Origin of the sequence: Glaciecola nitratireducens FR1064, assembly GCF_000226565.1 — a bacterium.
Classification (GTDB): domain Bacteria; phylum Pseudomonadota; class Gammaproteobacteria; order Enterobacterales; family Alteromonadaceae; genus Glaciecola; species Glaciecola nitratireducens.
This window is the reverse complement of record NC_016041.1, coordinates 1-115,343: the sequence shown is the minus strand read 5'-3', so window position 1 is coordinate 115,343 and position 115,343 is coordinate 1. Positions and strand designations below refer to the sequence as shown.

The 115,343-nt window shown below is 42.7% G+C and carries 89 protein-coding genes, 3 tRNA genes, 3 rRNA genes and 1 pseudogene; 44 read left to right on the top strand and 52 right to left on the bottom strand.

What is annotated here, in order from left to right:
• Positions 1-41: 41 nt before the first annotated feature.
• The gene (locus GNIT_RS00485) at positions 42-1,208 is read right to left on the bottom strand and encodes an acyl-CoA dehydrogenase family protein (RefSeq protein ID WP_014107135.1); all 1,167 of its coding nucleotides are present in this window, start codon (positions 1,206-1,208) and stop codon (positions 42-44) included.
• 177 nt (positions 1,209-1,385) lie between these two features.
• Between GNIT_RS00485 and GNIT_RS00480 the strand changes: the two genes are divergently transcribed.
• Positions 1,386-2,432: an AraC family transcriptional regulator gene (locus tag GNIT_RS00480; RefSeq protein WP_014107134.1), complete on the top strand. Its 1,047-nt coding sequence runs from the start codon at positions 1,386-1,388 to the stop codon at positions 2,430-2,432.
• Positions 2,433-2,441: 9 nt separating this feature from the next.
• Here GNIT_RS00480 and GNIT_RS00475 read toward each other — a convergent pair whose 3' ends face one another.
• From GNIT_RS00475 to GNIT_RS18305, 4 genes are all read right to left on the bottom strand, one after another.
• Entirely contained in the window at positions 2,442-3,779 is a 1,338-nt protein-coding gene (locus GNIT_RS00475) for an NAD(P)/FAD-dependent oxidoreductase (RefSeq protein ID WP_014107133.1), read from the bottom strand.
• Positions 3,779-4,405, bottom strand: coding sequence for a GNAT family N-acetyltransferase (locus GNIT_RS00470; RefSeq protein ID WP_014107132.1), 627 nt, complete (start codon positions 4,403-4,405; stop codon positions 3,779-3,781). The genes GNIT_RS00475 and GNIT_RS00470 overlap by 1 nt, the downstream gene beginning before the upstream one ends.
• Before the next feature lie 70 nt (positions 4,406-4,475).
• Positions 4,476-5,432, bottom strand: a complete 957-nt coding sequence (locus GNIT_RS00465) for a proline iminopeptidase-family hydrolase (protein ID WP_014107131.1) — start codon at positions 5,430-5,432, stop codon at positions 4,476-4,478.
• Between the two features lie 41 nt (positions 5,433-5,473).
• Complete coding sequence (locus tag GNIT_RS18305; protein ID WP_014107130.1) at positions 5,474-5,878, bottom strand: hypothetical protein; 405 nt, start codon at positions 5,876-5,878, stop codon at positions 5,474-5,476.
• Positions 5,879-6,134: 256 nt separating this feature from the next.
• Here GNIT_RS18305 and GNIT_RS00455 point away from each other — a divergent pair, with 256 nt between their 5' ends.
• From GNIT_RS00455 to GNIT_RS00420, 8 genes are all read left to right on the top strand, one after another.
• On the top strand, positions 6,135-6,857 hold the full coding sequence (locus GNIT_RS00455; protein ID WP_014107129.1) for a DUF1499 domain-containing protein: 723 nt from the start codon (positions 6,135-6,137) through the stop codon (positions 6,855-6,857).
• 351 nt (positions 6,858-7,208) lie between these two features.
• Positions 7,209-9,575 carry a TonB-dependent receptor gene (locus GNIT_RS00450; RefSeq protein WP_014107128.1) on the top strand — a complete coding sequence of 789 codons (2,367 nt, stop codon included), beginning with the start codon at positions 7,209-7,211 and terminating at the stop codon, positions 9,573-9,575.
• Positions 9,576-9,587: 12 nt separating this feature from the next.
• Positions 9,588-11,741, top strand: coding sequence for an FAD-dependent oxidoreductase (locus GNIT_RS00445; RefSeq protein WP_014107127.1), 2,154 nt, complete (start codon positions 9,588-9,590; stop codon positions 11,739-11,741).
• Positions 11,742-11,745: 4 nt separating this feature from the next.
• Positions 11,746-12,585, top strand: coding sequence for a DUF547 domain-containing protein (locus tag GNIT_RS00440; protein ID WP_014107126.1), 840 nt, complete (start codon positions 11,746-11,748; stop codon positions 12,583-12,585).
• Positions 12,586-12,644: 59 nt separating this feature from the next.
• Entirely contained in the window at positions 12,645-13,907 is a 1,263-nt protein-coding gene (locus GNIT_RS00435) for an ABC transporter substrate-binding protein (protein ID WP_083822472.1), read from the top strand.
• Positions 13,901-15,607 (top strand): ABC transporter permease, encoded by a 1,707-nt coding sequence (locus GNIT_RS00430; RefSeq protein ID WP_014107124.1) that lies wholly within the window; start codon positions 13,901-13,903, stop codon positions 15,605-15,607. Before GNIT_RS00435 ends, GNIT_RS00430 begins: the two co-directional genes overlap by 7 nt.
• A gap of 3 nt (positions 15,608-15,610) precedes the next feature.
• Positions 15,611-16,273 (top strand): ATP-binding cassette domain-containing protein, encoded by a 663-nt coding sequence (locus tag GNIT_RS00425; RefSeq protein WP_014107123.1) that lies wholly within the window; start codon positions 15,611-15,613, stop codon positions 16,271-16,273.
• A complete protein-coding gene (locus GNIT_RS00420; RefSeq protein ID WP_014107122.1) occupies positions 16,267-16,911 on the top strand; it encodes a CDP-alcohol phosphatidyltransferase family protein in 645 nt (214 codons plus the stop codon). Before GNIT_RS00425 ends, GNIT_RS00420 begins: the two co-directional genes overlap by 7 nt.
• Here GNIT_RS00420 and GNIT_RS00415 read toward each other — a convergent pair.
• Positions 16,889-17,980, bottom strand: a complete 1,092-nt coding sequence (locus GNIT_RS00415) for an FAD-dependent oxidoreductase (RefSeq protein WP_014107121.1) — start codon at positions 17,978-17,980, stop codon at positions 16,889-16,891. The genes GNIT_RS00420 and GNIT_RS00415 overlap by 23 nt on opposite strands.
• A gap of 141 nt (positions 17,981-18,121) precedes the next feature.
• Complete coding sequence (gene msrB, locus GNIT_RS00410) at positions 18,122-19,294, bottom strand: peptide-methionine (R)-S-oxide reductase MsrB (protein WP_014107120.1); 1,173 nt, start codon at positions 19,292-19,294, stop codon at positions 18,122-18,124.
• A 419-nt stretch (positions 19,295-19,713) separates the two neighbouring features.
• Here msrB and GNIT_RS00405 point away from each other — a divergent pair, with 419 nt between their 5' ends.
• The gene (locus GNIT_RS00405; protein WP_014107119.1) at positions 19,714-20,352 is read left to right on the top strand and encodes an NAD(P)H-dependent oxidoreductase; all 639 of its coding nucleotides are present in this window, start codon (positions 19,714-19,716) and stop codon (positions 20,350-20,352) included.
• Between the two features lie 125 nt (positions 20,353-20,477).
• On the opposite strand, the gene olsF is transcribed toward GNIT_RS00405, so the two are convergent.
• Positions 20,478-22,175 carry a bifunctional ornithine lipid synthase OlsF gene (gene olsF, locus GNIT_RS00400; RefSeq protein ID WP_014107118.1) on the bottom strand — a complete coding sequence of 566 codons (1,698 nt, stop codon included), beginning with the start codon at positions 22,173-22,175 and terminating at the stop codon, positions 20,478-20,480.
• A 351-nt stretch (positions 22,176-22,526) separates the two neighbouring features.
• Here olsF and GNIT_RS00395 point away from each other — a divergent pair, with 351 nt between their 5' ends.
• Positions 22,527-24,284: an ATP-binding response regulator gene (locus GNIT_RS00395; protein WP_014107117.1), complete on the top strand. Its 1,758-nt coding sequence runs from the start codon at positions 22,527-22,529 to the stop codon at positions 24,282-24,284.
• On the opposite strand, the gene GNIT_RS00390 is transcribed toward GNIT_RS00395, so the two are convergent.
• Positions 24,258-24,884, bottom strand: coding sequence for a response regulator (locus tag GNIT_RS00390; RefSeq protein ID WP_014107116.1), 627 nt, complete (start codon positions 24,882-24,884; stop codon positions 24,258-24,260). The genes GNIT_RS00395 and GNIT_RS00390 overlap by 27 nt on opposite strands.
• A gap of 372 nt (positions 24,885-25,256) precedes the next feature.
• Here GNIT_RS00390 and GNIT_RS00385 point away from each other — a divergent pair, with 372 nt between their 5' ends.
• Complete coding sequence (locus tag GNIT_RS00385; protein ID WP_014107115.1) at positions 25,257-27,614, top strand: DNA polymerase II; 2,358 nt, start codon at positions 25,257-25,259, stop codon at positions 27,612-27,614.
• Positions 27,615-27,667: 53 nt separating this feature from the next.
• Here the strand turns inward: GNIT_RS00385 and GNIT_RS00380 are convergent.
• The 3 genes from GNIT_RS00380 to GNIT_RS00370 all read right to left on the bottom strand — a co-directional run bounded on the left by GNIT_RS00380 (position 27,668) and on the right by GNIT_RS00370 (position 29,879).
• Positions 27,668-27,744, bottom strand: a tRNA-Arg gene (locus GNIT_RS00380).
• Positions 27,745-27,818: 74 nt separating this feature from the next.
• Complete coding sequence (locus tag GNIT_RS00375; RefSeq protein ID WP_085948145.1) at positions 27,819-28,778, bottom strand: 5'-methylthioadenosine/S-adenosylhomocysteine nucleosidase family protein; 960 nt, start codon at positions 28,776-28,778, stop codon at positions 27,819-27,821.
• Positions 28,779-28,850: 72 nt separating this feature from the next.
• Positions 28,851-29,879 (bottom strand): adenosine deaminase, encoded by a 1,029-nt coding sequence (locus GNIT_RS00370; RefSeq protein ID WP_014107112.1) that lies wholly within the window; start codon positions 29,877-29,879, stop codon positions 28,851-28,853.
• A 415-nt stretch (positions 29,880-30,294) separates the two neighbouring features.
• On the opposite strand from GNIT_RS00370, the gene GNIT_RS00365 reads away from it, so the two are divergent.
• The 5 genes from GNIT_RS00365 to GNIT_RS00345 all read left to right on the top strand — a co-directional run bounded on the left by GNIT_RS00365 (position 30,295) and on the right by GNIT_RS00345 (position 37,990).
• Entirely contained in the window at positions 30,295-31,626 is a 1,332-nt protein-coding gene (locus GNIT_RS00365) for an NCS2 family permease (RefSeq protein WP_014107111.1), read from the top strand.
• Between the two features lie 183 nt (positions 31,627-31,809).
• Positions 31,810-32,724, top strand: coding sequence for a dienelactone hydrolase family protein (locus GNIT_RS00360; protein WP_014107110.1), 915 nt, complete (start codon positions 31,810-31,812; stop codon positions 32,722-32,724).
• A gap of 279 nt (positions 32,725-33,003) precedes the next feature.
• Positions 33,004-34,731 carry an SWIM zinc finger family protein gene (locus GNIT_RS00355; protein WP_014107108.1) on the top strand — a complete coding sequence of 576 codons (1,728 nt, stop codon included), beginning with the start codon at positions 33,004-33,006 and terminating at the stop codon, positions 34,729-34,731.
• A gap of 166 nt (positions 34,732-34,897) precedes the next feature.
• Entirely contained in the window at positions 34,898-35,293 is a 396-nt protein-coding gene (locus GNIT_RS00350; protein ID WP_014107107.1) for a c-type cytochrome, read from the top strand.
• A 72-nt stretch (positions 35,294-35,365) separates the two neighbouring features.
• Positions 35,366-37,990 carry a sensor domain-containing phosphodiesterase gene (locus GNIT_RS00345; RefSeq protein WP_014107106.1) on the top strand — a complete coding sequence of 875 codons (2,625 nt, stop codon included), beginning with the start codon at positions 35,366-35,368 and terminating at the stop codon, positions 37,988-37,990.
• Here GNIT_RS00345 and rep read toward each other — a convergent pair.
• Positions 37,985-39,991, bottom strand: a complete 2,007-nt coding sequence (gene rep / locus GNIT_RS00340; RefSeq protein WP_014107105.1) for a DNA helicase Rep — start codon at positions 39,989-39,991, stop codon at positions 37,985-37,987. The two genes, GNIT_RS00345 and rep, sit on opposite strands and share 6 nt — an antisense overlap.
• Before the next feature lie 126 nt (positions 39,992-40,117).
• Here rep and ubiK point away from each other — a divergent pair, with 126 nt between their 5' ends.
• Positions 40,118-40,363, top strand: coding sequence for a ubiquinone biosynthesis accessory factor UbiK (gene ubiK, locus GNIT_RS00335; RefSeq protein WP_014107104.1), 246 nt, complete (start codon positions 40,118-40,120; stop codon positions 40,361-40,363).
• A 30-nt stretch (positions 40,364-40,393) separates the two neighbouring features.
• Here ubiK and ubiA read toward each other — a convergent pair whose 3' ends face one another.
• Positions 40,394-41,257 carry a 4-hydroxybenzoate octaprenyltransferase gene (gene ubiA / locus GNIT_RS00330; RefSeq protein WP_014107103.1) on the bottom strand — a complete coding sequence of 288 codons (864 nt, stop codon included), beginning with the start codon at positions 41,255-41,257 and terminating at the stop codon, positions 40,394-40,396.
• The gene (locus GNIT_RS00325; protein ID WP_083822399.1) at positions 41,257-41,943 is read right to left on the bottom strand and encodes a chorismate--pyruvate lyase family protein; all 687 of its coding nucleotides are present in this window, start codon (positions 41,941-41,943) and stop codon (positions 41,257-41,259) included. Before GNIT_RS00325 ends, ubiA begins: the two co-directional genes overlap by 1 nt.
• A 67-nt stretch (positions 41,944-42,010) precedes the next feature.
• On the opposite strand from GNIT_RS00325, the gene GNIT_RS00320 reads away from it, so the two are divergent.
• Complete coding sequence (locus tag GNIT_RS00320; protein WP_014107101.1) at positions 42,011-42,430, top strand: flagellar basal body-associated protein FliL; 420 nt, start codon at positions 42,011-42,013, stop codon at positions 42,428-42,430.
• On the opposite strand, the gene glpG is transcribed toward GNIT_RS00320, so the two are convergent.
• From glpG to GNIT_RS00295, 5 genes are all read right to left on the bottom strand, one after another.
• On the bottom strand, positions 42,427-43,398 hold the full coding sequence (gene glpG, locus GNIT_RS00315) for a rhomboid family intramembrane serine protease GlpG (protein ID WP_014107100.1): 972 nt from the start codon (positions 43,396-43,398) through the stop codon (positions 42,427-42,429). The genes GNIT_RS00320 and glpG overlap by 4 nt on opposite strands.
• Entirely contained in the window at positions 43,395-43,745 is a 351-nt protein-coding gene (gene glpE, locus GNIT_RS00310; RefSeq protein WP_014107099.1) for a thiosulfate sulfurtransferase GlpE, read from the bottom strand. The genes glpG and glpE overlap by 4 nt, the downstream gene beginning before the upstream one ends.
• Positions 43,746-43,749: 4 nt before the next feature.
• A complete protein-coding gene (gene tdh / locus GNIT_RS00305; protein ID WP_041246516.1) occupies positions 43,750-44,778 on the bottom strand; it encodes an L-threonine 3-dehydrogenase in 1,029 nt (342 codons plus the stop codon).
• A gap of 35 nt (positions 44,779-44,813) precedes the next feature.
• On the bottom strand, positions 44,814-46,007 hold the full coding sequence (gene kbl, locus GNIT_RS00300) for a glycine C-acetyltransferase (RefSeq protein ID WP_014107097.1): 1,194 nt from the start codon (positions 46,005-46,007) through the stop codon (positions 44,814-44,816).
• Between the two features lie 97 nt (positions 46,008-46,104).
• Positions 46,105-47,151 carry a glycosyltransferase family 9 protein gene (locus GNIT_RS00295; protein ID WP_014107096.1) on the bottom strand — a complete coding sequence of 349 codons (1,047 nt, stop codon included), beginning with the start codon at positions 47,149-47,151 and terminating at the stop codon, positions 46,105-46,107.
• A 78-nt stretch (positions 47,152-47,229) separates the two neighbouring features.
• On the opposite strand from GNIT_RS00295, the gene GNIT_RS00290 reads away from it, so the two are divergent.
• Positions 47,230-48,072, top strand: coding sequence for a 3-deoxy-D-manno-octulosonic acid kinase (locus GNIT_RS00290; RefSeq protein WP_014107095.1), 843 nt, complete (start codon positions 47,230-47,232; stop codon positions 48,070-48,072).
• A 15-nt stretch (positions 48,073-48,087) separates the two neighbouring features.
• Here the strand turns inward: GNIT_RS00290 and GNIT_RS00285 are convergent, their stop codons facing one another.
• Positions 48,088-49,569 (bottom strand): capsule assembly Wzi family protein, encoded by a 1,482-nt coding sequence (locus GNIT_RS00285; protein WP_014107094.1) that lies wholly within the window; start codon positions 49,567-49,569, stop codon positions 48,088-48,090.
• Positions 49,570-49,707: 138 nt separating this feature from the next.
• Between GNIT_RS00285 and coaD the strand changes: the two genes are divergently transcribed.
• Positions 49,708-50,199 carry a pantetheine-phosphate adenylyltransferase gene (gene coaD / locus GNIT_RS00280; RefSeq protein ID WP_014107093.1) on the top strand — a complete coding sequence of 164 codons (492 nt, stop codon included), beginning with the start codon at positions 49,708-49,710 and terminating at the stop codon, positions 50,197-50,199.
• A 79-nt stretch (positions 50,200-50,278) separates the two neighbouring features.
• Here the strand turns inward: coaD and mutM are convergent, their stop codons facing one another.
• The 7 genes from mutM to radC all read right to left on the bottom strand — a co-directional run bounded on the left by mutM (position 50,279) and on the right by radC (position 55,279).
• Complete coding sequence (gene mutM / locus GNIT_RS00275) at positions 50,279-51,091, bottom strand: bifunctional DNA-formamidopyrimidine glycosylase/DNA-(apurinic or apyrimidinic site) lyase (protein ID WP_014107092.1); 813 nt, start codon at positions 51,089-51,091, stop codon at positions 50,279-50,281.
• A gap of 8 nt (positions 51,092-51,099) precedes the next feature.
• Positions 51,100-51,579 carry a hypothetical protein gene (locus tag GNIT_RS00270; RefSeq protein ID WP_014107091.1) on the bottom strand — a complete coding sequence of 160 codons (480 nt, stop codon included), beginning with the start codon at positions 51,577-51,579 and terminating at the stop codon, positions 51,100-51,102.
• A gap of 83 nt (positions 51,580-51,662) precedes the next feature.
• Complete coding sequence (locus GNIT_RS00265; RefSeq protein WP_014107090.1) at positions 51,663-52,712, bottom strand: CDP-glycerol--glycerophosphate glycerophosphotransferase; 1,050 nt, start codon at positions 52,710-52,712, stop codon at positions 51,663-51,665.
• A gap of 231 nt (positions 52,713-52,943) precedes the next feature.
• Positions 52,944-53,099, bottom strand: a complete 156-nt coding sequence (rpmG, locus tag GNIT_RS00260; protein ID WP_014107089.1) for a 50S ribosomal protein L33 — start codon at positions 53,097-53,099, stop codon at positions 52,944-52,946.
• A gap of 9 nt (positions 53,100-53,108) precedes the next feature.
• On the bottom strand, positions 53,109-53,345 hold the full coding sequence (gene rpmB / locus GNIT_RS00255) for a 50S ribosomal protein L28 (RefSeq protein ID WP_014107088.1): 237 nt from the start codon (positions 53,343-53,345) through the stop codon (positions 53,109-53,111).
• 481 nt (positions 53,346-53,826) lie between these two features.
• Entirely contained in the window at positions 53,827-54,573 is a 747-nt protein-coding gene (locus tag GNIT_RS00250; protein ID WP_014107087.1) for a glycosyltransferase family 25 protein, read from the bottom strand.
• A 31-nt stretch (positions 54,574-54,604) separates the two neighbouring features.
• On the bottom strand, positions 54,605-55,279 hold the full coding sequence (radC, locus tag GNIT_RS00245; protein ID WP_014107086.1) for a RadC family protein: 675 nt from the start codon (positions 55,277-55,279) through the stop codon (positions 54,605-54,607).
• 93 nt (positions 55,280-55,372) lie between these two features.
• Between radC and coaBC the strand changes: the two genes are divergently transcribed.
• The 3 genes from coaBC (at position 55,373) to GNIT_RS00230 (ending at position 57,716) form a co-directional block, all read left to right on the top strand.
• Complete coding sequence (coaBC, locus tag GNIT_RS00240; RefSeq protein ID WP_014107085.1) at positions 55,373-56,638, top strand: bifunctional phosphopantothenoylcysteine decarboxylase/phosphopantothenate--cysteine ligase CoaBC; 1,266 nt, start codon at positions 55,373-55,375, stop codon at positions 56,636-56,638.
• A gap of 8 nt (positions 56,639-56,646) precedes the next feature.
• Positions 56,647-57,240, top strand: a complete 594-nt coding sequence (gene slmA / locus GNIT_RS00235) for a nucleoid occlusion factor SlmA (RefSeq protein ID WP_014107084.1) — start codon at positions 56,647-56,649, stop codon at positions 57,238-57,240.
• An 83-nt stretch (positions 57,241-57,323) separates the two neighbouring features.
• Entirely contained in the window at positions 57,324-57,716 is a 393-nt protein-coding gene (locus tag GNIT_RS00230) for an FAD synthase family protein (protein ID WP_041246241.1), read from the top strand.
• Positions 57,717-57,792: 76 nt separating this feature from the next.
• On the opposite strand, the gene GNIT_RS00225 is transcribed toward GNIT_RS00230, so the two are convergent.
• A complete protein-coding gene (locus tag GNIT_RS00225) occupies positions 57,793-58,866 on the bottom strand; it encodes a CDP-glycerol glycerophosphotransferase family protein (RefSeq protein WP_014107081.1) in 1,074 nt (357 codons plus the stop codon).
• A gap of 194 nt (positions 58,867-59,060) precedes the next feature.
• Positions 59,061-60,728: a M28 family peptidase gene (locus GNIT_RS00220; RefSeq protein WP_041246514.1), complete on the bottom strand. Its 1,668-nt coding sequence runs from the start codon at positions 60,726-60,728 to the stop codon at positions 59,061-59,063.
• Between the two features lie 439 nt (positions 60,729-61,167).
• Between GNIT_RS00220 and GNIT_RS00215 the strand changes: the two genes are divergently transcribed.
• The 7 genes from GNIT_RS00215 to GNIT_RS00185 all read left to right on the top strand — a co-directional run bounded on the left by GNIT_RS00215 (position 61,168) and on the right by GNIT_RS00185 (position 71,986).
• Entirely contained in the window at positions 61,168-61,743 is a 576-nt protein-coding gene (locus tag GNIT_RS00215) for a TetR/AcrR family transcriptional regulator (protein ID WP_014107078.1), read from the top strand.
• Positions 61,744-61,763: 20 nt separating this feature from the next.
• On the top strand, positions 61,764-62,885 hold the full coding sequence (locus GNIT_RS00210) for an MBL fold metallo-hydrolase (protein WP_014107077.1): 1,122 nt from the start codon (positions 61,764-61,766) through the stop codon (positions 62,883-62,885).
• A 105-nt stretch (positions 62,886-62,990) separates the two neighbouring features.
• Positions 62,991-64,799 carry a DUF885 domain-containing protein gene (locus GNIT_RS00205; RefSeq protein ID WP_014107076.1) on the top strand — a complete coding sequence of 603 codons (1,809 nt, stop codon included), beginning with the start codon at positions 62,991-62,993 and terminating at the stop codon, positions 64,797-64,799.
• Between the two features lie 199 nt (positions 64,800-64,998).
• Positions 64,999-66,408, top strand: coding sequence for a YdgA family protein (locus GNIT_RS00200; RefSeq protein WP_014107075.1), 1,410 nt, complete (start codon positions 64,999-65,001; stop codon positions 66,406-66,408).
• Positions 66,409-66,666: 258 nt separating this feature from the next.
• The gene (gene imuA / locus GNIT_RS00195; RefSeq protein WP_014107074.1) at positions 66,667-67,359 is read left to right on the top strand and encodes a translesion DNA synthesis-associated protein ImuA; all 693 of its coding nucleotides are present in this window, start codon (positions 66,667-66,669) and stop codon (positions 67,357-67,359) included.
• A gap of 15 nt (positions 67,360-67,374) precedes the next feature.
• Positions 67,375-68,862, top strand: coding sequence for a Y-family DNA polymerase (locus GNIT_RS00190; protein WP_014107073.1), 1,488 nt, complete (start codon positions 67,375-67,377; stop codon positions 68,860-68,862).
• Entirely contained in the window at positions 68,828-71,986 is a 3,159-nt protein-coding gene (locus GNIT_RS00185) for an error-prone DNA polymerase (protein WP_014107072.1), read from the top strand. The genes GNIT_RS00190 and GNIT_RS00185 overlap by 35 nt, the downstream gene beginning before the upstream one ends.
• On the opposite strand, the gene GNIT_RS00180 is transcribed toward GNIT_RS00185, so the two are convergent.
• The 6 genes from GNIT_RS00180 to GNIT_RS00150 form a co-directional block, all read right to left on the bottom strand.
• Positions 71,970-74,282 carry a winged helix-turn-helix domain-containing protein gene (locus GNIT_RS00180; RefSeq protein ID WP_014107071.1) on the bottom strand — a complete coding sequence of 771 codons (2,313 nt, stop codon included), beginning with the start codon at positions 74,280-74,282 and terminating at the stop codon, positions 71,970-71,972. The two genes, GNIT_RS00185 and GNIT_RS00180, sit on opposite strands and share 17 nt — an antisense overlap.
• Positions 74,283-76,024: 1,742 nt before the next feature.
• Positions 76,025-76,140: ribosomal RNA gene (rrf, locus tag GNIT_RS00170) — 5S ribosomal RNA — on the bottom strand.
• Positions 76,141-76,372: 232 nt separating this feature from the next.
• Positions 76,373-79,251: ribosomal RNA gene (locus tag GNIT_RS00165) — 23S ribosomal RNA — on the bottom strand.
• Between the two features lie 483 nt (positions 79,252-79,734).
• Positions 79,735-79,810, bottom strand: a tRNA-Ala gene (locus GNIT_RS00160).
• Between the two features lie 103 nt (positions 79,811-79,913).
• A tRNA-Ile gene (locus GNIT_RS00155) sits at positions 79,914-79,990 on the bottom strand.
• A gap of 99 nt (positions 79,991-80,089) precedes the next feature.
• Positions 80,090-81,622 (bottom strand): 16S ribosomal RNA (locus tag GNIT_RS00150).
• The 16S, 23S and 5S rRNA genes sit together here with 2 tRNA genes alongside, the layout of an rRNA operon.
• A 532-nt stretch (positions 81,623-82,154) precedes the next feature.
• Between GNIT_RS00150 and GNIT_RS00145 the strand changes: the two genes are divergently transcribed.
• Both GNIT_RS00145 and GNIT_RS00140 read left to right on the top strand, forming a co-directional pair.
• Positions 82,155-82,772, top strand: a complete 618-nt coding sequence (locus tag GNIT_RS00145; protein WP_014107070.1) for a LysE family translocator — start codon at positions 82,155-82,157, stop codon at positions 82,770-82,772.
• Between the two features lie 99 nt (positions 82,773-82,871).
• The gene (locus GNIT_RS00140; protein ID WP_014107069.1) at positions 82,872-83,402 is read left to right on the top strand and encodes a gamma carbonic anhydrase family protein; all 531 of its coding nucleotides are present in this window, start codon (positions 82,872-82,874) and stop codon (positions 83,400-83,402) included.
• A gap of 4 nt (positions 83,403-83,406) precedes the next feature.
• Here GNIT_RS00140 and aroE read toward each other — a convergent pair whose 3' ends face one another.
• The 8 genes from aroE to GNIT_RS00100 form a co-directional block, all read right to left on the bottom strand.
• The gene (gene aroE, locus GNIT_RS00135; RefSeq protein WP_014107068.1) at positions 83,407-84,258 is read right to left on the bottom strand and encodes a shikimate dehydrogenase; all 852 of its coding nucleotides are present in this window, start codon (positions 84,256-84,258) and stop codon (positions 83,407-83,409) included.
• A gap of 203 nt (positions 84,259-84,461) precedes the next feature.
• Positions 84,462-85,163, bottom strand: coding sequence for an OmpW/AlkL family protein (locus tag GNIT_RS00130; RefSeq protein ID WP_014107067.1), 702 nt, complete (start codon positions 85,161-85,163; stop codon positions 84,462-84,464).
• Between the two features lie 192 nt (positions 85,164-85,355).
• Positions 85,356-86,270 carry an oxygen-dependent coproporphyrinogen oxidase gene (gene hemF, locus GNIT_RS00125; protein WP_014107066.1) on the bottom strand — a complete coding sequence of 305 codons (915 nt, stop codon included), beginning with the start codon at positions 86,268-86,270 and terminating at the stop codon, positions 85,356-85,358.
• A 44-nt stretch (positions 86,271-86,314) separates the two neighbouring features.
• A complete protein-coding gene (gene tsaC, locus GNIT_RS00120) occupies positions 86,315-86,869 on the bottom strand; it encodes an L-threonylcarbamoyladenylate synthase type 1 TsaC (RefSeq protein WP_014107065.1) in 555 nt (184 codons plus the stop codon).
• Positions 86,870-86,911: 42 nt separating this feature from the next.
• Positions 86,912-87,535, bottom strand: coding sequence for a DNA topoisomerase family protein (locus GNIT_RS00115; protein ID WP_014107064.1), 624 nt, complete (start codon positions 87,533-87,535; stop codon positions 86,912-86,914).
• A gap of 2 nt (positions 87,536-87,537) precedes the next feature.
• Positions 87,538-88,014: a DUF494 family protein gene (locus GNIT_RS00110; RefSeq protein WP_014107063.1), complete on the bottom strand. Its 477-nt coding sequence runs from the start codon at positions 88,012-88,014 to the stop codon at positions 87,538-87,540.
• Positions 88,015-88,016: 2 nt separating this feature from the next.
• A complete protein-coding gene (gene dprA, locus GNIT_RS00105) occupies positions 88,017-89,234 on the bottom strand; it encodes a DNA-processing protein DprA (protein WP_014107062.1) in 1,218 nt (405 codons plus the stop codon).
• Between the two features lie 92 nt (positions 89,235-89,326).
• Positions 89,327-90,400, bottom strand: a complete 1,074-nt coding sequence (locus GNIT_RS00100) for a LysM peptidoglycan-binding domain-containing protein (RefSeq protein ID WP_238526920.1) — start codon at positions 90,398-90,400, stop codon at positions 89,327-89,329.
• Positions 90,401-90,643: 243 nt separating this feature from the next.
• Between GNIT_RS00100 and def the strand changes: the two genes are divergently transcribed.
• The 4 genes from def to trkA all read left to right on the top strand — a co-directional run bounded on the left by def (position 90,644) and on the right by trkA (position 94,993).
• Positions 90,644-91,153, top strand: coding sequence for a peptide deformylase (gene def, locus GNIT_RS00095; protein WP_014107060.1), 510 nt, complete (start codon positions 90,644-90,646; stop codon positions 91,151-91,153).
• Between the two features lie 19 nt (positions 91,154-91,172).
• Positions 91,173-92,114 (top strand): methionyl-tRNA formyltransferase, encoded by a 942-nt coding sequence (gene fmt / locus GNIT_RS00090; RefSeq protein ID WP_014107059.1) that lies wholly within the window; start codon positions 91,173-91,175, stop codon positions 92,112-92,114.
• Positions 92,111-93,544: a 16S rRNA (cytosine(967)-C(5))-methyltransferase RsmB gene (gene rsmB / locus GNIT_RS00085; RefSeq protein WP_014107058.1), complete on the top strand. Its 1,434-nt coding sequence runs from the start codon at positions 92,111-92,113 to the stop codon at positions 93,542-93,544. Before fmt ends, rsmB begins: the two co-directional genes overlap by 4 nt.
• Before the next feature lie 69 nt (positions 93,545-93,613).
• Positions 93,614-94,993, top strand: coding sequence for a Trk system potassium transporter TrkA (gene trkA, locus GNIT_RS00080; protein WP_014107057.1), 1,380 nt, complete (start codon positions 93,614-93,616; stop codon positions 94,991-94,993).
• A 39-nt stretch (positions 94,994-95,032) separates the two neighbouring features.
• Here the strand turns inward: trkA and GNIT_RS00075 are convergent, their stop codons facing one another.
• Entirely contained in the window at positions 95,033-96,484 is a 1,452-nt protein-coding gene (locus GNIT_RS00075) for a TrkH family potassium uptake protein (protein WP_014107056.1), read from the bottom strand.
• Positions 96,485-97,197: 713 nt separating this feature from the next.
• Between GNIT_RS00075 and polA the strand changes: the two genes are divergently transcribed.
• Positions 97,198-99,993: a DNA polymerase I gene (polA, locus tag GNIT_RS00070; protein WP_041246239.1), complete on the top strand. Its 2,796-nt coding sequence runs from the start codon at positions 97,198-97,200 to the stop codon at positions 99,991-99,993.
• 281 nt (positions 99,994-100,274) lie between these two features.
• Here polA and yihA read toward each other — a convergent pair whose 3' ends face one another.
• Positions 100,275-100,907 carry a ribosome biogenesis GTP-binding protein YihA/YsxC gene (gene yihA / locus GNIT_RS00065; RefSeq protein WP_014107053.1) on the bottom strand — a complete coding sequence of 211 codons (633 nt, stop codon included), beginning with the start codon at positions 100,905-100,907 and terminating at the stop codon, positions 100,275-100,277.
• 226 nt (positions 100,908-101,133) lie between these two features.
• On the opposite strand from yihA, the gene GNIT_RS00060 reads away from it, so the two are divergent.
• From GNIT_RS00060 to GNIT_RS00050, 3 genes are all read left to right on the top strand, one after another.
• Entirely contained in the window at positions 101,134-101,757 is a 624-nt protein-coding gene (locus tag GNIT_RS00060; protein WP_014107052.1) for a c-type cytochrome, read from the top strand.
• 611 nt (positions 101,758-102,368) lie between these two features.
• A complete protein-coding gene (gene yihI, locus GNIT_RS00055) occupies positions 102,369-102,860 on the top strand; it encodes a Der GTPase-activating protein YihI (protein WP_014107051.1) in 492 nt (163 codons plus the stop codon).
• Positions 102,861-102,868: 8 nt separating this feature from the next.
• On the top strand, positions 102,869-103,312 hold the full coding sequence (locus GNIT_RS00050) for a DUF2489 domain-containing protein (protein ID WP_014107050.1): 444 nt from the start codon (positions 102,869-102,871) through the stop codon (positions 103,310-103,312).
• Between the two features lie 148 nt (positions 103,313-103,460).
• On the opposite strand, the gene GNIT_RS00045 is transcribed toward GNIT_RS00050, so the two are convergent.
• Positions 103,461-104,120 (bottom strand): DNA-3-methyladenine glycosylase I, encoded by a 660-nt coding sequence (locus GNIT_RS00045; RefSeq protein WP_014107049.1) that lies wholly within the window; start codon positions 104,118-104,120, stop codon positions 103,461-103,463.
• Between the two features lie 469 nt (positions 104,121-104,589).
• Between GNIT_RS00045 and glyQ the strand changes: the two genes are divergently transcribed.
• Genes glyQ through GNIT_RS00030 form a run of 3 tightly spaced genes read left to right on the top strand, consistent with a single transcriptional unit; the run spans position 104,590 to position 108,084 of the window.
• Complete coding sequence (glyQ, locus tag GNIT_RS00040) at positions 104,590-105,534, top strand: glycine--tRNA ligase subunit alpha (RefSeq protein ID WP_014107048.1); 945 nt, start codon at positions 104,590-104,592, stop codon at positions 105,532-105,534.
• Between the two features lie 3 nt (positions 105,535-105,537).
• Positions 105,538-107,619 (top strand): glycine--tRNA ligase subunit beta, encoded by a 2,082-nt coding sequence (gene glyS, locus GNIT_RS00035; RefSeq protein ID WP_014107047.1) that lies wholly within the window; start codon positions 105,538-105,540, stop codon positions 107,617-107,619.
• Positions 107,620-107,631: 12 nt separating this feature from the next.
• Positions 107,632-108,084, top strand: coding sequence for an early set domain-containing protein (locus GNIT_RS00030; RefSeq protein ID WP_041246238.1), 453 nt, complete (start codon positions 107,632-107,634; stop codon positions 108,082-108,084).
• A 754-nt stretch (positions 108,085-108,838) separates the two neighbouring features.
• On the opposite strand, the gene gyrB is transcribed toward GNIT_RS00030, so the two are convergent.
• The 5 genes and pseudogenes from gyrB to GNIT_RS18295 all read right to left on the bottom strand — a co-directional run.
• The gene (gene gyrB, locus GNIT_RS00020) at positions 108,839-111,253 is read right to left on the bottom strand and encodes a DNA topoisomerase (ATP-hydrolyzing) subunit B (protein ID WP_014107043.1); all 2,415 of its coding nucleotides are present in this window, start codon (positions 111,251-111,253) and stop codon (positions 108,839-108,841) included.
• A 3-nt stretch (positions 111,254-111,256) separates the two neighbouring features.
• The gene (recF, locus tag GNIT_RS00015) at positions 111,257-112,357 is read right to left on the bottom strand and encodes a DNA replication/repair protein RecF (protein ID WP_014107042.1); all 1,101 of its coding nucleotides are present in this window, start codon (positions 112,355-112,357) and stop codon (positions 111,257-111,259) included.
• 28 nt (positions 112,358-112,385) lie between these two features.
• A complete protein-coding gene (gene dnaN, locus GNIT_RS00010) occupies positions 112,386-113,489 on the bottom strand; it encodes a DNA polymerase III subunit beta (RefSeq protein ID WP_014107041.1) in 1,104 nt (367 codons plus the stop codon).
• Positions 113,490-113,511: 22 nt separating this feature from the next.
• Positions 113,512-114,930: a chromosomal replication initiator protein DnaA gene (dnaA, locus tag GNIT_RS18300; RefSeq protein WP_420492365.1), complete on the bottom strand. Its 1,419-nt coding sequence runs from the start codon at positions 114,928-114,930 to the stop codon at positions 113,512-113,514.
• Positions 114,931-115,218: 288 nt separating this feature from the next.
• Positions 115,219-115,281: pseudogene (locus GNIT_RS18295) on the bottom strand (hypothetical protein); the annotation flags it as partial.
• Between the last annotated feature and the right edge of the window lie 62 nt (positions 115,282-115,343).

Here is a 115,343-nt window from a genome sequence, read left to right as displayed (position 1 = left end):
CTCCAATAGAAAAAACGTTAATATTGTGTCGTTTTGCTTATTCATCGACCTAAAATGCCGCGTGCTATCACTTCTTTCATGATTTCTGAGGTACCGGCATAAATCGTCTGAATACGCGCGTCACGATAAAAACGAGAGATTGGATACTCATCGGTATAGCCGTAGCCACCAAACAATTGTAGACACTCGTTTATCAACGACACCTGCATTTCTGTTGCCGCTAATTTTAGCATTGCGGCATCGGTTACGGTCATTTCATCGCGTTGATATTTGAGCATGTGTTTTTCTAAAAGTGCGCGACATAATTCTAGGTCGGTTTGGCACTGTGCTAACTTAAAGCGCGTATTTTGGAACTGCGATACCGATTGGCCGAATGCTTTGCGTTCCTTTACATACTCACAGGTTAGGTCTAACGCGCCTTGAGCATGACCAATTGCCTGCACCGCACAGCCGAGGCGTTCACGCGGTAATTCTTGCATTAAATACACGAAACCTTTGCCTTCTTCGCCGAGTAAAGCGTCGGCTGGGATGCGCATATTTTCAAAAAACAATTCGCCGGTATCGCTGCTGTGCTGACCTATTTTTTCGATTGGCTTGCCTGTAGAAAAACCAGGAAGACTAGTATCAACCAAAAACAAAGAGATACCTTTCGAGCCCGCATTAATATCGGTTTTTGCACACACAATAATCATGTTGGCTTCGTTGCCATTGGTGATAAAGGTTTTAGAACCATTCAATATATAATCATCGCCGTCTTTTATGGCTTTAGTGCGAATATTAGCGAGGTCGCTGCCTGCACCTGGTTCGGTCATAGCAAGTGCGGTTAATACTTCGCCTGTCACCATGGCGGGTAACCAGCGGTCTTGTTGCTCTTGGTTACCAATGTGCAGCAGGTAAGGGGCGACAATATTTGCGTGAATATTGTATCCTGTGGCTAGAGCATGCAGATTCAAGCGACACATTTCTTCTTGGATCATTTGGCACACATCAAAACTAGCGGCTGCGGCACCATACTTTTCTGGAAAATCCACCAGCAACAAACCCGCGCTGCCCATCGTATTCCACATTTCGCGAGGCATTTTGTGGTTCTTTTCCCATGAATCGTAATGAGGCACGACTTCCTGCTCTAAGAAGCGCAAAACCATATCACGAAACATTTGTATTTCTTCGCTGTTGTTATCTTCTGTTATCGACATTACTGCGGACATAGTAAACCTCGTTGTTGTGTACTTAAAAAATAATCACTTACCTATCAAGTATTGACAAATCGACGCTCACTAGCAATGAGAAATAAAGTCATTTATTTAGCAAATACGGACATATTTATTTGATTCCTCGCTGAAAACTGCTTTAATAACTTAATATATTGTTAAAAGCGGACATAAATGTCACTTGAAAATAACTTCGTAAACCAGCATACCATCGCCAGTTACTTTGCTCGAACACATCTGCGTAACAGTATTTTGCTGGGAGGCAATGAACAACAATTTTTAGCCCGCGCTGATCTGAAGCCAGCCCAGTTGGAAGAGGAGCGCTCTCGAGTATTACCCAAGCAATTGGCGAGTATTGTGCAAAGTTGTTGGCGAGTAGGTGGTGATGAGTTTTTGGGTTTTACCGAGCAGAAAGTCAAAATTGGCATGTTTAGCCTATTAGCCGACCGCTTGATTAACTGTAAAACGCTAGAGGAAGTTTTCACTCATACAGCCACCTTTTATAATATAACTGGCGACCAATTGCGATTTACGATGAATAAACAAGGCACGCAAGTGTCAATTACGCTAAATCCAAACTTTAAACCTAAGAGTCAACATTCCTCGCCGAATAGCTTGTTGAGCGAACTATTATTGTTGGTTTGTCATCGATTTTCTAGTTGGTTAGTTGGGCAGGTTATCCCCTTGCTCATGGTCGAAATGCAGCACGCAAAACCCGCGCATCATGAGGAGTACAGATTAATGTACCCCTGCCCTTGTAGCTATGAAAACAGCAGTAGCGCCCTGTTATTTGATTCAAAATATTTGAGTCTGCCCGTGGTTCGAGACAAGGAAGAGTTAATGGCGTATCTGAAACAACTCCCACTGCAATGGTTTAAAAAGCAATCTTATTACGACACATTCAGTGCGCAAGTAGTGCGACTATTGGAGAGCGCTGCATTAGACAACGAATCTAATTTAGACATGGTCGCAGCCAGACTAAATATGACCGCAAGAACCTTGCGTCGAAAATTGATTGCAGAGGGCATTCGCTTTCAACAATTGAAAGACAACGTTAGGCGAGACAAAGCCATCAGCCTGTTTGAGCAGCCTAACCTGTCCATAGCGCAAATAAGTATAGCCGTCGGTTTTACGGAACTGGCGACTTTTTCTCGTGCTTTTAAACATTGGACGGGCGTATCACCGAGCACTTATCGTAATTATCGTGGCTTAATTTTGTAGTAAGCGCTTTTACAATCCAACATGGCGTTTAAATGCTTCCCACGCATAAAAGGTTTTCAGAGCGGGTCGACGAGCAAATGCAAGAGGGAACTTTTGCAGCGGGGACTGCCAAAACGGCAGATCTGGTAACTTCTCTGGCGCGCAGTGCATTTGCGCAAGGCGCTTACCAGCTTGAATAGAAAAAGCCAATCCTGCACCGCAATAACCGCCGCTATATAGTGTTTTAGTTGCTTTATCATGATAAACGCGTGGATAGTCATCGAAGGACACGCTTACCCACCCACTCCAAAAGGCACTGATCTTGATGTTGTGTAAACTCGGAAAAGTTGCGACTAAGCCATTTTTTAAGGCGTCTCGGTATTTAGCATGACTTGCTTGTTTCCCTTCAATCGCCCCTCTGCCGCCAAATAATAAACGATTATCAGGAAGGATACGGTAGTAATATTTTAATGGTCTGGTATCCATTACCATCAAACCAATCGACATGCCGACATCATTTAGCTGCTGTGGTGTCAGCGGCTCAGTGACAATAATACTGGATATAACAGGGAAAGTGCGGTCCTTGAGCCCATCATGCAAATGCCTTTGACCATATCCATTGGTCGTTACAATGAGGGTATTTGCAGTAATTGAGGCCGTCTCAGTTCGCAGCACGTGCTTTTGATTAACTCTCTGACAATCTAATATCGCGCTATTTCCAACGATATTAACCCCAGCACTTGCGGCTTTTTTTGCAATGCCTTGGCACAATAACCAAGGATTAATGCCAAACGCATTTGGGTAGTAAATACCACCGTAGGCTTTAGTACCCGATAAATACTTTGTAGTAATGTCGTGTTCCGAAAGTGATAAAATTGAATCCCCATAATCCGCGGCCAACTCTTGTGCTTGCTCATGCAGTCCCTTTACCAAGCTCGGTTTATGCGCCAACTTTAAGTAACCACCTGCTCCGCGCTCGCAATCAATACCTTCATCGATGAGCTGGTTAACCGAATCAATTGACTCGAGATATTCTGCATAAATAGCTTGGCTAACAGGTTTCCCCCAGCGCTCCCGCATTTGTTTAACACTTAATCTCCCCGTGCCGGGTAATACAAAGCCACCATTGCGGCCGCTGCAGCCCCAGCCTGGTTGATTAGCCTCAATCACAGTGCATTCAATACCGTATTGCTCAGCTAAGCTTAAAGCACAAGATAAACCGGTATAGCCACCACCTATGATCACAACGTCGGTTTTATGTGAACCTGACAAGGGTGAATAAGCGTCAGCAGACTTGCCCGACACCCAGAAGCTATCTGGCTGATTCTGATCGCTGGGTGGCGCTTTGTCGACGAGCGGATCGTACATTAGGAGGGCAACTTATTAAAACGAAGTATCATTTCGGCGGCTGTGCAAATGCATAAAGCACCGCATACCGGGCATTCGTAGTTATCTTCAATGCTGTGTTGCTGCCATTTGTTAGGGTGCTTCTTCACTAATTCACCTCCACAAGCTGTGAAATAAGCAAATGCTGAGTTACCTGGGCTAGCCAACCAAATATGGGCAACACCTGCAAGCGCTCCCTGCTGCTGAGAGCTTACGATTGATTTCTTTAATAAGGTCGAACCGACGCCGCGTCCTCTCATTGCAGAGTCCACCGTGTTGCACTTTAAATAACAAACCTGCTCTTTAGGCACTCCCCAATCGGTTGGCGAACACCACTCATCCGCTGTCCATCGATCGGGCGCGACGGTAAGACGAAACCCGATTAAGTATCCATCTGCGGTATTTCTCGCTACAGTGTCAGTAGAAACAGTTTTTTCGTCAGTCGGTAATACAGCTACCCAACTTGCGTTGATGTTGTTTGACCAACTGCGTTCGTATAAATCAAGTAAGCTGCTTTTATCTAAATAATTATCACCGTGCACCTGATTACCTAAATGGATAATTGCTTCAAAATGCGCGGGTGACAGTTGTATGTAGTTTATTGTCATGCTTAGAGCTCACTCGAGTATGTATACGGGCTCTACTTCTTATAAAAACGGAGCCCAACCTTCAGCACTATTATTTTAGCGCTTTGTATAGAAAGTCGCGTACCGTCTTTATGTACATTGCCTCATCGGCTGACATAGTTGCATGACCGGCGTCTGGCACGATAACGGTGGTCGCATTTTCAATCATATTTGCATAGCGATGGCATGTTCGAGGGCGCGCTTCATCAAACTCGCCACAAATTACTAGGCTTGGTACGCTAATATCCTTTAATTTGTCAGTAATATCATAGTCTTTCAATGTACCATAGCCGTTAAAATCGGTAACGCCCCACATCGTTACGTACATCTCATCGTTACCAGTAGGACCATCATCGCGATAACTAGTTGTTGAACATGGGTCAGTGCGGCACATATGGCGGGAATAAAACAGGTCGACTGCAGCTTTAAATTCAGGATCGTCCAATGAACCAGCAAAATCATTCTTTTTGAGCACAGTCTTAGCTTCTAGCGGCAGTTCATCTACCCAATCTTGATTATCCTTGTTCCACTGGGGTGTTGAAATTAGTGGACTAGAGAGGATCGCAGCCTTTAAACCGCTCGGGTTTCGCGATGCATACTCCGCTGACAATGAGCCACCCCAGCTATGACCAGCTATGATGATTTCATCGAGACCAAGCGCTTGCCGAATATGATCAATCTCGTCAACAAAGCGTTTTACATTCCAATTTCTCTGATCACCCGGTCGTTCAGAGTTGCCTGAGCCTAGTTGATCATAAAGAATAACTGGGTAAGTATCTGATAACGCCACATAAGGCATATTGCTTCGGTGGGTACCACCAGGGCCGCCATGCATCATAATAATTGCAGGGCTTTTACCCAAATGCTGCATGCCGTTTATACGATACCAAATTCGACCACCGTCAACAGCAATGTAGCCTGCCTGCTCAGGGTCTTGATGGGCAAACACACTCGATTGCAAAGCGAGCCATAACAAAGCAGTCATTGCTGCAGTAATTACTTTATGCATAACAAACCTCAACTTTGCACATCATTGTCAAAACTTTGGTTTTAGCAACCTTCAGTGCTTTGGCCTAGTTTCTTTTTAGTCGCAATACAAGCTTCTTTAAGTTTTGCCGCTGCCGCTACTTTTGCTGCTTCAGCTTCTTTTTTCGTTGCTTCTATTGCATCATCAGCTTTAGCTTTAGCGTCATCTAAAGCATCGGCTGCATCATCTTTCAACTCTTCAGCTTTTTCTTTAGCATCATCTAAAACATCAGCTGCTTCGTCTTTCAATTCTCCAGCTTTTTCTTTGCCTGCTTCAAGCATTTCTTCAGACTTTTTAACTGCTTCAGTTTTCATTTCTGAGGCATCTTTTTTCATTTCTTCAGCAGATTCTTTCTGACCTTCAGAGCATCCGGCTAAAGTGATCGTTGCTGCAAGCATAGCCATCATTAATTTATTTTTTAGTAACATTTTACGTTTCCTTGTCTTGTATTGAAGAGAACTTATATTGTAAAGAATTATTGTCGAAGAACATAACGTTAATAGGCCTATAAAGCGAGTGTTGTTTCATTTGTATGTCGTTATTATTCTTATTATTGCAAGTCATTCGAATAATGCATCCTTTCGCTACGCGTAATATCCTCCTAGTGCTTATTGCACTGTGATAGCGATAATGTATCATTTGAAGTCTTTCATAATAATCAAACAAATAATGGTGATAACGACTATGAGTAGATTACTCAAATGGCTGGCAGTGCTCAGTGCTTTAGGATTCCCACTTGCGTTAATCGGATTTAGAGTAGGTCTGTATGAATTTGGAACCGGCTTTAGGATATTGAATTACACGTTTTATTTGGCGGCCGCAGTATTTGTAGTAGGCATTGTCTTGTTTTTAATGCATCGGAAGGCTAAACCAGATAGCAGCCGAGGCGCTATTATCGCAGTGGTGATCAGTTTAATACCTATCATAGGCTTGGGCTCTCAAGTATTTGTGGCAAGAACAGTTCCAGCAATTCATAACATTTCTACTGATACTGTGAATCCTCCTCAGTTTAACGCTGTCGTTGCGCTTCGCGGCGAAGGCACGAACCCATTAGAATACAAAATTGAGAATGGCGATCTCGCTGAAGTACAGAAAAATGCCTACCCAGATATCAAAACCATTACTGCAAACATTAGTGTGCAGAATGCCTTTGATAAAGCGGTGAATATTGCCGAAGATTTAGGCTGGGAAATTGTCAGTAAAGATCAAGCTAGTGGCATTATTGAAGCCACACAAACAACTACATTGTGGCAGTTTAAGGATGATATCGTCATTCGAATTCGAGCAAATACACAAACGCCCGATTCGACAGACATAGATTTACGTTCAGTATCACGAATCGGTCGCAGTGATCTGGGCGCTAATGCTAGAAGGATTCAGCATTTTATAGACCAATTCAATAGCTAAAAATATCCGCGAATAACGGATGAGGACTATAACAGTCATTGCTATCGAGCAATCAGCACGGCCTTATTTTCAAGGCCGTTTTAACGTTAGAGCTGACTGTAAGGTTTTCCATGTTCATTTCAGCCTGACGCCTTTGCAAAATTGCAATCAAGAGAAATAATAATGGGCAGTTGGTGCAACAATGACAGATCGCTGCATATTTATTTGAAAGAATAATCCATTGCTATAGGTCTACTATTTTAATCGAAGTATCGCGGCAGCGAGGTTTTCATCTGATCACTTGAATGGAAACAGCGTAATAATATTTTAAACATTTTGTACCATTCACCACTTACTACGGATTTATCAAATATGCGAAGAAATGCGTCTCCACAGCGTCACTCAACTGTTGCGTTGTCGGTCTTGCTTTCACTTTTTTGTTCTGCCACCTCGGCTCAGCAAACAACTGAAGATTCAATTGAAGTTATCGAGGTTACGGGTAACAACGTTAATCAGAGTTTAATGTCGCCCAAAGAGGCTGTAATTAATGGACCTTTTGGGGATGGTTTAGCATTAAAGGATATTCCGCGTTCGGTAACAGCAATATCGGCTCAAATGATGGAGGCTCTGGACATTACCACCCTGCAAGATATTTTAGCGGTGAGCCCTAATACCTATGCTGCGACAGGCTTTGGTGCGCCTAGCCTACCCACAATCAGAGGGCAATTAGGTGAATTACTGCAAGACGGCGTAAGGCGCCAGGCTGGAAACAATGGCTTTGGTGTACCGCTATCATTTAACGCTATTGAGCAAATTGACGTAGTGAAAGGCCCCACCCCAGTATTATTTGGAACGAGTCAGCGCAACGGTGGATTTGTAAACCTGCAGTCCAAACTCGCTTCAATCACGCCACAAGATAGTCAGTTTTCCTTTTCAGCCGGCAGATGGGACAGCTACCAAGCTCAGATGGATATTTCGAGGGTGTTAGTTGAAAATAAAAGCGGTATACGCTTGAGCTATGAGCGCATAGACAACGGCGATTTTTATGATTTTAGCTCGCATCAAAGCGACAGCTTATATACTGCACTTCGTTTTGTGCCCGACAATGTAAGCACATGGGATATTAATTTCGAATATTACGACGTGCAGTTTACCGACAACGCTGGCATAAATCGGCCTACGCAAGATCTTATCGACAATGGCGTTTATATAACAGGTCAAGGCGTTCAAGCCAACGGCAGCTTAGTCCCAGGCGCTGGCGCAGTCATTTCTCCCACAGGACAAGTCGTTATTGACAGAAGCCGAGTATTAACCGACCCCGATAATATTAATACAGCGACGACTTACCTAATACACAGCATCTATAAGCGTCAGCTTAATGAGCAAACAAGCCTTAAAAATACAACTTATTACCAACACCTTGAACGTGAAGAAATAGCGCAAAATAGCTTTGTTGAAATTATTGATGGCGCCAAAACTGCGCAAAACCGTACCGAATTAGCGTATGACTGGAGCGATAAGCAGCAAAGCATATTCGCCGTCGATGTTCGCTATAACAGTGTTCTCGGTTTTAGCCAATTTACTACCGAAGCGGATGCGCCCATCGATCTGACAGGTCCAATTACGAATCGACGGATCCCCCTGACCAATGCGCAAAAAGCACGTTTGGTTGAATTACGTCCGGGAGTGTTTGTTTCACCCGGCGGGCAATATGATATTAATGATGACGGCCTGGGTGACTTTTCCCTATCAGACACCACTGATTCAACTAGCTGGCAAACCGGTTTGGCCGTGCAGCACGACAGTAAATGGAATGACGAACTAAGCACAAGTGTAGGCTACCGACTCGATTACTATGATGTCGAGGCTCGAGACCCGATTGCACCTCAGGGGCAACTTGCGGCCTCCGACAGCATTAATGACATCTTGCAGTCTGGGCAAATTAGCGTGAGCTATGCTATCACTCCGTCGTTAACATCCTATATTGCCAGCACTTACAATGAAGCCACGTCGAACAGCATGGCAGGCGGAAATACGCTGGGTGGTGACAACTTAATTAGCGAACTCAATTTTGCTACCGACAATACCTTGTTTGAGGCAGGCTTAAAATATGCGCCCGATGAAAGCAATTGGTATGTTGATGGCGCTTGGTTTAATCAAAAGAGAAGCTTGCGAAACCGTGATGGTAGCAATACAGGTATTCGCGCAACAGGCTTAGAAGTACAAGCTTTTTATGCGGCAGAGCGCTTTTGGTTAAGCGCCGGTTATACTTATATCGATGTGCGTTACGACAATAGTGGAACCAGCCAAGAATCTCGACAAGTAGCTGATGCCTTCGATAACTCGCGCCCTGATATTATTCAAGGCACAGCAGTAGGCTCGCCTAACTTTACACCATTTGCACCTTCAACTAGAAGAGTACAGGGGATCCCTGAGCAAAGTGTGGGACTGAGCGGCGGCTATAATATCAAGGATAACTGGACTGCAGGATTCTCGAGCATTTATACAAAAAGCTATCCTTTGGACTTTTTGGCGACAGTGATGATCCGTGACCAATTTACCCTCGATATCAATACGCGGTATATGCTTAACGAAAAGCTGGCGCTTCGTTTTGCAGTGAATAATGTCACTAATGAAAAAAATTGGCGCCCTGTTTTCGAAGGCGGATTTTTTGGTCCAACCTTAGTGTTTCCAGAGTTACCCATTCATGGCGAAGTTAAGCTGACCTACTCATTTTAAGGAAACGTTTACGTGTTTAAAAAAATTACCATCGTCGCTGTTTTAGCGGCGTTAATCGCAGCGTTTTTCTACTTCGATTTAAATACTTACCTTACTTTGGAAGGTCTAAAAGGCTCCATCGATGATTTCAGGCAGTGGCGTGACGCCTCCCCTGTTCTCGTATTAGGCGGGTTCTTTTTAATATATGTCACGGCTACTGCACTTTCATTACCAGGCGCCGCCATACTAACCCTTACCGCTGGTGCGCTCTTCGGCTTGGTTGAAGGTTTGCTTCTTGCCTCTTTTGCTTCAAGCTTAGGCGCGCTCTTAGCTTTCTTAGTATCTCGCTATATATTGAGAGATACGATCAAAAGAAAATTTCCTGATCGTCTGGCTTCGATAGACAAAGGCATAGAAAGAGAAGGTGCCTTTTATCTGTTTACACTGCGCCTAGTGCCGCTGTTTCCCTTCTTTTTAATCAACCTGCTAATGGGCTTAACAGCGATTAAGTCATGGACGTTCTATTGGGTGAGTCAAATAGGCATGCTGGCCGGCACCTTTGTTTATGTGAACGCCGGAACGCAGCTTTCTCAACTCGAGAGTTTGCAAGGTATCTTATCGTTCGATCTTATCCTTTCCTTTGTTTTGTTGGGCATTTTCCCACTGATAGCCAAAACAATTATCAGCGTAATAAAGAAACAGCGCGTTTATAAAGGCTGGAAAAAACCAAAGCACTTTGACCGTAACTTAATTGTGATCGGCGCGGGTGCGGGCGGTTTAGTGACCAGTTATATTGCCGCCGCTGTGAAAGCCAAAGTGACGCTAATTGAAGCAGGAGAAATGGGGGGCGATTGCTTGAACTATGGCTGCGTGCCGAGTAAAGCGATTATTAAAAGTGCTAAAGTAATCAACCAATTTCAGCAAGCTGAAAAATACGGCCTAGACAATACCAATGTCACCTTTTCGTTTAAAAAAGTAATGCAGCGTGTGCACGAGGTCATTGCAGAAATAGCGCCTCATGACAGCGTTGAACGCTATACTGAGCTAGGGGTGGAAGTCATTAAAGGTTACGCCGTCTTTGTTGATCCTTGGACGGTAGAGATTTCGCTAAATGATGGCAGCAAACAGCGCTTGAGCGCACGCAATATCGTTATTGCCACAGGGGCCCGCCCATTCGTTCCGCCCTTACCCGGCATTGAGAATTCTGCGTACGTTACCAGTGATACCATGTGGACAGAATTTGCAAAACTGGAGGAGGCTCCTAAGAAGCTAGTTGTTCTGGGCGGCGGTCCTATTGGTTGTGAGCTTGCTCAAGCATTTGCGAGACTAGGCTCTGAGGTTTCGCAAATTGAACTTGCCAAACGTATCATGACGAAAGAAGACGAAGAGGTTTCTGAGTTTGCAATGCAAAGCCTGCGAGATAGCGGCGTTAATGTGCTAACCGAGCATGAAGCATTGCGTTTTGAACAGCGCGATGGCAAGAAATTCATCATAGTGAAGCACGACAAAAAAGAGATTTCGATAGAGTATGATCAATTGATTTGTGCAGTTGGTCGCGCAGCGCGTTTAGAGGGCTATGGTTTAGATACTTTGGGCATCGAGTCTGGACGCACAATTAACACCAATGAGTTTTTAGAAACCAAGTACCCGAATATTTTAGCGGCTGGCGATATCGTCGGGCCTTATCAGTTCACACATGTAGCATCTCATCAAGGTTGGTATGCAGCGGTCAACAGTCTATTTGGGCAGTTTAAAAAGTTCAAGGTAGACTATCGCGTAATCCCTTGGGTTACCTTCATCGACCCCGAAGTTGCGCGAGTAGGCATTAATGAGCAAGAAGCCATTGAACAGCAAATCGAGTATGAGGTAACGCGTTACGATTTTGAAGAGCTCGACAGAGCCATTACTGAAAGCGCAAACAAAGGCTATATCAAAGTTATTACATCAAAAGGCAAAGACAAAATCTTAGGTGTAACGGTAGTTTCAGAGCATGCAGGCGATCTAATCGCTGAATTTGTGTTAGCGATGAAACACGGCCTTGGGCTTGAAAAAATCTTGGGAACTATTCATAGCTATCCAACTTGGGCGGAAGGTAATAAATATGCAGCCGGTGAATGGAAACGAGCGCATGCTCCCGAGACCATTTTAAAATTACTTGAAAAATATCATACGTTCAGAAGAGGATAGCATTATGCATAAATTGACAAGTTCATTAGCTAACACCTCAGTCATGAAAGGCTATGCGATAGCCAGCATTATTGTTCTGGCTATGTTCACCTCCGTTATACAAGCAAAGCCGCTGCATGAAAACTGGAATACATTGCTGACTCAGCACGTGAGTCCAGTCGATAAGGGCCATAGTACCTCTGTAGATTACAAAGGTTTTTTAGCGCAGCGAAGTCAGTTAAAGAATTATCTTAAAGAACTCGAGCAGATCAGCCAGTCCGACTTCGATAAGTGGAGTGACAATAAGAAACTAGCGTTTTTAATCAATGCTTACAACGCGTGGACCGTAGAGCTTATCTTAACGGAATATCCTGATCTTAAGTCAATCAGGGATTTAGGTAGCTTTTTTCGATCGCCTTGGGAAAAGTCGTTTATTCCTCTTCTCGGTAACACGTACAGTCTTGATGACATCGAACACGAACTTATAAGAGGCGACAATAAGTATCAAGAGCCGCGTATTCATTTCGCGGTCAATTGTGCCAGCATAGGCTGCCCCGCGCTGCGTGAAGAAGCTTATGAAGAGAGTAAGCTTGAAATGCAGCTTGAAGAGCAAACGCAACGATTCTTGTCAGATAAAAGTAGAAACTATATACAAGGTAAGCAACTGTATTTGTCGTCAATATTCAAATGGTACAAGGGCGACTTCGAAAAAGGTTTCAGAGGCGCCAACAGCCTAGAATCATTTTTGCTGCTTTATCCGGAGTCACTTAAACTAAGCGAAAATGAACGCACCACTCTAAAAAACAATGACATGGAAATTGACTTCCTAGACTATGATTGGCAATTGAACGATGTAAAAAAATAGGCTGACTTTCCTTGCCGATTATACAAAATAAGCGCCCACTATTTAACACTCCCTTTTTAATGTTGGGGCTAATCTGCATACTGCTAGCGTATTGTTCATTTATCAATGCGCAAGTAATTGAACAAGATACCTCGGCGCAAGCGGCTCCGGCGCAAAACGCCTGGCAGCAAACCCTTAATGAAGCTCGCAACGAAAGCGTTTATTTTTATGCTTGGGGCGGCGACCCTCAAGTTAACCGTTACCTCCAATGGATTGCAGAGCAAGTACATGTTAAATACGGCGTAAAATTAGAACACGTAAAACTGGCGCAAACCAGTGATGCTGTTAGCCGTGTGCTTGCTGAAGTGTCGGCAGGAAATATGAGCGAAGGACAAGTTGATCTTTTATGGATAAACGGCCTGAATTTCGCCACGATGGCAGAAAGCAATCTGCTTGAAGCTAGCTGGGTTAGCCTTCTTCCCAATTTCGCATTAACTAATCCACAGCAAAATCCAGCGATGACGATGGATTTTGGGGTGCCGACAAACGGCATGGAAGCCCCTTGGGGAAGAGCTGCGCTAACCTTCTATTACGATAGCGCATACGCTCATGCGACAGCCTCATCTCCTCCTTCAACCCTGCAAGAATTATTACACTGGAGCATGCAAAATCCAGGACGCTTTACTTATTCTAAACCGCCTGACTTTTTAGGTTTAAGCTTTTTAAAATATGCATTGATCATACTTAATCAGCAGCAGGAGGCCGATGTTTTTGCAAAGTTATATCAGCCCCCTACAGTCGAAAGTGAGCGTCAACTATTAAGCCCTCTGTGGGAGTTTTTAGACCAGCTACACCCATATCTGTGGCGTCAAGGTCGATACTTTGTCAGTGATGGCGCCAGTATTAGGCGCTTGGTTGGTGACAGCGAGCTTCAACTTGGCTTTACCTTTTCCGCCTCGGACATACCGGGTGCCGTTGATCGCTTCGGCTTACCTCCGAGCATTCGAAGTTTTGCAATGAAAGACGGTAGTTTAAGCAACGTACATTTTGTCACTATTCCCGTTAATGCCAAACACAAAGCGGGCGCAAAGGTTGTAGCCAACTTCTTAATGAGCATTGAAGCTCAGGCCAAAAAGCAGCAGCCAAGTGAATGGGGCGACCGGACAGTATTAGATTTGAGCTTGCTAGCGCCTGACCAACAACTAATGTTTAAGCCACCAAACCAACATCCAAGCGCCTTGCCTGTGTCTGCAAAAAGCCCGTCACTGAGCGAACCTCATCCGCAATGGAATGCCGTGCTCACCGAAGCATGGGAAAGGCGATATGGTGCTAAGCCATGGTAAACAGCGCATCATTCTTTTCGCGATGGGTAAAGCTGAGCCCGAGCATTTTAGTAATACTGCTAATAGTGCCTGTTGTCGCAGGCTTATTAGGCGTGCTGCTGCCAGCTTTTGGCTGGTTGCCCGCACTTGGCGAAGATACTTTTGGTGTAAGAGGATTTGAGGCTCTTTGGCTAACACCCGGTTTCGTCAAAATGCTTGCTTTAAGTTTTTCAACTAGCTTAATCAGCACATTTTTTGCGGTCGTGTTAAGTATTTTGATACTAGGAAACTACTTCAACAGCAGGCTTCTTAAATACATACAAAAGCTTTTAGGACCCATATTAGTCATTCCACATGCGGCAGCAGCTATCGCTATTGGCTTTTTAATTGCCCCATCAGGCTTGATCATGCGTTTATTTTCGCCATGGTTGAGTGGTGCCGCGTTACCACCTGATACACTGTTACCAAACGATCCCTATGGCTTGAGCATTATTCTGGGGCTAACTTTAAAAGAATTACCCTTCGTCCTTTTAATGGCGGTTGCCGCCATGCAGCAAAGAGAAATTAAACAAGTTATTGAGGGACAATATAAAGTTGCGATTAGTTTAGGCTACTATCCATTTACCGGATTTTGCAAAGCCGTTTTACCCGTTCTTTATCCCTTCATGCGCTTGCCTGTTTATGCGATTTTAGCCTATTCCAGTGCCAGTATAGAAATACCATTAATTTTAGGTCCAAATACGCCCCCTACTCTCGCAGTTGCCGTTATGCAATGGTTCAATGACGTTGACCTAAGCTTAAGGATCAAAGCATCTGCTGGTGCACTTGTGCAAATTTTAGTAACCCTAGGTGTATTATTCACTTGGTGGTTACTAGAGCAGTGCGTTAAAAAGTGTAGTTTCTCCAAGCTAACAAATGGGCGTCGAAAGTATGCTGATTTAATCTGGAGAGTACTGACTCATTGTTTGACACTTCTCGTTCTTTTCGCTATTGCGTTGGCACTGCTTGGGCTCGTGCTCTGGTCCTTCGCGAGCTACTGGTCTTTTCCAAATGCCTACCCCGATCAATTAGTTACCCTGCATTGGCAAAGCGCTTTCAAGCAACTACCAGAAACCATTAGTGATACCGTTTTAGTTGCTCTTTCTGCCACCGGCATTGCGCTATTCTTTGCATTATTTGCATTGGAGGCTGAACAGCAGCGGCAAAAAGCGCTCAGCTCTGCCGCTAGCTTAATGATTTATTTGCCTTTGTTAGTGCCTAGCATTGCGTTTTTATTTGGCATTGTGTGGGTAAAAGAACTCATCGGCGTGGATGCCGTGTTTAGCATGGTGGTGCTGGGTCATTTACTGTTTGTTATGCCTTATGTGTTTTTGTCTTTAGCCACAAGCTATCGCAAGCTTGACTTACGTTATGCGAAAGTAGCGGCGTCATTAGGCTGCTCGCCATGGAAAGTGTTTTATGCGGTAAAGCTGCCTCAACTAGTGCCACCCATTCTATTCTCTGCCGCGCTTGGGCTAGCGATAAGTTTCAGTCAATATTTACCAACACTCTTACTAGGCGGTGGTCGTATGAATACCTTAACCACTGAAGCAGTGGCCATTGCGAGCGGCGCAAGTAGGCGCATCAGCGCCGTTTACGTCATAATGCAGCTGCTTCTACCAGCCCTCGGGTTTATACTTGCTTGGCTAATCCCTAAACTTCTTTTTCGCCCAAGGCAATAAGCGATGGATACAACACACAACATGTTACGCATTCAAAACTTACATATTTACAAAGGCGATGCGCTTTTGCTCGAGCTAGACACAACGGTATCGGCAGGTGAAATACTGACTATTATGGGTCCTTCAGGCAGCGGTAAATCTACTCTGCTGAATTGGCTCACGGGGATGTTAGAACCGGTATTTCGCGCTGAAGGAAAACTAGAATTAGGTGGTCATGATATAACGCAAACCCCCAGCCATTTGCGACAAATTGCACTGCTTTTTCAAGACTCACTGCTGTTTAACCACCTGAGCGTATCGGGTAATATCGAGTTCGGTATGCAGCATTCAGAATCAAGCACAAGAAAACAACGCGTATCGGAAGCACTCGCTTCAGTGGGTTTGTCGGGTATGGAAGCGCGAGCACCTAAAAGCCTATCCGGCGGACAGCAAGCTCGTGTTGCACTGCTGCGAGTGTTGCTAAACGAGCCAAAAGTCATTTTACTAGATGAGCCTTTTAGTAAACTCGACAGTGAACTCAGACAGGCGACAAGGGAGTTAGTATTCGAACAAATACGCCAGCGCGGCTTGACCGCCATATTGGTAACTCACGATCAAAGTGACGCCGATGCTGCAGCAGGTAAGGTAATTAATTTGACACACACAGCGAGTGGTAAATCATGTTAGATGCAAGCATTACGCCTGCAGTGAAGGCGCTACTAACGCCTTTGGTTAAGCTCTTAAATAAGACCAAGGTAACGCCAAATCAATTGACGGTAATTGGCTTTGCCGTGGGTTTACTAGCAATACCTTTCTTAGTATTGCAGTGGTGGAGTTTAGCATTAGCTGCAATTTTACTTAACCGGATATTGGATGGATTAGATGGCGCACTTGCGCGTTATCAAGGGTCTAGCACCAGTGCAGGCGGCTTTTTAGATATCTGTTTAGACTTTCTTTTTTATGCGGCGGTACCTGTTGGGTTTGCGCTTGCCGACCCGGCTCAAAATGCATTACCCGCAGCTATTTTACTTGCTGCTTTTATTGGTACTGGGTCGAGCTTCTTGGCCTTTGCCATCGCCGCAGAAAAATATCAGTTAACCAAGCCACAGTTTGAATACAAAAGTTTTTATTATCTGCACGGTTTAACCGAAGGTACTGAAACTATTTTGATCTTTGCCGCCTTTTGCATCTGGCCAGAATATTTTCCGTGGTTAGCCTATGGTTTTGCCGTTGCTGCCGGTATCACGGTGTTCACACGAGTTTATGGTGGTTACTATACTTTGAAGGAGCAGGCTGTTAAGGCTACAAACGATGACGTCGCATGAAGCTGAGATCTAAATAATCCTTCCACATGCCAAAAATACGTCCACCCGCACTCCAACCGTCGTAATTCAACAAGGCGCTGCCATCGGCGGTTGCTAACAAAGCTAAGGAACGGGATTGGGGCTGGTATTCGCGCAGCGTTTTACCAGCAAGCAGCGCGGGAATAATGTCGCTCAACGCCCCTCCCTGCCTCACAGCATAAACCCCAGAATGAGGTGTTCCCGGCTGACTGGCACAATCGCCACTAGCTAAAACCTCAGGATAACTTTCACTTTGTAAATTCGCTCCGACTCTAACGAAGCCTTTAGAGTCGCAATCAAGACCAGAACTAGCCTGCCATGGTTGCGGTGCAGCTCCCGTGGCAACAACTAATGCGTTAGCTTTCTGTATTTGTTTCTCGTCGCACATTAACCAGCCATTAGCGATGCAATTAATCCGAGTATCCTTGCGCAGTTTAAGGCCGCGTTCATGTAATATTTTTATGGCTCTTTTACGCAAGCCTGGCGAGTAGCCGTCTAATAAATCACCGCTGCAAATCAATGACACATGCGCCTGCGGCAAGCTCTTATGCAGAGCGAGTGTGAGCTCAAATGCAGCCGCCCCGCCGCCAAGTACCGCCAACTGCATTGAGTCGTTTTGCTCGCGCCAGGTTTGCCAATATTTGTTAAAAGCGCCGAAGGGCTTTGCTGGAGCAACATTAATGCTGCCGTCATTCAGTTCTGGTTGCGGTGGGATTGAACCTACATTAAGTGAGAGGTAATCATATTGTAGTATTCGGCCGTCAACCAGCACCAGCTCGCGGCTTGTTGCCTTAAGTTCACCAATCTCGCCAGTTAACAGTTCGACTCCACAGGCATCACACAAAGGCGCAAGTTCAATTGCGCATTCCTCTTCCGTAAAGCGCCCAGCAACAAGGCCAGGCATCATTCCTGAATACCATGCATGCGAACTAGGGCTGAGCAGTATTGTGCCTTCTGGGGGACGAAACCCATTATCTATCCACCCTCGCATCGCAACCAAATGAGCATGGCCGGCGCCGGCGAGGATAAGAGTATGCCGTGTTGGTTTCATAGGTTTCCAATAATTGTAAAACGGAACTTCAGAACAGCTCGACGATATCTGTCGCAATACCTACGGCTAAATGGCTGACGGTCAAAACCGTCAACCAGCTTAGATAGAAGAAAAAACCAATGAATGACCTGAATAACAGGGCTAACTGATTGGCTTTCTCACTTTATCAACATATTGACCATAACCCGCTTCAACCATCTCTTCTTTCGGAATAAACTTCAGCGCTGCAGAATTCATACAGTAGCGCAGTCCGGTTGGGTTAGGGCCATCATTAAACACATGCCCAGTGTGAGAATCTGCAATTGCACTACGGATCTCAATACGCAAAGCACCATACCAAGAGCGGTCTTCTTTCTCAACGACTACTTCAGGGCTAATTGGTCTAACAAAGCTAGGCCAGCCGGTGCCAGACTTATACTTATCAGTCGATAAGAACAGAGGCTCACCAGACACTACGTCCACATAGATACCGGCACGTTTTTCATCCCAGTATTCATTGTCAAAAGCGCGTTCAGTAGCATCTTCTTGGGTCACCTTGTACTGAATGCTCGTTAGCTGCTTGCGAAGTTCTTCATCACTAGGCTTTTGAAATGTCTGCAGTTCAATTGGCGCAGCTTCATTCGTATTGCTATCGACATCTTTTTTAGGTCGGTAGTCAGCGTAGTCAATTTCACGGTCTTCACCCCATATCTCGTCAATAAACTGATAACGACCAGAGTTGAAAGTGTAAAACTTGTATCGAACAGGATTCTTTTTGTAATAGTCCTGATGGTATTCTTCTGCGTCGTAGAATGACTTAAATTGTGTTACTTCAATGGCTACTGGCTTTTCATAGCGACCGCTGTTTTGCAAAGCCTCAATTGAAGCCTCGGCTGCGCGTTTTTCTTCAGCGCTGTGATAAAAAATAGCCGGACGGTATTGTTTGCCACGATCTACAAATTGGCCATTAACGTCAGTTGGGTCCATCATGCGCCAAAGCCCCTGCAGCAGACCCTCGTAGGTAATAATGTTCGCATCGTAATAAACCTGAACGGCCTCGGTGTGTCCTGTTGCTCCGCTTGCAACCTGCTTATAATTTGGGTTTTTCTCAGTACCACCACTGTAGCCAGAGACCGTTTCCACCACACCCGGAATCTTTTCGAAACCAGCTTCAACACACCAGAAACAGCCACCCGCAAAAGTAGCCACGGCAAGTGATGAATCAGCTGGCGCATATTGCGATTTGGCCGACGCCGTGTCGTTAGTTGCTATTGCGTTAAAGCCAATAAATACAGCAATAACGACTACTGCTGAATAAAGTATTTGACGATTCATGTTAATCACCTCGTTTGCGAGCTGCGTGCCTCGAATAAAAAAATAACCGGTGCAAATGGGTAACCGAGTGCACCAGCAAAAATATAGGGTTTACAAGGTCTAAGTACGACTCTGTAAGTTCTTTAAGATCAGTTATTATAAGGACCGGTTTTTAGCGATAAAATTTCGAAAAATATGTTTGTTACAAGGTCGAAGCATTAACAAGCAATAGCTACACCTCATATTTAGAGATATCTGCTTGTTTAGAAAACAGGTGATGTCTGACGAGTTATTGTATTTTAGCTTTTTACCCATTACTTTTTTATCGGGCCGTTGATATGTCGATTGCCTGCCTACATTAAGATACAAGTGAACTTACTTGCTTTCAATTTAGGAGAGCACACTAGCTATATTTTTATCAACCAAAATGAGAATAATAAATGTCTGAATTATTGCAAAATTTGCAATGGCGTTATGCCGCAAAAAAAATGAACCCAACTAAATCGGTTAGCGAAGAGGATCTCAACTTCATCTTAGAGGCGATTCGTCTTACTGCGAGCTCCAGTGGATTGCAGCCTTATGAAGTCTTTGTGGTCACAAACCCTGAAATTCGAGCTAAAATTGTTCCCCATGCATGGGATCAAAAACAAATTACAGATGGATCGCACTTGTTAGTCTTTGCTGCTTGGGATAATTACACCGCAGAGCGCATTAACATGATGTTCGACCTGGTAAATGAGGAGCGCGGATTTAAAAACGAAGGCTGGGAAAACTACCGCCAAATGCTACTTAACACTTATCCTGCGCGTGATGCAGAGCTTAACTACGAACATGCAGCGCGACAGGCATATATTGGCTTAGGTTCAGCCCTGATTGCAGCAGCAGAAGTGAAAGTTGATAGCACACCGATGGAGGGCTTTACGCCAGAAAAAGTGGATGAAATTCTAGGCTTGAAAGAACGCGGTTTACGCTCCGTAATTTTATTGCCCTTGGGTTACCGCGCTGATGAAGGCGATTGGTTGGTTGACTTGAAAAAAGTCCGTCGCTCAAAAGAGAGCTTCGTTACAGAAGTAAAATAAGCCAAGATATTCAATATTTTTAGAGTGTTGCGTGTATGGCAAGGCATTTTACCTTGCCATACACCCTTTTTAAATGCCTGCAGGGGTCTTGTTCCGCTTCATTCCTCAACTATAAAGCACGAAGCTTATGTTAGTGGGAAGTATCGTTTTCGTTTCTTTGCTTTCAACATTGTCATATCAACAATCACTAGACCATCAATGCAATTTTGAAAGTCAGGGTCGATATTAAAGGAGGCAAATCTGACACCACCTTCGTCACAAATCTCTGCATATTGTTTGTATAGAGTCGGCAAGCTGACATTCATGTGTTTAAGAGCACTTTTCAGCCACGCTAAGCCTTCTTTATATTCCAAGTCTTTGAAATTTTCTTGCGCAATTTTACAGATAGGGTAAGGCATTTTAGCGCTGGCAATGTTCTCATTGTCAGGAAAATAGTGTGTGTAAAACGCAGTAATTAATTTAACAGCTGCTGATGGCAATTGTGCGCTTAGCGTAACAGGGCCAAACAAGTACCGATACTCGGGATGTTTAGCTAGAAAAGCACCGATGCCAATCCATAAGTAATCAAGACTGCGTTTACCCCAATATTTTTGCTGTACAAAACTTCGGCCTAGTTCGAGGCCTTTATTGAAGTAGGGCTGCATGCTTTGGTTATAGTGGAATAGACTTGTAGAGTAAATGGACTCTCCTTTCTCTAACAGTTGCTTTACATCACCAAAGCGATAGGCACCGGCTATTTCGAGATCATTTTTATCCCACAAAATTAAGTGATAGTACGACTTATCATATTTGTCTATGTCTCTGCGTTGCTTAGTGCCTTCACCCACTGCCCTAAAGGTAATTTCTCTCAAGCGCCCGAGCTCTCGCATAATGGGTGAACTAAGGCCGTACCGATATAAATAAATAGTTTTACCATCGGGTGACTCGCCCAACACATCGCATTCCGCTTTCAACGCTTTAAGAAGCTCTCGGCGCTCTTCTGGCATGGCAATCGGTTTTTGAGTAAGGAAAACACCCGGTTTGTTTTTCGCGATATTGTAAAGGTGCTTTTTAAATAGTTTAACCTGCTCTAACAAACTGATTGGAAGCTGTGAAAAAGCATCGAGGGGGATCACTTCTCCAATCGTAATATCCATATTCTTATTTTTTTTCTTAAACATCTCTTTTACCAGCAAAGCACTCGCTGCCGGCTTATACAACAGTGATACACCGTAAAAGAATGCTGAATTTTTAGCATCTAAATAAACAGGGAGAATAGGACAATGGTTAGCTTTAGCCATTCTCAAAAAGCCACTTTGCCATTTGGTATCACGAATACCGTGAGGCCTTAATCTCGACACTTCCCCAGCGGGGAAAACAATCAACACGCCTTCATTACGCAAGTGTAAGTTGATGTTTTGAATGTTCTGTTTTTGTGTCCCTCCCTGCATATTGTTCACCGGCAACAGTATTTCATGCAAAGGCCGGATCGCCATTAACATGTTATTGGCAATAACTTTGACGTCACTTCTGATCTCTTTAACACATTTAATCAAGGCTAAGCCGTCCAAAGTCCCTATTGGGTGATTGGCGATAATAATCAACTTTCCAGTTTCAGGTATGCGCTCGCGTTGCTGATCATTTACTCGGTAAGTAAACGCAAAATAGGCAAGAACTTGTTCCACAAAATCAAACCCCGTTAAATGCGGATAATGGACTGTGAACTTATTTAGCTGTTCTTCACACAACAAATATTTGAGTATTTTTTTTACCGGTTTATTGAAAAGGTGACTGTTTGCTACTTTCGGGTAATGATTGGCAATGACTTGTTGGGTATCTAGCATTAACTGAACCTCTTCGCCTTAATAAACTGCAAAAGCAGCTTTAGTCTGTTTGGCAAACTGTAGACCTAATTATTGACAGAAAAGTGAATCATTGGTGACGTTTGTATGACACGAGAGTGAGGCGATAAAACTGTAAAAGCCAAGGCAGCGCATTATTTGGATATATCCACAGCAGCTCATTTAAAGTTGTCCGTCCCGAGCTTGTTGCGTTATAACAATAGCGCGAACTCGTGATATACAATTAAGATGGCTGTTCAATCTCGCTTTAAATCATCATAGTTAAATGTAGAGCCATATTGGATGATAAGCTTGTTACTTTATGAACGTTACCCACCTCAATAAGGATTCACTTTGCACGAATATGATAAGGCGCTTGTTGAGGATAGAATTCATTTAGAGCAGATAAAGCTTTTACATACATCTATACCGTCTTTGTTGTTAGTTAATGTCATTGTGACGCTGGCTTTAGCATATGGATTTTGGGATGTAATTCCCCACCAATCTATTTTGCTTTGCGTAGGTTTGGTAGGACTCATGGTGCTATTGCGCGGCGGCCTATTTCTAGCGTATAAGCAAAATTTTAAAGAAAGTAACCTTAAATATTATCGTCTTTCCGTCATTATAGGGAGCGCGTTCGCAGGTATCATTTGGGGACTTATTGGTATTTTATTTTTCCCTGCAACAGAACAGATTTATCAACTTTATATCGCTCTTATATTACTTAGCATGACGGGTGGCTCAGCTTTCACCTTAGCCATTTACTTGCCGTGTTATTTTGCCTATGCACCCATCACACTGTTACCTATAGCTGCATATCTCTCAACTTTTGGTGATAATTTTCATATTTCACTGGCAGTTGGCATCGTCGCCTTCTTAATAGCGTTAACTATTTTCAATATGAAAGTGAATAAGAATTTTAAGACCTCACTCGCTTTACGTTTCGAAAATTTAAACTTGATTGAACAACTAAAACAGCAGAAGGATGAAGCCGAGCGCGCCAATTTTGCAAAATCAAAATTTCTAGCTGCCGCCAGTCACGACTTACGCCAACCCCTATACTCACTGAGCCTATTTACCTCGGTATTAGATGAGACCATTACCTATCCAAAAGTGAAAAAAATAGTAGAACAAATCAACATCTCTGTGCTTGCTTTGAATAACTTGTTCGACAAATTATTAGACATATCTCAACTTGATGCAGGCGTAGTTGAAGCAAAGAAGAAGGACTTTTCCCTGGCAAACATCTTTGACAAACTGGTATCAAATTATAGTCTAGAGGCACAAGGAAAAAGTATCGTTATCTCTTGGCCACAAAACTACCCAAGTGTGCATAGCCAAGAAGATTTGCTTGAGCGGATCCTGAGGAATTATCTTTCAAATGCGATCAAATATACCGTTCAAGGAAATATCACTGTTACATGTGGAACCACAATCAACAAAACAGGAAAATCACAGGTGGTTATTAGTGTGTCAGACACTGGCATGGGTATTAGTACAAACGACATCAGTGAAATTTACGAAGAGTTTTATCAAATAAGTAACCCTGAAAGAGATAGACAAAAGGGCTTAGGTTTAGGTCTATCAATTGTAAAACGCACCGCTAAATTACTAGAGCATGACATATCGGTAAGCTCAGAATTGGGCAAAGGCTCAACGTTTTCGATATTTGTCGATGCCGCTGAGCACGACGTAATTGAATCAAGTGAAGATAGCCCTGTTACACAACTAACAAAGTTAGCTAACTCTGCACTTGTTGTTGTAATTGACGATGAAGAAAGCATTCGACAGGGTCTTGAGAATATTCTCATACTGTGGGGATATCGTGTTATTTCAGCTAGTGACCTCGAGCAAGCAATGGTTCAGTTAACGACTAAGGATTTAATTCCAGAGGCGATAATATCGGACTATCGTTTAAAAGATGATAAAACCGGCATTGATGCAATCAGGGCCATACACAAGATATATGGTGAAAACATTCCGGCGCTAATCATGACTGGTGATATTGCGACTGACCGCTTAATCGACATTAATAGCAGTAACTTTCAGGTTTTGTTTAAGCCGGTACCACCGATGAAGTTGCGCTCATTCTTGCGCAGCATACCGAGCTAAACGTTGCATCGCGATAGCGGCCTCTGTGCGGTTATTAACCCCTAACTTTTTAAAAACAGAAGTAACATGCATTTTGATGGTTGCTACAGTGATCCCCATTTCCAAGGCAATTTTTTTGTTCGAATATCCCTTCATCATCATCGAGGTAACCTCTCGCTGGCGAGGTGTTAGTGCATCGTTGGTTTCTGTGTCGTCACTGTCTATTTGTTGGCTTATTGATCTTGGAATATAAATTTCACCCATCATCACTAGTTGCAAAGCATTTACCATCACTTTACTGGGAGTGTCTTTAGGAATAAAACCCACGGCACCTGCTTTTATTGCGCGCTCGACGTCATGTATGTTTTTTGAAGCTGACAGTACTACTATGGATATTAAAGGATAATGTTGACGACAAAAGTCTAGTAGACTAAAACCGTCTTTAAGAGGCATCTTGAGATCTAAAAGCAGCAAATCAATATCGGCGTTATTTTTTAAGTGTAGTGCGGCATCATCAAAATTATTTGCCTCGAGGAATACAACATCATCATCAAGCTTAGCTAACACGTAACTCAAGCCTTCACAAAAAATCGCGTGGTCATCGACTAACAGTACTTTCATGCTATTACTCCTGTAACATGATTTTTACTCCTTTTTTCAGAGTAGATATTAACCATGGTTGAACTTTTATCACTAGCATAAATTTGTTACTTATTACGAGTAATATCATTGCGTTGCATGCTCAGCTGCCGAAACCAAGCTAATTAAAGCATGAGTAAGGTCCGAGCAGCGTTTAACATAACACAATTAAGGTAATGAGAAGTATGATGCTTTAAACAATACGTGAACTTTACCCAATATTGGAGTGGTCGCCAAAACAACGCTGAAGTGTCCACAATACCCGTGGCGATTCAAATTGTTCTGGCTTGCTATCCATTACAATTACCCTTACCTTCCTTACTCTTGGATTTTTAGAAGCTTAGGCCCTAGCATATGCAAGTCTCCTTAGATGGATTCATTCTTACAGCGCGTAGCATAGAGCGCTATGGTAAAACCTACATTGAATGCTGGTTCGTAACTGAAAACGGCGCGGTAAAGGCTACATCAAACTCACAGCAAGGGCTGTTTTTTATTCTTCAAGATGACGCTGCCGAAGTGACGCAGCTACTGACTAACAACGGAATTGAGCACAGCTATAACTCACTGACATTAAAGACCTTTGAACATCAAACCGTGGGTGGTGTGTATTTTGATAGAAACAACTCACTGTACAAAGCAAAAACGCTACTAAAGCAACTTCAGATTAGTTGTTTTGAGGATGACGTACGCCTAACTGAGCGTTATTTTATGGAACGATTTGTTTATGGCAGTGCCGCCTTCTCTGGCAATCAAGTTGCGAACAAATCTATACCAGTAGAACTGACTGATATTCAATGTAAACCCAGTCAATTTGTGCCGAAGTTTACCGTGCTGTCTATTGATATCGAATGCAGTGAACAGGGTGAGTTGTTCTCTATTGGACTGGCCAGTGATACTGATAAGTGTGTGTTGATGATTGGCGAGTCAGAACCCAGCGAGGAGTGGCTGGTTTGGGTGGATAACGAAAAAACGTTGTTGCAGCAGTTCGTTATTCAAGTTAATCGCTTCGACCCAGACATTATCATTGGTTGGAACGTTGTTAATTTTGATTTTCGCCTATTGATTCAACGTGCCGCCTTGCATCGAGTTGAATTGGCATTGGGACGAGATAGTCAAACCATTACATGGCGAGATGCTAGAAACGAAGTGAACCAAGGATTTGTATCCATGTCTGGACGAGTGGTGGTAGATGGTATTGACGCACTCAAAACGGCAACGTATCACTTTGACAGCTTCAGCTTAGAAAATGTTGCGCAAACCTTATTAGGTAAAGGTAAAAAGACTGAAAACGTTGACGATAGGCTTGCGCAGATTGAGTACGATTTTAAGCACAACAAAGTTAAGTTAGCCAGATACAACCTTCAAGATTGCCAATTGGTTTTAGCTATTTTTGCGCACACAAAAGTACTTGATTTTTTAACCTTACGTAGCCAACTTACTGGCCTTGAGCTAGACCGAATGGGCGGCTCAGTGGCAGCGTTTATCAATTTATATTTACCTAAGTTGCACCGAGCTGGATATATTTCACCTAACCGCCCAAAAGATGGTGGATTAGCAAGTCCTGGCGGATATGTGATGAGTTCAAAGCCAGGTTTATATCAACACGTCTTGGTGTTGGATTTTAAGAGCCTCTATCCATCCATTATACGAACCTTCAAGATAGACCCTCTTGGCTTAGTGGAAGGGTTAGCGTCTCCTGAGGAGGCTATCGAGGGATTTAAGGGGGCCAAATTCAGTCGAGATAAGCACTTTTTGCCTGACATTATTACGTCACTTTGGCAGCAACGCGATGAAGCTAAGAAAAACCAAGATGCAGCGCGCAGTCAAGCGATAAAAATCCTGATGAATTCGTTTTATGGCGTATTGGGCTCGGGAGGCTGTCCGTTTTACGATACGCGTTTAGCTAGCTCAATTACGATGCGTGGTCATGACATTATGCAAACCACGGCGAAATGGATTGAACAAGCCGGTTATGAAGTCATTTATGGCGACACCGACTCGACCTTCGTGTGGTTAAACGGAGAGTTTTCAAATCAACAGGCGATGCAAATTGGTCAATCTCTTGCACTTGAAATTAATCAAAAATGGCAAGACAACATTCAACAAACCCATCAACTCGATTGCGATTTAGAAATCGAATTTGAAACCCACTTTAGTCAACTCTTAATGCCCACAATTCGAGGCTCAGAATTAGGCAGTAAAAAGCGCTATGCAGGATTAAAAACAAACAAGGACGGCGACGAGCTGATATTTAAGGGACTTGAAACCGTGCGTTCAGACTGGACTCAATTAGCAAAGGAGTTTCAACTTAAGTTATATACAATGGTCTTTGCCGGACAAAACGTACAAGACTATGTGCTAAAAATCATTCGAGATACACGTTTGGGCAAACTTGATGAGCAGCTCATCTATCGAAAACGTATTCGCCGTAGACTCGATCTTTACGTCAAAAACGTGCCCCCCCATGTGAAGGCGGCTAGGCTTGCCGACCAGCAAAATCAAGCGTTAGGTAAAACACTCAAATATCAGCACAAAACTTGGATTTCTTATGTGATGACTATCAGTGGCCCACAACCAATAGAATACCTAAGTAGTCAAATAGACTATGACCATTATGTGGAAAAACAAATCAAACCAATCGCTGAGGGAATACTGCCTTTTATTGATTTGTCTTTTGAAAATATGACTAGTCAACAGATGGGCTTGTTTTGATTGTATTAGCCGGTAGTAAACTTTGAGCATAAAATATTGAAACCAAGGGGGGATGGCGCACCCGGCGCGATTCGAACGCGCGACCCTCGGCTTCGGAGGCCGATACTCTATCCAGCTGAGCTACGGGTGCATTACTAAGAGGCAAATAAGGCTGCTACTTAGAACAAGCGGTGATTCTAAAGATTTAAAGTAGATTTTCCAGTCTTATTTTATGTCTTTTGCTTTTACCTTCGCACTAACAATCTCATCCAATAGCGCCATTAGTAGTTTAGTGCCTGTTCCTGACGCAATTGCACTGAATACATTTTCATCATTCTGACCTTTTTGACCACCGGCTAAATCACTGACTGAACGAATAACAATCCATTCTACGTTATTCACAAAACAAACTTGGCCAACGGCCGCTGATTCCATCTCTGTCACTTGAGCATTGAAAACGTCTTGTAGCCATTGTCTATATTTTGCATTATCTGCAAATACAGAACCCGTTACACCGTTCCCTCCAATCCTAACTTGTATGGGTTTTCCTGACGGCATTTTTATTGTATCGACATTTGTTAAGGCCTTTTTTGCAAGTGCTAAAAGGTTCGCAGAAACCGAAAAATAAGGCATTTTCTGCGGTGTTTCGACACCGTCTTTTACGATGGCTACTTCCCTTGGAAACTGATAACCAAAGTTTTTATAATTAGGCGCAAATGGGTCAATTTTAGCTCTGGCTTTATGCCGTGCAGAAGCCTCGTTATAATAACCAGGAAGAACAAAACCCTCGTCCCTATTAGGATCTGGATTCACATAAACGGACTCATCGTGATAATACCATCGCTCAGGGATCGCAATATCTCCGGGCTCAAAGGCAGGATTTACTGCACCCGCAATACCCATCATGACAACTTTATCGATAGGGAAATAATCGAGCGCCATTTGCATGGTCATGGCAGCATTGGCAACGCTAATGCCTGTAGTAAAGATAACAATCTTTTCGCCCTTGTATGTTCCTAGTTGGTATTTCACACCTTTAATGCTGATGACTTCGTCAATTTTAGCTGTTTCGACTTTCCCGATTGCGTAATCAATGGCCTTAATTTCGGGTTCATATGCAGCAACAATCGCAGTCCATTTTTCAGTGTTTGGAAATTCACGAGGCCAAATTTCTGCTCTGCCAATGCATCATTCAAAAAGGCCGGTAGCAAAGTGATAAAAATCAATATGGCGAGGTTACGCATAAACAAAATTCCTTTAATCTTGGGCGATCTGTTGAATACGCGTTAGCCAAATTTGCTTTTGCTTATCTGGCAAAAAACTCGCGCTAAAACTATTGCTGATGAGTTTAACAGCGTCTTCTTTATTCAGTGAAAGTTTGTCCACTAATGCAAAGAAATTTTCATTTAAATAACCACCAAAATACGAAGGGTCATCTGAATTAACCATTACCCGCAAGCCATCATTTAATAGGTCTACAATATTATGTTGGCTGATATCGTCAACAACACACAGCTTTAGATTGCTCAACGGGCATACTGTTAACGGCACTTGATGCTCTTTTAAATACGCCATTAATATAGGATCTTCAATGCTTCGAACGCCATGATCAATACGGTCTACTTTAAGCAGATTGATCGCCTCCCAAACATATTCTGGTGGACCCTCTTCTCCAGCATGAGCAACTAGCTTAAAGCCTTGCGATGCAGCTTGAGCGAACGCCCGTGTAAATTTCGACGGCGGATTACCTAACTCGGAGCTATCCAAACCAACTGCGGTAATCATCGAATAGAAAGGTTTCGCTTCCTGCAAAGTCTGGATAGCGCTGTCTTCACTTAAATGCCTCAAAAATGAAAGAATAAGGTAAACAGACACGCCAAGCTCCGCTTTTGCTTTTTCAATTGCTTTTGCAAATCCTGGCATAAACACATTGTAGCCAATCCCTCTTTCAGTGTGCGTTTGCGGGTCGAACATTATTTCAGTATGTACAATGTTTTGTTGCTGGCATTGACACAAATATGCCCACATTAGCTCGAAGAAATCATCTTCATCACGCAGCACATCAGCGCCTTGATAATAGAGATCGAGAAAACTTTGTAGGTTATTAAACTGATATGCCTCTTGAATTGCTTCAACGCTGGAAAATGGCAAAGCAATGTCATGTTTTTTTGCTAAACGCCACATTAATTCGGGCTCGAGTGTACCCTCAATGTGCAAATGCAGCTCAGCTTTAGGTAACTGTTGAATTAGCTGCTTAAGTTCGCTCATTTTAGTGTCAGTGCTCATGTTTTAAAAAGACCCCATTCCCTGTCGAGTACAAAAATTACTATCAAAAGCTGTTTGTTGACAGCCGCTGCCTTGCTGAAATTGTCGCACAATCTCATTCCAAAGCTAATCAACAATACTAAGTAACGCAGTGTTTTGATAATTGTTTTTAATTAATAAATACATTTTAACGTAGCTTAATTTAATTTGCGCTCAGCTACGCAATAATAGATACCGTTAAAACCTTCTAAAAAAGCAAATATTCAGTAATACTTAGTGCACCATGACTGCGTTGCCATTCATACCTAGTTAATGCGGCTACTATCTGCTTCTAAATGTTATAGCAATTAGTTTACTTAAATCGGCGTCACAAAATCGCGTGAACATAAATTTATACCGTGAAACAACGGCAAAAAAATAATAAAAAGGAAAGCCAATGATCACCCGCTTTTTAGACAAAACGTTTGAGCTAAGTCAGCATGCAACAACAGTGAAGACTGAGATCATTGCGGGCTTAACAACGTTCGCCGCCATGTCCTACATATTGATCGTCAACCCAAGCATCTTAGGTCTTAGCGGCATGCCGGTTGCAGGCTTAATTACCGTTACGGCTTTAGCGGCATGCTTAGGCACATTGCTAATGGCGTGGCTAACCAACTATCCCGTAGCCCTAGCGCCAGGAATGGGCCTGAATGCCTTTTTCGCTTTTACGATTTGCTTAAGCCGTGACATTCCATGGGAAGCAGCACTTGGCATCGTTTTTTACAATGGCATATTGTTTTTACTACTGACTCTCTCTGGCTTGCGGCAAAAAATTGCGAATGCAATTCCCGCTTCGCTCAAAATTGGCGTACAGTGCGGGATTGGCCTATTTATCGCCTTTATTGGTTTAAAAAATGCGGGGCTTATTGTCGATAACCCTGCAACTTTTGTTAGCTTAGGTGACTTATCCCAACCAGCAGTCCTGTTGGCTTTTCTGGGCATTATTTTTACTATCATATTAGTAATAAGAAAAGTTACCGGGGCAATCCTGATCTCCATTTTGACGCTGACTATCATTGGCTTATTCATTCCAACCGAAAGTGGATATTTGACGGCCACTCCAGAGGGAATCATTGGTCTACCAGCACCTATTACCGACACATTTTTTGCCATGGACCTGCAATATCCCATTGTGAACTTTGCAACAACTTGGGACTTAATTTTTGCACTCATGTTTGTGAATATGTTTGACACCATCGGCACCCTGATTGGTGTATCGAAACGCGCAAAATTAGTAGACAGCAATGGGAATTTACCAAAAATGGGCCGAGCAATGACAGCCGACGCCGCAGCTGGGGTGGTTGGAGCTGCTTTGGGCACATCACCAGTGACAAGCTACGTTGAATCTGCAGCTGGCGTTTCTGCCGGCGGGCGCACAGGATTAACCGCGATTGTTGTCGCTATCTGTTTTTTGCTCGCATTGTTCTTGTCGCCACTTATGCTCGTCATCCCTATTATGGCAACAACGCCAGCGTTGGTGATGGTTGGTATTTTTATGATGGATTCTATAAAAGAACTGGAGTTTTCAGATTTAGCCAGTGTTGCCACAGCCACTATTGCGCTTATGGCAATGCCTTTGACCTTCAGTATTAGCGAAGGAATTGCACTAGGTTTTATCACTTATGTCGGAATTAAGGTCGGCACCGGAGAATATAAAAGAGTGAGCTTAATTACTTATTTTATGGCCGCAGTTTTTCTCCTGCGTTATATACTCGATTTAAAATAGCGAAATTACGTTCACACCTCTCTAACTTTATGCTTTGAAATACGTAATTTTGGGCTTGGCGCCATCTGATAAAACTCACGCTTATTGAATCACAAAACAATGCGTAGTATAAAATATGAACCATGAAAGCTTATTTTTCCGTATTACAATTTTAATGGAAATAATAAAAACAAGGTATCTAAGATGACAGAACAAAACAAAGCCAGAGAAACACAGCTCAGACCGGACCAAATTCCGCAGCAAGCATTCGATTGGTATGACGAATATGCTCACGGTGACATTAACCGTCGTACTTTTATGACGCGATTAGGCTCACTCTCGGTAGCAGGCTTGTCACTCGGCCTGATTTCCAGCGCCCTGATCCCCGATTACGCTAAAGCCGAACAAATTAGCTTTAACGACCCTAGTATAAAAGCCACTTACGCAGAATTTGATTCGCCAAAGGGTCATGGTAAAGGCAATGGCTATTTGGTTACCCCAAGTGACTTAAGCGGAAAAGCCCCTACGGTTTTGGTCGTGCATGAAAATCGCGGTTTAAATCCGTATGTAAAAGACGTTGCTCGTCGACTCGCAAAGATTGGTTTTATCGCATTCGCTCCAGATGCACTTTCCCCATTGGGAGGCTATCCGGGTAATGATGACGATGGGCGTGCAATGCAGCGCAGCCTTGACCGTGACAAAATCGAACAAGATTTCATGGCAGCAGCAACATGGTTGAAGCAACATGAAAAAGGCACAGGAAAGTTGGGCGTAGTCGGTTTTTGTTTTGGAGGCTATATCAGCAATTTGCTCGCTGCAACAATGCCAAACGATATCAACGCAGCGGTACCGTATTACGGAACGCCAGCGAGTGCTGAATTACAAAAGCAGGTTCAAGGCCCTATATTAATTCATTTTGGTGAGCAAGATGCTCGGGTTAATGCTACTTGGCCAGCTTATGAAGAAGTACTCAAGGCCAGTAAAGCCAAGTATGAAACGCATTTTTATGCAGGTGCCCAACATGGCTTCCATAATGACTCAACAAGTCGTTATAGCCCAGAGGATGCTGAGCTATCTTGGCAGAGAACGACTGCGTTTTTCAAAAAGCATTTAGCGTAATTCTATCCCCCATTAAAATGAGCCATGGACCTTCTCCATGGCTCTTCCTTTTCATACATCTGCAACTGATCCGTTTTCATTGTGCACAAAGTCATATATGATGTTGCGTTCGCCGCAGCTTTTATTGGCTTCGCGTTTTGATTTTCAAAAATTTTTGCCCCCCTTTAACAAGTCTTAGCGATTTCAATTGGGGACGCTAACAACCTGACCAGCGTATTGAGTATTTTCGCTACTTTATCAATCCGTAGTTTTAACTTTAGAGCTTAAACGAATACTTATATGCCAGACAGCAGCCCAATTTTACAGTTACAAAAGCTTGCCGGAAGACGCACCTTCGACAAAGGCGAAATGCTGTATTTTCAAGAGGCAGTGCATCGCTTTACCAAAAACCAATTAATAATAACGGCTATTGTTCAAGAAATTCAGGAGTTTACGGTTAAACTTTCTATTGTTGAAGGTGAATACGAGGGCAGTTGTAACTGTTCCGACTCCGAAGGATTCGATTTCTGTAAACATTGTGTTGCAGTCGCCCTCACCGATATTTCTCGCGAAGCGGAGCTCGAAGTGCTGCAGGAGGGAGATGAAATTCAGCGAATTACGGGCTATATCGAAAGCATGTCCGAAGCTGAAGCGAAGGCAATATTGTTAAAACAAATAACGAATGACATTGATCAAACAGAACAATGGGTGCTGTTTGCCGACGTTAGTAATGGAAAAATAAATAAAAAAGCCTTAACCGATATTATTAATAAAGCCTTGCCTTTGCGTGAAGTCTGGCGTCAAAACAGAGTCAAAACTTACTTTGAGACGGCGATAGAAAAATTTAATCGGCTAATTTCGATATTACACAAATTACCTACAGACCCAGCATTTGAGCTAATTCAAACGGCGCTGCTTCGATACAACAAAGCATTAACCAAAATTAAGGACGATAAGGGATATCGACTTAAAGTTGAAATAACCCTCGTGCAAGCTTTTGCAACCTTTGTCGGTGAGTTAAATTGGACACCACAGCGTAAGGTAAGCTTTTTGCTGTCGCTTTATCATCAGCCGTTTTCAAACTTTTCTTTGCCTTCCATTTATAAAAAGTTTGTTAAAAACCAGCCTGAGCTAGTGACATTGTTTATAGAAAAGCTAGTCAACCTTGAGAGCCAGTATGAACAAAAAGACAGTCTTACTATTCAAATTGATAAAACCTTAGATGAAACTCATGAGTTGATACTCAACGATTTGGCTCTTTTCTATGCAGAGGGCGGAACGGGAGCCTCAAATGAGAATCAAATTAAGTTGATTGAATGCAAGCATAAACTTGCCACTAATGTTAACGAATACATAGAGCTAGCGGAGTTATGCGTTACCTTAGGTCGTAAAGACGAAGCCAGAAAGTACATTACTGAAATAGAAAATCACAAACTCAACTATAGACAAGAAAGTAAATTGTTAGCGTTGAGCGCAAATACACAAGAACAGCTGGATGATATAGACTCTGCGCTTGAATTACATTGGTCTGCGTATCAACGTTCTCTCGAGGCTAAAGATTTTCAAGCAGTGCTTAGCTTACTCAAGGCATCCGATAAGAAAAATGAAGTAGACGTTCAGTATTGGTTTGAAAAAGCCCAAGCGTTGTTAATTGAGCAGTTGCAGGAAACTGACAAGCAGGATCCCTTATTTGAGCTTTATTTGGCTTGTGGTAAAAGTGATATCGCCATAAACGAAGCTCAAGATGTTAATTTGTCGAATGAGTTACTGCATCAAATTGCGAAGTTAGGTATCACTATACAACCTGATTTAGGTTTTGCTCTATATCGCAGACTGATTAGAACCTATCCAAAAAATACTGATTCGCAAGGCTATGAAACGGCAATTACTTTATTAAAAGAACTAAAATCCGCGCTAAAGAGTAAAAAACAACATCAAGCTTTTGATTTTTTAATTAGTGAACTCAGTTTTGATTTTAAGCAAAAACGAAAGTTTATTGCACTGTTGCAGGGACAATTTGGCCTGTAATCCAAAATATTAATAAAATCAGTTTGTTAACCGATAAGTACAAATAGAGCAAATTTTTTATCCCAAATACCGTTAGGGATAATGCAACTAATAGTTGTTTACCCCGGACTAATGTTTATAATCGCGTTAAGTTATTGTGGGCTATCACAAAATGCAGGAGAAAGTAGTGAAATTTAGAGTACTAGCGAGTCTTTTCGTATCAGCGTTATTTTTCGTCAGCGTGAACGCACAAGAAACAACTAATGATGATATTGCACAGCGTATTAAGCCGGTCGGTAAGGTACATGTAGCAGGTGCAGCACCGGCAGCAGCCGTTGGTCCGCGTACCGGCAAACAAATATATGATGGCGCTTGTGTAGCATGTCACACATCTGGTGTTTTAGGTGCTCCAAAGCTTCAAGTTGCCGCTGATTGGCAGCCGCGCTTGGACCAGAAAGGCTTTGACCAAGTTTGGAAAAATGCAATCACTGGGATTAATGCAATGCCGGCAATGGGTACTTGCGGTGATTGTTCAGATGACGATATAAAAGCGGCAATCGAATACATGATCGAAGGTATTTAATAGTTTTTAAACTACCTAAGAGCAAGTCCCGAACAAATCTGCAGTATAGAGTTGGAAAGGTTTTTTGTTTACATGAATAAAGATGACTCGGTCATCGGTGAACTTTCTGAAGAGGAACTGCGAGAGTTAATCCCGCAACTTCAGAATCTTACCGAAAAATATAAGCGCGCTGAAAAAATTCAGAAGGCGCTTTTTGAGATCAGTGAACTAGCAAGTTCAGTGAGTAATCTCGATCGTCTTTATAAAGCGGTGCACGACATCGTCAGCGACTTCATGAACGCTGATAACTTTTTTGTTGCCTTCTTTGACCCAAGTGATAAAAATGTTGATTTTGCCTACTTTGTTGATGTCTTCGATGAAGAGGAAATTACACAAATTCCTTACGAACGCATCATGGATGGTATTACCGGCTATATTCTCAGAAGTGGGAAAAGTTTGGTAGTTACCCAAGAAAATCAAGATACAGTTACTGAAGAAACAGGCATAAAGATGCTAGGAACGCCTCCTGTGGATCTCATTGGTGTTCCTCTGAAGCGCAGTACTGAGGTGATTGGCGCCATGGTGGTGCAGAGCTATAATGAAGATGTACGCTATAGCCAAGACGACTTCGAAGTTCTTTCCTTTATCTCCCAGCACATTGTAACAACCGTCGACAGAGTCAAAAGTCGCGAAGTAACAGAAAGAACCATCCGCGACCGTACCAAACAGTTACGCAGTATTAACGACGACCTACAGGAAGAGATACTCGAAAGACAAAAAATCGAGTCCTTACAAACCGCTCTATTCGAAATATCTGAATTGTCGGCATCACTTGACGATGATGTTCCGCGTTTTTATTCAAAATTACACGATATTCTTGCGCGCCTAATTAGCGCCCCGAACTGCTTTGTTGCCGTGTTAAATAAGGATAAAGACAAGCTGAATTTTCCCTATTTTAGCGACCAACTATATGACTCAGTCGACGAGCGCCCATTAGGCTTGGGTTTGACCGAATATATTATTCGTCGCGGTGAAGCCTCACTTATCGACAACTCAAAGATCCTAGCTTTAGTCGAAGAAGGTGAAGTTGATGTTTCGGTCGCACAAAGCATGATGGAACATAACAACTCTTGGTTAGGTTCACCCCTAGTGATCGACGGTGAAGTACAAGGCGTTATCGGGGTGCAGACCTATGGTAAACTCGAAGATTATGACCAAAAAGATTTAGAGATTTTGCGTTTTGTTTCTCACCATATTGCGGTGGCAATGGAACGCAGAAGAAGCGCAGAGGCGCTGAAAGAGTATAACTTGCAGCTGACGAATAAGGTGCAGGAACGTACTGAAGAATTAAATAAGACAAACGAGTACCTGAAAAGACAAATAGAACAGCGTAAAGAAATTGAATTAAAACTCATTCATGACGCCCATCACGACGCATTAACGGATTTACCCAATCGTGTAATGTTCAATAGCCGCCTGGAGCTCGCTATTGCTAATAAAAAGCGTCATCCTGAAAATCAATTTGCCGTTTTGTTTATCGATTTAGACCGATTCAAAGTGATTAACGACACCCTCGGTCACCACGCTGGCGATGAGTTTTTAGTTGAAGTTAGTCAGCGCATTGCCCTATGTAAACGAGGCCACGATCTATTGGCTAGATTGGGCGGTGACGAGTTCGTTATTCTGTTAGACAATTTCGAAGATATCAAAGCCGTTGAAGAAGTTGCTTCGCGTGTTATCAACTCAGTATCAATGCCATTTACGCTGGACGGTAAAGAAATGTTCAGTGGAGCAAGCCTAGGTATTGCTCATCTTGACAGCAGCTACATGTCAGCCGATGAAGTATTGCGCGATGCCGATGCTGCGATGTATCAGGCTAAAAGCCTTGGTCGCGGTCGATATGTGACCTTTGATAAAAGCATGCGTGAAAAGTTACTTGAAGATATTCATCTTGAAGCTGAGTTTCGCAAGACGCTTAAAAACAAAGGCTTCGACTGCGTGTTGCAGCCTGTAGTTAAGCTAGATGACGAATCTATATTGTATTTTGAATGTACACTACAGTGGCACAACGAAACATTTGGTAAAATAAATCGCGAGCAGTTTTGGCAAATTGCAGATCAATGCGGTATGACCTTAGAGCTAAACCAATTCTTATTAGATGGCGCGATCGGTTTACTTAGTCAGTGGCAAAGCGATCCTCAATATGCAAATCATCGCATAGGCGTTAGCTTATCAGTAGAACACCTCATGCAAAGAGATCTTGTTAATGAGTTGATTGCGCATGTGAAAGGCAGTGTATTTGATGCTAGTAAGCTGCTCCTGGAATTTTCTGAGAGTGCACTTAGCAATCGTTCACAGTTCATATTGCCTGCTATTAAGAAATTAAAGCGCCATGGCTTTGGTCTTATCTTGGACAACTTTGGCAGTGGTGCAGCATCTTTAAATTACTTATTCTCTTATCCGTTTGAGTTTATAAAAATTGATGAACGTTTCATTCAATCTTTCACCCGCTCTGAAAAGAATTTACGCTTTATAGAGTCGGTTATTCTAGTTGCCGAGAAAATAGGCCTGATTGTTATTGCTGAAGGTATATCAAGCAAAAGCAAACTTGAAGGGCTCAAAGGCTTAGGCTGCGAATATGGTCAAGGTGAACTGCTAGGTCAAACTATTCTGCTCGATTTTGTTGATGACGAGACGCAAGACGAAGTCGTGTTATAAAAGATCTCGCAAATTCGCAATCCCTTTAGCGCCTTTTTCTTTTCTTTCATCAGCCGTCGGTTTTTTCTTTTGAAACTCCCATTCCACATCATCTTGTGGCAACTCATATAGGAATCGAGAAGGTTCCGGTTGGATGATTTCACCGAATTGACGACGCTCTCTGGCAATACTAAACACCAGCTCTTTTTGTGCCCGTGTAATACCAACGTAAGCCAAACGTCGTTCTTCATCTACATTGTCTTCATCAATGCTGCTTTGGTGTGGCAATAAGCCCTCTTCCATGCCCACCATAAAGACATATGGAAACTCGAGACCCTTGGATGCATGCAGCGTCATTAATTGCACTTGGTCCGCCTCAGCGTCATCTTCACCGCGCTCCATCATGTCGCGTAAAATCAGTCGATTCACTATTTCAGACAAGCTCATTGGAGGCTCTAGTTCATCGCCCTTCAGCATGCTGTCAACCCAACCAAACAAAGTACTCACGTTAGCCATCGCCATTTCTGCCGCTTTTGGACTTGTACTCTGCTCATATAACCATTCTTCGTAACCCATGGCTTTGATAAAATCACGCAGCACTGCAATTGTGTCTCCGCGGTGAGCGTTGTCCGCCGCCTCAACAACCCAGCGGGAAAACTGTTCAATTGATTGATAGGCTTTTGCGCCCAAAATACTATTTAAGCCGCTGTGGCAACAAGCTTCAAATAAACCCGTTTTATTGGCGTTTGAGAAATGCCCCACCTTTTCCAATGTTGCCCTCCCAATTCCACGAGAAGGTGTATTAATGACTCTCAACAGCGCATTATCATCGTCTTGATTAACTAATAAGCGTAAGTACGCCATCACATCTTTGACTTCTGTGCGGCCGAAAAATGACGTGCCGCCACTGATTTTATAGGGAATACGGTTGGTCATTAAGACTTTTTCGAACAAACGCGATTGGTGATTGCCACGATACAAAATTGCGTAATCGCCATAACCTGTATTGTTCATAAAGCGGTGAGCCATTAGTTCAGCTACCACTTTTTCAGCTTCATGTTCCTCATTTTTAGCGACGACTACTTTAAGCTTTTCACCGTAGGCCAATTCACTAAATAGGCGTTTATCATACACATGCGGATTGTTTTGAATAAGGATATTGGCGTTGTGCAGTATCCGGCCTGACGAACGATAGTTTTGTTCGAGCTTTATTAAGCGCAAGCTTGGAAAGTCTTTTTGTAACAACACTAAGTTTTGTGGCCGCGCTCCACGCCATGAATAAATCGATTGGTCGTCGTCCCCTACCACGGTAAATCTGGCGCGCGGTCCAACTAACAAGCGGACCAATTCGTATTGGCTAGTGTTGGTGTCTTGGTATTCATCCACTAGCAGGTATTTGAGCATACTTTGCCACTTTTCGCGCACCGCATCATTGGTTTTCAATAGCAAGGTGGGCAATAAAATAAGGTCATCGAAATCTAAGGCATTGTAGGCTTTTAAGTGAGATGCATATTCTACGTAGTATTTTGCTTGTTCAACTTCGCTATCACCGCGAGCCAGTTTCAATGCAGCTTCTGGCATGATCAAATCGTTCTTCCAATTGGAAATTTGCGACTGCAATGCAGACAGTAATTCTTTGTCACCATCGTATTCAGCTTCGGTAAGGTCGCGTATTAAACTCATTGAATCTTTGTCATCGAACAATGAAAAGCCCGCTTTATAGCCAAGCTGCAAAACATGTTTTTTGATAATACTTAGTCCAAGCGTGTGGAATGTCGACACTTTCAAACCACGAGCTTCGGCTTTGCCAAGCGTTTGCCCAACCCGCTCCTTCATTTCTCGCGCAGCTTTGTTAGTAAACGTAACTGCTGCAATTTGCCTCGCTTTATAACCGCACTCTCGCACTAAGTAGGCTATTTTATTGGTAATAACGCGTGTTTTACCGCTGCCTGCGCCTGCGAGCACTAGGCATGGACCCGATACATATTCAACGGCTTCTTGTTGGGCGTCATTTAAGCGCATTTAAGGTTCTCAAGTGGAAAAGCTAGGAAAGAAATAAATTATAACAAATGAGCGACTAATAACGCTTTTTTCTTTTTCATTTCGGGCTACAATTATTAATAAGAAACTGAATCAAAGGACTATAGAATGCTCGACCCAAAGAAATTAGAAGAAATAGCGAAGAATATCAGCGATGCCATTCCCGCAGGCGTTAAAAGCATGGCTGGAGAAGCAGAAGGCAGAGTAAAACAGGTACTGCAGTCACAGTTGTCAAAACTTGATTTAGTCACACGCGAAGAGTTTGACGTACAAAACAAGGTATTGATCCGTACGCGAGAAAAATTAGAAGCAATGGAAGCGCGTATTGCTGCACTCGAAGCTGCAAAAGAGTAGTTTAATCCAGGCGAAGCAGTGTTAAAACAGCTATAGCAGTACGCCAAACGCCAAGCCAATGGCAATACTCAAGCCTACCCAATGGTTGTGCAAAAAGGCTGCAAAACAGGCGTCTCTTTGGCGTGTTTTTATTAGTGTAAACTGGTAAGCAAACATCACAGCAGCTGCCGCTAAGCCTAGATAAAAAAGTGAATGCAAGTTAGTCAACCATCCTACGTAGGCTAGCAGCACCAGCGTCGCTATGTTTAATAAGACAATGATGGTCACGTCAAAGCGACCAAAGAGAATAGCGGTAGACTTAACGCCTATCGCTATATCATCTTCCCTATCGACCATTGCATATGCGGTATCGTAAGCCACTGTCCAGGTTAAGTTTGCGATGTAAATCAGCCAAAGCCATGCCGGCAATTCGCCTAGTGTGGCCATAAAAGCCATCGGTATAGACCAACCAAATGCGGCGCCTAATATCACCTGAGGGAAATAAGTATAGCGCTTCATAAAGGGATAAAGGCTCGCCAGAAATAAAGCGCCAATGGATAATATGATGGTCTTTGTATTTAAGAATAAGACTAAAACAAAAGCGCTAGCGACCAATAAATAGAATAACTGAAGCGCTTCTTTCGGTTCAACCTCACCTGAAACAATTGGCCTTGCTTGTGTGCGCTCTACTGCACCATCAACCTTTCTATCGGCGTAGTCATTTATTACGCAACCCGCGGAGCGCATGAGGACAACGCCCATCACAAAAATAAGGCAGATATGTAAAGGTGGCAGACCTTCTGCTGCCCAAAGCAAACCCCACACGGTTGGCCACAACAGTAAATAAATACCGATGGGTTTATCAACTCGCATTAAGCGCCAATAGGCGCCTTTATTTTCCCAATTTAGCAACATTATTTAACACTCGAATTGAGTGAGTCGGCTGATTCAGATATATAACTCGGACAGTCGGGTAAGAATATTTCGGCCACGAGTAAATGCCAGTCTTTGATTTGAAACGCAGATCGTCGGCCCCATAAAACTTCTGTTTCGTGCTCGGTGAGCGGGCCGTCTTCAATACTCGCTATCGGATTGCTAGCCAATTGTGTGATAACAAACTCGCTGCGTACAAAGTTATCGTCATTGAAAATACGTTGCCCAAGTGGTTGATTGCCCAGCGTTGCCCATGTCGTTTTGCATAAGTGCTCAGGTAACACACTGCGCGCAAACACCCATGGTTTACCGTTACCATATAGAATGACTTCTCGGATTTGCCAATCGTGTTTGTCGTAATCCACCAGCGCAGCTTGCTCGCTTTCATCGGCATCAATAGTTGCTTGGCCTAAAACTCTTACCTCAAAGTTATGCGTAAGTGCTTGCAGGCGCTCAGTTAAAGAGCCAGTATGTAGTAACCAGTCAGCCAATTGCTGATTGGGAATGTTGTATTGAGCTGCTTGGTTCCAAGTAGCCTTAATACCTAAAGGAAATTGATTTATTTGCGGCAAGTGATTTAGAAAATTGAGTTTAATCCGATATAATAAGTCTAACACAGCATAGATTGTATCTGCATCCGTATTGTACTTCTCCAGAGGCGCTAACATGACAATATTTAGTAAATTATATGAATCTATGACGGTAGCAGCGAAAAGGCAACTAAGCCTCCACTTCATGTTAAAAGGGTTTCTGCTCGTAAGTGTGGCAGTGTGGTTGCTAGCAACACCTGAATTGGGCCATGCGCAAGACGAAGCGACAAGGCCAACTTATGCCTACGTAGGCTTAGAGCCTGATATCGTTACCAACTATGCTGGCGACAATTCTAATAAACTTGGTTATGTGCGAGTTACCATCGAAATGATGGTTGCAGATCCGTCGAAAATCCTGAGTATTGAGCATCACATGCCGCTTTTGCGGGCTACTGCTATAGAAGTATTTGGCGCGCAGCCTGAAGATAAAATTCGCTCTCTGACCGGCCGAGAAGATATACGCCGATTGCTACTGCAAAAATTCAAAGATATTATGAAACGCGAAACTGGCGAAGATGTGATTGAAAACATCATCTTCACCAAATATTTACGCCAAGGCGGCTAGCTGTGTGGGCGCTTTTTCCCCGCTAGCTGATGCGTGGCGAGAGCCATCAAGCACCCCGATATTAAACCGAATAAATGCGCTTCATTTGCCATATTAACCCATAGTATTTCTAGGTAGCCGAGGGCTAACCAAGCCAGCAAAAAATACACTAGACTATTGGGCAAGCCAATCCCCCAACTTGGGCGCAACCAGCCTATCCACCATACATAGCCAAATAATGCGTATACGACACCAGATAAGCCGCCAAAATTTGGGCCAGAGACAAGAAGCTGCGCAACGTTGGAGCTAATGGCGGCAATCGCAAATATCACAGCTAGCGAGATGGACCCAAAGCTTCGCTCCAACTGTGAACCCAATACCCACCACCAAATTAGATTAAAAACAATGTGGATAACACCAAAATGTATGAAGGCAGGTGTAAACAGCCGCCACCACTGATTGCTTTGTGCAAGTTCGTCCAAGCTGCGAATAGTCAAAGCCTGCAGAATATAATTGAACGCACCAAGATAGCTAAGAAGAAAAACCCCCAAACAAATAAACAACACCAGTGACATAAAGGGGGTAGATTTCAAATCTTGTATCCATGGCGCTGAACCTGAGTTATTTTTTGTAGAGCGCTTTACTGCTGGTTTCGGCTCCTGAAAAGATGACCCTACTTCCCATGCTGCCTGTTGGTACTTACCTTGATTGGGGTTTGACACAAAATCTTCGGCTATTTTTAGCGCTTTGGGCACATCATTTGAGTCGAGCACGACTATTTGATAGTGAAGCTTTTCACCAGCATCGTCACTATTGCTAATAAGCCTATGTTCTTGAGCTTCCGGCTTTCCCTTAACAATATGGACATCAATGCTGGCACTGATAAGGTAATTTGCCAGCAATCGCGCCGGCTTTTTATCAGAGAAGGCTAAAATTGGCGTACCTACTTTACCCCCTGTTTGGTCTTCTCCTTTGCCTAAATCACTCAAGAATTACTTCCCGAAGCATCATTCGTATCAATGCCAGTTTGCGATGGAAACTGTGTTCGCCAAAGTTCAAAACCGCCGTCCATGCTGTACACTTCTTCAAAGCCCTGATGCAACATATATTGAGCGGCCTGCTGACTGCTGTGACCATGATAACAAACCACAATAACCGGCGTGTTGAAGTCATTCGCATCTATAAAACGCTGGATACTGTCATTATTCAAATGAAACGCTCCGGGAATATGAGCTTGCCCAAAGGATTGACCGTCTCGAATATCTACAATTTTAGCTGCACCTGCATCTATCTTAGCTTTCGTATCTTGTACTGAAATATGTGCAAATTGTTCCATTATTCTATCCTTGCCAATCCAATAAAACTTTTCCGCTTTGTCCTGAACCCATTACTTCAAAGCCTTTGGCAAACTCATCAACACTAAATTGATGAGTAATGATCGGGCTCAAATCTAAACCACTTTGCAACAGGCTTACCATTTTGTACCATGTTTCGAACATCTCGCGACCATAAACGCCTTTAATGGTTAAGCCTTTAAAAATCACTTTATTCCAATCAACCGCGACGCTCTGCGGTGGAATACCCAACATAGCAATTTTGCCACCGTGATTCATTTTATCGAGCATTTCGCGAAACGCAGAAGGCACGCCCGACATTTCTAATCCAATATCAAAACCTTCCGTCATACCAAGTTCGTCCATGACGTCCTTTAGGTTTTCAGAGGCGACGTTGACCACTCGTGTTGCGCCCATTTTCTTCGCTAAATCGAGGCGATAATCATTCACATCGGTAATAACCACATAGCGTGCACCAACGTGCTTTGCAACCGCAGCTGCCATGATGCCTATCGGCCCAGCGCCCGTAATCAATACATCCTCTCCGACGAGGTCGAATGACAATGCGGTATGCACTGCGTTACCGAAGGGGTCAAAAATAGCAGCCATATCATCGCTAATATTCGCTGGTATCTTAAATGCGTTAAACGCAGGCAACACTAAGTATTCAGCAAACGAGCCTTGTCGATTGACGCCAACACCGGTAGTGTTGCGACATAAATGTCTGCGACCCGCACGACAGTTTCTGCAGTGTCCACACGTTATGTGTCCTTCTCCTGAAACACGATCACCTAGTTTAAAACCAGCAACTTCTTGCCCTATTTCAACCACTTCACCTACGTATTCGTGACCCACGATCATAGGAACCGGGATCGTCTGCTGTGACCATTCATCCCAATTAAAAATATGCATGTCGGTGCCACAAATGGCCGTTTTACGAATTTTAATCATTAAATCGTTCGGGCCAATCTCTGGCACAGGATTGTCGGTCATCCAAATACCAGGTTCTCTGTGTAGCTTAGCCAGAGACTTCATTTGCTTCGCTTGTGCATCTTTTAATGGTGAATTCATTAAATAACTCCTAGCTCTTTGCCCACTTCAATGAAAGCATCAACCGCTTTATCGATATGCGCAATACTGTGTGCCGCCGACATTTGTGTGCGAATGCGTGCCTTGCCTTTAGGTACAACAGGGAATGAAAAACCGACGACATAAATGCCACGTGCCAACATTTTGTCCGCCATGTCACTAGCAAGCTTAGCGTCGCCTAACATAACAGGAATAATTGCGTGGTCTTTGCCCGATAAGGTAAAGCCAGCATCTTCCATGCGCGTTCTAAAATGCACTGAGTTACGAATTAAGGCATCACGAAGCCCTTTACCATTAGCCATCATGTCAAATACTTTCAGAGATGCCGTGACAATAGGAGGCGCAACTGAGTTAGAGAAAAGGTAAGGTCTTGAGCGCTGACGCAACCATTCGACCACCTCTTTTTTACCTGAAGTGTAGCCGCCTGAAGCGCCGCCTAATGCTTTGCCTAGCGTGCCGGTGAGAATATCAACGCGCCCCATAACATCACAATATTCATGGCTTCCACGACCATTTTCACCAACGAACCCGGTTGCGTGGCAATCATCAACCATGACCATCGCATCGTATTTGTCTGCTAAATCACAGATGCCTTTGAGGTCAGCAATAACGCCGTCCATCGAGAAAACACCGTCTGTAGCAATCAGCTTAAATCTTGCACCGTCTTTCGTTGCTTGTATCAGTTGCTCTTCCAACGCTTGCATATCATTACTTGCATAGCGATAGCGCTTTGCCTTACTCAAACGAACGCCATCGATAATACTCGCATGGTTCAACGCATCAGAAATAACGGCATCGTCTGCTTCTAAAACCGTTTCAAACAAGCCACCGTTCGCGTCAAAGCAAGATGGATAAAGAATGGTGTCCTCCGTACCCAAAAACTCGCTAATTTTTTGTTCCAACTGTTTGTGAATATCTTGGGTGCCGCAGATAAAACGAACCGAAGCAACGCCAAAGCCGTGTGAGTCTAAGCCTGCTTTTGCAGCGGCAATCAAGTCAGGATGATTAGCCAGTCCTAAATAATTATTCGCACAAAAATTGATGACATGTTCATTGTTCGTTACCGTTATATCGGCTTGCTGTTGCGATGTAATGATGCGCTCTTTTTTGTAAAGACCGTCGCTTTTCGCGGCGTCTAATTGAGCTTGAATGTGTGAAATGAAACCTTGCGACATTAATTAACCCTCGAATGAGTGAAAGCGATTGCATGGAGCCTATTGCAGCCCAGCGCTTTGTGAATGAACTTCGTATACGCACATTGTCCAGTATTGTTTACTCAGTGTCTAGTTCACCGAGCGCCCGATCAATCTTTTTCAGTACAGTTTGGACCAGTAAATACGTCATTAAATCTTTACCCTTCGCTCTCGCACCCCAAGGAAGATAAACCCACTCTTTGCCTTTCTGGCCTTTTATTTGAACATCGTAAACCGAAGCTACGCATTCTTGAGATAGATAAGGGCCCGTGCGCCGAAAATTACTATGCGCATACAAACCAACCACAGGCGTTCCCACTGTTGTTGCCATGTGCGCGGGGCCTGTATCTGGCGCTATCACTAACGATGCGTCTGCTAATACCGCTAGCATTTGCTTTAGACTGGTTTTGCCTACCAAGTTCAATGCGATAATATCGGGCGTTTGCATTATTTTCTCTGAAATTGCCAAGTCTAAGGGCCCAGGACCACCGCAAAGAACAATTTTATAGCCTTTTTGTATCAAATGCTGGGCAGCGGCCACATAACCGTGAACAGTCCAGTTTCGTTCTGCCTTCGATGCTGCCGGACTGATAACTGCATACTTACCTAAAGATTCAGTTTGGCTTTTTGCCCATTCCTTATCCTCGTCATCAAGCGGCATGTCCCACTGTAAGGCGTCGTCTTTGGGAATACCTAACTTATCAGCAAACCCCATAAACCCTTCCAGCACATGGGCATACTTTACCGCTTCAATACGTTCATTGGTAAATAACCAGTGTCCTTCTTTACTGCGAGCCCAGTCAAAACCTATTCGACGCTTCGCTTTGACGACACTAGACAGCAAGTTAGCGCGCAACGCCACCTGCATGACAAACATGGCATCAAAAACACGCCCAGCAAGCGCTTGCTTGACCGCTTCTTTCGCTTCTTTACCGCCTTTTTTGTCGTACACAATAAATTCAACGCCCGGCATACCTTTCAGCAGTTGATGCTCTATTTTTCCGATAATCCACGTAATTTTAATGTCAGGCCGATGTTTGCGAATGCGCGTCACCATCGCGACTGCATGGCAAACATCACCAATTGCTGATAAGCGTAAAATGCAAAGTTGAAAAGCTTGGCTCAATTGAATTCCATTAGGCTAAGTACATGATTTTTGATATGTTACACCATATTATTAGTTTTTGAAGCGCACACCAAGAATATGCCAGTGATTGAGACCTTTTCCGTTGGGCCAAATGAGTTTATTTTGTTGCCTAAGCGAAGCACTTGGGCGCCATGCCCTGAAACTCTCAATGACGATTTGAACCGCTTATGCCAACGCTTCGATCCAAGCTGGTTATTGACTGAAAATTTAATTACAAATACCGCTTCTGGCCGCGGCTTAGTTTATTTCTTCTCGGTATCCGGCGAAAATTGCGTCTTACGTCATTATTATCGCGGTGGATTGGTTGCTAAGGTATCTACCGACAAGTTTATATTTCGTGATGTAACACAAACGCGGCCCTATCAAGAGCTTAGCTTGCTAGCGAAATTACATGACGCAGGTTTAAACGTTCCAAAACCTTTAGCTGCAAAGCTACAGCACACTCGCTTTTCCTATACCGCTGACATCATTACCGGCACTATTCCTCGCGCTCAAGAACTGCACAGCAACATTTTACAGCAGGCGCTTGAGCCCTCTGTATGGCATCAGATCGGTGCGACTTTGCGCAAAATGCACGACCTTCAAGCTTGTCACTACGATATCAATGTCAAAAATGTCTTGCTGCAACAACCCAACTCAACTTTACAACAAGAATTATTAGGCGAAAAGACACCGTCGGTTGAAACTTCAGACCAGCCATCGGTAAAGAGCGGTGATGAAACGCAGATAAAAGTGTATCTATTGGATTTTGATGGTTGCAAAATTCGCAGCGGGGACGCTTGGAAAAGTGCAAATTTGGCGAGATTTAAACGTTCTCTAGAAAAACAAAGGGCGAAATTTTCGCCCTATTATTACGATGAAGATTGTTGGAAGTCAGTTGTGCAAGGCTATCAATCCTAGCAACCGCATCAAGCGCTAGTCGAATGCGTAAGTCGCGTTCAAATACAGCAGTGCGTCAACTTCGTTATCCTGCGTAACAAATTTACGTGATTCAATGCTTCCGCCTGCCTTTAGCAACCAGTCGCCGAAGGGGCGTTGATAAAAGCCGCTCAGTTGTAGCAAATCCTCTGTTACGTCGTCAGTTAAAACAGGTGAGGGTCTTGTGCCATCTGGGTTTAATTCGGCTTTGCGTAAAATAACCTCAGCAATGGCACCACCGTCAAAGCGAATGTTAGCACCCACAGTGACTTGTTTGGCGTCACTGTCAAAAGTACTGCCAATCGCTCTTCCTCTATAGCGATACCCACTGGTATATACACCATTCTCATAATAGCAATTGGTGATGGTGCTGCCGTCGCCTGCACATGTAATATTAGTATCGCTGCTTTCTAGGAACACTTTCGCATTCGCAAAATAGGTAGAAATACCAAATAGGTTCGCTTGGTCCGTAATGTTAATGCCACTAACGGCGTCTTCACCAATGCGTTGAGCGTATACAGAAATAGGTCTTTCGAAGAGCTTAAAGGTATATTTGGCGTCAAATCCAGCAAGGTGATTGCCTTGCTTGGTTAAATCAGAATCATCACAAACATCGCGCTCACGAGTGCATACTGCCTGAAATGTAATGACATCAATGAAGTCACTAAAACTATTAGGTTGACCTTCGCCGCCCCACATAGCCGCCCAAGATGCACCAAATTCAAAGCGCTTAAACGGACTAAAAGTAAATCGATTTAACAGCAACTTTGTATCCGGTACGGCTCTGTTGCTCTCGAGCTGCCCCAACTGACTCGTGAAATACCAAGGTCCCATCCAAGATAACCATTGGCTCTCTGATGCAACTGCTGATGAGCGTGAGAGTGCTAACGTTGGGATGGGCCTTGCGTTATTAGACAATATTAAACTGCTTGACTGCGCCGGTCCCCACCATTGATCAATTGAGCCCGCCCGAACGTTCCACTCACCAAATTGATAAGCCAGAAAGCTATTGTCTAAATTCTTTTCGCCGCCGGATTGGTAATTAACGCTTAGTTGACCGCTTAAACGGTCCCAATAAAACTCGCTGGTAACTTTGGCAGAGGCTTTGATATCGTTTATACCATCGAAAGAAGTTAGCCTAGGATCATCACTGGAAGCCTGCAGCTCTAAAAAGGTCCTGCTTTTTTCCTGCTTTTGCAGATTCAAATAGTGGCTTAGTCGCTGCGCAGCCTGTCTTGGCATTTGAGGCATGTTGCGTTCATCTAGCGATAGTATCTGATTGGCAACCCCTTTCCAAGGCACTGGATAGGTAATTAGAGTTGCGTCTAAATAGCCCCACTCCTGCAGTGTTTGTAGATCATAATGTAATTGTTTATCCACCGTGCCAACCCACGGCGAAGCTAAAGCCGATGTGCTGAAGGCAAGAAGTAAAAAGAAAATAGCGAAGGCGCGAAACATCACGAAATAAATCCAGTCCATATAGTAAAAAATCCACACACGATATTATCGCATTGGCCTGTAGTTAAACACTTTTTATCGATAATTAATTGCAATTATTGCCCCGTTTCAGTTACTGTCACTCCCCTACTCTCAACTAACACCACAGGCATATTAGGGATGACACAAATTAAAGCAATTTATCCTGGCACATTTGACCCCATCACTAACGGCCACTCTGACCTTATCGGTAGAGCATCGAAAATGTTTTCACACGTGATGGTTGCTGTTGCATACAATCCCAACAAGCAACCATTGTTTAGCTTAGAAGAAAGAGTTGAGTTGGTGAAGCACGTTACACGGGATTTACCGAACGTTGAAGTAAAAGGCTTTACTGGTTTACTTGCCGATTTAGCCCGTGTTGAAGGCTCAAACATACTTATTCGTGGTTTACGCGCCGTTTCTGATTTTGAATTCGAATTTCAACTCGCTAACATGAACCGACGTCTTAACCGTGATCTTGAAAGCGTATTCTTAACCCCATCCGAAGAAAACTCGTTTATTTCTTCTACCTTAGTTAAGGAAGTCGCATTACACCATGGCGACGTCAGTGAATTTGTTGCGCCAGAAGTATTAGAGGCGTTAGAGCAACGTTTACATCATAAGAAGTAATCAGTTATGTTCAGTGAAGCATTAACATCATACTAAGCTTAGGTTTGTCAGTGTAGATTTGTAGCTACAAATCTACTTTCTATTTTTGACACTGGATACAGTAAAACGTATTACGTTGACCAATAACGACAGAACGAATAGGTGTTTCACAAATTTCACACGCTTCACCAGCACGCCCATAAACCAGCAACTGCTGTGCAAAGTAGCCCGGGTTGCCATCGGCTTGGGCAAAGTCCTTTAACGTTGTTCCACCTTGACTGATTGCATTCGCTAACACCTGTTTAATATTCTCTGTCAGTAATTTGTAGCGTTTAAGGCTCACTTTTCCTGCCGCTCTACGTGGGTCAATACCTGACTTAAACAGCGATTCATTAGCGTAAATATTCCCAACGCCAACTACCACAGCATTGTCCATAATGAAGCTCTTAACTGGCGACAGCTTGCCTCGCGATTTACTAAACAATACTTTAGCGTCAAACTCAGCGGTCAATGGTTCGGGGCCTAAGGAGCGCAATATCTTCAAAGGCGGTTCAGTTGGCGATTGCCATAAACAAGAACCAAAGCGGCGCGCATCGTTAAACACTAACTTCTTACCTGTCATTAATTCTATTTCAATATGATCATGCTTTTTGCGCTCAAGGTGCGTATCAACCACCCGCATCTTACCCGACATCCCTAAGTGCATGACTAAGGCGCCAACGTCAGTGTTGATGAATAAATACTTTGCTCGGCGCGTCACTGAGTTAATGGTTTGTTGGCATGCAAGCTGCACCTCATATGGCACAATCCATCGCAATTGTGGCTGATGAACGACAATTTTACTAATGACATTGCCTTCCAAAAAAGGCGCAATACCCAGTTTAGTGACTTCGACTTCAGGTAATTCTGGCATGGATTAAGTTACCACTGAGTAAGTTGTTCAACTGTCGGGAAGTCTAATAACATCACTTCATTGTTGAACATTAAATAAGTTTGCTGATTAATCGTCTTTATAGGTAGTACAAGACCATTTCGTTCACCCGCTAGCCATAAAACCACAACGACATCGGGTGACTCCAATACCTCTGCCGTTACCTCATATTGTGATTTGACGAGCGCTCTCTGCCAGTTGTCGACTAACTTAGCTAAGGCATCGGAGCGTTCTTCTAAAGATTGCTCATTTGCTAAGGGGCTCGAAGAAGATAAGCGCCACGTTTGACCCGCACGTTCAATCACATATTGATCAATTTGCAAACTAAGTAAGAGCCCTCCTTCTTCTATAATAGGCACAGGGAAGTCAGAGTCATCTGATTTAAAGCTACTTATATTCAATATGAGGATCATCGCCAACATGGCAAAGATAATCACGTTGTTCCACGCTTTTTGCGATAGTCGAACCATTTACATCCCTAGTTTTACGCCGTAGATTGTCGCTAGATTAATATCTTGCTGCGCCGAACTAGAGCTCCTGTTCGGTGCCCTATTCAGAACTTCCAATAAGAAAACTTCTTTCTGGCTTTTAAGTTGCGAATAAAATTGTGCGGCTTTTTTTTCATTTTATACATGTTTTGTGCAGCTTGCTCGACAGCGAGCAAAACTCTCTCTGCCGACTTACCGTCCGTATACGGGTGAGTGTACTGCCCGAAGTCTCTAATTGCGTTCATGAGCTCTTCGGGTTGAGCAAGCGCATATTCTATCGCGCTTTCCAGTTGTTCTGGGTCAGTGATATTATGCAAATACGGCGTTGGCGCTTCATTGTTAACGGTCACAACTGGCTTGTTCAACAGCAGATAGTCGGTAATCATAGACGAGTTATCACCCAGCATCAAATCCGCTTCAACCATATGCGGAGCAAGCTCATCTGTTTCGATAAAGCTTAAATTTTCATGCTGAATCTTCTTGTATGCCTCAACCGTTTCTTTCGCCATTTTAGGATGAAAAGTCACATTCCATTTCCATTTTGTATTGTGCGATAGTTTTTCGATGTATGGCAATAATGTAGGTGCTTGCGTCATTCTTGGTGAAAACGTAGAGCTAAACAAAATCACTGGCTTTTCATTCACCTTTTTGTCCGCTAACAAGGATGAAAAATACGGATCCATTTTGCAATAGCCCGTTTCGATAACTTGGAAGTGCTTATGTTTTTTCGCCAGTGCTTGAAATGTGGCAGTGGATGACTCGCCGTGAGTACAATACAAATCAAAACAATCTCTAATAATAAAATGATAATTTAGATTATCTTTCTTACGCTTTTTGAAACCAACAAAGCCATGGAATATGCCTACTTTTAAACCAGGCAAAAAAGTGGGAACCATGTTGCCTGGCACAAAAACAGCAAATGGGTTGAACGCGATTGCATCTTCAATATTGGTAAGTACTTGCTCATTCGGCCTGAAAAAAGAAACGTTTACATTAACGCCAGCATCTTCTGCAAACCAAGCGACGTCCCCACCTTGGCGCCAAATTTCACTTTGTAAAGGGCGCAAAACTTCAAATGAGTAATTTTGAGAGATGTAAAACAAATATTTTTTCATTAGTCTATTAAGTAGAACAGCACACTTACCTATTAGACAGGTAGACGCGCAATTGATCAATAGAGTTTATTAACAACAAGGGAGTTTGTGTTCTTGCTTGTGGTTTAACTCCATGATTGCTTATTTCTTTGCATGTATTCAATGGAGCAACAATACATTGCAAGCAACAACAATCTAGAAGCAAAAAACCCAGCAAAAGCCGGGTTTTTGTGGAGACAAAATGCAAGTTAATTACTTGATTTTTGCTTCCTTGAACATAACGTGTTGGCGAATTTTAGGATCATACTTTTTGATCTCCATTTTGCCAGGCATATTACGCTTGTTTTTGTCTGTGGTGTAGTAGAAACCAGTACCAGCAGTAGAAACTAATTTAATTTTATCTCTCATGGTAATTCCTTAAACTTTCTCGCCACGAGCGCGGATATCAGCTAATACTGTATCAATGCCCTTCTTATCGATAATACGCATACCTTTAGTAGTAAGGCGTAATTTCACGAAACGGTTTTCACTCTCAACCCAAAAGCGGTGAGTTTGAAGATTTGGCAAAAAGCGACGACGAGTCGCGTTTCTAGCGTGTGAGCGGTTGTTGCCCGATAAAGGACGCTTACCTGTAACTATACAAACTTTTGACATCTTATTGTCTCCAGAAAAACTGTTTGCCGTCTAACCCAAGCAAACAAAAATTGCTGTTAAACGTCTTTAATAATGAGGGCGCATTTTATACAGCAAACAACAGCCCAATTCAACAAAAACTTCACGTTAGGGCGATTTTTTTGCGTTTTTAACGGATTAACGGTGGTTTCTCACCTACAATGCAAAGATTGACTACAAATACTTATTCACAAAAGTACTTTTGTATCACATCGAAAAAGTTAAAACTCTACACACTCCATTAGCCGCAGTATAACAAATTATCGACAAGCGAGAGTCTTTATTTTGGCTAAATTATTGATTGAAAATGGCCTGTTAATAAGACGGCTAGTTCGAACAATATAGTTGGCTTTTACCTGCTGTATTCAGGAATTTCCTCAAGCCCAACTTATTATTTCTACAAATTGAAGTGCCGTCGCTGTTGACCGCTTTCGCTTTTATATTCAGGTAAGCGAAAAGAGAGCTATCGTTTGTTTAGTTTATGTAGTCGTTTCTTAAGTTCTTTTTTATTTTTAAAAAGAAAGTAAAACCCACTCACTACTTTTTTTGGAAAACTTTGTTTTGCTTTTTTACGGTTTTGACCTTTATCAATTTCGCTGAAAAGGTTGTGGTCCGGCGCGACGGTGTAAGGCTGTAAACCAAACACACAAAGCTCAGACTTCCACCAATACTGTAGTTCAACATCAACGGGCCGAGTGACCTTTGAACTATTAGCCAACAACTTCTTTGCACCCGCGAAGCTAATAACTTGTGCACAAGAACGAATGGGTACCTTGTTGTAGGTCACTAGCGAAAAGTCTGCAACTGGAATGCAATGCTCAACCTTACGTTTAATCGGTGCTTCGGCGAGCTTAATTAGATCCCAAGGTTCGTTGAACAATGCGATAGCGTCTAAACCTTGCTGGATACCCTCTTGTAATAAAATATCGTCTTCTAAGATAACCGCATAATCTAGCTTTTCATCTACAATTCTTTGCCAAGTTTGAACATGACTTAAATAACACGCAATTTCACCCTCCGTCATACGCTTGTGATACGACGACTTATTAAAGTCATAAACATCACTTATAGTTGAGTTCTGCATATCGTCGCCATCGACCGCCTCGATGCGTTCATATGGAAGACCGTGAGCATCAAGCTGGCGCGCGCAGGCCGCTAGTCTTTCCGTAGACCTCGCCAAATTAATTAGGTAAATTTTCCATTTTTTCATGTGCGTTTATTTTTTCACGTGTGATAAATAGCTATAACAGTCCTCGTTGCGCGAATGATACCGCAGTTCCGTCACCGATCACAAAGTGATCTAGCACTCTTACATCGATTAATTCCATTGCTCGCTTAATTCTTTCGGTTATTTGTATGTCGGCCTGACTGGGTTCTGCCACACCACTGGGGTGATTATGCGCTAAGATGACCGCGGCAGCATTGTCCTCTAAGGCTTGTTTAACTAATTCTCTAGGGTAAACAGCTGCACTATTAATTGTGCCCCTAAACATATGTCTAAAGGCGATTAGCTGATGTTGACTATCAAGTAGCAACATCGAAAATACTTCGTGGGGTTTATCGCGTAACTCAGCCAATAAATAGTTTGAAGCCGCGTCGGCCTGTGTAAAGCTATGAGGCTTGAGTAAGTTTTCCGCGAGCGAACGTTTGGTTAATTCAAAGCAAGCCGTTAGGGTTGCATATTTTGCCACGCCAAAACCAAGTGTACCGGTGAGTTGCGTCTTACTTGCGCTCATTAAAGCCCGCACAGAGCCATATGTTCCAAGGGCTTCACGCGCAATCTCGACTGCGTTCTTGCCTTTGATTCCGGTGTGAAGAACAATAGCAAGTAGTTCGGCATCGGATAGCGTTTGAGCGCCAAACTGCAGTAATTTTTCTCTTGGACGCTCAAATTGAGGCCAATTAGTGATTTTCATATTTCCCTTCCTTGGTTAACTTTGTCACAATACTGTTCATCTACTCCCTTGATGAACGAATGCAACGCACAGTTGTACTCGCTATAGCAAAATATGCAACTTGAACAAAAGAACGTTTTACTTGGTATTAGTGGCGGCATCGCTGCATACAAAACTCCAGACCTTGTGCGTAAATTTATTGCTCAAGGTGCCAATGTTAGAGTTGTCATGACTGACTCAGCGAAGGAGTTTGTCAGTCCGTTAGCCTTACAAGCGGTATCCGGAAACAAAATAAGCAACAGTTTATTAGACGAAGATGCGGAAGCGGCTATGGGTCATATTGAGCTAGCTCGTTGGGCTGATATTTTTGTCATTGCTCCAGCAACGGCCAACATCATGGCGAAACTGACTCACGGTCTAGCTGATGATTTGCTTACCACCTTGGCCTTAGCCACCAAAGCACCGATTGCTATAGCACCTGCGATGAATCAGCAAATGTGGGCTGCACCGGCAACCACGGAAAACCTGCAGAAATTGCAGCATCGAGGCGTTTTGCAAATTGGTCCTGCTAGCGGCGAACAAGCTTGTGGCGACATCGGTTACGGCCGCATGTCTGAGCCCGAGGACATTGTTACCTTTATAGCTAACTATCTTGCTGGGCAAACAAACAATGAAGAAATAAGTAATGAGCAAATAAACCATCCGCCGAGTCTATTTGCCGGTAAAAAAATATTGATCACCGCAGGTCCAACCCGTGAAGCATTGGACCCCGTTCGCTATATATCAAATCACAGCTCAGGAAAAATGGGTTACGCAATAGCCGAAGCGGCTCAAAAAATGGGGGCTGAAGTAACACTCGTCTCAGGCCCTGTAAGTATCTCACCACCAGCTAATATCGAGTTAATATCAGTTATTAGCGCGCAAGAGATGCATGACGCTGTTATGGCGCATATTCAAACGCAAGACATTTTCATTGGCTGCGCTGCCGTTGCTGATTTCAGACTTACGGACATTCCAACACATAAAGTGAAAAAGAAAGCGGGCCTCTTAACGCTTTCATTTGAGCAAAACCCTGATATTCTAAAAACGGTTGCTGCGCTCTCAAATCCGCCATTTACACTTGGTTTTGCTGCCGAAACGCATGACGTCGAAGCCTACGCTAAGGGCAAACTTGAGCGCAAAAAATTAAATATGATCGCGGCGAATGATGTGTCATCATCTGATTTAGGATTTAATTCTGATCGAAATGCACTCACGGTCATTACAAAAAACAATACCATCAGTTTACCTGCTGCTAGTAAATACGCATTAGCTATTGAGTTACTGAAGCTGTTGAATAATGAATATTCAGCCAATCAAAATAATAAGAAAAGTAAATAGGTACCATCATGCCCGCAATAAAAAAACCCAATAGGCGCGCGCAGATCCTGCAAGCTCTAGCAGGAATGTTAGAAAATAATCATGGTCAGAGGATCACAACAGCTAAATTGGCTGAACAAGTGGGTGTTTCGGAGGCGGCCTTATATCGTCACTTTCCAAGCAAAGCACGGATGTTCGAAGGCTTGATTGAGTTCATTGAAGAAACCCTTTTTTCACGCATCAACAAAATTATGGATGAAGAAAAAGAGGCCGCAACCCGCATCCAATTAATAATGCACCTTATCCTCGGTTTTGCTGAAAAGAACCCTGGTATTTCTCGCTTACTCAACGGTGATGCACTTTTGGGTGAGCAAGAACGTTTGCGCGATCGTATCGCCAAATTGTTTGAACGCTTAGAGTCACAGCTTAAGCAAATACTGCGTGAACGCAAACTGCGAGAAGGTAAGTCATTAGAGGTAGATGAAGCGATCCTTGCCAATATCTTGATCTGTTTTGTTGATGGCAAAGTGAATCAATTTGTTCGTACAAAGTTTCAACGCACACCAACACATCAATTTGGTGAGTATTGGTCAGCAATTAAAAATCACTATCTTGTAAACTAGATTAGCATCTACCAAAAAAATACGGCATTTAAATTCGTATCGTTTGCATAGTATTTACTTTCAATTTTGAAGAGGACAGGAAGCTGAAAACGGTCATTACTTTTGGTACTTTCGATGTGTTTCATTCTGGGCATGTAAATATATTGCGACGTTCGAGAGAGATGGGCGACCGTTTAGTAGTTGGCATTTCTTCTGATCAGCTAAATTTTAGCAAAAAAGGCCGTAATCCAGTTTATCCATTGCGAAGCAGAATGAATATTCTTCATGCTATTAAGTACGTAGATCAGGTATTTGTAGAAGAATCTTTAGACTTGAAGCGTGAATATATTATTGAACATCAAGCGGATATTTTGGTGATGGGTGATGATTGGACCGGCAAGTTTGAAGAGTTTCGAGATATTTGTGAGGTCAAGTACCTGCGCAGAACGCCCTCTATTTCTACCACGGAAATTATTGAAGTAATCAAAGATATCTAGGTATCAGATTACTTGCTCTCTTACCAAAAACTGTCGTTGTTGAACTAGCAGCTATTAGAGTACGTGAGTAATTTTTTCAGTCAGCTAACAGAAAATTGACGATACGCTCACTGCATTTTCCGTCTGTCTTTCCTGCCATCGACAGTGTGATCTCTTCCCTTAATGCTGACTTTTCATCTTTGTTAGCCAAGCAATAATTTACTTTCGATAACACTTCACTAGGTGACTTCGCTCGATCGCAAAGCTGCTCGAATAAACTGATATCCTTGTCAATACGCTTTGCAAACCTGAATTTAAAAAGCCCTCGGTAGCTCCATCTTATATGGTAGAAATCACACCAAACGACCGGTTTATCTATTGCGGCGAATTCAAATATTGTCGATGAAGCCTCGGACAAAAGAACATCTGATATTTTCATAAAAGGTAATAATGAGTAACAGTCGAGAGAACAAAGATAAACGTTCTCGTAAGCTGACCAAGCCTCCAAAATAGCCCGTTGTTTAGCATATTTTAACTTTGTTAGACTGAAAAAGTGAGGTTTAATAATGAGGTTATAATTACTCAATTCTTGAGGCCAGTTTTTACTAAAACACTCAATGCTTGAAGGATAAAAAGTGGGAGCGTATAGCAAGGTTTTTTTACTTGGATCCAATCCTAAAGATAGTAAGGATATTTGCTCTTTCTCATTGTTAAATAGTGGATCCAATTTAGCATAACCGACATCAACAAAGTTTGAATCAGGAAACATTTCCTGCAGTCTTTGCTTACGTGTATCGCCTTCAACGAACCTAACATCAAACGGGAATTCGCTAGAGGAATAGTAGCAAGACTTCGGGCCGATACCGTGTTGCATAAAAGCGATTTTTACGGGTGTTTCTTTTAAGACTGTATAGTTACTGGACGGCGACTTCCCGAAAATAATCCAGTTTGGGTTGCGTCCGACATAATATTCGAGGGCCTGTTTCTCGTCGCTGACAACAACATAATCAAAACCTTCAGCATCGAGGGCCTTTTTAGTGATTTCAACTACGTCATTTCCATCGTATATAACAAACCGCACCTTTGTGCCTCTGCTAGACAATACTTGAGCAACAGGTAAGAACTGCGGCAGATAATATAGATGTAAAAGGTCGAAATGAACGGTTTTCATATTCAAGCCGTTGATATTAAGATTGAAATGAGTCTATCAGATATAAGTGCTGCATAAAATACTACATTAGTTCATCCAAAAAACCTTACCGCGTAAGCCGATACCTGAACTGCACTTGCCAGTGCGCAACAATCTAGTGCAGCCACTGGCAAGGAATTCACGAATCGCAGTGAGGTCTTTACCTCATCAACTTATTATTTAGCGAACGTTTCGCCAAAAAAGTCACCTTCATTCCAACTTGGCTTTTTTGCTTGATTAGCTAGCGCTAAACCAATTTGAAAGTTAACTTCGGTGAAGGTGTTAGCTGCTTCCCATTTGAAAGGCTGGCTCATATCGTCACCTGGCTTATGGTAGTTGGTCGATAAAAACTCACCAAAGACTTTACTACCATCAATATTAGGATCCTTTGATTGTAAACCCGGTACCAAGAAAACAGCAGGGATTCCCTGTTTAACGAAGCTGTAGTGGTCAGAACGTGTGAACAAGTTTTGCTCTGGCCAAGGATCATCACTTAAAGTAAGACCGACATTTTTTACGGCCGCTTCAACAGAAGCTTTCATTGAACTGTGATTAGCGCCAAACGCAATAACGTCAGCAAACTCATAAGTAAGGATGGGCATGTCTAAGTTTACATTTGCGACCATGCTGCCCACCGGCACAGTTGGATTGCGTGCATAATAGTCAGCGCCCAATAGTCCTTTTTCTTCACCAGTGACTGCGATGAAGATAATAGAGCGCTTTGGAGCTACAGGCAGATTCGCAAACATGCGCGCCGTTTCCATAAGCACAGATGTACCACTCGCATTATCCATTGCACCATTGTTAATCTTGTCTTTTTTAACAGTTTTAGCAATACCAATGTGATCAGAATGCGCAGAGAAAACCACGTATTCATTTTTCAATATAGGGTCGCTGCCTTCTAAAATGCCAATGACATTTGGGCTTGAAAGATCTTCGTGCGTGGTTTCTCTTTTCAGATTAACCGTTATGGGTAGATCAAAGCCTTTTGGTGATTCATCATTTTCCAATTGCGCAAAAATATCAGCGATAGGTGTTGGGCCTTGTGCAAATAATTTCTCAGCTGCAGGTAAACTCAAATAAGCACCCGCTTTTAATTCAGGTTCTACATTGGCTGGTACGCCGTCATCCTGCACCCAACGCATACGCGGTGAGTAAATGTAATTTAGTGAGTTTTTATAAGGTCTCGCTTTTTCATTGCTAGGCGTTGTTAGCGTTATATAACCTATTGCTCCACGCTGCGCTGCATACTTTGACTTTTCCGAGCCAGATGCAACGTGCGCACCTTCCTCTGAAGGGAATGACTTTGGCTTACCTGATAAAACCACTACAATTTTACCTTCAACGTCGAGTCCTGCGTAGTCGTCATGATTTAAGTTTGGCGCCACGATACCGTAACCGACAAAAACTAATGGAGCCGTTACATCAGATTGTGTTGAGACTAAATCAGGGCTGCTTAAAAAGTCATCTGGATAGGACAACTCAAAACTTTCTTTAGGGCCTACAACAGAAAAAGTAGGAGACTCTTGAACGAGTAAACCTTTGCGAAAATTGATGCGCTGCACATAGCTGGTTTTGCCATCAACTTCGTCGCCCGCTGGCATTAAGCCATACTTAGCAAATTCACCGGCAATATACAAAGACGCAATTTCATGACCTTGCGAGCCAGTTTCACGTCCTTCTAGTAAATCATCAGCTAAAAAATGCATATGAGATTTAATATTCTCCACGTTCGGCGCTGCCGTAAATGAGGCATTAGCAGCATCAGTTTTGGATTGATAGTTAGCTGAACAACCTAAAACTAATACGCTAGCCGCTGCGGCGAATGTAGTTTTGATTAACATGTTTATAGGGCGCTTCATATAATCTTCCATTGGGAGAACAACCTTAGGTTCTCAGTAGTTAGTAGTAATTATTGGCTGATATTTTATGCAGGTTTTTAGTGAGACCTAACTTTAGTGAATGTAAATATTGAGTATCCACACATCAATAACGCCATGTTGCCGCGTTGTTATATCACAAGTTAAAACAAATTTGCTGTTCAAGGGAGGTTTTGAAATATTGTGTAACATTTCCATGCTGTAAACAGACTCACAGCTGTCCCTTGTGACTATAAAAGCATCAACAAATTTGGTTTTTTCTGCAAAGACTGTTATAAAAACTAAGAGTAAGAGTAAAACTAAAGAATGGATGTTCTTGTGTTTTTAATTACCTAATTAACGCCCTTTTGAATAGTGTAGATAAAAACAAAACACAGCAAACGATGCTCAACAGAGGCCCAATATGCCGAAGCAAGCTCAATATGATTTACCCGAAATACTGACGTATGCCGTTGATATTTTCACAGAGCAAGGGTATGCAAAAGCGTCGATGGAAGAAATAATTGCGCGAACACAGTTTAATAGGCGTGCGTTTTATATAGAGTTCAAAAGCAAACAAAGCTTTTTACATGCAGTACTTAAGCACTATATTGAGCACCAACTGTCGGCTTGTCAGGACAGTTTAATTGCTCGGACAGACTCTGGCACTCAAGCTATTTATGATTATTTCAACGCATATCACGAACTTATATCTCAGCAGGGGTGCCTGCTAGTAAACTGTATTAGCGAGCTCGGTAGAAATGATCCAGAAGTACAGTCTATTGCACGCCATTATTATGATGCACTGCAGCTGTGTTTCATTGGCTGTTTAGAAAGAGCACAAAAACATCAGCAAATTCGATCTAAAATTAACGTTGAATCAGTCGCACTGCAGCTCACTTGTTTCACACAAGGATTTGCAATATCAAGCATTCTTCAAGGCGGTGAAGACGATGTGATTATCGCTATGCGCGAACTAATGTCGAGTGTAGAAATATGAAACAGATTGGGTGTTACGCAATGATTTACCCAGTGTTATTTCTAGTAATTGTTGCATTATCTGGTTGTCAGAGTGCCAATACAGATACAATGAACAATAGTGTTAAAAGTAAAGAAAGCCCGAAAAAAGGACATTACACTAGCGATGGCTTTAAAAATTTGTATGTTGAAGATAACGATAAAAATTTTTTCGACTTCTTAGAGATGCGATTTTTAAGTGACGAAAAATGGGCGGATCATGCATCTTTAGCAGACCAAGTTCCAATTCAAGCTGTCGATGTAGAGAGACTCCACGCAAAAAGTAATATGCCGCCTGAAAGTGATCAGCCTTTAGTCACTTGGTTAGGTCACTCTATGTTTTTAGTGCAACATAATAAACTCACTTTATTGACCGATCCTATATTCAGTGACCGTGCTTCACCGCTGTCATTCGCTGGCCCAAAACGCTATGTAAAACATGCGATGGATTATGCTGAACTTCCAGACATAGATATTGTGGTTATTAGTCACAATCACTACGACCACTTAGATAACGAGACGATTGAGCAGCTAGCCGCGCGTTCCGCCTCGCAAGAATCACCTATTCGATTCTATGTTCCTTTAGGCTTAAAAGCGCACTTAAGCAATGAAGGCGTTAACCCAAACGAAGTAACAGAGATGGATTGGTGGAGTAAAGCGCTTGTTAAAAACGCATTTTCGACGGCTGAAATTCAGGCTCTTCCCAGCCAGCATTGGTCAGCGCGGGGGCTATCTGACAGGTTACAAACATTATGGGCAAGTTGGTCAATTAACTTTGGTGACTTTACTGTTTGGTTTGCAGGCGACACTGGCTACAACGATATTCAGTTTAAGCAAATTGGTGATACTTTAGGCAAAGTAGACTTAGCGCTAATTCCGATTGGTGGCTATGCACCAAGATGGTTTATGCAGAAGTACCACATAAATCCTAATGAAGCAGTAAAGATTCATGAAGACGTTAATGCTATGAAGTCGATTGGAATGCACTGGGGAACTTTTCCTTTAACGGCAGAAGAACCAGGTGAACCCGTCAAGGTATTAGCCCAAGAAAAATTAGCGAAAGGGATGAGCGAGGGCAGTTTCATTTCACTGTCTATTGGTGAAAGTATCGTCATCGAGCAGTGACATAGGTACTTGCTGAGTATGGATTAACGACACGGGTTGTGCACTAAAGCATCAATTTGAGAGAGTCTTTTAGGCTTAAAAATAACTAAAAAACAAGAGTGTTTTATGAAAAAGCGATTTTATTCGATTGCATTGGCGGTATCTGTAGCATTGGCTGTTGGCGCTTGTGGTTCAACAACGCCGCCAACAGTAGAGCAAGCATCAACTAAAACTGAAATGCTACAAAACCAAGCTTCGGCTCAATTAATCAAGCTGCTGGACGATATTTGGCAATACGAATTATCAACCTCACCCGGTATGGCAAAGTCGAGAGGACAAAAACCCAAAAGAGCACTTAGTGACATCAGTATAGCAGCGCTAAATAGCGAAGCCATGCAGTACCAAACTTTCTTAACAGCCTTAGAGGAAGTAGATACCGCACAGTTAACTGATTCTGAAAATATCACCTTGCTCATGCAAAAATATCGTATTCAAAATTACGTCGATATGCACAAATTTAAAGAGTATCGAGTACCAATTACATCAGAATATGGTTTTCATAGTGGCTTAGGCCGTCAAGCTAGCAATACCAGTATTAAAAATGCGGAACAACTTAAAGATTACATGATGCTGCTAAGCGAAATGCCCGATCATTTTTCGCAACAAATAGCTTACATGCAAGAAGGTATGCAAGTAGGCCAGGTTCAACCCAAAGTTGTACTTAGAGGATATGAAGAGTCGGTGCTCGCCTTTATTGCGCAAACACCTGACGAAAGTCCGTTTTATCAGGCTTTTGAAAAGATGCCTGAGGAGTTAAAAACAGCTCAAAACATGCAGGCTGCAGAGGCCGCAATTGCTAAAGTTAGTGAGAGCTATCAGCAATTTTACGACTTTCTAACAAATGACTATATTCCAATGGCTAAGCAGGATATTTCGGTAAAAACGTGGCCAGCGGGTGAAGCTTTTTATCAAAACCGAATTAAGTATTACACCACTACCGATATGACCGCTGAGGAAATCCATCAGCTTGGTTTGTCGGAGGTGGCACGGATCCGTGCAGAAATGCAGACCATTGTTGATGAATTAGAGTTTGACGGCAATATTAATCAGTTCATTGAGTTTTTACGCACTGACCCGCGCTTTTATGCACAAACACCTGAAGATTTACTCATAACGGCGTCGTACATCGCTAAGAAAATGGACGCGCAATTGCCCAAGCTATTTAAAAAACTACCACGGACGCCATATGGTGTAGCACCTGTGCCTGAAAGCATCGCGCCTAAGTACACGACTGGACGATACGTATCACCAAGCAGTGACGACCAACCAGGTTACTATTGGGTAAACACCTATGCGCTCGACAAACGTCCGCTATATGCGCTGCCCGCTTTAACCCTGCATGAAGCAGTTCCTGGTCATCATTTACAAATATCCTTAGCTGCAGAAATGACCGAATTGCCGGAAGTTAGGCGCTCAACCTATATTTCAGCCTTTGGAGAAGGCTGGGGTTTATATTCAGAATACTTAGGGTTAGAGGTAGGTATTTATACTGATCCGTATGATAATTTTGGTCGCTTAAGCTATGAAATGTGGCGCGCCTGTCGCCTAGTCGTAGACACAGGTATGCATATGTTTGGCTGGAGTCGCGATAAAGCCCTGAATTATATGCTAGAAAACACCGCGCTTTCCGAGCACAACGTGCGTACAGAAATTGACCGATATATTTCGTGGCCGGCACAAGCCCTGTCATACAAAATTGGCGAAATCAAAATTAAACAACTGCGTGCAGAGGCGGAAGAGCGTTTAGGTGACAAGTTTGATGTACGTGAATTTCATGACGCAGTATTAGCGCATGGCTCAGTTCCTTTGTTTGTGCTTGAGCAAAATATTCAACGTTTTATCGAGCAAAAAAGCACACCCGTTAAAGGTAACTAAAATCATACCTAAGATGGGGTAAACCAACTTTCATCGTAGGTAAAATGGTCGCAAAGCCTCTGCTAGTCAGGTAAGCTATGCGCCAAATTTAATCATGTCGATGGGTGATATTTAAGGTATTGAGCTAAGTAAGGTTGAACTTTGTTTAACCCAGTTCATTGTTTTACACCCTCTTCAGTATTCCTAACAAGGATGTAATATGAAAAAAATTATAATTTCAGTAGCTGCAATTGCTGTTGTTGGGCTCGTTGCTCCAAAGTTTACTGGCGCTGGCATCAATGAAGGCTTAGACAACTTCATTGCTAACGTAAATACAGCTCCTGGCTACACAGCGACTATTGAGAGTCGTGAAACAAGCTGGTTCTCAAGTGCTGCCGTTGTTAAGGTTGGAATAGACCCCGCTATGTTTGCTGACTTAGATTTAGCCCCTTCTGACATGCAAAATTTCGAAGAGTTGTCGGCAAATATCAATGTAACAGCGCAACATGGGCCGTTTCTTACACTTAACGGTTTAGGCCTAGGTTTATCTGCTTGGAAAGCTGAAGTTGACGAGTCTGTATTGCGTGAATACCTAAGCTATGCTGATGATGAACGGTTTTATAGCGTAGCAGGTCAAGTTAGTTTATTTGGTGGTCTTAGCTTTGAAGATACAATGCCAAAATTCACGGTCATTGCGCAGGATGGCGGCGACGAAGCGATTACTGTTAGCGGTTGGAACGGTAAAGGTACAGCATCTTCTAGCGGTGCAACTTATGCTGGTGCTACCGATTTAGTCACCGTGAGTGCTGATGGCGTTACTTTTGAAATGAAATCGATGAGTCTCAAATCATCAATCGAAGGCGATTGGACCGCAGCAATGAAAGGTGATTTCTACAACTCCACTAGTCAATTTGGGATTACTTCAATTAGTCTTGATATGCCAATGCTAGATACAAAAGCAAGCCTCGACAAACTGATTGTTGATGTAAAAACAGAGAAAAGTGAAGACGGTAAGTTAATGGATATGGATATAAACTATGCCGTTGAATCTATTGAAGCACCTACGTTTTCTGGTCGTGATTTGATCGTTAAATCTGAAATCAACAATTTAGAAAGGGCTTTTTTCAAAGCATATCAAGAGGCATCAGCTAATCCTGCACAAATGGAACAGGCAATGGCTGACATAATTGAAACTAAGTTGTTACCTCAATTACAGGCTTCGCCGGAATTTAACCTTACAGAAATGTCGGGTAAAGTTGCGGACGGTAACTTTTCAGGCAAAATAATGACAAAAGTCACCGGTGTTAACAGTTTGCCAGAGCCACTCGAAGATCCTGCTTTTTGGGCTTCAAAGACCGTTGTGGATTCAAAGTTAACACTGGATAAAGCAATGGCACTTTGGGTTGGCGAACAGGTTGTGATTAGCCAAATTCAAGCAGATCCAAACGCTGCTGGCATGACGAATGAAGAAATTAAAGCCATCGCTGCCGAGCAAGTCGAAGGTATGATTGGTATGTTTGCACAACAAGGCATGATCACAGTGAATGCTGATGGCGAATATGAAATGACCTTCACTATGCAAGACGGCCAAGCAATGCTGAATGGTAAGCCTATGCCACTTCCTTTCTAAGAGAAGAGAAAAGAAGCAAGAAACCAAAGGGCAAAAAAATAAAGGGGGCAGTGTTAATTAATTTTCCAAGCAAATTAATTAACACTGCCCCCTTTATTTTTTTGCCCTTTTTTCATTTTTTAAATCACTATAAAAATCATATCGTTAAATTTCAGACTCGGGCATCACGCGCTGCTAGCAAAACATTTTGTTGATCATCAAACATAAATATTTATACTGTATGCATATACAGATAAGCTAATTATGATTAGGTTGACTATGAAATCTCTTCTACATGATTTACAGAAAAAACAACTTGTGTGGACTGCAGCGGATCTCGACCAACATAAGGAACGTGTTGCTACAGGTTATAAACAGCTTGATGAAGCCCTTAATGGTGGCTTTCCACAGTCCGGTCTCATACACATCACTTCAACAATGGGGTGTGGTGAACTGCGTTTGGTTATCCCTGCAATAGTTAGCAGGCAGCACGAAAATCGTTTATATGCTTTTATTGCACCACCACACTTACTCAATGCTGAATTTTTAATAGCAGAAGGTATTCAACTTGAGCAGGTACTACTTATTCAAGCTGAGACACCTGAACAAGCACTTTGGAGCGCCGAACAATGTGCAAAAAGTGGCGCTTGCAGTGCCGTTTTTATTTGGCAGCCCGCGCTTCAACAAATACAGGCTAAAAAATTAGAACTGGCGGCTTTAAAAGGCGATTGCTTGAGTTTTTTCTTCGCTGATGCAAAACAACAAGCTGACAATCTACCCGTCAGCCTATCGCTGTCCATCCAGCGCCAAAGTAGTAAAGTAACGATTTGTGTCAATAAGCAAAAAGTAGGTTGGCCGATACCTGCTTTCAGCGTCAAAGTACCTTTTAAAGCCAAACTTGGTTCACCTATGCGCTATCGCTCAAAACCGAAGCTTTCTCACAATGTCGTTGCCTTTAACGCTAACAATTAAGTAAACAGAACAACGATGCAATTTGATACCTCTTCATTGTGGATATATTTATATCTGCCTAATTTACAGCTCAATATTCAGCAAGCGCATGCCGAACAGCTCAGCGCTGCCAATAAGCAAGCTAAAACTCAAGAGACAGCAGCTCAAATTGTTTATCATCCAAAATTGAACCAAGTATTACAATTAAATGCGCAAGCTCAAAAACTAGGTATAAAGAAAGGAATGGGGTTAGCTAGCGCCAGTATTATATGCAGCCACTTAGTGGTGAGTGAGTATAAAGAAACAATAGCAGTACAAGCGCTACAGGAGCTCGCTAATCAACTTTACCTCGTTACCTCTGACATTGTTATTGATGAGCCCTCTGGTTTGTTTTTACGCGCGCAAAATATGCTGCGCTTATACGGAAATTTAACGCAGTACTGGCAAGTTATTCAGGAGGTTATCAATAAACAAGGTTACGATGTTTATTACGCTAGCGCTTATTCAGTGAATGTCGCCAAGCTCATTGCTAAGCATGAACAACGCTATATGGGTGATGACAAAAAACAAATTCAGCAGCAGTTGCAGCAGTGCTCGTTGTTACTTACCGATATTGATAAAAAGGATATCGAAAAACTACAGCGTATTGGCATTAAAAATATTGCCGACCTATTCGACCAACCTCTGTCAGCGTTCGCCAGTAGAGTGTCTAAATTTAGTTTACAAATTATGTCAGAGCTGCGTGGCGAATCGGCGGCAAAATTACGTTTCTATCAGCCGCCACAGCGCTACGAACACTACCTTGAGCTGCTATATGATGTTGAGCTTACAGCTAGGCTATTGCCTGTTATTCGAAAATGTCTAGATGCATTAGAGGCTTATCTATTGGTGCGTAATGGTCTAGCGCTAAGTATTCATATCACATTATTTCAACGCGAACATGAACCCATTACTCAAGTGATCAATAGTGCTTTGCCTATTTATAAAAGCGCACATTGGTTGGATATTATTGCGCTGCGCTTTGAGCATCTAGCGTTAAGCTCAGGGGTTTATGGAATTACTATTCGATGCGAAAAAATAGAGCAAGCCGACGGTTGTGAAAGTGATTTTTTTAGTGAAAAGTCGACGCACGTTGCCGCTATGACACTGCTATCACGTTTAAAAGCCAAACTAGGTGAACAACAAGTGAAGCTGATGCAATATCACGATGATTATCGTCCTGAATGTTGTACTCAGTTGTCAGCTAAAGCTGTTGATAATGAGGCTCATAAAGCTATCCATACAACCCGCAATAGCGCTACAAAACCGCATTTTTTGGATCGTCCCGGCTTTTTACTCAGAGCCCCTATCCCACTTAATGCAAAGGTCAGCATTATTGATGGCCCTGAACGTATCGCTTCAGGTTGGTGGGACAATCATGAAGTTCAGCGTGATTATTTTCTAGCCGAAAGTCACCAAGGCCAGCAAATGTGGATATTTAGAACTTTAGATGAAAACTGGTTTGTACATGGCTACTTTATCTAAATCGAATCGGCACGTTGGCTTTGCTGAACTAGTTTGCCAAACCAATTTTTCATTTTTACATGGGGCGTCACACCCTCAGGAAATGGTGCGCCAAGCTTATTTTTTGCAGTACAAAGCAATCGCTATTACCGATGAATGTTCGATGGCGGGTATTGTGCGGGCCTATGCTGAAATATCTCAGCATCACTTGCCAATTAAAATGATCGTTGGCAGTAAATTTATTTTCAACGACAATACTATTGTACTGCTGTGCCCTAACAAAGCAGCTTATAGTGAGTGTTGCCGGATCATCACTAATGCACGACGACGCGCAAATAAAGGCGAATACGAACTGAGCGAATGGGATTTGAAATCCATTAAACATTGCTTATGTATTTGGCTTCCCAGTGGCGATGAAACCAGAGATCACGATTGGGCACGCTGGCTAACTAAACATTATGTAGGGCGGGTATGGCTTGGCATTAAACGCTGGTTAACCGCTAATGAGTATCAATACATTAGCCATTGCGAAACACTCGCCGAGCAATTTCACTTTGAGATTATCGCCACCTCTTGCGCACTCATGCACGATCCAAATCGGCAAGCTTTACAACACTGTCAACACGCTATTCGCGAGGGTAAATTAATTAAAGAGTTAGGTCGTGACGCGCTCTCTAATCAAGAAGCTTGCCTGCGTCCTCTGAATAAACTGGCTAATTTATATCCTCAAGAATGGCTCGAAAATTCGGTATCGGTTGCCAAGCTATGCACTTTCGATTTATCTGAACTGTCCTATCAATACCCTGCAGAGATACTGCCAGCCAAATATACACCATCGGAGTATTTACGCGTATTAGTTGAACAAGGTATTCAAAAACGCTTTTTAAACGGCGTTAGTGAAAGCATTCGCGCTACCATAGAAAAAGAACTAAAACTCATTCACGAACAAGCCTATGAGTATTTTTTCTTAACCATCTATGATGTGGTTCAATTTGCTAAGGCAAAAAATATTCTTTATCAAGGACGGGGGTCGGCAGCTAATTCTATTGTGTGTTATTGCTTAGAAATTACGGCTGTAGATCCGCGCCAAATTAGCGTGCTGTTCGAGCGCTTTATTTCTAAAGAGCGAAATGAGCCGCCCGATATTGATGTCGATTTTGAACACGAGCGGCGTGAAGAAATCATTCAATATATCTATTCGAAATACGGTCGCGAGCGCACGGCCATTGCAGCAACCGTTGTATGCTATCGCTTTAAAAGTGCGTTGCGTGAAGTAGGTAAGGTCATAGGCGTGAATGCTACCGACCTTGATTATTTCATCAAGAACGTTAATCGTCGTGATCGGGATCTAAGCTGGCAGTCTCAATTGACCGAACTGGGTATCGACCCTGATTCACAAAACGGCAAACACTTTATTCACCTAGTAGAACAGCTCATCGGTTTTCCAAGGCATTTGTCGCAGCACGTCGGTGGCTTTGTCATTTCAGCAGGACCGCTTTATGAAATGGTGCCGATTGAAAACGCATCGATGCAGGATCGTACCGTCATTCAATGGGACAAAGATGATTTAGAAACCCTCAAATTATTAAAAGTAGATGTGCTAGCTTTAGGTATGCTAACCGCTATCCGCAAAAGCTTTGATTTAATAAAGCAGCATTATCAGCACGACTACACTATTCCCTTTATTACCGCCCTGCCTGATGACCCTCAGGTGTTTAAACAAATTCAGAAGGCAGATACCGTCGGTGTTTTTCAAATTGAATCGCGCGCACAAATGAGTATGTTGCCGCGCTTAAAACCCAAAAAATATTATGATTTAGTAGTACAAATAGCCATTGTTCGCCCTGGCCCTATTCAAGGCGACATGGTGCATCCTTATTTGTTACGTCGAGATGGAAAAGAACAAGTTGAATATCCCTCGCCGGAAGTCCAAAGCGTGCTCGAACGCACAATGGGCGTACCTATTTTTCAAGAGCAAGTTATTCAGTTAGCCATGGTTGCTGCCGGATTTACTGGCGGTGAAGCCGATGGGCTAAGAAGAGCTATGGCCAGTTGGAAAAAGAATGGCGACCTATATAAATTTAAACAGAAGCTAACCGACGGCATGACTCAAAGAGGATATAGTCACGACTATGCTATGCGCCTTTTTGAGCAAATTTGTGGTTTTGGCGAATATGGATTTCCAGAGTCACACTCAGCCTCATTTGCTGTACTTGCTTACGTATCAGCTTGGTTAAAGCATTATTATCCCGAAGCCTTTTATGTTGGCTTACTTAATAGTTTGCCTATGGGGTTTTACTCGCCTTCGCAAATTATTCAGGATGCCAAGCAGCATCAGGTGAAAATACTTGGGTTTTGCGTGAATAAGTCAGGCTATGACCACAGCTTACAGCGTTTAATAGCAAACGCAGCTGTTAACGATGAACCTGTAAGTACGAGCAAATTATCTATTCGAATGGGCTTGCGCTTAATTAAAGGACTAAAATCAGACTCAGTGAATACGGTCATCAAGTATCGACCTGTAGGAGGTTATAAAAGCATTGATCAAATACGTCAATTAGGATTGCCATCGTCCTGTTTGCAAGCTTTAGCGAGTGCGAATGCTTTTTCGAGTATGGCGGATAATCGCTATCAAGCACGTTGGGAGTTAATGGACTCCGTAATGGAATTACCGTTATTTTCCCAACATACTTCTGCTAACGATAATTACGCGAAACAACCTTCGTTATTTGACAATTTAGTTGAGGACTACGCCAGCACGGGCCTTTCCATCGATTTACATCCTATTGCTTTGCTCAGTCAAGCAAACTTGCTTCCCAAATTTTACTTAGCAAATACACTGAGAGATGTACCGCATCAAACTTTAGTAAGCGTGATTGGTGTAGTTACCGGCAAGCAGAGTCCAGGTACAGCCGCAGGAGTTACTTTTATTACCTTAGAAGACCATACCGGAAATATTAATGTTGTCGTCTGGCAGTCATCTGCGAGAGAACAAAAGAAGGTTTATATGAACGCTAAAATACTGCAAATAAAAGGTATTTTGGAAAGAGGTGACGGTGATGTTGTGCATATTATTGCAGGCAGGCTTATTGACCAAACTCATCTGCTTTCAAAATTAGATACTAAATCTAGGGAGTTTCGGTAACCACCTGATTAATTTGGCGCGTTGTAAGAGTAAGTCCGTCTACTTTCAACAGATTACTTTGCGATAAAGACGACTCGACCAACAGCATTTTTTGCATATCTGGATGAATATCAAATTGCGCTAGTACCGCCTGCAAACCTAAGTTACGACTTTCACGCTTACCTGTTTCCAGCGCAACCTGATGTAGGAGATAAATACCGTCACTACTACTGACAAAATACAAAGCATTATTTATAAGTTTGAAGCCGCTGCTATTCACCGAATCAAGCTGGGCAAATGAGATATTTTCAGCAAGCATATCTGGCGAAAAGAACGGTAAGTTAGAAATGCGCCCAAGTTGTGTAGACTCTGTGCTAACTTGCTTGTGCAGGTAAGCATTAAACTGCTCATCAACCAGCAGCCACTGTGTATCATTTAGTGGCTTAATAAATAACAAATCTTTTGCCAATAATGTTGCACTGTTAGAAACGAAATCATGAGCATATATCACTGAACTACCGTTTTCGATTTGTTGGTATGACAACACATCGTCGGTTAGCCACACTGGATTCGTCTTAATGCTTGTCCCAGAACTCAAGAATGAAAGCGTTCGCATGCTTAAGTTGAGTACAAATATTCTGCCATCAAGTTCGCCAGCAAACTGCTTTTCATTGGGACTTAGCACAAAAGATTTAATGTCACTGGTTTTTGGAAGCTCATAAATAGTTTCAAGCCCATTACCGTCGATGTATTTTTTTATCGCCAATTCATTTTCCGATAATGATAAAAAGTAGATACCATTTCCTTCATCAAAATAAGTCGGGAAACGATCACTTGACGTTAACGAAAACTGATTTGCACTAATGTACGCTGACTCATTAAAGATAAATGGGCGCTCTACAATGTTCGTTAACTCTGCTTCTTTTTCTTTGACCACAAAACAATATTCATCGCATTGGCTGACCACTTCACTTGCGTTAAAAGGAAGACCAGACCATCGGTATAAACGTTGTTTTGCGATATTGAGATTTAGCAGTTCACCTGATTGCGTAGAAAAGGTAATTGATGTGCTATCGGGGGCCCAAACTATGCTATTGGATTGCACCGGCACGCGCTTTACGAATTTAACTTCTTTAGACTCTACTGCTTGAATATGAATATCAGCATGATTATCGTTTCGAATTAATACCGCTAAAAATTTACCATCAATTGACTCTTTAGCATCAACAACACTAGCGCCTAAGGGAACCGGCAACAAAAGCACCCGCGATTGTTTTGACTCGATGTTGTAGTGTATTAGCCCAAAATTTGCTGATTGAATCGGGCCATTTAAGGTTTGGTCTCCTGAACTGTCTAATTCTGTATTTACGTTATCGTCCAACACTGCTTTGCTTTCTGAACTTACAATTGGTGACATCGAAACATTGGCCGAAATTGAAGATGTGCTATCCGGCTTTGTTTCGCCAAAAAGATATAAATTTTTGTCATCATGAGAATATGAAATGGCATTAATTCGCTGCAGCATTAGAGCGTTGTCTAACTCAATTGGTTCGGCCTTTGTCACGTTAAAGTTACTATCAAAGCTGAACAGTAAAAGAGATTCCTCATCTTCCACTCTTTTCTTAACAATCGCTTGGCTCGCGTCAGAGGAAAATATACCGTCTATATAATCAGCGTTATCCCAAGTTATTCGTTTTGAAACAGAAGAATTCAATTCTTTGACGTATAAATGAAGAAACTTGTCGTTTATTCCACGGTGGGAAAATAAAAGGTGATTATTTTTTGATAAGTAAGGACTTACTTCGGTCCCTTTCATTTGAGTGATCTTAGAAATGAAGACTTCTCTTTTTGGCTTTTCTACATAACTTTGGAATGTCCCGAATTGGGCTTGAACCAACAATGTAATCAAAATGATTGCAGCTACAGATGTACCATAAATGGCATATTTTGAACGCCACCAGTCAGGTTGATGGAATTCAATCTGGACCGGCATAATAAACAAGTATCCCTTCAACGGAACGGTCTTTAGAAACTTAGGCGCACGTGCATTATCACCTAATGCGATCCTTAACTTTTTGACGAGTGCACGGATAGCGTCATCACTCGCTTTCTTGTCTCCCCAAACGGTCCCAACGATTTCCTCTCTGCTGACAATGTGCTCTTTATGCCGAATAAGCAAAAGAAGAAAGGTAAAAACTTGTGGCTCTAGTTTTACTGTCTCTCCGTCTTTTAAAACTTCCCCTGAAGGCGTTCGGATAATGAAGTGGTCGAAAAATATCTCACTCTCACCAAAATATTGTAGTAAAGAATCTTGCACCTGACTTCCTATATGACTTTTTGTGAACAGCGACTCATCGCTTGTTTAATATGGGGTAAGAAAACGACGTGAGATAATGACCTTTGTAGTCAACGCGATTATATCACCGATGTGACTGTGCACAAAATGTAATCAATCGAGCTATTTACGCAACAAAATTCAAAGTGTTTGGCTTTTGTAAAACATTTTTCGAATTGTCTTTTTTCCAAGTTATGTTCTGATTATTAGATGAAATAAGCAGTAAATTGTAAACCCAGCATTTGCGGTAGTTTTAGTATTATAGAAATTGCCTATTGTGGTTTTTGCGTTCTGTTCTCAGATTTAGAAACCTTTGAACTGTCACTATTAATGGCAATTTTAGAACAGTATGCGGTGTTTTTTTAACTCAAATTGTTCTGTTTTGGTTTATTGAATAGGCGCCTTTGACATGGATTCTCTTCATCTAACAAAAGGTTTTTTTATCTACTTGAGGCTACATATACAATCGCTGTGAAATGTACTTCACCTGTATAAAAATGCTTTTTAAGCACCGAAATTTTCATTGTTCGTTTTGTATTGGGATGATTGGATGTCGAGTTTTTTCCCTTCAACATTATGGAAAAATATTACTAGAGTGTACCCCTAGCTTCTTAAAAACCTCGTGACATACCAACTGGTTACGCATGACTAAAAGCGATAAAGCGGTCAAACATGTTCTCCCAATACAAGATGGATTTTTAAAGCACATATTTTTGCTGAAAATGAGCGTTATATGTTTTCTTAGATCGCATTAATCTTTGAGTCATTTACGAGTTTTTTCCGTTACTTTTTCACAGTAATAATTACGGCGTTCACTTTTTGTTTTTAAAAAGATATTAATCTAGCGAATCATTGCTATATTTATTTCGCCACCGTGTGTTTTTTAAACTAAATTTTATTTAAAAATTTCAATCTATTACAATGAGTTAAACAACCCAGTAAGTACTTACTTACATCAAGTTAATTGCTTACCTTGTTTCACCGTGTTAGTTAATAGTCAAAGAACTAAGGATTAAACGACAGCTCAAAATACACATCGTTTATTCAATGCTCAAATTATAAAGCCGCAACTAGTAAGGGCGAAATAGAGCATCTAAAGGCAGAGAGAATTAACAAAGGTACAACGATATAATTCAGAATACGCTTTCCGCACTCATTGCATAAAGTATGAGAAATCTAGCGTTACTCTTTTTGATGTTTCAACATGTTTCCGAAGAGTGTCCTTGAAACATTTTATAACTATATCTGTTTGATTATTGTTCATTGAACTTGCTAATCTGCACAATCAGGAATTATTAACAGGGACTAACGTGAATAATCATGAACTGAAAATAGCCAACACTAAAAAACTGTCTAAAATGCTGTTGACGACATGTTTCATCATTTCCACATACCAGCTCTTATCTACAGATCAATTGCCCTCTAAGGATGAAATGACGCCTTTAACAGTGAGTACAGAAGTGTTTGTAAATGGTCACAGTGAAAATAGCTTTATTGTGGACCAGGGTCCAATTGAGCTAAAGATGTCCTTGTCACTGGAAATTGATCTCGGTGAGAGACTAAATAGTCTAATTAGGGATTTCATAAGCTTGAGATAAGCGTTCAATGTGATGCTAGAGCTTAGAGAGGATGCAAGCGTACTAATAAGACACCCACCCATAAGCAATGCGTTTTCTCGTGTCTAGAAGAAAAAACCCGTCGCGAGGACGGGTTCTTAAATGGGAGCCTGACGGTGTGCTACTCTCACATGGGGAAACCCCACACTACCATTGCCGCTAATACGTTTCACTTCTGAGTTCGAAATGGATTCAGGTGGTACCGTATCGCTATTGCCGTCAGGCATAAGCTTGGTGCAGAATCATCGCGCTCTTTGCGATGGCTTCTGCGCAACTGATGTCTCTCTCGCCACAGGGCGGTAGATGACAACAATTACATTAATCTTTGTTTTAACATATTTAGAAAGCTAATAATCAATGTCTCTATTCAACGCAGAGTCACTACTCTGTCTTACTTTATTTGATTTGGCTACTTGTCACACTTCAACCCTTTCGCTTACGCTACTTTGGTGTTGTATGGTTAAGCCGCACGGGCAATTAGTACAGGTTAGCTTAACGCCTTACGACGCTTCCACACCCTGCCTATCAACGTTGTAGTCTACAACAACCCTTCAGGACAGTTAAACTGTCTGGGATGACTCATCTCTGGGCTCGCTTCCCGCTTAGATGCTTTCAGCGGTTATCGATTCCGAACGTAGCTACCGGGCAATGCCATTGGCATGACAACCCGAACACCAGCGGTTCGTCCACTCCGGTCCTCTCGTACTAGGAGCAGCTCCCATCAATCATCCAACGCCCACACCAGATAGGGACCGAACTGTCTCACGACGTTCTAAACCCAGCTCGCGTACCACTTTAAATGGCGAACAGCCATACCCTTGGGACCGACTTCAGCCCCAGGATGTGATGAGCCGACATCGAGGTGCCAAACACCGCCGTCGATATGAACTCTTGGGCGGTATCAGCCTGTTATCCCCGGAGTACCTTTTATCCGTTGAGCGATGGCCCTTCCATTCAGAACCACCGGATCACTATGACCTACTTTCGTACCTGCTCGACGTGTCTGTCTCGCAGTTAAGCTGGCTTATGCCATTGCACTAACCTCCTGATGTCCGACCAGGATTAGCCAACCTTCGTGCTCCTCCGTTACGCTTTGGGAGGAGACCGCCCCAGTCAAACTACCCACCAGACACTGTCCACACCCCCGATCAGGGGGCAATGTTAGAACATCAAACGTACAAGGGTGGTATTTCAAGGTAGGCTCCACATCATCTGGCGACAATGCTTCAAAGCCTCCCACCTATCCTACACATGTAGGGTCAATGTTCAGTGCCAAGCTGTAGTAAAGGTTCACGGGGTCTTTCCGTCTAGGTGCGGGTACACAGCATCTTCACTGCAATTTCAATTTCACTGAGTCTCGGGTGGAGACAGCGAGGCCATGGTTACACCATTCGTGCAGGTCGGAACTTACCCGACAAGGAATTTCGCTACCTTAGGACCGTTATAGTTACGGCCGCCGTTTACCGGGGCTTCGATCAAGAGCTTCGCTTGCGCTAACCCCATCAATTAACCTTCCGGCACCGGGCAGGTGTCACACCGTATACGTCATCTTTCGATTTAGCACAGTGCTGTGTTTTTAATAAACAGTCCCAGCCTCCTGGTCACTGCGGCCCTCAGATGCTCATGCAGCAAGTGCAATCACAAATAAGGGCGTACCTTCTCCCGAAGTTACGGTACAATTTTGCCGAGTTCCTTCACCCGAGTTCTCTCAAGCGCCTTAGTATTCTCTACCTGACCACCTGTGTCGGTTTGGGGTACGGTTCGATATATCATAAGTTTAGAGGCTTTTCCTGGAAGCAGGGTATTTGCTACTTCGTCACCTTAGTGACTCGTCTCGTGTCTCAGGCATGTAGAATTCCGGATTTTCCTAAAATTCAACCCTACGCACTTTCACTTGGACTACCAACGCCAAGCTAGCATAACCTTCTCCGTCCCCCCTTCACTGATATACCAAGTACGGAAATATTAATCCGTTTCCCATCGACTACGCATTTCTGCCTCGCCTTAGGGGCCGACTTACCCTGCCCTGATTAGCATGGGACAGGAAACCTTGGTCTTCCGGCGGGGAAGTTTTTCACTCCCCTTATCGTTACTCATGTCAGCATTCGCACTTGTGATATGTCCAGCAAACCTCTCGATTCACCTTCAGCCACTTACACAACGCTCCCCTACCACTTGAACCTAAGTTCAAATCCGCAGCTTCGGTATATTGCTTAGCCCCGTTACATCTTCCGCGCAGGCCGACTCGACTAGTGAGCTATTACGCTTTCTTTAAAGGATGGCTGCTTCTAAGCCAACCTCCTAGCTGTCTTAGCCTTCCCACTTCGTTTCCCACTTAGCAATATTTTGGGACCTTAGCTGGCGGTCTGGGTTGTTTCCCTCTTCACGACGGACGTTAGCACCCGCCGTGTGTCTCCCGGATAGTTCTCATCGGTATTCGGAGTTTGCAAAGGGTTGGTAAGTCGGGATGACCCCCTAGCCTTAACAGTGCTCTACCCCCAATGGAATTCGTCCGAGGCTCTACCTAAATAGATTTCGGGGAGAACCAGCTATCTCCCGGTTTGATTGGCCTTTCACCCCCAGCCACAAGTCATCCGCTAACTTTTCAACGTTAGTCGGTTCGGTCCTCCAGTTGATGTTACTCAACCTTCAACCTGCCCATGGCTAGATCACCGGGTTTCGGGTCTATACCTAGCAACTAAACGCGCAGTTAACACTCGCTTTCGCTACGGCTCCCCTATTCGGTTAACCTTGCTACTAAATATAAGTCGCTGACCCATTATACAAAAGGTACGCAATCACCCTACAAGTGGGCTCTCACTGCTTGTACGTATACGGTTTCAGGTTCTATTTCACTCCCCTCACAGGGGTTCTTTTCGCCTTTCCCTCACGGTACTAGTTCACTATCGGTCAGTTAGGAGTATTTAGCCTTGGAGGATGGTCCCCCCATCTTCAGTCAGGATAACACGTGTCCCGACCTACTTAATATGGCAACTATGAGGCTTCGTGTACGGGGCTATCACCCTGTATCGCTGTGCTTTCCAACACATTCCACTACCTCATAATTACTCGGCTGCTCCCCGTTCGCTCGCCGCTACTTGGGGAATCTCGGTTGATTTCTTTTCCTAAGGGTACTTAGATGTTTCAGTTCCCCTCGTTTGCTTCGTTAGGCTATGAATTCACCTAACGATACCGCCGAAGCGGTGGGTTTCCCCATTCGGACATCTGTGGCTCAAATGCTTTTTGTCAGCTCACCACAGCTTTTCGCAGACTTACACGTCCTTCATCGCCTCTAACTGCCTAGGCATCCACCGTATACGCTTAGTCACTTAACCATACAACCCAAAATAGCGTACGTATTCACCCCGCCAAGAATGAAAACATGCGCATTTTATCAGCCACCGCCTTTTTAATCGGCAACTGTGGTGCAGCTTAACGATTGCTCGTAATCTGCTAGTCGTATGCATGACAAGTTTTGCTAATCAAATATCGTGTAGAATTTTCGCGCCTTTCAGCGGAAACTTCTACGCAACCGATGTATCACTCGCCTAATGACGGTTAATGACATCAATCACTTACACTTTGTCAGATAGAGTAGCGTTGAAAGAATCTCATTCAACCTAAGTTGAATTTAATTCATCAATTACTCTTTCGTTAAATATTGATTACTAATTATCAGCTTTCCAAATTGTTAAAGAACAGTGACACACTAATGCGTCACTTTTAAGGTTTAAAAAACCTTAATGGATAAACATTCAATATGCGTATTCATTAAGGTTGTTGCCTTTTCATGTAAGGTCAATTTCCATCACAGAAATTGGTGGAGCTTAGCAGGATCGAACTGCTGACCTCCTGCGTGCAAGGCAGGCGCTCTCCCAGCTGAGCTAAAGCCCCTTACATGCGAGTAAAAATGTATTTTGGGATTTTAACAAGGCGGAAGCTACCGAAGTGTGCTTTTGCACATGAGGTGGCGTCCAACGCAGTAAAAATCACAAAATGGTAGGCTTGGGCAGACTTGAACTGCCGACCTCACCCTTATCAGGGGTGCGCTCTAACCAGCTGAGCTACAAGCCTATGTTGCAGGCTTATATTGCCTAAACTACTTTTTTACTCTTTCTTTTATATAACAAGATAATCTGTGTGAACACTGCATTAAGAACGCGCAACTAATAGTAAGGAGGTGATCCAACCCCAGGTTCCCCTAGGGTTACCTTGTTACGACTTCACCCCAGTCATGAAACACAAAGTGGTAATCGTCCTCCCGAAGGTTAGACTAACTACTTCTTTTGCATCCCACTCCCATGGTGTGACGGGCGGTGTGTACAAGGCCCGGGAACGTATTCACCGTAGTATGCTGACCTACGATTACTAGCGATTCCGACTTCATGGAGTCGAGTTGCAGACTCCAATCCGGACTACGACGAGCTTTAAGGGGTCCGCTTACTGTCACCAGTTTGCATCCCTTTGTACTCGCCATTGTAGCACGTGTGTAGCCCTACTCGTAAGGGCCATGATGACTTGACGTCGTCCCCACCTTCCTCCGGTTTGTCACCGGCAGTCTCCTTAGAGTACCCAACTTAATGCTGGCAAATAAGGACAAGGGTTGCGCTCGTTGCGGGACTTAACCCAACATCTCACGACACGAGCTGACGACAGCCATGCAGCACCTGTATCTTGGTTCCCGAAGGCACTAATTCATCTCTGAAAAATTCCAAGTATGTCAAGAGTAGGTAAGGTTCTTCGCGTTGCATCGAATTAAACCACATGCTCCACCGCTTGTGCGGGCCCCCGTCAATTCATTTGAGTTTTAACCTTGCGGCCGTACTCCCCAGGCGGTCTACTTATCGCGTTAGCTTCACTACTCACGGATTAAATCCACAAACAGTTAGTAGACAGCGTTTACGGTGTGGACTACCAGGGTATCTAATCCTGTTCGCTACCCACACTTTCGCACATGAGCGTCAGTTATTGACCAGAGAGTCGCCTTCGCCACTGATGTTCCTCCAGATATCTACGCATTTCACCGCTACACCTGGAATTCCACTCTCCTCTCCAAAACTCTAGTCTGCCAGTTCTAAATGACCATCCCACGTTGAGCGCGGGGCTTTCACATCTAGCTTAACAGACCGCCTGCGTGCGCTTTACGCCCAGTAATTCCGATTAACGCTTGCACCCTCCGTATTACCGCGGCTGCTGGCACGGAGTTAGCCGGTGCTTCTTCTGTTGCTAACGTCACAGCTGACGGGTATTAACCGTCAACCTTTCCTCACAACTGAAAGTGCTTTACAACCCGAAGGCCTTCTTCACACACGCGGCATGGCTGCATCAGGCTTTCGCCCATTGTGCAATATTCCCCACTGCTGCCTCCCGTAGGAGTCTGGACCGTGTCTCAGTTCCAGTGTGGCTGATCTTCCTCTCAGAACAGCTAGAGATCGTCGCCTTGGTGAGCCTTTACCTCACCAACTAGCTAATCTCACCTGGGCTTCTCTTTGCGCGGGAGCCGAAGCCCCCTTTGACCCGTAGGTATCATGCGGTATTAGCCATCGTTTCCAATGGTTATCCCCCACACAAAGGCAAATTCCCAGGCATTACTCACCCGTCCGCCACTCGACATCATCTAGCAAGCTAGACATGTTTCCGTTCGACTTGCATGTGTTAGGCCTGCCGCCAGCGTTCAATCTGAGCCATGATCAAACTCTTCAATTAAATTTTTTGTAAATCGTTTTTTGTTGTCGACACTCTTAATGAGTGCCCACACAGATTGTCTTGTTATAAATTGTTAAAGAACATGCCAGCTTCTTTGCGGCTTGAAAGTCACGTTATGTGCCGTCTCAAGCGGGATGCGTATACTACCTGCATCGTTTTTATTGTCAAGGTTTTTTGCAATTTAATTTGAATTTATTTTTAACCGAAGTAAACGATAAAACCAATTCAAACTGCCCTAAAACATCCTGTTCGTGCGAACCAGCAAACTGCTGTTTGGCTGCCTCCCTTGAACAGAGCGCGCATTCTACAGATTAAAAACACTTGTTCAAGCCCCTTTTGCAAAAAAATGTAATTTTTATGCTCGTTTGTTGGTTATTAGTACGAAAGGCTCAAAAAAGCATCTTTTACTTACAGTTTGAGAACAAATTCTCTGAATAAACTTAACGATTGACGTTTATTATAATGTAACTCTTATCATATTGATGAATAATAGAGGCACATTACATAATCAAACACTCCGAAATAAGTCCTTATGCCTGATATAGCTATCCTTGTCGTTTTTATCCCAACTTGGTTTTTTATCTCTATTACTCCTGGTATGTGCATGACACTCGCAATGACATTAGGCATGAGTGTTGGTGTAAGAAGGACAATGTGGATGATGCTTGGTGAAGTCTTTGGAGTTGCAACAGTTGCAATACTGGCGGTACTAGGTGTGGCAAGTATCATGCTCAACTATCCAGTGTTGTTCTCTTGGTTTAAATGGATAGGTGGAGCGTACCTCGTCTATTTGGGTATTAAAATGTGGCGAGCCAATGCAAATTTGTCACAGAACGATATTAACAATAGTCAACTTTCTGCTAAGAACCTTATTTCTCAAGGCTACGTTACGGCCGTCGCCAATCCGAAAGGTTGGGCGTTTATGGTTTCAATACTTCCCCCATTCATCTCACTAGATAAACCTATAGCTCTTCAGTTTTCAGTCCTACTTATTATCATCATGCTGAGCGAAATCATTTGCATGCTTATATATGCAAATGGCGGCAAAGGCTTAAAACGCCTGCTAAATCGCGGAAACAACGCGGTTTGGCTAAATAGGATTGCGGGGAGTTTATTAGCGGGTGTTGGGATATGGTTAGCGCTTTCTTAACCTGACCCCATTATCTTGCCTAAACTCTTTTTAATTCACTCTGAGCCCTTTATACTCTTTATACTTTGATATCGCATTTTATTTGTACAAGGGTTTTTCATGGCAATTCGTAGCTATCGCAGTATCACTCCGACGTTTGACAGTTCTGTCTATATAGACGAAAGCGCGGTATTAGTGGGTGACATCAGTTTAGGTGAGCAAAGCAGCATTTGGCCATTGGTTGCAGCAAGAGGTGACGTTAATGTTATTCGAATTGGAAAGCGCACTAACGTCCAAGATGGTTCGGTATTGCATGTGACGCGAAAGTCGAAGCAAAATCCAATGGGCTTTCCACTTATTGTTGGTGACGATGTCACCGTTGGGCATAAGTGTATGCTGCATGGCTGTCAGTTAGGAAATAGAATCTTAGTTGGAATGGGTGCCATTATAATGGACGGCGCTGTTGTGCAAGATGATGTTTTTATCGGCGCGGGATCATTAATCGCGCCAAACAAGGTGCTGGAAAGTGGTTATTTATATGTCGGCAATCCAGCGGTTAAAAAGAGACTGCTAAATGACGCTGAAATGGCTTTTCTAAAACAGAGTGCTATTAACTACGTTGAGTTGAGTCGCGAGTATCTGGGACAATAGCACCCTACAATTTTGTACTACTAGTCAGTTCTTGTCGCATACGCGCGAGCACTGGCTCAACGTCGGGTCGTAGACCAAACCACAAATAAAAACTCTCGGCAGCCTGACCCACCAGCATACCTAATCCATCAAACGCCTTTGTACAGCCGAGTGCTTTTGCTTTTTTAATAAAACACGTATCTGCATCTTGATAGACCATATCGTAAACCGCAGGGTGACTAGAAAATATAGCATCCCCTACAGCGGGAAATTTACCATTCAAACTGAGTGACGTAGCATTAATGATCACATCAACGCTCAGTTCTTGGCATTCATTTTCAGTCACTGCGCTTACTCTTTTATCATGAGCAATTTTAACTAGCCGCTGCGCATTCAATGCACTTCGATTGCTTATGTATATATGAGCTGGATGCTCAGACAATAAATCTTCGATAGCTCCGCGAGCTGCTCCGCCAGCGCCAATTAGCAGCACCTTTTTGCTAGTTAAAGATATGTTGTTTCGCAACAAGTCAGACACTAGGCCCTTGCCGTCCGTTGTTTCAGCACGAAACCCATTCGGCTGCCTAATTAAAGTATTCGCAGCATTTGCTTTTGTTACCCCTGTCGATTTCTCATGCGCCCAGTTGGCTGCCGCTTCTTTGAAAGGCATAGTGATGTTAGCGCCCACCGCATTAGCGTCAGCAAAAAAATCAGTTAACTGGTCTTTGAAAGTAAGTTCCTCTCCCAAAATACGCTCATAACTAATTGTCATATTAAACTGCTCTGCAAACATTTGATGAATTAGCGGCGATTTACTCTGCGCAATTGGGTTGCCGAATACTGCGAGCTTTTTAATAGATGTGGAATTTTCTGGCACGAAGTTCTTAACTTTAAATTGGAATACATGACAAGAGGATACATGAAAGCTAATTAAAATTAACCCTGTGCACGGTTTTATTGCCTCAACAATAATACCGATATCGAAATCAAAATGGGTATTTAGAAGAAAGTGAGAGACCTGAGTTCAGGAGGTTACCGAAATCAGGCCTTGTATTTCACTTATTCAAAGCTTAATCAAAATTAAAAAGTGTAGCCTAAGGACACAGTAATAACCGTTGGATCAATTTGGATATCACTAACATAGCCATCTGCGTCGCCAACTTTGAAACTTGCCTCTGTATCAATATCAATGTAACGAACAGATGCATTTAAGTGCCACTTTTCATCAATTTTATAATCAGCACCGAGTTGCGCCGTTAGACCGAAAGAGTTGTCTAAATCTAAGTCAGTTAACCCGGCTGTCTTATTAGCATTTGTAAATTTCTCATCGAAGAAAATCGTAAAGTTAAGACCCGCGCCAATATAAGGTTGAAAAGCAGATGACGAGTCCATGAAGTAATAGTTAGCTGTCACTGACGGTGGCAAATGCTTAACTTCACCTAATTGATTGCCTGTGCCCAAGGGATCAGCCACACTGAAGTTAACATCATGTTTAAATGGCGTAGCCGCTAGTACTTCAATGTTGACGTAGTCGGTTACGAAGTAGGCAAGGTTCAAACCGATTTGTGTATTGCTATCGACATTCACACTCACACCTAAGTCGGAGCCACCGGCAAAAATGTTTGATGCATCGTCGTTAGGGGATACATTAGTAAAGCCACCGCGAACAATGAAGTCGCCTTTTTCATAGGCCATTGCACTGCCAGATAGAGCCAAGCTGGCTAAAACGATGCCTTGCAGTACAGCACCAGAAAGGACTGTTTTTTTGAACGTGTTTTTCATATGAGTTCTCGCTTAAGTTATACAAAGGATAGAAACTGTTTAGGCGTTAGCCTTTAATGGCGCCTATCCTAATGCGAGAAAAATTAATATTATTGATCTGGATTAAGCTTTAGAAGTTACCGAAGATTCTTACGCCCTCACTTGATCCACGTCAATGGAATTAGATAGCGAAAGCAGATTCTAGCTTGCTTTCTATTCGTTTAAATAGTCCCTTGGTTTCAAAAACGCTTGGATTTTGCCTTCAGGAGAATCAGGAGAGGGTTGATAATTATATTCCCAGCGCGCTAACGGTGGCATCGACATGAGAATAGATTCCGTTCTACCTCCGGTTTGCAAACCGAATAAGGTGCCGCGATCGTAAACCAAATTAAATTCGACATATCGTCCACGACGATAAAGCTGAAAATCACGTTCTTTCTGAGTGTATGAAGTATTCTTTCTATTCTCTAAAATAGGCACGTAAGCATCAAGGAAACCATTGCCTACATCCTGCATAAAAGCAAAACTAGTTTCAAAACCGTCTTCGTTGAGATCATCAAAAAAGAGACCTCCAATACCTCTAGTTTCATTGCGGTGTTTTAAGTAAAAGTAGTCATCACAACACTTTTTGTAGTTTGCATAAACGTCTTGGCCGTAAGGGTCACAAATTGCTTTAGCCACTTTGTGCCAGTGAATGCAATCTTCCTTAAATGCAAATGAAGGGGTTAAATCAAAACCACCACCGAACCACCAAATAGGTTCAGCTCCCTCTTTTTCGGCAATAAAGAAACGGACATTTGCATGCGAAGTTGGTGCATAAGGATTGTGAGGATGAATAACTAAAGACACACCCATTGCTTGAAACCGACGACCAGCTAACTCTGGGCGAGATGCGGTAGCCGAAGCTGGCATTTTATCGCCATATACATGAGAAAAATTAACTCCACCTTGCTCAATAGCAGACCCTTTTGTTAGCACTCTAGAACGACCACCGCCACCCTCTTCTCTCACCCATTCATCTTGATGAAATGAGCCTTTTCCATCCGCTAACTCTAAAGTTTGACAAATATCATCTTGGAGTTTGAGTAAAAATGCTTTTACTTCATCAATTTGTTGCTGAGATACCATCGGCCTGAAAACCACCCTTATGTAATAATATTGAACCTGTTGCGCTATGCTCGCAAGGTTTCGAGATTGAGTCCATTAATAATCGTGCTAGGGGTTTGTTGTTCGCCCAAGCTCCCATCAATAATAAGTAATTCATCGCCAAAATAAGAGCGTACCTCGCTGCTTGAGCGCGCAGGCTCCATGCTGGCTGGATTAGCGCTAGTCGATACCATTGGGCTGTCAACCAATAGGCACATTTTTTGTACCAATGGATGATTGCTGACTCGAACTGCCACGAGATCTGAATCGCCACTTACCCAACTAGGCGTAAGTTCGCTTTTGGGCAACAACCATGTAAAAGGGCCGGGCCAAGAGTCGAATGCCTTTTGTTGATGTTCGAGCGGCAGCTTATCTATGTGCACAAACGGCCTCAGCTGGTCGAAACTAGCAGCGATCAAGATCACACCTTTCTCAACTGGACGAGATTTTAAGCCAAGAATTTCCATCATCGCCGATTCCGAGCGAGGGTCACACCCTAAGCCAAAAACGGCCTCTGTAGGATAGGCAAAACACTGATGATGACGAAAAGCATTTTCAAATGACTGCATAAGCGATTGCATAAAAAGGTCCCAAAAATAACAAATTGCAGTGGATAATAAAGATTATAGTGATTGTTTATGCTGACAGTTCACCTGCGGACAAATTAATCCTTTTTCGGGGTGATTTTTATCGACCTGCACAAGCACTTTCCAACCGCAACTTTCACAGGCCTTATCAACGGGGAGGGAATTTACCATATATTTGCATTTTGGGTAGTCGTCACAAGCGTAAAAATACTTACCAAACTTGTTTTGACGTTTTACTAATGTGCCACGACGGCATTTTGGACAAGATAATGCTACCGCAGACTGCTCGTTTCCGTTGGCATCTGCTGTATTTGTGTTGCTTTTAACAACACCATCTTTAGTTACCATGTCTCTGGTAGCAATAAAATGACAGTCCGGAAAGCCAGTGCAGCCGATAAACATACCATATCGGCCTTTTTTTACTGCCAAAGGTTCTGCGCATTCAGGACAAGTGGTTCCGTCCATCACTTTAAGAACCGTGACATCATTTTTATGTAATTGCTGTGTGTGCTTGCAAACTGGGTAGTTCTGACACGCGAGGAAAGAGGATTTATTAGCGTGCTTTAAAAGAAGCTGCCCCTCACATTCAGGACATTTACCATAAGCTTCGTCGAGGGCGTGTTGATCGGCAGAAAATAAGGAGTGATCAATCTTAGCCATTATTAATGAAGAGGTCCTTCTTGAGCTTCAAACAAAAGATCTTCCATTTGCTCATAAGCCCACTCTTTACCCGGCACGTTAAATAGCACCATCAGTATCACCCACTTCAGATCTTCTAGGCAAAACTCTGCAGATTCAATCTCCATTGTGCGGTCAATCACCATTTCTCTGGTACTGATATCCAGGACTTTTACTTGCTCTAGGAAGATTAAGAAACCGCGGCATTGAACATCCAGGCGCATTTGTTCTTCAGCGGTGTAGACTCTTGTGCTATTGGGAACAGCCACTCGAGACAAATAAGGTGTTGCGTCGGTTTTTTGCAGTGCCGCCAGCTTTTCAACCCAAGCTAAGGCTTTGTAGATTTCGTCGTGATGAAAACCCGCATTTATTAACTCATCGGTTAATTCATCGTGGTCGACTCTAAACTCGCTCTCACTGTGTACTAAGTTTTCGAACAAGTACATGAGGATATCAAACATAATTAGCCCCTCAATTTAAGGTAACCTTCGGAAGTGGAGGCTACAAAACCGCGCAACTCATATTCTAATAACTCAACAAACAATGTCGAAATCGACTGGCCGGTGCGCATAGCAATAACATCGATTGGGGTGACATCAAAATCGACCGCTTGCAATATCGGAGATGAGTCGTCTATTTGACTGTGCTCCGCGAAGCGCAGAGCATCACCACGATTAGATGCCTTATCTACACTATCTAACAATTTGGTGGTTGCCAAGTTTTGTTTTGGTTTTTTTCCAGCCTGCTGTTTTTGTGCGTGTTTTAAGATTAGTTCAGGCAACTCATCGAAGATATCTTGAGCACATTCGCATAGCTTTGCTCCTTGCTTAATTAACCAGTGACAACCTTCGGCTTGTTTATTATTTATATTACTGGGCATAGCGAACACTTCGCGGCCCTGCTCGATTGCGTATTTAGCCGTGACGAGTGAACCACTTTTAATCCTAGCTTCAGTGACTAATGTGCCTAAACTCAATCCACTGATAATTCGATTTCGTCGCGGAAAGAGTTTTGGTGATGGCATTATGCTTGGCGGAAACTCGCTAACCAAGAGTCCGTTTTGGCGAATTCGTTCATATAGCTGCGCATGTCTTTTGGGATAAATAACATCAATTCCATTGCCAAGTACACCTATGGTTCTGCGGCTTAGTCGTGTGTTCTCATGCGTGCTCTGACAAAGATCCAAGGCTGCAATATGACTTCGGGCATCGATGCCCAAGGCCAAACCACTGGTAATTACCAAGTCGGATTGCATTAAAACGTCGGTTAACAAGGTGTGAGTATTGGTTAAACCATTATGTGTTGGAGCGCGACTGCCAACCACTGCGAGTTGCGGCTTTGACAGTAGACCGTGATCACCATCAGCAAAAAGCAACAGCGGAGCCTGAGCGATTTGTTTGAGCCGCTCAGGGTATTCTTCGCATTGGTAACTAATAATGCTTCGGTTGTCAGCCGCTGCCAACCAGGATATGCATCGTTGAGTGAAAGGATGAGGCTCACGTAAACAGGCTATTTGTTCAGCACGCCAACCCACTGATTCCAACTTTTCTTTATCCAAAGTACCTAATTCGAACATGCTTACGCTAAACTTCGCTGCCGTTTTCAAGAGTATTGTAATACCAATACTAGGCAATGCGGTTAAGGCTAACCAATAGCGTATGTCTTCTTCTGAATTAATCATATAAACCTTCCTTGGTTCGTAATTACAGTCCTAAAACAAAACAAGTAGCCTTAGCTACTTGTTTTTAAAATTTTACATGCTGTGACGAGCTATTAAGGTTTCCCTAAATATTCTCCGCCCTGCATGTGCTTGTCAGCCTGCGTTATCCAAGCGTAACTCGCATTGTCGAACGTTTTAAATATAATCAGCTCACCAATTTTAAAGGCTGGCTGCTCAACTCTCTCGCTCGCGCTGAATAATTCTTTAACTACGCTTTGACCAAGCTCGTATCGTGGCTTTTCACTGTCCATTATGGCTGGGCCCTGTGCATAGATCCCCATTACCATACCCGGCTTAACGTCTGCAGCCCCCAGTGAAATAACTACTACATCACGCTTACCAATCAAAGAACGGTCTTCAATGTTAGCGATGATACGCCCCATTTGTGTGGTCGACGCTTGTAATATCAAATCAGAGGTATCAATGCTTTCAACCGGTCTTAGTTTGTCACCAGGACGGGCTTCACGGTTACTTTTCACAAGTCGCACAATTTGTTGCTTACCTGAACCTGAGTTCATTAACTCAACTTCGCCCACGTTCTTTACTTGATAGCCAATAACAGTTCCCTCTTCGTCCTTAAGCAACTTACTCTTACGAATAATGGTGTAATTGGTATCTGCATTCACAGGCTTATGGCTCAGTACAAAATCTTTCTTCACAAACGTCGTTGTGCCTTCGCTATCACCTAATAGTCTTGGCAGCGCATCATACGCCTCAAGATCGATAATGCTGTCGTTCTTAAAGTACGGTCCAAGTACTTTCCAAGGCAACACACCGATAGGCGACGGTTTAGTTCGGGTGACCGACTCAGGCGATAACGACAGTGACTTCTTATCCCTAACAATTTCCATTACCGGTTGCCCATCGACGTAACGTAAACGCAAAACATCACCTGGATAGATTAAATGTGGATTTTCAATTTGCGTATTGTTGCGCCATAACTCTGGCCACAACCAAGGCTGATCGAGAAACAAGTTTGATATATCCCACAGTGTATCGCCTTTTTCAACGACATACGTTTGTGGTGCATCTGTCTTTATATTTATGATATCTGCCAGTGCCGATTTGATGCTTAGCATAAATATCCCAAAAACAATCAGGCTTAGCATCGATAATTTTTTCATCATAGTCATTCTTATACTACTCTTATGTACTCGTGAGTCGCCTGTACTTCGGGCTAGAAATGCCACAGACAGTTATATTTTATGTCCATTAACTTAGTTATCGGTTTATTTTTTAAAAAATTAACCCCATATCTAGTCCACAGACTATCGCTTATGCGGTAGAATAGACAATATGTGCAAGGTTTAAATAACTATTCTGCATGAATAGTATATTTTTTAATACTGACTAGATGAGTGGTTTTAGAAATGGCAGTAAGAACTGTATTAACCTTTCCAGACGAGAGACTACGCACTGTAGCAGCGCCTGTAGAGGAAGTTAACAAAGAAATCCAAACGCTTGTGGACGACATGTTCGATACCATGAAAGACGAAAAAGGTATTGGCTTAGCAGCGTCACAAATTGATGTTCACCTACGTGTTGTGGTCATGGACGTGTCTGATGAGCAGAATGAACCTCGCGTTTTTATCAATCCAGAAATCACAAAAATGGATGGTACAACAATAAGTGAAGAAGGTTGCTTATCGGTTCCAAATAACTACGCGAAAGTAGAAAGAGCTGAAAAAGTCACGGTTAAAGCACTTGACCGAGATGGCAAACCGTTTGAACTTGAAGCCGATGGCTTACTGGCGATTTGTATTCAGCACGAACTCGATCACCTGAAAGGCAAATTGTTGGTAGATTATTTATCGCCACTCAAACGCAATCGAATTAAAACGAAGCTCGAGAAAGAAGCCAAACTGGCAGCAAAATACTAGCAATAAGGACATCACTATATTGGCCAATTCATTGAACATTGTATTTGCTGGCACACCGGATTTCGCTGCTAAGCACCTAGCGGCGCTTTACGCTAGCGAACATAATGTAATAGGCGTTTATACACAGCCTGACCGACCCGCTGGTCGTGGTAAAAAGCTGATGCCAAGTGCAGTAAAAACATTAGCGCTGAATAACGGCACAGCGATTTATCAGCCTGCATCACTTAAAAATGAAGAAGTACAGCAGCAGTTTGCGGCCTTGAATGCCGATATCATGATTGTGGTTGCTTACGGTCTTATATTGCCTAAAGCAGTGCTAGATGCTCCAAAACTAGGTTGCTTAAATGTCCACGGCTCGTTGCTGCCTAAATGGCGAGGAGCCGCTCCAATTCAACGTGCAATATGGGCTGGTGATAAATTCACCGGCATTAGCATAATGCAAATGGATGAGGGCTTAGATACCGGTGCTGTATTACTTGAAAAAAGTATGGCAATCACTGGAGCTGCTACCAGCGCAACGCTTTATGAAGACTTATCGGAACTGGGTCCGCAGGCGCTTATTGAAACGCTAGAAAATTTAGAGAACCTATCGCCGTCGATTCAAAACGATGATGAAGCTACCTATGCGCACAAATTATCGAAAGAAGAAGCTCGCATAGACTGGTCGTTGAACGCTCAGCAATTAGCACGAAACGTACGTGCTTTTAATCCTTGGCCAGTAGTTTGGTTTACGCACAACGATGAATCAATCAAAGTATGGCAGGTTGAAGTAGTCGAGGCTTTTGATGTCTTGCCAGAGGGCACTATTGTAAACGTGGATAAAAACGGTATTGAGGTTGCTACCTCGGAGCACAACTTATTACTTTCAAATATTCAAATTCCCGGCAAAAAAGCACAATCGGTGGCAGACATAATTAATGGAAAACCAGACATGTTCGTTGTTGGTCAGCGCTTAGCATGAAGCAATCGCAGAACAACAAAAGCAACTCAAAATCAGCTTTCAAACATAAAAGCACAAGTATATATCAGCTACATCATCGCCCACACCTTCGAGCAGATGCCGCTTGGGTACTTTTCCAGATATTGGAACATGGTAAATCATCAAGAGAAGTCATGCCCAAAGTGTTCGATAGACACGAAGGAAAAGACAACGCTTGGCTACAAGAAATGGTGTTTGGCTGCTTACGTGAATTACCCAAACTGCAATATTGGCTTCGCCAATTACTTTCAAAGCCGCTAAAGGGCGAGCAGAAAATTGTCGAACATTTAATTATGCTTGGCTTTTATCAACTGGTCTTCACTCGTACATCTGAACATGCAGCTGTCTCAGAAACGGTAGAGGCTTGTGCGGCATTGGACCAACATCGTTTGAAAGGCCTAGTGAATGCTAATTTGCGCAGCTTTCAACGAGAAGCTTTGTCAGAACAAGAAATTAACGTGCCGCATATTCAAGTTGGCTTGCCGAAGTGGCTGCATAAACAACTACTGCAACACTATCCTGAACAAGTGCATGACATTGCGGAGCAAATTAATGCTCGCCCACCTCTTTGGCTAAGGGTAAATGCATTAAAGGGAAGTAGCATAAACTATAGTAGTCAATTAGATGCCCAAGGTATTGAGTTTGAAGCAGCAGAAACAGATGAGATACCGCTTAGTTTTTTGAAGGTAAAAACCGAAAACGCTATCAAACTTATCAAACGTACCGATATTACTATGCTTCCGGGCTTTGCCGAAGGCTTATTCTCAGTGCAAGATCTAGCAGCCCAACTTGCCGCTGAATTATTAGACGTACAGCCGAATGATGACGTATTAGATTGCTGTGCCGCACCGGGCGGAAAAACTGCACATATATTAGAAAGCCAACCGCTGCTCGGAAGCTTAGACGCAATCGATAACGATGGCCAACGCCTTGAACGTATTGACGAAAATATGCAGCGTTTGGGTCACGATATTGAATTTGGCGACAGGCTCAATTTATATGTCGTCGATGCGGAAAGTGAAGAAGCATTAACACGCGTTTTAAAAGACAAGCAATACGACCGTATTTTGCTTGATGCGCCTTGTTCCGCTACCGGTGTGATTCGCCGTCATCCCGATATTCGTTGGCTGAGGAAAGCGACCGATATTGACACGACAGTGGCATTGCAAAAACGTATTTTGGCACAAATTTGGCAGCGAGTGAAACCCGGCGGTATATTGCTTTACGCTACATGCTCCATATTGAAACAAGAAAATGAGTATCAAATTGCCGAGTTTTTGGCGACTCAAGCCGACGCCAGTTTATTACCGATGCATGAAAATGACACAGCTGAATGCCCCGGTTTGCAAATTTTGCCCGGCCAAGCACAAATGGATGGTTTCTATTATGCAAGACTGCTAAAGTCTTGCTGAATAAAGCTTAAGGGCATGTAGACTTCAAGCACACGTTCTCAAGTCACCTAAGGGTTAGGAAATAAGGCAATGAAAATCATCATCATCGGCGCAGGACAAGTTGGCGGCACATTAGCCGAGAATCTTGTTGGCGAGAAGAACGAAATTACCATCATCGATCAAGATATGGACACGTTGCGAAACCTGCAGGATAGACTCGATTTACAGGTTGTATGTGGTGTAGGCTCACATCCCGATGTACTCAAAAAAGCCGGTGCAGCAGATGCTGACATGTTGATTGCTGTTACTAATAGCGATGAAAGCAATATGATGGCGTGCCAAGTTGCGTTCAGTCTTTTCAAAACCCCAACAAAAATTGCCCGCGTACGCTCTGAACAGTACATCATTTATCAAGAGCATTTATTCAAACATAACGACATTCCAATTGATCATTTGATTGCACCAGAACAACTTGTCACCAAAGCAATAAAGCGCCTAATTGATTATCCCGGCGCATTACAGGTAGTTGAGTTTGCCGAGGGGAAAGCCAGCCTGGTTGCGGTAAAAGCGTACTACGGTGGTTTATTGGTTGGGCATGCACTTTCTGCATTGAAAGAGCACATGCCGAATGTAGACACGCGAGTTGCAGCAATTTATCGTCGCGGCAAACCTATTCGCCCATTAGGTTCAACTGTCATTGAGGCAGATGATGAAGTGTTCTTTATTGCAGATACTAAGCATATTCGTGCTGTAATGAGTGAGCTTCAAAAGTTAGAGTCGAGCTATAAACGCATTATGATCGCCGGTGGCGGTTTAATTGGTGCAGGCTTAGCTAAGCGTCTTGAAAATAAACATAATGTTAAATTGATTGAGTTCAACGCCGAGCGTGCGAAAGAACTGTCAACGATGTTGAACAAGACCATTGTTTTTCATGGCGACGCTTCAGACGCGAGTTTGTTAAGCGAAGAAAACGTCGAGCAAGTGGACGCCTTTATTGCTGTCACCAACGATGACGAAGCAAATATCATGTCGGCAATGCTTGCGAAACGCATGGGCGCGGCGAAAGCGATGGTACTTATACAGCGCAGTGCTTATGTTGACTTAGTTCAGGGCGGCGAAATTGATATCGCGTTTTCACCGCAACAGGCCACTATTTCCGCTTTGTTAACGCACGTTCGACGCGGTGATATTGTCAACGTATATTCGTTAAGACGCGGCGCCGCCGAGGCAATTGAAGCGATTGCTCATGGTGATGAAAGCACATCGAAAGTTGTCGGTAAGCAAATTCAAAATATTAAGCTGCCTCCCGGAACGACCATTGGCGCGATTGTTCGCGAAGATGAAGTGATCATTGCGCACAGTGACACCATCATTAAAGCAAATGACCACGTGATACTCTTCTTAGTCGACAAGAAGTTTATTTGGGATGTGGAAAAGTTATTCCAACCAAGCGCCCTATTTTTCGGATAGAGTTCATAAGCATAGCGCTTAATAAAGCGCTGTAGCTAGTTAGCTGCGCCAGAATGTTGGCGAGAATAAAACGAGTAGTGAAAATATCTCCAGTCGTCCGAACAACATAGCAACGACTAGCAGCCATTTGCCAGCATCTGTAACGTCAGCGTATGTGCCTGAAACTGCGCCGAGACCAGGACCTAAGTTGTTTAAGGTTGCCGCCGTTGCAGAAAACGCCGTGATATCATCCATACCTGTTGCAATGAGCGCAACCATGATGACCACGAACACAACCGCATAAGCAGAGAAGAATCCCCACACAGCTTCAACAACCCGTTCCGGCATCGCTCGGTCACCAAGTTTAACTGCGTATACCGCCTTAGGGTGAATGAGTCGATCAACTTCACGCTTGCCTTGCAAAAACAGCAGAAAGACACGAATCACTTTAAGGCCACCGCCTGTTGAACCTGCGCAACCACCGATAAAGCTTGAAAATATTAATACGATAGGCAGAAATGCTGGCCACGCGGAAAAATCGGTAGTGGCAAAGCCCGCAGTCGTACTAATTGAGACAGCTTGAATTAGAGCCTGATCGAGGGCCATCTCAGCCGTTTCATAAACCGAATGATAGACCAAGGCTAGGAAGCATAATGTCACCAAACTTAATTGAATAGTGAAGAACGCTTTGCACTCAGGATCTTTGAAATAATTTTTAATATTTCTACCAGACACGGCTGCATAGTGGAGCGAGAAGTTAAGCGCTGCAATCCAAAGGAAAACAACGCACACTATATTCACGGCTACGCTATTAAAGTAGCCGAGGCTTGCGTCGTAGGTCGAAAAACCACCGATAGCAATCGTTGAGAAGGCGTGGCATACCGCATCAAATAAATTCATTCCGGCAAGCCAGTAGGCGCCTGAACAGGCAATAGTCAGTGATAAATAGATGTACCATAAGTGCTTTGCCGTGTCGGCGATGCGTGGCGTCATTTTTGAATCTTTTACTGGCCCAGGTGTTTCAGCACGATATAACTGCATGCCACCCACGCCAAGAATTGGCAGAATAGCGACCGCTAACACAATGATACCCATACCGCCCAGCCACTGAAGCTGTTGACGATAAAATTGCACCGCTTTTGGCAAGTATTCGATACCTTCTATGACCGTTGCGCCCGTTGTGGTTAGACCTGAGAAAGCTTCAAACATGGCATCAGTAATGCTCATATGGGGCTGTTCTAAAAGCGCAAACGGCAAAGCCCCGAACGACGCTAGTACCGTCCAAAACAAAACTACAATGAGAAAGCCCTCTTTAGCCCTTAAGTCAACTTTGGAGCGGCGATTGGGGTACCAAAAAGCAAGGCCGGTAAGAATGGATAAGACAAAAGCGAGCACAAAAGCCAAACCACTACCGTCTCCATAAATCAGGGAAATCAACGCAGGCGGGATCATCGTGACACTGAAGAGAGCAACGAGAAGTCCTAAAATACGTATGATGGCGCGGTATTGCATTTACACTATGCCTTTATTGTTATTACGGGCTTATTATGAGGCAAAACTTCAATAACTTGGGCTTGGGGGAATTACTCCAAGCTGGTTTCGTTTACGGTCTTATGTATTCATTGCTGCACTACTTAGGATGAGTAACTGCAGCGGAAATTACAGAACAAGCGCGCAACGTACGCACCCATTAAGAGATGGTAAATTGAATCGGACTGAGATCCAATTTATTTCTCTTAATTTTGAAATAATTGCTCGCTCCATTCACAAAAATAGGCTGTTTAAAAACTAAAATATGCGTTTTTTACTAAGCTATTGTTCCAATTGAACAAATAAAATACTTGAAAATAAAACTTGGAAATACGCCAATTTGTGCTAAATTTTACGGGTTACTTCACACTCGCTTTTCTCGATATTTCGAGCTTTCCACAAGCGACAAGTAACAAGCTATGTATAGCTGCATATGTAAAAGCTATAAAATTAGCGACAAGTTAAAATAAGAGCAAGGGAATAAATAATAATAACAGGATACGCTTTTCCTCTTTCATTATTGCATTAACATCCCCATTAGGAATGCTTTTTCCATCACTGGAATAGGCACTTATACCTATGTTTGCTTCTTTTTAATCACAGACTTATCCACAGCTTGTACGAAAAGCAATTTGTAGCTACAAGCCAATAAATATGGCATTCTTCACTATATAAAGCATTAACATGAGCAAATGATGGAAAAACAATCAACAAGTCCGTTAGTCCTAGTTGACGGTTCCTCTTATTTATTCAGAGCCTTTCACGGCCTGCCCCCTCTTACAAATTCAAAAGGCCAAGACACAGGCGCGATTTATGGCGTAGTCAATATGCTGCGTAGTTTAATGACCACATATAAGCCCAGTCATATTGCTGTGGTTTTTGACGCGAAAGGGAAAACGTTTAGAGACGATATTTATAAAGAATACAAAGCCAACCGCCCACCCATGCCGGATGAACTTCGTTCGCAAATTAAACCTTTGCACAAAATTATTAGCGCGATGGGCTTTCCAATTATTGTGGAAGATGGAGTAGAAGCCGACGATGTTATCGGTACATTAGCGCGCCAAGCATCAGAGCAAGGAATTGAGTGTGTCATTAGTACCGGTGACAAGGACATGGCCCAACTCGTCGATCAACACGTCACGCTTATCAATACCATGACAAATACCACCATGGATGTCGACGGGGTGACTGAAAAATTTGGTGTGCCCGCCGAACTGATCATTGATTATTTAGCAATGAAAGGCGACAAAGTAGACAACATTCCAGGCATTCCCGGTGTTGGCGACAAGAGTGCAGTCGCAATGCTCAACGGAATTGGCGGCGTAAAAGAGATTTATGCAAATCTCGATAAGATAGCGACACTAGACTTTCGCGGCGCCAAGACGATGGCCGCAAAAATAGCGCAGTATGAAGAACAAGCGATGCTTTCTTATCAATTAGCCACCATTGAATGTGATTTAAAGCTTGAATATGAACCGACCACTCTGAACATGGGTGAAATGGACAAGCCTGAACTGCAGACATTGTTTGCCGAATATGAGTTTAAACGTTGGCTTGCCGAGGTTAGTGATAACGACAGCGACGTTACTAAAGCCAGCAAGCCGCTATCCACAGACGGTGAGTCAAGTGCCGAGGACAGCGCGCAAAGCGACAACACGTCATCGCAGTCTTTCGATAAGGCTAAATATGAACTCGTGCTAACACAAGCACAACTAGATGAATGGATTAGCAAAATCAACGCTGCAGAATATTATGCGGTTGATACTGAAACTACTAGTGTTGACTATATGCAGGCTGAACTAGTTGGACTGTCATTCGCCACCAGCGAAAACGAAGCCTGCTACATTCCAGTTGCGCATGATTATCCTGGCGCACCAGAACAACTTGAGCGCGACAACGTGCTTGCCCAACTTAAACCAATATTGGAAGATAAGTCTGCGAAGAAAATTGGTCAGCACATCAAATACGACAAAAACGTGCTCGCCAATTACGATATTTCCCTGCAAGGGATTTTATCCGACACAATGCTGGCGTCATATGTACTAAACAGTGTGGCTACACGCCATAACATGGACAGCCTGTCGCTAAAATACCTCGGCCATAATACAATTCATTTTGAAGACATTGCCGGCAAAGGCGCGAAACAAATTACGTTTAATCAAATTGCATTAGAAGAAGCTGCTCCCTATGCGGCCGAAGATGCCGATGTGACGCTTCGCCTGCACAAAGCACTGCAGGCTCTTCTGCAAGATAAAGGAGAACTCCCTTCAGTTTTGAACGATATTGAAGTGCCTTTGTCCTCAGTATTGGCAAAAATGGAACAAAACGGGGTGTTGATCGACAGTCAGCTATTAGGTCAGCAAAGTCAAACATTAGCCGCGCGTATTATGGATCTTGAAAAAGAGGTTCATGATTTAGCCGGTGAAGCATTCAACTTGGGCTCGACGAAACAGCTTCAGCACATTCTTTTTGAAAAAATGAGTTTACCGGTAGTGAAGAAGACCCCAAAAGGCGCTCCCTCTACATCAGAGGAAGTGCTGCAAGACCTTGCTTTAGAATATGAACTTCCGAAGAAGATAATGGAGTATCGTGGGCTAACGAAACTCAAAAATACCTATACCGACAAGCTTCCCAAGATGATCCATCATCGAACCGGCAGAGTGCACACCTCTTATCACCAAGCGGTGACGGCAACGGGTCGCCTTTCTTCTACCGATCCTAACTTACAGAATATCCCAATTAGAACAGCAGAAGGAAGACAGGTTCGCCAAGCATTCATTGCTCGCCCTGGCTATAAAGTTGTGGCTGCAGATTACAGTCAAATTGAGCTACGCATTATGGCTCATTTAAGTAAAGATAAAGGCTTAGTGAGTGCGTTTTCAGAAGGCAAAGATATTCACAGTGCGACCGCTGCAGAAGTATTTGATGTGCCGCTAGAACAAGTGTCTGTTAATGAAAGACGCAGCGCCAAGGCCATTAACTTTGGTTTGATATACGGTATGTCAGCCTTTGGCCTATCTAAACAACTGAATATTTCGCGCTATGATGCGCAACAATATATGGACTTATATTTTGAACGTTATCCTGGTGTTTTGACCTATATGGAATCTACGCGAGAAGGTGCGAAAGAAACAGGCTATGTTAGTACCGTGTTTGGCCGCAGATTGTATCTTCCTGATATAAAGGCAAGCAATGCAATGCGTAGAAAGGGTGCCGAACGCGCTGCAATCAATGCGCCGATGCAAGGCACAGCAGCAGATATTATTAAAAAAGCGATGATCGATGTTGATGCTTGGATTAACGACATCAAAGACGAAGATATTTTAATGATTATGCAGGTGCACGATGAATTAGTTTTTGAAATAAAAGAAGATCGCGTTGACGAATATGTGGCAAAAATAAAATCGTTAATGGAAGACACTGTCAAACTTGACGTTCCGCTAGTGGTCGACGTTGGTATCGGTAATAATTGGGATGAAGCACATTAAGAATTAGTGAACGTGTTGTGTAGCAATATGCTTTTGCTATCGGCAAATTTGTAGAACAAATGCTATGTGTAGGCGAGTCCAAAGGGTTAAGAAAAAATAAATTTTCGATTTTTTCGTTTTAGTGTGAACTTATTGGAAAATCACTCGTCCTATACTATGAATGTGTTGTTCTCCCAAGACAATTGGCCCCGTCATTTTGACGGGGCTTTTCTTTTTCTCCAAACAATTTTTACTGGCTCCTGTTTGTATTGTGCTTAAGCCAGCATTTTATTCCGCTAACGCTATTCAACAATCTCTTCAGCATCATCTTTAAGCTGTCTTTCAAGTCCAAGCCATTTAAACAAAACTTGTTCTAATTCAGGCACGCCTAGACCATTGAGCGACGAAAACGAATGCACGGTCACGTCGCCACAAAACGCCATTGAGGCCTCGCGCACCATCAGCGTTTGTGCTTTGCGCTTACCTGCTTTTAATTTATCAGCTTTAGTTAGCAAAATTAGCACCGGTAAATTCACTTCCACGGCCCAATGAATTAAATTTTGATCTAGATCTTTTAGCGGATGGCGGATATCCATCAACACGACCAGTCCTTTCAAGCACTTGCGTTTTTGCAAATACTCACCTAAAGATTTTTGCCACTTCAACTTCATGTCGAGCGGCACTTTTGCATAACCGTAGCCAGGTAAGTCAACTAAGCGTCGCTCACTGTCTAACTCGAACATATTAATTAACTGGGTTCTACCTGGAGTTTTACTGGTTCTCGCAAGGCCCTTTTGTCGGGTCAATCTATTTAATGCACTTGATTTTCCAGCATTTGAGCGACCGGCAAACGCAACCTCCATTCCGTCGGAATTAGATAGATGCTCAATGCTTGGTGCGCTGGTTAAGAAAGTTGCTTTGGTAAAATAAGACATGTTTTCACTTAATAAAGAAGAATGTTGAACTGGAGTTTTTATAAATAAAGCCGATATTTTTTGTATTGTAACTAATAATTTGCGTAAATGAGTTATCAATCATTCATTTATATCCATACAATGAGTGTGGAAGAGTTTTTTTCGGCCAGTATTTGTGTACAATACCACGTTCTCCAATTAGATTTGAGAAGTTGTTTTGCTAATTACCCGTATAAAGAGATTAAGTATGAAAAAACTAGGTTTGCTTGTTTGTTTAACGTTAGGATTCACTTCCTTTGCCTTTGCTGAAGGTGATGCAGAAGCAGGGAAAGCAAAATCATTGACATGTTCAGCTTGCCATGGCGGTGACGGAAATAGTGCAATTGCCATGAACCCGAAAATTGCGGGGCAGCATGAAGGTTATTTGGTAAAGCAATTAACAGAATTTAGACTGGCATCGCGCACTGGCGGCAAAGAAGGTCGTAATAATGCAGTGATGAATGGTATGGCTGCAGCGCTGTCTGATCAAGACATTGCGGATCTAGCGGCATACTTTTCAAGTCAAGACCAAAAAGCAGGTGAAACACCTGAAGACGTTATAGAAGCAGGACAGGATCTTTACAGAGGCGGCGATGCAGATAGAGGAATAACCTCTTGTATCTCATGTCACGGCCCTACTGGAAAAGGCATGGGTCTTGCTGGGTTTCCGGTTATCAGTGGACAACATGCTGAATATACAAGCTCACAGCTAAAAATGTTTAGAGATGGTACAAGAGCAAACGATATGAACGGCATGATGCGTGGAATTGCTGCAAAATTGACCGATGAAGATATCGAGATATTATCTAAGTACTTGGGTGGCTTACACTAATTTAAATAAATAAACTTTTATTTGTAAAAAAGTTGTAAATTTTATTTTTTAGCGTATTATCTACTCATCTTTTAGGGACAGCAAAGCTTAAGCGATAGTAAACACTATCAATCTGGGTTAACTGCTTCTAAAATAAAATAATAATAAAGCGTCAGGAAGACCTAGAACAAAGTTCGTTACTATTTCGTCAATAATAATAAAAAGTGAAAAGTAACATTATGAACAACAAAGCACATGATGTGCTGATACGGGAGAGGTGTCATTAGACACTGATTAAATTAAGGTGATAGCTCCGGCTATCACCTTTTTTCTTTCTAGACGCCCTATAAGCCACTCAAGTGATTGGTGTCCCTCTTCTATTTTATGGTTTCTTTATTACATCTATTTTGTGGATAAATTTATTAATATAAATAAATATCTGTAAATATAGACCCAACGCTTTCGAAAAAATTCCCTCTGTTTAAAAAGAATTAGTAATTACCCTTATCAATAACCCCTAGAGCTCAGGTATAATAAAGTTAACTAAAGATACATAATCGCTGTTCAGTCCTTATCAAATACCCTTAACTGGCAGTTTACGTGGGTAACGACGCAGCAAGAAAGAGGCAAATATGGCTAGTAAAAAATCAAGAAAAGGCGGACAAATAGGTACGCCAAAATCAACTATTCCGATTGTACGTACCCCGTCCGATCGCATTAGAAAGAAAAGTGGCAATAAAGCAGGAACTCGCAATAGCGACGTTGAAACTGCAGAGAATGCTAGGCAAAACCAGAAAAAAGACCCTCGCCTAGGTAGTAAAGTCCCTATCGATTTGCTGCGCCATAAAAAGACAAGCAGTAAACCTGCAGAAGAAAAAGTTAGCTATAGAACACCTAAGCACGAATTAGATGCTATTGAAGCGGATGAGAAGTTACAGAAGCTGCTCGATAAGCAGGAAACTAAGGCCTTAACAAAATTAGAGCAAGACTATGTAGATGTTAAATTGGCTCGACATTTGGTTCTTTGTGAAATGCTTGGTATCGATACTGCAGAAGAAATTGAAGAAGAAGATGATCCTCTTGCCGGTTTAGACGCAATTAGTATAGATGACTTCAAAGATTAAGCAGAGAAATGACTGAATTAATACTTCCAATTTTAGGGGCAATAATTATTATTGCCCTCGGCATTTATGCGGGTAAAACATTATATTTACTCAAGCAACAAAATATTCGTCAGCAAAATGCGAGAAATAAACGCATAGAGTCGATGGAGCAAAGCATCCAGACCATTGCGTTTGCAATGCAGCAGCAGCAATGCAACTACTCTGAAGGCGCTGTTCGCATTTGCAACTTGCTCAAGGCCCTTCCGATAGCAAATATCCCGGACTATTCGACAGTCTATCCAGAGCTACATAGCTTATACGACAAAATAAAAGACTATCCGACGCACAAGGAGCGTGATGCTTTAAGCAAGCAAGAGCGACGCCGTCAAGACAAGCAGCGAGAACAACTTGAAAGTGAAGCGGAAACAGGTATTCAAGAAGAAATAGTTCTCTTGAGAGTGTTTAGCTGTTAGGTTTAAAAGAATTAATTGACGCAAGGCAACAAGCCTTGCTGTCTGATGTTTATATCAACTTTTAATGAAATGTAACTATCTAGGATTATGTTGCAAGGCCAGAATAGTAAGCTACGTCTTTTGAAATATCCGTATATTCCCCCACAGCTTACGGTTTTAAACTAGCCGCCATTTGTTGCAATACCATTAATTCCTTGTCTACTTCAGCTTGCTCTTTACAAAAAGCTTTATGGCAGGGACAGGTTACAAGGTGGTCGTTTATCATGCCAACTGCTTGCATGAACGCATAGCAAATAGTACTTCCTACAAAACTGAAGCCCGATTTTTTCAATGCCTTAGCCATTGCGTCCGAAGCAATCGATGTGCTTGCAACATCATCTCTATTTTTACAGGTAGTTTGAATCACACGGAAGTCGGAAAATTGCCATAGATATGCGTTGAAAGGAATTGATTCTTCTATCTTTAGAAATGCGCGTGCGTTTTTAATGACGGATTGTATTTTTAATTTATTACGCACTATTCCTTTGTTCTGCATTAAAGCAATAACGTCGTCCTCGGTCATTTTAATAATGTCTTGTGGATTGAAGTGGTGGAATGCCGCTTCGTAGTTTTTTTGTTTCCGCAGGATTGTTAGCCAACTTAAGCCAGCCTGTTGACCATCAAGGCAAAGTTTTGCAAAGAGCTCTTTACTATTTAAAACTGGCCTACCCCAATGCTCATTGTGATAAGCAATATATTCAGGATCAGTGGTTTCCCAAGCACAAACAAGTTTGTTTTGCCCACTATCAGTCGTAAAAGAATGTGTCATTGCTAGCTCTCTTATAAAATTTTTTAACTTACCGCTGCATCAACGAGCAGGCTAACATTCCAGCTTACTCTCATCTAGGAAGATCTTGATTGCTCGATTGACAAATTGATGACAACGACTGTTGGAGCTAAGCGTAAAACTTATCGACCACTAAATCTACTGCTCAAGTGACCAGATAATTATAGTTTGCAAAACCGCACGCGAGCACACCTGAAAACACAAATGGCAGAAATAATCTCACACAAAGCTTAAATTTTGCCGAAATGCTTTTTTTTACACCTTGTTAATTGAATATCTGCGTTGCAGGGGTTACCAATTGGCCTAACTAGGCGGTATACTCTACGGTTAATTTTTTAGGTTGGTTTAATTAGCTATTTTGGCTTTGAATTACACAACGGCAGAGCCACAAATAAGCGACACCAACGACTATTTGAATTTCATTCACTGAGCATAGAAGAATTTAGCACTTATGCATAAATACGACAGCAAGACCTTTCAGGGTCTTATCCTTGCACTGCAAGACTACTGGGCATCTCAAGGATGCGTTATTATTCAGCCTCTTGATATGGAAGTGGGCGCAGGCACATTCCATCCAATGACGTTTCTTCGTTCATTAGGTCCAGAGCCAATTAGCAGTGCTTATGTTCAGCCATGTCGCCGTCCAACTGACGGTCGCTACGGTGAAAACCCTAATCGATTGCAGCACTACTATCAGTTCCAAGTGATGTTAAAACCCTCACCTGATAACTTTCAGGAGCTGTATTTAGGCTCGCTCGAAATGCTGGGCTTTGATCCGCTTGTACATGATATCCGATTTGTTGAAGATAATTGGGAATCACCTACTCTTGGTGCTTGGGGTCTTGGTTGGGAGGTATGGTTAAACGGTATGGAAGTTACTCAGTTTACTTACTTTCAACAGGTAGGTGGACTTGAGTGCAAACCTGTTACCGGTGAAATTACATATGGTCTCGAACGCTTGGCTATGTATATCCAGGGCGTGGACAGTATCTATGACTTAGTTTGGACCGATGGCCCAATGGGTAAAGTAACCTACGGTGATGTGTTCTTACAAAACGAAATAGAACAGTCGGCGTACAACTTTGAACATGCTGACGTTGATTTCCTTTTTCTTACCTTTGATGAGTGTGAGAAAGCGAGCAACAAGCTAATTGAAGCAAAGCTGCCCTTACCTGCCTATGAGCAAGTAATGAAAGCCTCTCATGCATTCAACTTGCTAGACGCGCGCCACGCGATTTCCGTAACAGAAAGACAGCGCTATATATTGCGCGTTCGCACCTTATCCAAAGCTTGTGCGGAGATGTATTATGCTTCACGTGAAGCACTTGGCTTCCCTCTTTGCAAAAATGTACAGGGTGATAATGATAATGCCCGTGATCAGCAGAAGGAGGCCTAAGCAATGACAGTCATTAAACAAAACCTATTGATTGAACTAGGCACCGAAGAGCTTCCACCAAAATCACTCAAAAAGTTGTCTGAAAGTTTCACGCAGAACATTAAAGACGAACTTAGTAAAGCTGGGTTCGAGTTTGATGATATTCAGCCTTTCGCTGCTCCTCGTCGCTTAGCAGTTATTGTTCAGAACTGCGCAGGCTCTCAGCCAGACAGTCGTGTTGAAAAACGCGGACCTGCAGTTTCCGCTGCGTTTGATGCGGATGGTAACCCTACCCGCGCCGCGCAAGGCTGGGCTAAAGGAAACGGCATTGATGTTGCTCAAGCATCAAGATTGAAGACAGACAAAGGCGAGTGGCTGCTGCATATTGCCGAAGTTAAAGGTAAAGCCTTAAAGGATGTGTTGCAGGATGTATTGCACACTACAGTGAAAAAATTACCCATTCCAAAGCCTATGCGTTGGGGTTCATCATCGGCAGAATTTATTCGTCCTGTTCACACTTTATGCGTGATGTTTGGTACGGAAGTTCTACCCGTTTCTTTGTTTGGATTAAGCTCTGCAAATCAGCTATCGGGTCACCGCTTTCACGGAGAACGTCGTTTCACTTTAGACCATGCAGACAATTATGCGAGCGCGTTAACTGCGCAATATGTCGTTGCAGATTACGCTCAACGCACAGATACCATTGAAGATGGACTTAGCAAGAAAGCAAAAGAATTGGGGTTAAGCCCTGACTATGATCTTTCCCTCTTAGAGGAAATATCTTCGCTTGTAGAATGGCCTGTGGTTTTGACAGCTAAGTTTGAAGCTGACTTTTTGGATGTACCAAAAGAAGCGCTTATTTACACCATGAAGGACGACCAAAAGTACGTTCCTCTTTTGGATTCAGACGGTCAACTGTCTTCAACATTCTTGTTTGTAACTAACATCGAAAGCAAGGATCCAAAGCAAATAATCGTAGGAAATCAGAAGGTTATCAGGCCAAGACTAGCGGATGCTAAATTTTTCTTCGAAAACGATAAGAAGACAACGCTCGAATCTAAAGCTGAAAAACTTGCGACCGTTTTGTTTCAAAAAGAATTAGGCACTGTTGCTGAAAAAACAGCACGTTTAGTGGCAATAAGTAAGAGTATCGCTGAGGTCTTAGGCATCGACTCTACTCATGTTGCGCGAGCAGCGGCCTTAGCCAAGGCCGATTTGCTAAGCGATATGGTGATGGAGTTTCCAAGTGTTCAAGGGATCATGGGACATCACTATGCCTTGCATGATGGTGAACACGCAGAAGTTGCGCTAGCCATAGAAGAACAATACTTACCTCGTTTTGCTGGTGACAAGCTTCCTACTTCTACAGCCGGTTATATATTATCGCTTGCTGAGAAGCTTGATACCCTTGTAGGGATATTTGGTATAGGAAAATTGCCGAAAGGCGATAAAGATCCATTCGCGCTTCGTCGCTCTGCCATCGGTATCTTACGTATATTGGTTGAGAATAAGCTACCGCTTGAGTTAAAAGCGATGGTTGACAGCGTCGTTAATATATATGGTGCAAAATTATCGAATGCTGAAACGGCTTCACAGGTGCACACCTTTTTATTAGACAGATTTAAACCGTTTTACCAAGATCAAGAAATAGCGGGTGATGTTGTTATGGCCGTGATGACTCAGCAGCCAACAACTGCTATTGATTTTGATGCGCGCATAAAAGCGGTCACTGCATTCAAAGAAATGGAAAGTGCGGTTGATTTAGTTGCCGCAAACAAACGCGTTGCCAATATATTGAATAAAAATGATATTGATATTAATGCGCTACCGGCAATTGATTCAGCACTCTTTAGTGAGGAAGCCGAGAAGGTACTATTCCTTTCATTAGAAAGCGCTGAGACGCAGGTGGCGAGCCTGATTGAAAAGCTGTCTTACGATGAAGTATTGGCGTCGTTAACGGTGCTTAAAACACCTTTGAATAACTTTTTTGATGATGTCATGATTATGGCAGATGATGAAAAAGTAAAATCAAATCGTGTAGCGCTTGTTGGCAAAGCGAGACAATTATTTTTGTCCGTTGCAGACGTTTCAGTGCTAGCAGTTTAAGGGCAAATGGCTATGCATAGATTTACGAAGTTAATGGTATTAACATTTAGTTTAATTGCATTAAGTGCGTGTACGACTCGTTCAGCCAGAGACTTGATTAGTTTTGAGCCGGATAAAAATTATCAGAACATGTACTTGCGCGGTGTGTTTAATTGGTGGGAAGCTACCGAGCAGTTTAAATTTAAGCGCGTTAGCCCTGACCTGTACACGATTACCATTGAGTTAATTGCAGATGGTCAGCCATACGATTTTAAAGTTGCAGACGCTAATTGGACACCAGAGTTTAACTGCGGGTTTGAGTATGCACCGCGCATCGTAGAAATGTACGATGCCGTTGAATTAGTATGTGAGCTAAGCAGCCAGAATATTCAGTTCATACCTTCAGAGACAGGCATGTTTATGTTTGAATTCGATATATCTGATAATAATGACCCCGAGCTCACTATCTCTAGGGTCGTTAATTAATCATTCCTGTGACGGCGAAATTAAACGTACCTATATTGATTCATTTGCAGGCGTGAAGCTTTTATCGGCAAATGGTTTAGTGCTGATGAGATAGTTAGTTTCTAATTAGCCTGCAATGCATGCTCGCTGAATAGCATCGAATACCAGAATGAAACCTCGCTCTATTTTATTGTTGTTTAAGACAGCGAGGACATCGTCCTTTTTCAAATGCTTTGAAACCAAAACCATACATCAATCAAAATAACTCGCCTAGTTCCCTCAATTCCTCTACATCGTTCATCCTCTATGTAGTCAATAGTTTTGAGGGCCTTATCCATTTTTAGAGTGAACTGATGATATGCAGTCGGCGGCGCATTTTTCCAGATACCCGTTGCGGTTACCCTACACAAAGCTGGTACCGCGCACCAGGCGAGCGCCAGCACCTGAACTACCTAAATGCCCTTGCAGAATCAAAACATTAGTACAACTAAATTATATGACCGCCTTATCCTTTCAAACTACGATGAATTCGATAGTGTGGCAGCGCACAAAAGAAGAGATTTACGTAAGCTATTGTTTAGTATTATTATATTTCGCATTCACATCTACTGCGTGATGTTACTTTACAATTAATTTTAAGATGTAGCGTCGCTTTTAAGAACTTTGCCTTTTTAAAGATTTAGCTCTGTTGTGTAGGTAGTTTCTAAGCATAAAAAAAGGTGCTCATCATCAAATGAGCACCTTTTTCATTTCTTTGTATACAGTCCGTAATAAACTACACGTCTAAGTTTTCTACATTTAGCGCATTGGTTTGAATAAAGTCTCTTCGCGGTTCAACATGGTCACCCATTAAAGTTGTAAATAATTGGTCTGCCGAAATAGCATCTTCAATTTTTACTTGCAACATGCGTCGCTGATCAGGATCCATTGTGGTTTCCCAAAGCTGCTCTGGGTTCATTTCACCTAGACCTTTATAACGCTGCTTGTATTGACCGCGTTCAGCTTCTTTAACTAACCAAACCAAAGCTTCTTCAAAAGTGGTAACTGCTTGAGTCTTTTCACCACGCTGAATGTAAGACCCTTCTTCCATTAGACCGTTGATTGTTTCGTTCAAGGCTCTAATACGCTTATACTCGGGTCCTTCGATGAAACTTTGTGTAAATGTATAGTTATAATCAATACCATGCATTTTCATGATAATTTCTAGTTCGTTCAAGCCATTTTCAGTAGCGTTAACGCTATATTGAAAGCTTTGACCGTCATCTTCAGATGTTCCAAGTTGGTCAACTAGCGCTTGCCCAATTTTCCCTAGTTTTTCTTTATCGGCTAACGTTTCTTTGGTCATTACATCTAAGTAAACAAGCTGTCTTAAAATCGAACTTGGCATTCTTCTATGCATTCTGCTGATCATTGTTTGCGTAGATTGATAAAGCTTAACCATATTTTCTAAGCTTAACTCTCTGATTGGCGGAGCATCAGGGCTTACATATAAGCTTGCACCATCGACGGCGATAGATGTAATAAGGTTTGTGTAAGCCTCATCATCTTTTAGATATTGCTCTTGTTTCCCTTTCTTTATTTTATACAGCGGCGGTTGTGCAATATAAATATAACCGCGCTCAATCAACTCTGGCATTTGACGGAAGAAGAACGTTAACAATAAGGTTCTGATGTGAGAACCATCAACATCAGCATCAGTCATAATAATAATGCTGTGGTATCTTAATTTATCAGGATTGTATTCGTCACGACCAATACCACAACCTAATGCGGTAATAAGTGTTGCAACTTCTTGAGAAGATAACATCTTGTCAAAACGTGCTTTTTCTACGTTAAGAATTTTTCCTTTCAATGGAAGTATTGCTTGGTTTTTTCTGTTACGTCCCTGCTTAGCGGAACCGCCAGCAGAGTCACCTTCCACTATATATAATTCAGATAATGCAGGGTCTTTTTCTTGGCAATCAGCTAGTTTTCCCGGCAAACCTGCAAGATCTAATGCGCCTTTACGGCGAGTCATATCGCGAGCTTTACGCGCGGCTTCTCTGGCTCTAGCTGCATCAATAATTTTACCAACAATGATTCTAGCTTCACTTGGATTTTCAATTAAGTAGTCAGCAAGTTGTTCGCCCATAGCACTTTCAACTGCAGACTTCACTTCAGAAGAAACTAATTTATCTTTGGTTTGTGATGAGAATTTAGGATCCGGCACTTTTACTGAGATAACAGCGGTCAAACCTTCACGAGCGTCGTCGCCGCTAGCGTTGGTTTTGTGCTTCTTATTCATACCCTCTTTTTCCATAAAGGTATTAAGGGTTCTTGTTAAAGCGCCACGAAAACCGGCTAAGTGAGTTCCACCATCTCTTTGAGGAATATTATTTGTAAAGCAGAAAATATTTTCTTGGAAACCATCGTTCCACTGCATGGCAACTTCAACAGAAATTCCATCTTCGCGGTGTAAGTCAAAATAGAAAGCTTTTTGATGCACTACTGTTTTGTTGGTATTAAGATATTCTACGAAAGCTCTTATTCCACCTTCGTAATGAAAATGGTCTCTACGACCGTCTCTTTCATCTTCAAGGATGATTGAAACGCCAGAGTTGAGGAATGAAAGTTCACGAACTCGTTTAGCCAAAATTTCATAATGAAATTCGATATTTGTGAAGGTTTCTTCACTTGGCCAAAAACGAATTGTTGTACCTGATTTTTCAGTTTTTCCAGTAGCAACTAATGGCGCGACCGGCACACCCATATCGTATTCTTGCTCGAATATCTCGCCTCTACGACGGATATTAATAGTCAGTTTTTTTGAAAGTGCGTTTACAACTGAAACACCCACGCCGTGTAGTCCGCCTGATACTTTATAAGAGTTATCGTCAAACTTTCCGCCAGCGTGCAATACCGTCATAATAACTTCGGCTGCTGAAACGCCTTCTTCTTCATGGATCTCGGTTGGTATACCGCGACCGTCATCGCTTACCGAAACGGAGTTGTCAGAATGTATTTTGATTATGATATCTTTACAATGTCCCGCTAAGGCCTCATCAATTGAGTTATCAACAACTTCGAATACCATGTGGTGTAAACCGGTACCATCGTCAGTATCGCCGATGTACATACCTGGACGTTTACGAACTGCATCTAATCCCTTTAGAACTTTGATACTCGAAGAATCGTAATTCTCTTCTGACATTTTTTACTCCTCGTTCACTTGGTTATGTTCCACGTGAAACACTTTTTTATCATTATATTTATTTGTGAATTCGAATTGCGAGGTCTCAATAGCCGTTACGAACACTTGCGTATCTGTTTCAAGTATCAAGTCCAAAAAATGCTCTCGTGTTTTCTCATCCAACTCAGCTGCAATATCATCAATTAAATAGATAGTTGATTTATTGCTTAATGAAGAAAACATTTTCATTTGTGCAATTTGCAATATAGACACTAGGATCCTGAGTTGTCCTCGAGAAAGATTCTCAGAAGCACTTAGCCCGTTAACGGTAAATTTAATATCACCTTTATGTGGCCCAACCGTTGTGTATCCATATTGCAAATCACGTGACTTTTTAAGAGTAAGGGATTCTTCTAACTCAGTCCCTTTATCCCAGCCAGTATTATACCTTAGTTCTATCTTGAACTCAGGTATAAATTGACTATAAAGTGCAACTACTTCTGCATTTATTGCTGCCAAATACGTCTTTCTAGCGTCTGAAACTAAATTCCCATATCTGCATAGAGAATCGGTCCAATAGTTGAACTGTTGGCCATCTATCGCCTTTCCTGTATTTACATAATTTCTTAATAATGCATTACGTTGAGAGAGTGTTTTAGTGTATGCCGACATAAGATCTGCGTAGCCATGTTTCACGTGAAACAATGCCCAATCAACAAATCGTCTCCGTAGCATTGGCTGCCCTATTATAAGATCACTACTCTGTGGCGTAAAAATTTGCATCGGAATTTTTCGTACCACATCGGAAAGCTTCTTTGTTCTCTCTCCATTAATACTAAATTCAAAACCATCTGACTTGTGACGCGTACAACCAATTTTTTGTTCTACTCCCTCTTCGTCAATCAAACGACTAAACACAGTCGCGGTATCCATGGTGTGTTGAACTACAGAGTTTTGACGATTCGTTCTAAAGGATCGGCCAAAACCTAAAAGATGAATTGCTTCGAGAATGGATGATTTTCCAGCGCCGTTAGCACCGTGGATGATATTAAGAGATTTGCAGGGAGAAAAGGCAACTTGTTCAAAATTCCTAAATTGAGCAAGTTGCACTAAAGATAGATGCATAAAGGCTAGCGTTTGCCCTTAATAATAATTATAGACGCATCGGCATGATGACATAGAGCGCTGACTCATCGCCTTCAGCATGAATCAGTGCACTTGCGTTCGCGTCCGATAAATTAAAGATTACGTTTTCAGAATTCAGAACATTCAAAACATCAATAAGATAAGCAACGTTAAAACCTATTTCTAAATCTTCGCCTTCATAATTGACGTCTACTATTTCCTCTGCTTGCTCTTGCTCTGGGTTATTCGCTGTAATTTTCAGCTCACCAGATGCTAAGTTCAAACGCACACCTTTGAATTTTTCATTCGACAGTATCATTGCTCTTGAGAATGCAGCCTTCAGAAGCTCGCGCGATGACCAAACGGCTTTGTCTGAACCCTTAGGCAACACTCTTCTGTAATCAGGAAAACGACCGTCCACTAATTTACTTGTAAAAATAAAGTCTGTTGAAAATATGCGTATATGGTTACTACCAATTTGCACTTTCACTAAGGTGTCATTGTCTTCAATTAATCGAATTATTTCCAACACGCCCTTTCTTGGAATAATAACCTGGCGCGCTGGTAAAGTAGCAGCTGTATAATCGAGCGTCGACAAAGCAAGGCGATGACCATCAGTTGCTACTGTTCTAATAACATGTTCTTCAGTTTCTAAACTCATTCCATTAAGATAATAACGGACATCTTGCTGCGCCATTGAAAAGTGTGTTTTTTCAATTAAGCCTTTTAAATCAGATTGCTTTACTTCAAACTCAACTTCGCCTTCCCAATCTTCAAGGTTAGGATAATCGCTCGCAGACAAAGTCGACAGCGTATACTTACCACGACCCGATTTTATAATGGCTTTGTTCTCTTCAATCTCGAAGATAATATTACTTTCGCCATTAATACCACGGATGATATCAACCAATTTTTTAGCCGGTACTGTTATCTCACCATCGCCAAAACTGCCAGACAACTTAACGCTTGAAATCAGTTCTACTTCCAAATCTGTACCTGTTAGCCACAGCGTACCCTCACTAACTTTAATCAGCACGTTAGATAATATGGGCAGTGTGTGACGTCGTTCAACAGCGCCAGAAACTAGTTGAAGCGGTTGTAATAAACCTTCACGGCTAATGGTAAATTTCATTTATCTCGTCTCGTTAAAATTATTAGGAAGAAAGCGTTCTTATTAAGTTTTTATAATCTTCTTTTATATCATGACTTTCATTGCGAAGCTGAACAACTTTTCTCACAGCATGGATGACCGTTGTATGATCTCTTCCACCGAATGCATTACCTATTTCAGGTAAGCTGTGATTTGTTAGTTCTTTTGCTAATGCCATCGCAACTTGTCTTGGACGAGCCACACTTCTGCTTCGTCTTTTAGACAGTATATCAGCGACTTTGATTTTATAATAATCCGCCACTGTTTTCTGTATATTCTCAATAGTAACTAACTTGTCCTGTAAGGCAAGTAAATCCCGCAATGCATCGCGAACAAAATCAATTGTAATAGGTCTGCCTGAAAAATTTGCGTTCGCGATGACTCGGTTCAACGCACCTTCCAATTCTCTGACGTTCGAACGTAAACGCTTTGCCATGAAAAATGCAACTTCGTTTGGTAAATTTACGTTGCACTCATGTGCCTTTCTCATCAATATTGCAACTCGAGTTTCTAGCTCAGGAGGCTCTATAACAACGGTTAGCCCCCATCCGAATCGAGACTTAAGTCTATCTTCAACACCGTCTATTTCCTTTGGGTATCGGTCCGACGTTAAAATAATCTGTTGATTACCTTCTAACAGCGCATTGAACGTGTGAAAAAACTCTTCTTGAGAACGGTCTTTGTTCGCGAAAAATTGAATGTCATCTATCAGCAGTGCATCTACCGACCGATAGAAGCGCTTAAACTCTTCTATCGCATTGTTTTGCAACGCTTTAACCATATCTTGTACAAAGCGCTCCGAATGCATATAAACAATTTTTGCATCTGGATTATTAGCTAAGATCCCATTTCCAACCGCGTGGGTTAAATGAGTTTTACCCAAGCCTGTCCCACCATATAGAAACAATGGGTTGTAAGATTTTCCGGGATTATTAGCAACCTGAATAGCCGCAGCTCTTGCGTATTGATTCGACTTACCCTCAACAAAGTTTTCAAATGTGTATTCAGGGTTAACATTGCTCTTATGGGTATTGCTTAGCGGGATCGGCGCTTTTCCCACTTCTGAATTTTGATTAAACGCGTTATTGCTCTGATAAGAATTATTCTGTCGCGAACCTTGCCCAGCATCTTCTTGAGCGTGATGACCTAAATTGATATCAATACCACCAACCGCTGGCGTTGAGCGAGCATGCTTATGCTGCTTACTCATAAAGGGATTTTGACCACCGTTATTTGGATTTCCTGAGCGCTTATTAGTAGCATCTACACCAACTTTCCTGCGGTCAACATCTATCCCTTGTTTATAATCATTAGCACCGTGACCTGAATCATTATTAGAACTTGAAGGCGGTGGGCGACCGTCGTTATTTTGTGAGAAAGACCCACTATTACGATTTTCTTGGGAATTTTTGCCACCAAACATCTGACCGTTACTGTTGTTTTGATCATTGCTCAGTTCATGTTTGTTTTGTTCATAACCATTATGTTGATTATGCCCGTTAGCCAATTGGCCACTAGGAGATCTATCTTGTGGAGGGTTGTTTTGTCGAGTTTCGTTCTGAGTATAAGATTGCTGCGTGTTGTTAGCATTCTGTTGCGAAATGCTACGCACCGTAATAATAAGATTAGGCGCATCCTGGCCATATAAAGAACGAAGGCTCTCAGTGATCATGCCATGATATTTGTCTCTTACCCAATCAAGAATAAAATGATTTGTTGCATATAAATGTAAGGATTCGCCATTAAATTCAGAACGAAGTGGCTTTAACCACATGTTGAATTGTTCAGAAGGTAACTCTTCTTTTAGCAACTCGAGGCAATGATCCCAACTTATAC

Coding starts and splice junctions, on each gene's coding strand:
- coaD (WP_014107093.1), top strand. CDS start 49,708: ATGACACAAATTAAAGCAATTTATCCTGGCACATTTGACCCCATCACT.
- GNIT_RS00420 (WP_014107122.1), top strand. CDS start 16,267: ATGTTAGATGCAAGCATTACGCCTGCAGTGAAGGCGCTACTAACGCCT.
- ubiK (WP_014107104.1), top strand. CDS start 40,118: ATGCTCGACCCAAAGAAATTAGAAGAAATAGCGAAGAATATCAGCGAT.
- GNIT_RS00465 (WP_014107131.1), bottom strand. CDS start 5,432: ATGCATAAAGTAATTACTGCAGCAATGACTGCTTTGTTATGGCTCGCT.
- GNIT_RS00100 (WP_238526920.1), bottom strand. CDS start 90,400: ATGATGAAAAAATTATCGATGCTAAGCCTGATTGTTTTTGGGATATTT.
- GNIT_RS00450 (WP_014107128.1), top strand. CDS start 7,209: ATGCGAAGAAATGCGTCTCCACAGCGTCACTCAACTGTTGCGTTGTCG.
- GNIT_RS00485 (WP_014107135.1), bottom strand. CDS start 1,208: ATGTCCGCAGTAATGTCGATAACAGAAGATAACAACAGCGAAGAAATA.
- GNIT_RS00365 (WP_014107111.1), top strand. CDS start 30,295: ATGATCACCCGCTTTTTAGACAAAACGTTTGAGCTAAGTCAGCATGCA.
- GNIT_RS00110 (WP_014107063.1), bottom strand. CDS start 88,014: ATGTTTGATATCCTCATGTACTTGTTCGAAAACTTAGTACACAGTGAG.
- dnaN (WP_014107041.1), bottom strand. CDS start 113,489: ATGAAATTTACCATTAGCCGTGAAGGTTTATTACAACCGCTTCAACTA.
- GNIT_RS00440 (WP_014107126.1), top strand. CDS start 11,746: ATGCATAAATTGACAAGTTCATTAGCTAACACCTCAGTCATGAAAGGC.
- GNIT_RS00470 (WP_014107132.1), bottom strand. CDS start 4,405: ATGACAATAAACTACATACAACTGTCACCCGCGCATTTTGAAGCAATT.
- gyrB (WP_014107043.1), bottom strand. CDS start 111,253: ATGTCAGAAGAGAATTACGATTCTTCGAGTATCAAAGTTCTAAAGGGA.
- slmA (WP_014107084.1), top strand. CDS start 56,647: ATGCCCGCAATAAAAAAACCCAATAGGCGCGCGCAGATCCTGCAAGCT.
- hemF (WP_014107066.1), bottom strand. CDS start 86,270: ATGGTATCTCAGCAACAAATTGATGAAGTAAAAGCATTTTTACTCAAA.
- ubiA (WP_014107103.1), bottom strand. CDS start 41,257: ATGTTGCTAAATTGGGAAAATAAAGGCGCCTATTGGCGCTTAATGCGA.
- GNIT_RS00430 (WP_014107124.1), top strand. CDS start 13,901: ATGGTAAACAGCGCATCATTCTTTTCGCGATGGGTAAAGCTGAGCCCG.
- coaBC (WP_014107085.1), top strand. CDS start 55,373: ATGCAACTTGAACAAAAGAACGTTTTACTTGGTATTAGTGGCGGCATC.
- GNIT_RS00265 (WP_014107090.1), bottom strand. CDS start 52,712: ATGAAAAAATATTTGTTTTACATCTCTCAAAATTACTCATTTGAAGTT.
- rpmG (WP_014107089.1), bottom strand. CDS start 53,099: ATGAGAGATAAAATTAAATTAGTTTCTACTGCTGGTACTGGTTTCTAC.
- msrB (WP_014107120.1), bottom strand. CDS start 19,294: ATGAATCGTCAAATACTTTATTCAGCAGTAGTCGTTATTGCTGTATTT.
- GNIT_RS00290 (WP_014107095.1), top strand. CDS start 47,230: ATGCCAGTGATTGAGACCTTTTCCGTTGGGCCAAATGAGTTTATTTTG.
- rep (WP_014107105.1), bottom strand. CDS start 39,991: ATGCGCTTAAATGACGCCCAACAAGAAGCCGTTGAATATGTATCGGGT.
- GNIT_RS00480 (WP_014107134.1), top strand. CDS start 1,386: ATGTCACTTGAAAATAACTTCGTAAACCAGCATACCATCGCCAGTTAC.
- GNIT_RS00435 (WP_083822472.1), top strand. CDS start 12,645: ATGTTGGGGCTAATCTGCATACTGCTAGCGTATTGTTCATTTATCAAT.
- GNIT_RS00390 (WP_014107116.1), bottom strand. CDS start 24,884: ATGAAAGTACTGTTAGTCGATGACCACGCGATTTTTTGTGAAGGCTTG.
- GNIT_RS00270 (WP_014107091.1), bottom strand. CDS start 51,579: ATGGTTCGACTATCGCAAAAAGCGTGGAACAACGTGATTATCTTTGCC.
- GNIT_RS00355 (WP_014107108.1), top strand. CDS start 33,004: ATGCCAGACAGCAGCCCAATTTTACAGTTACAAAAGCTTGCCGGAAGA.
- GNIT_RS00370 (WP_014107112.1), bottom strand. CDS start 29,879: ATGAGCACTGACACTAAAATGAGCGAACTTAAGCAGCTAATTCAACAG.
- GNIT_RS00345 (WP_014107106.1), top strand. CDS start 35,366: ATGAATAAAGATGACTCGGTCATCGGTGAACTTTCTGAAGAGGAACTG.
- mutM (WP_014107092.1), bottom strand. CDS start 51,091: ATGCCAGAATTACCTGAAGTCGAAGTCACTAAACTGGGTATTGCGCCT.
- GNIT_RS00060 (WP_014107052.1), top strand. CDS start 101,134: ATGAAAAAACTAGGTTTGCTTGTTTGTTTAACGTTAGGATTCACTTCC.
- GNIT_RS00185 (WP_014107072.1), top strand. CDS start 68,828: ATGAAAACTGGTTTGTACATGGCTACTTTATCTAAATCGAATCGGCAC.
- GNIT_RS00475 (WP_014107133.1), bottom strand. CDS start 3,779: ATGTACGATCCGCTCGTCGACAAAGCGCCACCCAGCGATCAGAATCAG.
- dnaA (WP_420492365.1), bottom strand. CDS start 114,930: ATGTTTGGTGGCAAAAATTCCCAAGAAAATCGTAATAGTGGGTCTTTC.
- glyS (WP_014107047.1), top strand. CDS start 105,538: ATGACAGTCATTAAACAAAACCTATTGATTGAACTAGGCACCGAAGAG.
- yihI (WP_014107051.1), top strand. CDS start 102,369: ATGGCTAGTAAAAAATCAAGAAAAGGCGGACAAATAGGTACGCCAAAA.
- recF (WP_014107042.1), bottom strand. CDS start 112,357: ATGCATCTATCTTTAGTGCAACTTGCTCAATTTAGGAATTTTGAACAA.
- GNIT_RS00215 (WP_014107078.1), top strand. CDS start 61,168: ATGCCGAAGCAAGCTCAATATGATTTACCCGAAATACTGACGTATGCC.
- GNIT_RS00405 (WP_014107119.1), top strand. CDS start 19,714: ATGTCTGAATTATTGCAAAATTTGCAATGGCGTTATGCCGCAAAAAAA.
- GNIT_RS00030 (WP_041246238.1), top strand. CDS start 107,632: ATGCATAGATTTACGAAGTTAATGGTATTAACATTTAGTTTAATTGCA.
- dprA (WP_014107062.1), bottom strand. CDS start 89,234: ATGATTAATTCAGAAGAAGACATACGCTATTGGTTAGCCTTAACCGCA.
- GNIT_RS00145 (WP_014107070.1), top strand. CDS start 82,155: ATGCCTGATATAGCTATCCTTGTCGTTTTTATCCCAACTTGGTTTTTT.
- GNIT_RS00210 (WP_014107077.1), top strand. CDS start 61,764: ATGATTTACCCAGTGTTATTTCTAGTAATTGTTGCATTATCTGGTTGT.
- tsaC (WP_014107065.1), bottom strand. CDS start 86,869: ATGCAATCGCTTATGCAGTCATTTGAAAATGCTTTTCGTCATCATCAG.
- polA (WP_041246239.1), top strand. CDS start 97,198: ATGGAAAAACAATCAACAAGTCCGTTAGTCCTAGTTGACGGTTCCTCT.
- GNIT_RS00455 (WP_014107129.1), top strand. CDS start 6,135: ATGAGTAGATTACTCAAATGGCTGGCAGTGCTCAGTGCTTTAGGATTC.
- GNIT_RS00250 (WP_014107087.1), bottom strand. CDS start 54,573: ATGAAAAAATGGAAAATTTACCTAATTAATTTGGCGAGGTCTACGGAA.
- GNIT_RS00285 (WP_014107094.1), bottom strand. CDS start 49,569: ATGGACTGGATTTATTTCGTGATGTTTCGCGCCTTCGCTATTTTCTTT.
- GNIT_RS00360 (WP_014107110.1), top strand. CDS start 31,810: ATGACAGAACAAAACAAAGCCAGAGAAACACAGCTCAGACCGGACCAA.
- GNIT_RS00140 (WP_014107069.1), top strand. CDS start 82,872: ATGGCAATTCGTAGCTATCGCAGTATCACTCCGACGTTTGACAGTTCT.
- rpmB (WP_014107088.1), bottom strand. CDS start 53,345: ATGTCAAAAGTTTGTATAGTTACAGGTAAGCGTCCTTTATCGGGCAAC.
- GNIT_RS00045 (WP_014107049.1), bottom strand. CDS start 104,120: ATGACACATTCTTTTACGACTGATAGTGGGCAAAACAAACTTGTTTGT.
- GNIT_RS18305 (WP_014107130.1), bottom strand. CDS start 5,878: ATGTTACTAAAAAATAAATTAATGATGGCTATGCTTGCAGCAACGATC.
- imuA (WP_014107074.1), top strand. CDS start 66,667: ATGAAATCTCTTCTACATGATTTACAGAAAAAACAACTTGTGTGGACT.
- yihA (WP_014107053.1), bottom strand. CDS start 100,907: ATGTCTTATTTTACCAAAGCAACTTTCTTAACCAGCGCACCAAGCATT.
- GNIT_RS00205 (WP_014107076.1), top strand. CDS start 62,991: ATGAAAAAGCGATTTTATTCGATTGCATTGGCGGTATCTGTAGCATTG.
- kbl (WP_014107097.1), bottom strand. CDS start 46,007: ATGTCGCAAGGTTTCATTTCACACATTCAAGCTCAATTAGACGCCGCG.
- GNIT_RS00320 (WP_014107101.1), top strand. CDS start 42,011: ATGTTAAAAGGGTTTCTGCTCGTAAGTGTGGCAGTGTGGTTGCTAGCA.
- def (WP_014107060.1), top strand. CDS start 90,644: ATGGCAGTAAGAACTGTATTAACCTTTCCAGACGAGAGACTACGCACT.
- GNIT_RS00200 (WP_014107075.1), top strand. CDS start 64,999: ATGAAAAAAATTATAATTTCAGTAGCTGCAATTGCTGTTGTTGGGCTC.
- GNIT_RS00050 (WP_014107050.1), top strand. CDS start 102,869: ATGACTGAATTAATACTTCCAATTTTAGGGGCAATAATTATTATTGCC.
- GNIT_RS00425 (WP_014107123.1), top strand. CDS start 15,611: ATGGATACAACACACAACATGTTACGCATTCAAAACTTACATATTTAC.
- rsmB (WP_014107058.1), top strand. CDS start 92,111: ATGAAGCAATCGCAGAACAACAAAAGCAACTCAAAATCAGCTTTCAAA.
- GNIT_RS00115 (WP_014107064.1), bottom strand. CDS start 87,535: ATGGCTAAGATTGATCACTCCTTATTTTCTGCCGATCAACACGCCCTC.
- trkA (WP_014107057.1), top strand. CDS start 93,614: ATGAAAATCATCATCATCGGCGCAGGACAAGTTGGCGGCACATTAGCC.
- glpE (WP_014107099.1), bottom strand. CDS start 43,745: ATGGAACAATTTGCACATATTTCAGTACAAGATACGAAAGCTAAGATA.
- GNIT_RS00220 (WP_041246514.1), bottom strand. CDS start 60,728: ATGTTAATCAAAACTACATTCGCCGCAGCGGCTAGCGTATTAGTTTTA.
- GNIT_RS00415 (WP_014107121.1), bottom strand. CDS start 17,980: ATGAAACCAACACGGCATACTCTTATCCTCGCCGGCGCCGGCCATGCT.
- GNIT_RS00385 (WP_014107115.1), top strand. CDS start 25,257: ATGCAAGTCTCCTTAGATGGATTCATTCTTACAGCGCGTAGCATAGAG.
- GNIT_RS00325 (WP_083822399.1), bottom strand. CDS start 41,943: ATGTTAGCGCCTCTGGAGAAGTACAATACGGATGCAGATACAATCTAT.
- GNIT_RS00075 (WP_014107056.1), bottom strand. CDS start 96,484: ATGCAATACCGCGCCATCATACGTATTTTAGGACTTCTCGTTGCTCTC.
- radC (WP_014107086.1), bottom strand. CDS start 55,279: ATGAAAATCACTAATTGGCCTCAATTTGAGCGTCCAAGAGAAAAATTA.
- GNIT_RS00130 (WP_014107067.1), bottom strand. CDS start 85,163: ATGAAAAACACGTTCAAAAAAACAGTCCTTTCTGGTGCTGTACTGCAA.
- GNIT_RS00225 (WP_014107081.1), bottom strand. CDS start 58,866: ATGAAAACCGTTCATTTCGACCTTTTACATCTATATTATCTGCCGCAG.
- glyQ (WP_014107048.1), top strand. CDS start 104,590: ATGCATAAATACGACAGCAAGACCTTTCAGGGTCTTATCCTTGCACTG.
- tdh (WP_041246516.1), bottom strand. CDS start 44,778: ATGAAGTCTCTGGCTAAGCTACACAGAGAACCTGGTATTTGGATGACC.
- GNIT_RS00190 (WP_014107073.1), top strand. CDS start 67,375: ATGCAATTTGATACCTCTTCATTGTGGATATATTTATATCTGCCTAAT.
- olsF (WP_014107118.1), bottom strand. CDS start 22,175: ATGCTAGATACCCAACAAGTCATTGCCAATCATTACCCGAAAGTAGCA.